The 115343-nt window shown below is 44.7% G+C and carries 72 protein-coding genes (1 of these 72 running past the window's edge); 17 read left to right on the forward strand and 55 right to left on the reverse strand.

Annotation, left to right across the window (positions count from 1 at the left end; all coding sequences use genetic code 11):
* On the forward strand, positions 1-1158 hold a 1158-nt coding region (locus ACE1OE_RS00005; protein ID WP_449209659.1), incomplete at its 5' end, for a BCCT family transporter.
* Positions 1159-1306: 148 nt separating this feature from the next.
* Here the strand turns inward: ACE1OE_RS00005 and ACE1OE_RS00010 are convergent.
* A complete protein-coding gene (locus ACE1OE_RS00010; protein WP_449209660.1) occupies positions 1307-1708 on the reverse strand; it encodes a DUF1090 domain-containing protein in 402 nt (133 codons plus the stop codon).
* Between the two features lie 127 nt (positions 1709-1835).
* Positions 1836-2645, reverse strand: coding sequence for a helix-turn-helix domain-containing protein (locus ACE1OE_RS00015; RefSeq protein ID WP_449209661.1), 810 nt, complete (start codon positions 2643-2645; stop codon positions 1836-1838).
* A 278-nt stretch (positions 2646-2923) separates the two neighbouring features.
* Here ACE1OE_RS00015 and ACE1OE_RS00020 point away from each other — a divergent pair, with 278 nt between their 5' ends.
* Positions 2924-4603: an RluA family pseudouridine synthase gene (locus tag ACE1OE_RS00020; protein ID WP_372059508.1), complete on the forward strand. Its 1680-nt coding sequence runs from the start codon at positions 2924-2926 to the stop codon at positions 4601-4603.
* A gap of 76 nt (positions 4604-4679) precedes the next feature.
* On the opposite strand, the gene ACE1OE_RS00025 is transcribed toward ACE1OE_RS00020, so the two are convergent.
* Together ACE1OE_RS00025 and hflX are read right to left on the reverse strand one after the other, a co-directional pair.
* Entirely contained in the window at positions 4680-5003 is a 324-nt protein-coding gene (locus ACE1OE_RS00025) for a putative quinol monooxygenase (RefSeq protein WP_449209662.1), read from the reverse strand.
* Between the two features lie 279 nt (positions 5004-5282).
* On the reverse strand, positions 5283-6620 hold the full coding sequence (gene hflX / locus ACE1OE_RS00030; RefSeq protein WP_449209663.1) for a GTPase HflX: 1338 nt from the start codon (positions 6618-6620) through the stop codon (positions 5283-5285).
* A gap of 247 nt (positions 6621-6867) precedes the next feature.
* On the opposite strand from hflX, the gene ACE1OE_RS00035 reads away from it, so the two are divergent.
* Positions 6868-7218, forward strand: a complete 351-nt coding sequence (locus ACE1OE_RS00035; protein WP_449209664.1) for a hypothetical protein — start codon at positions 6868-6870, stop codon at positions 7216-7218.
* A gap of 92 nt (positions 7219-7310) precedes the next feature.
* Here the strand turns inward: ACE1OE_RS00035 and ACE1OE_RS00040 are convergent, their stop codons facing one another.
* The 6 genes from ACE1OE_RS00040 to ACE1OE_RS00065 all read right to left on the reverse strand — a co-directional run bounded on the left by ACE1OE_RS00040 (position 7311) and on the right by ACE1OE_RS00065 (position 13313).
* Positions 7311-7715, reverse strand: a complete 405-nt coding sequence (locus ACE1OE_RS00040; RefSeq protein ID WP_449210089.1) for a cytochrome b562 — start codon at positions 7713-7715, stop codon at positions 7311-7313.
* A gap of 157 nt (positions 7716-7872) precedes the next feature.
* Entirely contained in the window at positions 7873-8625 is a 753-nt protein-coding gene (locus ACE1OE_RS00045) for a phosphatase (RefSeq protein WP_372059503.1), read from the reverse strand.
* Positions 8626-8867: 242 nt separating this feature from the next.
* Positions 8868-9467, reverse strand: coding sequence for an RNA-binding S4 domain-containing protein (locus tag ACE1OE_RS00050; protein ID WP_102532715.1), 600 nt, complete (start codon positions 9465-9467; stop codon positions 8868-8870).
* Between the two features lie 149 nt (positions 9468-9616).
* Positions 9617-10096 (reverse strand): hypothetical protein, encoded by a 480-nt coding sequence (locus tag ACE1OE_RS00055; protein ID WP_372061816.1) that lies wholly within the window; start codon positions 10094-10096, stop codon positions 9617-9619.
* Between the two features lie 9 nt (positions 10097-10105).
* Positions 10106-12262: an LruC domain-containing protein gene (locus ACE1OE_RS00060; protein ID WP_449209665.1), complete on the reverse strand. Its 2157-nt coding sequence runs from the start codon at positions 12260-12262 to the stop codon at positions 10106-10108.
* Positions 12263-12377: 115 nt separating this feature from the next.
* A complete protein-coding gene (locus ACE1OE_RS00065) occupies positions 12378-13313 on the reverse strand; it encodes a DMT family transporter (RefSeq protein WP_449209666.1) in 936 nt (311 codons plus the stop codon).
* Between the two features lie 113 nt (positions 13314-13426).
* Here ACE1OE_RS00065 and ACE1OE_RS00070 point away from each other — a divergent pair, with 113 nt between their 5' ends.
* Positions 13427-14371 carry a LysR substrate-binding domain-containing protein gene (locus ACE1OE_RS00070; RefSeq protein ID WP_449209667.1) on the forward strand — a complete coding sequence of 315 codons (945 nt, stop codon included), beginning with the start codon at positions 13427-13429 and terminating at the stop codon, positions 14369-14371.
* Here the strand turns inward: ACE1OE_RS00070 and ACE1OE_RS00075 are convergent.
* The gene (locus tag ACE1OE_RS00075) at positions 14361-15059 is read right to left on the reverse strand and encodes a GntR family transcriptional regulator (RefSeq protein ID WP_449209668.1); all 699 of its coding nucleotides are present in this window, start codon (positions 15057-15059) and stop codon (positions 14361-14363) included. The two genes, ACE1OE_RS00070 and ACE1OE_RS00075, sit on opposite strands and share 11 nt — an antisense overlap.
* A 286-nt stretch (positions 15060-15345) precedes the next feature.
* Here ACE1OE_RS00075 and ACE1OE_RS00080 point away from each other — a divergent pair, with 286 nt between their 5' ends.
* From ACE1OE_RS00080 to ACE1OE_RS00095, 4 genes are all read left to right on the forward strand, one after another.
* Entirely contained in the window at positions 15346-16968 is a 1623-nt protein-coding gene (locus tag ACE1OE_RS00080; protein WP_102469294.1) for an alpha-glucoside-specific PTS transporter subunit IIBC, read from the forward strand.
* Between the two features lie 131 nt (positions 16969-17099).
* On the forward strand, positions 17100-18437 hold the full coding sequence (locus ACE1OE_RS00085; RefSeq protein WP_102469295.1) for a 6-phospho-alpha-glucosidase: 1338 nt from the start codon (positions 17100-17102) through the stop codon (positions 18435-18437).
* Between the two features lie 51 nt (positions 18438-18488).
* A complete protein-coding gene (locus tag ACE1OE_RS00090; RefSeq protein ID WP_449209669.1) occupies positions 18489-19472 on the forward strand; it encodes an aldo/keto reductase in 984 nt (327 codons plus the stop codon).
* Positions 19473-19482: 10 nt separating this feature from the next.
* A complete protein-coding gene (locus tag ACE1OE_RS00095; protein WP_372061809.1) occupies positions 19483-19791 on the forward strand; it encodes a SemiSWEET transporter in 309 nt (102 codons plus the stop codon).
* Positions 19792-20083: 292 nt separating this feature from the next.
* On the opposite strand, the gene ACE1OE_RS00100 is transcribed toward ACE1OE_RS00095, so the two are convergent.
* The 6 genes from ACE1OE_RS00100 to ACE1OE_RS00125 form a co-directional block, all read right to left on the reverse strand.
* The gene (locus ACE1OE_RS00100; RefSeq protein WP_449209670.1) at positions 20084-21046 is read right to left on the reverse strand and encodes a PstS family phosphate ABC transporter substrate-binding protein; all 963 of its coding nucleotides are present in this window, start codon (positions 21044-21046) and stop codon (positions 20084-20086) included.
* A complete protein-coding gene (locus ACE1OE_RS00105; protein ID WP_449209671.1) occupies positions 21039-21656 on the reverse strand; it encodes an OmpA family protein in 618 nt (205 codons plus the stop codon). The genes ACE1OE_RS00100 and ACE1OE_RS00105 overlap by 8 nt, the downstream gene beginning before the upstream one ends.
* On the reverse strand, positions 21656-22972 hold the full coding sequence (locus ACE1OE_RS00110; RefSeq protein ID WP_449209672.1) for a TolC family outer membrane protein: 1317 nt from the start codon (positions 22970-22972) through the stop codon (positions 21656-21658). Before ACE1OE_RS00110 ends, ACE1OE_RS00105 begins: the two co-directional genes overlap by 1 nt.
* 15 nt (positions 22973-22987) lie before the next feature.
* Complete coding sequence (locus ACE1OE_RS00115) at positions 22988-24313, reverse strand: HlyD family type I secretion periplasmic adaptor subunit (RefSeq protein WP_449209673.1); 1326 nt, start codon at positions 24311-24313, stop codon at positions 22988-22990.
* Positions 24306-26534: a type I secretion system permease/ATPase gene (locus ACE1OE_RS00120; RefSeq protein ID WP_449210090.1), complete on the reverse strand. Its 2229-nt coding sequence runs from the start codon at positions 26532-26534 to the stop codon at positions 24306-24308. Before ACE1OE_RS00120 ends, ACE1OE_RS00115 begins: the two co-directional genes overlap by 8 nt.
* 240 nt (positions 26535-26774) lie before the next feature.
* Positions 26775-42836, reverse strand: coding sequence for a type I secretion C-terminal target domain-containing protein (locus ACE1OE_RS00125; protein ID WP_449209674.1), 16062 nt, complete (start codon positions 42834-42836; stop codon positions 26775-26777).
* A gap of 305 nt (positions 42837-43141) precedes the next feature.
* Here ACE1OE_RS00125 and ylqF point away from each other — a divergent pair, with 305 nt between their 5' ends.
* Entirely contained in the window at positions 43142-44080 is a 939-nt protein-coding gene (ylqF, locus tag ACE1OE_RS00130) for a ribosome biogenesis GTPase YlqF (RefSeq protein WP_102469298.1), read from the forward strand.
* Positions 44081-44283: 203 nt separating this feature from the next.
* On the opposite strand, the gene ACE1OE_RS00135 is transcribed toward ylqF, so the two are convergent.
* From ACE1OE_RS00135 to ACE1OE_RS00165, 7 genes are all read right to left on the reverse strand, one after another.
* Positions 44284-45162: a HoxN/HupN/NixA family nickel/cobalt transporter gene (locus tag ACE1OE_RS00135; RefSeq protein WP_449209675.1), complete on the reverse strand. Its 879-nt coding sequence runs from the start codon at positions 45160-45162 to the stop codon at positions 44284-44286.
* Positions 45163-45274: 112 nt separating this feature from the next.
* Positions 45275-45913 carry a DUF1007 family protein gene (locus ACE1OE_RS00140; RefSeq protein ID WP_449209676.1) on the reverse strand — a complete coding sequence of 213 codons (639 nt, stop codon included), beginning with the start codon at positions 45911-45913 and terminating at the stop codon, positions 45275-45277.
* A 40-nt stretch (positions 45914-45953) separates the two neighbouring features.
* Positions 45954-47237, reverse strand: a complete 1284-nt coding sequence (locus ACE1OE_RS00145; RefSeq protein ID WP_449209677.1) for a peptidoglycan DD-metalloendopeptidase family protein — start codon at positions 47235-47237, stop codon at positions 45954-45956.
* A 209-nt stretch (positions 47238-47446) separates the two neighbouring features.
* The gene (locus ACE1OE_RS00150; RefSeq protein ID WP_102469302.1) at positions 47447-48817 is read right to left on the reverse strand and encodes an alanine/glycine:cation symporter family protein; all 1371 of its coding nucleotides are present in this window, start codon (positions 48815-48817) and stop codon (positions 47447-47449) included.
* 1109 nt (positions 48818-49926) lie between these two features.
* Complete coding sequence (locus ACE1OE_RS00155; protein ID WP_449209678.1) at positions 49927-50760, reverse strand: EamA family transporter; 834 nt, start codon at positions 50758-50760, stop codon at positions 49927-49929.
* A 61-nt stretch (positions 50761-50821) separates the two neighbouring features.
* Entirely contained in the window at positions 50822-51382 is a 561-nt protein-coding gene (locus ACE1OE_RS00160) for a Crp/Fnr family transcriptional regulator (protein WP_449209679.1), read from the reverse strand.
* Between the two features lie 1412 nt (positions 51383-52794).
* Positions 52795-53733, reverse strand: a complete 939-nt coding sequence (locus ACE1OE_RS00165; RefSeq protein ID WP_449209680.1) for a LysR family transcriptional regulator — start codon at positions 53731-53733, stop codon at positions 52795-52797.
* A 105-nt stretch (positions 53734-53838) separates the two neighbouring features.
* Here ACE1OE_RS00165 and ACE1OE_RS00170 point away from each other — a divergent pair, with 105 nt between their 5' ends.
* From ACE1OE_RS00170 to ACE1OE_RS00180, 3 genes are read left to right on the forward strand one after another with little or no spacing between them, the layout of a single operon-like run.
* The gene (locus tag ACE1OE_RS00170; RefSeq protein WP_449209681.1) at positions 53839-55152 is read left to right on the forward strand and encodes a cytosine permease; all 1314 of its coding nucleotides are present in this window, start codon (positions 53839-53841) and stop codon (positions 55150-55152) included.
* 5 nt (positions 55153-55157) lie between these two features.
* Positions 55158-56282, forward strand: a complete 1125-nt coding sequence (locus ACE1OE_RS00175; protein WP_449209682.1) for a DUF917 domain-containing protein — start codon at positions 55158-55160, stop codon at positions 56280-56282.
* A 4-nt stretch (positions 56283-56286) separates the two neighbouring features.
* Positions 56287-57867 (forward strand): hydantoinase/oxoprolinase N-terminal domain-containing protein, encoded by a 1581-nt coding sequence (locus tag ACE1OE_RS00180; RefSeq protein WP_449209683.1) that lies wholly within the window; start codon positions 56287-56289, stop codon positions 57865-57867.
* 263 nt (positions 57868-58130) lie between these two features.
* Here the strand turns inward: ACE1OE_RS00180 and pfaD are convergent, their stop codons facing one another.
* Genes pfaD through ACE1OE_RS00200 form a run of 4 tightly spaced genes read right to left on the reverse strand, consistent with a single transcriptional unit; the run spans position 58131 to position 75659 of the window.
* Positions 58131-59768 carry an eicosapentaenoate synthase subunit PfaD gene (pfaD, locus tag ACE1OE_RS00185; RefSeq protein WP_449209684.1) on the reverse strand — a complete coding sequence of 546 codons (1638 nt, stop codon included), beginning with the start codon at positions 59766-59768 and terminating at the stop codon, positions 58131-58133.
* 20 nt (positions 59769-59788) lie between these two features.
* The gene (locus ACE1OE_RS00190) at positions 59789-65728 is read right to left on the reverse strand and encodes a beta-ketoacyl synthase N-terminal-like domain-containing protein (protein WP_449209685.1); all 5940 of its coding nucleotides are present in this window, start codon (positions 65726-65728) and stop codon (positions 59789-59791) included.
* Positions 65725-67866, reverse strand: a complete 2142-nt coding sequence (locus ACE1OE_RS00195) for a PfaB family protein (protein ID WP_449209686.1) — start codon at positions 67864-67866, stop codon at positions 65725-65727. The genes ACE1OE_RS00190 and ACE1OE_RS00195 overlap by 4 nt, the downstream gene beginning before the upstream one ends.
* Positions 67866-75659 carry a phosphopantetheine-binding protein gene (locus tag ACE1OE_RS00200; RefSeq protein WP_449209687.1) on the reverse strand — a complete coding sequence of 2598 codons (7794 nt, stop codon included), beginning with the start codon at positions 75657-75659 and terminating at the stop codon, positions 67866-67868. The genes ACE1OE_RS00195 and ACE1OE_RS00200 overlap by 1 nt, the downstream gene beginning before the upstream one ends.
* A gap of 696 nt (positions 75660-76355) precedes the next feature.
* Here ACE1OE_RS00200 and ACE1OE_RS00205 point away from each other — a divergent pair.
* Positions 76356-77318, forward strand: coding sequence for a 4'-phosphopantetheinyl transferase family protein (locus ACE1OE_RS00205; RefSeq protein WP_449209688.1), 963 nt, complete (start codon positions 76356-76358; stop codon positions 77316-77318).
* 144 nt (positions 77319-77462) lie between these two features.
* On the opposite strand, the gene ACE1OE_RS00210 is transcribed toward ACE1OE_RS00205, so the two are convergent.
* The 13 genes from ACE1OE_RS00210 to pdxR form a co-directional block, all read right to left on the reverse strand.
* Positions 77463-77861: a thioesterase family protein gene (locus ACE1OE_RS00210; protein WP_449209689.1), complete on the reverse strand. Its 399-nt coding sequence runs from the start codon at positions 77859-77861 to the stop codon at positions 77463-77465.
* Positions 77862-78125: 264 nt separating this feature from the next.
* On the reverse strand, positions 78126-79322 hold the full coding sequence (locus ACE1OE_RS00215) for a mechanosensitive ion channel family protein (RefSeq protein ID WP_449209690.1): 1197 nt from the start codon (positions 79320-79322) through the stop codon (positions 78126-78128).
* Positions 79323-79487: 165 nt separating this feature from the next.
* Positions 79488-80069 (reverse strand): hypothetical protein, encoded by a 582-nt coding sequence (locus ACE1OE_RS00220; RefSeq protein WP_102469317.1) that lies wholly within the window; start codon positions 80067-80069, stop codon positions 79488-79490.
* A 9-nt stretch (positions 80070-80078) separates the two neighbouring features.
* The gene (locus ACE1OE_RS00225; RefSeq protein WP_449209691.1) at positions 80079-81389 is read right to left on the reverse strand and encodes a hypothetical protein; all 1311 of its coding nucleotides are present in this window, start codon (positions 81387-81389) and stop codon (positions 80079-80081) included.
* A complete protein-coding gene (locus ACE1OE_RS00230) occupies positions 81389-82543 on the reverse strand; it encodes a hypothetical protein (RefSeq protein WP_372061777.1) in 1155 nt (384 codons plus the stop codon). The genes ACE1OE_RS00225 and ACE1OE_RS00230 overlap by 1 nt, the downstream gene beginning before the upstream one ends.
* The gene (locus tag ACE1OE_RS00235; RefSeq protein WP_102469320.1) at positions 82530-83198 is read right to left on the reverse strand and encodes a hypothetical protein; all 669 of its coding nucleotides are present in this window, start codon (positions 83196-83198) and stop codon (positions 82530-82532) included. Before ACE1OE_RS00235 ends, ACE1OE_RS00230 begins: the two co-directional genes overlap by 14 nt.
* Before the next feature lie 3 nt (positions 83199-83201).
* On the reverse strand, positions 83202-84140 hold the full coding sequence (locus ACE1OE_RS00240; RefSeq protein WP_449209692.1) for a hypothetical protein: 939 nt from the start codon (positions 84138-84140) through the stop codon (positions 83202-83204).
* A 2-nt stretch (positions 84141-84142) separates the two neighbouring features.
* A complete protein-coding gene (locus ACE1OE_RS00245) occupies positions 84143-85447 on the reverse strand; it encodes a transglycosylase SLT domain-containing protein (protein ID WP_449209693.1) in 1305 nt (434 codons plus the stop codon).
* Between the two features lie 11 nt (positions 85448-85458).
* Entirely contained in the window at positions 85459-86151 is a 693-nt protein-coding gene (locus tag ACE1OE_RS00250) for an ETEC_3214 domain-containing protein (RefSeq protein ID WP_449209694.1), read from the reverse strand.
* 952 nt (positions 86152-87103) lie between these two features.
* Entirely contained in the window at positions 87104-88225 is a 1122-nt protein-coding gene (gene ald, locus ACE1OE_RS00255) for an alanine dehydrogenase (protein ID WP_449209695.1), read from the reverse strand.
* 76 nt (positions 88226-88301) lie between these two features.
* A complete protein-coding gene (locus ACE1OE_RS00260) occupies positions 88302-89072 on the reverse strand; it encodes an SDR family NAD(P)-dependent oxidoreductase (protein WP_449209696.1) in 771 nt (256 codons plus the stop codon).
* Between the two features lie 39 nt (positions 89073-89111).
* Positions 89112-89846, reverse strand: coding sequence for a TSUP family transporter (locus ACE1OE_RS00265; protein WP_449209697.1), 735 nt, complete (start codon positions 89844-89846; stop codon positions 89112-89114).
* A 305-nt stretch (positions 89847-90151) separates the two neighbouring features.
* Complete coding sequence (gene pdxR / locus ACE1OE_RS00270; protein ID WP_449209698.1) at positions 90152-91648, reverse strand: MocR-like pyridoxine biosynthesis transcription factor PdxR; 1497 nt, start codon at positions 91646-91648, stop codon at positions 90152-90154.
* 302 nt (positions 91649-91950) lie between these two features.
* On the opposite strand from pdxR, the gene ACE1OE_RS00275 reads away from it, so the two are divergent.
* The 4 genes from ACE1OE_RS00275 to ACE1OE_RS00290 all read left to right on the forward strand — a co-directional run bounded on the left by ACE1OE_RS00275 (position 91951) and on the right by ACE1OE_RS00290 (position 96660).
* The gene (locus ACE1OE_RS00275; RefSeq protein ID WP_372061767.1) at positions 91951-93351 is read left to right on the forward strand and encodes an aminotransferase family protein; all 1401 of its coding nucleotides are present in this window, start codon (positions 91951-91953) and stop codon (positions 93349-93351) included.
* Between the two features lie 413 nt (positions 93352-93764).
* Complete coding sequence (gene tauA / locus ACE1OE_RS00280; RefSeq protein ID WP_372061766.1) at positions 93765-94784, forward strand: taurine ABC transporter substrate-binding protein; 1020 nt, start codon at positions 93765-93767, stop codon at positions 94782-94784.
* A gap of 50 nt (positions 94785-94834) precedes the next feature.
* Positions 94835-95686 carry a taurine ABC transporter ATP-binding protein gene (locus ACE1OE_RS00285; protein ID WP_102469329.1) on the forward strand — a complete coding sequence of 284 codons (852 nt, stop codon included), beginning with the start codon at positions 94835-94837 and terminating at the stop codon, positions 95684-95686.
* Positions 95686-96660, forward strand: a complete 975-nt coding sequence (locus ACE1OE_RS00290; RefSeq protein ID WP_449209699.1) for an ABC transporter permease subunit — start codon at positions 95686-95688, stop codon at positions 96658-96660. The genes ACE1OE_RS00285 and ACE1OE_RS00290 overlap by 1 nt, the downstream gene beginning before the upstream one ends.
* A 441-nt stretch (positions 96661-97101) precedes the next feature.
* Here ACE1OE_RS00290 and ACE1OE_RS00295 read toward each other — a convergent pair whose 3' ends face one another.
* From ACE1OE_RS00295 to ACE1OE_RS00360, 14 genes are all read right to left on the reverse strand, one after another.
* Complete coding sequence (locus ACE1OE_RS00295; protein ID WP_102469330.1) at positions 97102-98589, reverse strand: tripartite tricarboxylate transporter permease; 1488 nt, start codon at positions 98587-98589, stop codon at positions 97102-97104.
* A 9-nt stretch (positions 98590-98598) separates the two neighbouring features.
* Positions 98599-99045, reverse strand: a complete 447-nt coding sequence (locus ACE1OE_RS00300) for a tripartite tricarboxylate transporter TctB family protein (protein ID WP_102469331.1) — start codon at positions 99043-99045, stop codon at positions 98599-98601.
* Between the two features lie 74 nt (positions 99046-99119).
* A complete protein-coding gene (locus tag ACE1OE_RS00305) occupies positions 99120-100046 on the reverse strand; it encodes a tripartite tricarboxylate transporter substrate binding protein (protein WP_372061762.1) in 927 nt (308 codons plus the stop codon).
* A 19-nt stretch (positions 100047-100065) separates the two neighbouring features.
* Positions 100066-100536 carry a hypothetical protein gene (locus ACE1OE_RS00310; protein WP_102469333.1) on the reverse strand — a complete coding sequence of 157 codons (471 nt, stop codon included), beginning with the start codon at positions 100534-100536 and terminating at the stop codon, positions 100066-100068.
* A 1045-nt stretch (positions 100537-101581) separates the two neighbouring features.
* Positions 101582-102232: a hypothetical protein gene (locus ACE1OE_RS00315; RefSeq protein ID WP_449209700.1), complete on the reverse strand. Its 651-nt coding sequence runs from the start codon at positions 102230-102232 to the stop codon at positions 101582-101584.
* 113 nt (positions 102233-102345) lie between these two features.
* The gene (locus ACE1OE_RS00320; RefSeq protein WP_449210091.1) at positions 102346-104070 is read right to left on the reverse strand and encodes an aspartate:alanine exchanger family transporter; all 1725 of its coding nucleotides are present in this window, start codon (positions 104068-104070) and stop codon (positions 102346-102348) included.
* A gap of 229 nt (positions 104071-104299) precedes the next feature.
* Entirely contained in the window at positions 104300-105673 is a 1374-nt protein-coding gene (locus ACE1OE_RS00325; RefSeq protein WP_372061757.1) for a glutamate decarboxylase, read from the reverse strand.
* Between the two features lie 426 nt (positions 105674-106099).
* Positions 106100-108361, reverse strand: coding sequence for a multiheme c-type cytochrome (locus ACE1OE_RS00330; RefSeq protein WP_449210092.1), 2262 nt, complete (start codon positions 108359-108361; stop codon positions 106100-106102).
* 217 nt (positions 108362-108578) lie between these two features.
* The gene (locus ACE1OE_RS00335) at positions 108579-110123 is read right to left on the reverse strand and encodes an arylsulfatase (protein ID WP_102469338.1); all 1545 of its coding nucleotides are present in this window, start codon (positions 110121-110123) and stop codon (positions 108579-108581) included.
* A gap of 209 nt (positions 110124-110332) precedes the next feature.
* Positions 110333-110878, reverse strand: coding sequence for a hypothetical protein (locus ACE1OE_RS00340; RefSeq protein WP_449209701.1), 546 nt, complete (start codon positions 110876-110878; stop codon positions 110333-110335).
* 88 nt (positions 110879-110966) lie between these two features.
* Positions 110967-112136, reverse strand: coding sequence for a glyceraldehyde-3-phosphate dehydrogenase (locus ACE1OE_RS00345; RefSeq protein ID WP_449209702.1), 1170 nt, complete (start codon positions 112134-112136; stop codon positions 110967-110969).
* Between the two features lie 313 nt (positions 112137-112449).
* Positions 112450-113376: a LysR family transcriptional regulator gene (locus tag ACE1OE_RS00350; protein ID WP_372061752.1), complete on the reverse strand. Its 927-nt coding sequence runs from the start codon at positions 113374-113376 to the stop codon at positions 112450-112452.
* Between the two features lie 207 nt (positions 113377-113583).
* Positions 113584-114981 carry a glycoside hydrolase family 1 protein gene (locus ACE1OE_RS00355; protein WP_372061751.1) on the reverse strand — a complete coding sequence of 466 codons (1398 nt, stop codon included), beginning with the start codon at positions 114979-114981 and terminating at the stop codon, positions 113584-113586.
* A gap of 4 nt (positions 114982-114985) precedes the next feature.
* A protein-coding gene (locus tag ACE1OE_RS00360) for an ROK family protein (protein WP_449209703.1) crosses the window boundary here: on the reverse strand, positions 114986-115343 show its end. Its footprint extends 536 nt past the window's final position; the window shows 358 of its 894 coding nt (coding positions 537-894); its start codon lies beyond the right edge, outside the window; it ends in the stop codon at positions 114986-114988.

The following is a 115343-nucleotide window of genomic DNA, read 5'->3' on the forward strand; positions in this document are numbered from 1 at the left end:
CCATACACGCCTGAAGGACGTGAATTAGCACTTGGCGCTGCCGTTTTCCACTGGGGTTTCCATGCTTGGGCTATCTACGGCATGACAGCACTTTCGCTTGCCTACTTTGTTTATAACAAAGGATTACCACTTTCGATGCGTTCGGTTTTCTACCCGCTTCTGGGGGAGAGAGTATGGGGAAAAACAGGCGATGTCATTGATGTCATGGCCGTACTGGTGATTTTGTTTGGGCTTGCCACCTCACTTGGTTTAGGAGGATCACAAGCAGCCAGCGGGATCAGTCATGTATTTGGGTTTGAAAACAGCCTAGTCCTCCAGATATCGATTATTCTGGTCATTATGGGGCTGGCTATTCTCTCTGTCATTAGAGGTATGGATGGCGGTGTTAAACTGTTGAGTAACATCAACATGATTATTGCTTTTGTGTTCCTTGCTTTCCTTGCCATTCTTAATTTCACCACTGTTTTCAACTCCTTGGCAACCGCCGTCGTGGGTTACGTTAAAAATATCATCCCACTCAGTCAAAATGCGGGTCGTGAAGATACAACCTGGCTCCACGGTTGGACGGTATTCTACTGGGCGTGGTGGGTTGCTTATGCCCCATTCTTTGGTATGTTTGTGGCGCGAATTTCACGCGGGCGAACCGTACGAGAATTCTTGGCCTGTGTGTTAATTATCCCTACACTCGTGACAACAGCATGGATGTCATTTTTTGGTGGCATCGCTATTCAGCAGATCATTGATAAAGTGGGATTACTTGGCGCAGAGCAAAGTATTAGCGATGTATCGCTAAGCTTATTTTATATGCTCGATGCCTATCCAATGGGCAACATCTTATCCATTATTGCTGTCATCTTAATCATTGTGTTCTTTGTGACGACCTTAGATTCAGGCTCTATCGTTGTGGATAGTATGACAGCCGGAGGTAAGCTTGAGTTACCTATTAAACAAAAGGTTGTTTGGGCTGTTATCTCAGCGGTTATCGCAATGGTGATGTTGTGGATTGGGGGCACAGATTCAATTCAAGCATTGCAGTCCATCACTATTATTGCCGCGCTTCCTTTTGCTATTATTTTGGTATTGGGTTGTATCAGCTTGGTGAAAGGCTTACTAACTGAGGTCAAGCAACCTCTTCTGTCCGATAAAACATCAGTGTAAATAAGAAAAGGGGAGATTCAACAATAACGTTTGAACCTCCCCCTACTTTGGAGCCACCTAGCTGCTTTTATTTTTTATTTATTTGTTTAACGACCCAAGCATAGATCGTTAATTATCGCGTTTATCTGAATATCAGTAATCAGAAATGCTATGGTAGTAACGACAATTCGTTTTCAAACTGTTCAATTTTACGCTGTTCTTCTTCGATTTTTGTTTCGTACTTAACTATTTTATCTTCCTCTTGATACGCTACAGCCTCGCTAAGGTCTGAACGATACTCCATGATTTCCTCTTGAGAGTCTTCGATTTTATCTGATAACTCATCTTTAAGATCATCATTACTACAGTACATATTTACTTGCTCTAACGCATCACTCAATCCATCAAGTTTTTCTGTGTGTCCATTCGTTTTTGCGATATCCATTTTGTACTGAATTTCACATGCCTTTTTATCACAGCCCACTTTTTCTGAACAATCAGAGGCGAGTGCAACAAGTGGTGAAAAGATTAATGGTAACGATAACAATAGATTGGTGTGGTTTTTGAACATTGAAATTGCCTGTAGTTAAAGGAATAAAAGAGTCTCGACGTGCAATTTACAAGGAAACCATATTGGGCTCTATACTGTTTATCCGTTAAATAAATACAAATGGCATATCGCGCGATTAATTGGCAAATTACACGGTGAACTCGATACTTTTCTTTTTCATCTTTTGACTATAATAGCTAAAGTACTTAAATGACTGATCACGGTCGGCCGACATATTTTGATAAAAAGGATTATTGACGAGCGACAGTGGATCAACCCTAAAAAGAAACAAACCAAACATCGATCGCTTAGGTGTTAAATATAAATCGTATAAAAATTGTGCCATCGCTGGGTCATGTACTGGAATCACGAAAGACGGTTTTTTTATACTATCCGCGATATATTGAAGTACCTGTTTTCTAATCGATAAGCTGATCGAACCAACACTTAACAGCATATCCGTCTGATCGTCATAAACGATATGACCCATCATTAACCCTTTACTGTAAAAGCTGAGAATGACGAGGTTATCAACGGAGAGGTGGTCGGCAGTATAGAATGTCAAAAAGTCTAAAGAATAGAGCTTTGAGTGAACCGATAATATATCAGTCCATAACTCACTAGGAATCGATTTGACGGTGTAACTAACGACATTATCGATTGCGTAACTATAGGATATATCTTGATTTACTGGAATATCACCCAACTTAACTGAAGGTGAGATTACGTCCACTTCTTTCGCATCAAACTCATACACTTGTGCAAAATAATTGGCAATGCCCAAACGTCTCAGTAAGCTCGTTTTGGTTTCTCCCCTCTCCCATTTGCTGATCATGACTTGATTCACTCCCTCAAAGGCTCGATGGGAATGGGCAATCAAAGTTGCTAGCTCTTCTTGTGATAAGCCTTGCTCTTCACGAAGCCTTTTTAATTCAGTGGAAAAATCATCTCGAGTCATTGAGTTCCTACCGCTTTCCATTTACAAATCAGTTTACTACGTTTTATTGTAGTACTGATATTCGCGTGTCGAAATGCCAGCTCACATATTTCAACTAAACAAATGTGAAACGTGAACACATTTATGGGGGGATCACTCTCTTAATAGAATGCAAACATGCATTCGTTAATTGTTAAAAGTCAGACGTGTTTTAATCACATTCGCTTTTTGGAATGCTGTCATCTCCAAAAACAGGTACAATCCGTGCTCACATTTTTTAGACCGCGCAGATCCTCATTATGCACTCCCCTCAACACTGCTTTACCCGATTCAACGTTGCTATCGCAGAGGTTGATTTACCAAGCCAATTTACGTTTCCGTTTTACTATACGCCGCACCCGTTATGCGTATTAGCGGCGAAACAACTACAACAACACTTGGAGACTCAAACCGACTTTGAGCATGATTTTGGTTTGGGGGGTAACAATGGTGGCCGCGGTAAGATGTTTGGTGTATTACTGGTCAAAAACGCACACGGTGAAATTGGATTTTTGAGTGCATTTTCTGGAAAAATTGCTGATCAAAACCTATTACCTGGCTTTGTTCCACCTGTTTTCGATATGCTCACTGAAGAAGGTTTTTTTCGAAATGAGTTCGAGGCCATCAATGCCGCCAACGCCGATTATCAAACTTTTGCCGCGAGTCCAGAAATTGCCGCTCTCAAAACACAAATCGAAATAGACCGTTCAGATTACCTTCTAAAAGAACAAGCTTATCGCCAAGTCATGATTGAAAATCGCGCCGCTCGCAAGCGACAAAGGCAAGCAGGTCAACAGCAGCTCACAAGCGAACAGTTCAAAGATTTACTGGATGAGTTGGGTAAGCAAAGTGTCGCAGAAAAGAACGAGCTCAAGTATCTAAAACACACGTTCAGTGACAGACTCGCGATTAAGGAAACGCGCTTGGCAGTGCTTAACGACCAATTAATAGCGCGTAAAGAAAAACATAAAGCAATGTCTAATGCACTCCAACATAAATTGCACAAACAATATCGTTTTCTCGATCATCATGGAACAACTCGAGACTTAGTCGATATCTTTGCCTCAACCGCCACCCCGGTGCCACCAGCAGGCTCAGGCGAATGTGCAGCACCAAAACTCTTACATTTTGCCTACCAACATGGGTTAAAGCCCCTCGCTTTGGCTGAATTTTGGTGGGGTGCATCTCCAAAATCCGAGATTCGCCAACATAAGAATTTTTACCCGTCGTGTAATAATAAGTGCCAGCCTATCTTAGGGCATATGTTACAAGGGCTGAATGTTGAAGCGAATCCGCTAGAAACAAATTGGGCAGCCGACAAAACGTTAGAAATTGTATTTCAGGATGAAGCCATGGTGGTGATCAATAAACCGTTTGGCTTGTTATCGGTCCCAGGAAAGACCATCAAAGACTCTGTCTACACACGCTTGCAAGCCTTGTACCCAGATGCCGAAGGCCCTTTTGTTATTCACCGCTTAGATATGGCGACATCGGGATTATTGGTGTTTGCGTTAACCAAACGTGCCAACAAAAGCCTTCAAAAACAGTTTATCGCTCGAGGCGTACAAAAACGTTATATCGCTTTGCTAAATGGCGAGCTTACCCAGCCTGATGGTGATATTAATTTGCCAATGCGCGGAGACCCTGATGACCGGCCACGCCAACTCATTTGCATTGAGCACGGTAAGGCAGCGGAAACCCACTGGCAATTAATTGAGGTGAAAGACGGATATAGTAAGGTATATATGTACCCAAAGACTGGACGAACCCACCAGCTACGTGTCCATAGCGCCCATCACTTAGGCTTGAACATGCCAATGGTAGGAGACGGTTTATATGGCGAGAAAGCCGACCGCTTATATCTACATGCAGAGCGGCTACAACTCGATCATCCATACAGCAAAGCGCGTATGACCTTCCAAGTCGATTGCGAATTCTAATCTGTGGGTTTACGGCGCGACATCACTCTGAAAAATCTGTGTAATCAAAGTATTGGGCCGGATACCAATCCTTTGATTACACTATCATTGGCGAATAATTAACGCGCTGCACTGCATACTGCAAGTTTAAAGACTGATATTTATCTAAAAATGCCAACACATGTGGGCTGCTCATGTGTGCCTGATGGGCATCAGTATTCTCAAACAGGATCACTTCCATAACACTGTCATCATCAATATTTTTATAGCAGTTGTAATCGATACAACCGGGTTCTTCTCTCGTTTTTTTCACCAATGCCAGCGTAATGGTGTAGAGTTCATCTTGCGAAATGTGTGCCGATTGCATTTGCACAACCACCATAATGGGATGACTCGGTGAAATACTATTTTGTCTTTCCATAATGATAACCCCTTATCTCAAGCTGTTTCTTTGAGCCTATATCAGCAAATATTCTACGATTCATTCAGTAGACTACTAACGTTAACTTTATACTAAGCGAAAGAAAACACGATAATACTTAACGACATAAGGGATAATGCTGGCTAGGTAACGCCACGATTAATGTCATTAAGCAGCTCACCTCTAGTAAGCTGCATTAACGAATCAACTGCATTAATATAGTAAGTTGTATTAACAAATCGTCGCTATAAATACTAAGCCTTAACAAAGCACGTCGAGTTACATATTTTGCATACGCTTTTTAAGTCTGGCTAAATCAATCGCACTTGAACGTACGGTTAATTTAATATGCTCATAGTCATACTCTTCCTTAACCACACTCATGCTAGAACGGATTTCACCTACCACACCATTAGCGGTATACGGCACAATAATCTCCTCTTCGATCATCCCCTGCTCGGCAACACTTACAATGTATTTGTGTAGCTTTTTGATATCAAGAGGGTCTCGAGTCGACGTGAGCATGGCATCAGGAAACTCTTCCAACAATGCTTGCTGTTGTTCAGCGCTAAGGCGGTCTGACTTGTTCAGTACCAACAGTTTTTCACTGTCTTCCACACCGACTTCCCCCAACACCTCATGAACTACATCAAGTTGCGCTCGAAATGATGGGTCAGAAGCATCAACCACATACAGTAATAGGGATGCGTCATGGGCTTCCGCTAACGTTGAATGAAACGATGCCACTAAATCGTGTGGAAGTTTTTTGATGAAACCAACCGTATCGGAGACCAAGATTCTTGGTTGAGTAATAGGTTGCAGCGCACGAACCGTTGTATCGAGTGTCGCAAACAGTTTATCTTCACCTACCACTTCAGTCGCCGTCATCGCACGCATCATCGATGATTTCCCTGCATTGGTATACCCCACTAACGCGACACAAAACAATTCAGAACGCTGGGTACGACGGTTCTTTAATTCACTCTGAACGCTAACCAGTTCGCGTTTTAGGTCCGCTAATTGGTCACGAACTTTACGGCGGTCTAACTCAAGTGAGGTTTCACCCGCACCCTGCCCCATTTGGCGTTCTTTGTCACCACTCGCGGTCTCACGAAGTCGCGGCACTAAATAATTGAGCCGAGCAATCTCGACTTGCAGGCGTGCTGTTCGAGTACGTGCATGGCGACTGAATATCTCAATGATAATACCGGTACGGTCGAAGACTTCTACGCCCAAGTGGCTCTCAACATTACGCAATTGAGATGGACTTAAATCACAATCGAAGACCACTACATCCGCACAAGCATAAGGCAAATCTTCTTCAGGAAGATCAGAAAAGTCCGTTTCATCAAAGAACTCGTCGTAGTCCTCTTCTTCAATTGAACCTTGATGGCCCGTTAGGTGCGCAATCTCGGCCAACTTGCCGGCTCCTAGTACGTTCAGCCTTTGTGTCGAACTTTGTTTTTGCGACTGTGTGCCAACCACTTTAAACCCCAGGGTTGTCACTAAACGGCCAAGTTCGGCAAGAGACTCTTTAGCCTCATCACCTTTAAATTCTGGCGTAGTAATAGAAATAAGTAAGGCGTTGTTAAGTGATGCTTTTGCTGTTGGTTTCATGATTGAAATATTTAAGCACCTAAGTGCAGACCTAGTTTTAGTCTAAAGTAGCGTGATCCTACGCTGTTATCGCCGCGCTTTATAGGGCAATAGAAGACTAAATAGAGATAATCTTAATATTGATTGAATAATCAGCAGGCGTTATCAAGAACAGCGTAACGTCAACGATCAAGTCAAGAGTCTCACCAGTAGTCACCGTCTTAGGCTTGCTGTATAGTCTGTTTTTTTCGCTAGGAACTCCCTTCTCATGGAAATGCTCATTGTCTCGTCAGAACAGCAAAAACGTCTCATTATGATCTTTAGCCGCACCACCGCAAAAATGTCAGATAAGGCGCTGCTCAATGACTTAGATTCCCATCAGATTAACTCATCGGTTTACCCTGCTTTTAAAACGGCACGAGATCTTCGCGCCGAGCGTATTCAATTGATTACAGGGAATGACAAAGAAAATGCTTTGAATGGCGGTGACTTCCTCTACCGCTATCTATCGAAAGGCTACATCTGTTTAGGGAACTATACTGGACAACCAAAGCCAGACTTGACGCCTTGGGGAGTAAGGTCAGTGCGCATGCAACCAAAGATTGGGTTCGGTCTTTAACATCTAGCTGTCGTCCTGCCTGACAATGACACACACCAGCAGGTTCTACGAAAAATGACGACTTGAGCGAGTCGTCATTTGTCGATTAAGACTTAACTAAACAAGCGCTGCCAAATACTAGGGTTTCGTTTGTCATGGTACTCTAAACGCAAACTGTCTACTTCACGCAGCGTTTGCTTAGCCGCATCCAAATCACCCTTTTCTAAATCTTTATCCACTTGCTCCAGCGCCGACGACAGCTTATTAAAGCCTTCTTGGTATAACTCCGCCTTTTCTGGGGGATAATTACCCTGCTTGGTGTCTGCCACTAGTGTGTCTAATGCCGCTACAGGTTTTTTCATTTCGTCGATAGATTGTGCTTCTGCGGCCTGTTTAAATGCCAACTTCATCGCTTGCATGTTTTTCTTAAGATCAAAACCTTCTGTTGCAAAAGCCGCAGAACTTACGGTAAACATGAGCGCCACAGCCCCTGCTTTTATTATTGTATTCATGAGTATTCCTTTAAAAGAAAAATGATCGTAGTTTAATGGCGTCTTTCGTAATGACACTCTTTTAAGATCATGAGCAAACAGCATTGTACTGAAGTTCATTAACACGCTGTCACATAAATTGTTTCAAAACATAATAAAGCTTGTAACGCTTTAATTGCTTTTTTTAACGTTTCTGCAGTGCCGAAAATTCATCAATTGGCTCTCGTCCCCTAAGTGATAAGAAGTCCAAAAACTGCTGGGCACTGTAGGTAATGATTTTATCCGTTGGCATGTCAACCTCGGTCAATAATTTGCTCGCTAAATCAAGCTGACCAATAGTGTCACAAAAATGTGAATCACTGCCCGTAGTGATAAAGCCACCCGCTTTTTTCACCGCTCTCGCGATATCGTAACAACGATCAACACTGCCGACTCGACTATGTCCTTTTAACGTCGAGTTATTAATCTCAATAGCCACATTGTGCTGAGCGGCACACTGAGTCACTGCGTCAAAATCAAAATCAAAATTCGGATTCCCTAAGTGTCCCAACGCGTCTATTTGGCCTTTTTCAATCACACTAATGAGAGCCTTGGTGTGGGCTTCTTTTGTTGAAGGTCTGAATACAGGTTCATGAAAACTACCAATAATCCAATCCAAAGCTTTATACGAGGTTGGGTGTACGTCTATGTCACCGGCCTCGTTAAGAATATTCGCCTCGACACCACGAATAATTGCGACATCAAATAGAAAGCGGGGAATCACGCGTTGATTAGAAAAAAACCAATAATGAGGTGCGCCAGGCATTGAGTCAGCGTGGTCCGTGGTACAAAGTATTGCTAGTCCACTTTCACTGGCTGCTTTCGCATTCTCCATGATTGTGCTGTACGCGTGGCCACTAGCGTAAGTGTGGGTGTGGGTATCAACAACAAATTTCATGTTTGCTCTCCTGGCTTGGCTTATTTGCGCTCATTTTCATTGCTTGAAAAAATGAGGATGTAGATGGAAGTTGGTAAAAACAGTTCGTCATCATGCCGCGGTTGGTATGCATAAGATAACGTGGTCGCCAGTCATGATTTTTGATCATACGACGACCCTAATCGCGTACCTGACCGTAATGGCCGACAAGCCTGTCAGATTCAACCCTTCCGACAGGTTATCCAAACCGCATCACAGAAATATTAAAAGAAGTCGATGCCGCCTCGACCGCTATTGGGATCTTTACTTTTTGTCTTCTCGGTATTGGGTGTACTCTTGGTATTAGGCGTATTCTTGGTATTAGCACTATCTGCCGGCTTTGACTTAGCGCCCTTTTTGCTCTTAGACTCTGTTTTATTTGCAGACGCGCTTAATTTTGAACCGGTTTGTTTAGCAGGATCATTTTTTGATGACGCATTTTTCTTTGAGCTACGCTTAGTTGCTTTGTTTTGAGTTGCTTTGTTTTGTTTTGATTCTTTTGTTGCGGCTTTCTTAGATTCTTTTTTATCCGTGTCTTTTGTCGGCTCTAGCGGTGGTTGGTCACACACTACAACATAGTACTCTTGATTAAACTCAAAGAAATCGCCATCGTACATCTTGCGACGTTTTCTTGTCTCAAGCTCTCCATTTACCGCGACATAGCCTTCCGAAATAAAGTGTTTTGCTTCTCCGCCGCCGCCAACTAAGTTTGCGACTTTGAACAATTTATAAAGTTCGATTGGATGGCTTGAGACTTCAATGCCAAGGGCCTCAATCTCTATCGCTTCTTCTTCGTGGTTCTCGTCAAATTGTTCTTCATTCATAGTGCGGTTACTCAAGATAAGGGCTCAATATCATTTGCAGGCATTGTACTGGTTTGTGGTCATTCTATCTAATAAAAAGCCCCGTAATACGGGGCTTTTCTGTGGTGGTGCCAATTTAATGCCTTTATTGCCGACTTAAGTATCGACAGCTACCAAGACAAATTCGAACTATTGACGGCGACTAGCTTTTGCAAAGGCGGGTTCCCATCATGAGTCCATATCTCCACTAACACGGTTTTGATGTGTTCCGGCGAGGAAAACTCAAGCTCACCCAATCCGTTTTTCAATGACTGCGAGGCAATACGGCTATCGTAAACCGGCACAACCTCTCCCGATAATTGGCTTTCAAATTCGGTATACACAGAGACCAATGCTCTGCCTGACACTGACCCACTTGCGTCTACGGTTAACGTTAACGCTTCCACCGGCTTGTAATCCAGATCATCTGGAATAGCCAAATCTGACATGGTTCTTGTTGCCGCGGCAGGGGGAGCCGGCGTTGCGGTAACAGGTGGAGTTTGAGCAGGTGTCGAGCTACCGCCACCAGAGGAATCACCGCCACCCCCGCCACCGCCACAGGCCGTAACCAATCCAAGACTCATAATTGATGTGATTAATGTTGTTTTCATGTCAGCCTCCTAAGGGATGTAGCATTTGCCAGGTGTCGCATATTGAGTTTCAAACCAAGTTTGAGCTTGGTCGCCCGATGATTCAGCGTACGTTGCAAACTGAGGGTAAGCCTCGACTAAATCCGTTCGTTCTGTTGGCCACTCCCATTCATCATTGATCATTAGCGCCCATGGCAAGTTGTTTGATGTTTTGAAATAAACACCATTAGTGCTGTCACTAACATCGACGCCTATACCAGCAAACAAATCGGCATCAAATTGTTCCGTTGGTTCATAATTAGGGAGATGCACTTCCCACGCACGCCCTGGTTGAAAGTAACCTGCCCCGTGGTAATACCCTTCCGTTGCGTAAATAAATGGGTCATAAGGCATCGCCATTAGCGAGTTGGTTTCAGCACCTTCTAGGAAATTAACATGCAACGTAAAGTTAAGTTGTACATCTTCTTTTTCTGCACACGATGATAGCGTTCGATGGTATTCACACCCATCCACTTTATAGACGGAGGTATCGTCACTCACGATAAAAATCGCTTCGTTAGAGATGCCCTCTAAACCGCTGTCCGCAAGTTGAACCCCGTTATGGATTTGTCGCGTCGTCGTCGTATCAACAGCCGAACGATTCACGCCTTTAAAGCGAAGAGCAAACCCGTTGTGATAAGAAGCACCTACCGCCCCCAAATAACCGTCAACCTTAGACTTTATGACGGCCCCATCTCTTAAGATCTCGGTAATTCGATAACGCACGACGACATCGTTCATATCGTAGTCGGCGGTATACGGCCAATTATCTTCGTACGCAACGGTTGTGTAGCCTGTAGCATCTGGATAATAACGAACCGACAAACCTTCTCCAGTGACAGTGAGCGCGTGATCTTCCACTTCTCCTGACGTTGAACCTCCATCAAAACTCAGGGTTTGTTGTTGACTAAATCTAAAGCGACTCCATGTTGACCCAATCTCGGCGTCTATCGCAGCCGTCAATAAAAGATCATTGTTCCCAGCACTCAGCACTTCATCATTGAAAACCTTTTCGCCATCGTCAGCGAAGTCACCATCTTGGTTCCAATCTATCCATGCCGACAAGTAACCTGTTGTCGACGCATTAACACGAACAATACTATCAAGACCAGGCTCGACAGCAGTAACAAAGCCCACACCATTTTCGTCATCTTGACCTGTTTCGTCGTCGGCAAGATTGGCATACAAACCATCCTGGTCACCATCTGGTGCAGACGAACCTAACCACGTAATCCCATCGAGTTCATGCCTTGGCCCATTGTCTGCAAGCTTGGTCCCATAAGTGATTGGAGCGTCACCAAAGTCAATATTCGAGTCTTCATCCACAATTGGTGCGTTTGCACATCGAGCACCGTCATTTTGGCTAGAGCTTGGGCCGTCTGCAAATTTGATAGCAGGTACGTCACCATTCGCTATATTGGTCGCGTTGCCCGCAGACAAGTCCACCCGGTAAATCTGTCCATCCTGATTTCGTGCAACGTAGTAATAACCCTCTACATCGAAATACCCAGCACCAAATGTCCCTGTCTCTCCGGTGTCACCGATGTACGTTTCTTGGCCATTAGTCGGGTCAAAGGAATACAAGCCTCCCGAATTGTTGTCTATCCCGTATAATTTTCCATCACTTGGATGGAACGCAAAGTCCGTCAAATTCACTACTGCTCTGCTACTCACTTTGTTGACTGGTAGCGTAGCATTAGGGTCATTTGCAAGCGGCGATAGGTCAATCGTAAACAGGCCTTTTCCCTTTCGGTAAAGGTAATAAACACTCTCGTATACATCACCAACATAAAATGTGTGACCGGTCGGTAATCCACTTGTCGCGACACTCTCGGCGATGAAATCTTTGCCTAAGCGGACAATCTGCTTATTTGACGTGTCGTATCCGTATATATATCGGCTGTCAAAATCAAACCCTACGCCGTTAACGTTCGCATTCAGTCCGGTGTTGCCTTGCAGCAAGGCGTTAGTCCCTGTGACAAGGTTAATCCCGTAAACTTGCACTGGGTTGGCTTGAAACAGATAAGCTTGGCTCGGGCACGTGTCAAAAGGCGCTGAGTAAGCGTTGGCCGAGGCAACGATTGCGAGTGAAACCGCGCTTTTTTTCAGTAAGCTAATTCTGGATGGTATTTGTATTCTTTGCATCATCGATTCCCTTGATTCGCTCAGGTATCCATTAACTATACAAAGTACATGCCAATATTTTTATTGTTATTAATCAATAAGATAAATGTACATCAATTTCATTAAATCATTTTGAGAATCAATTTGACGATTTAACTGGGGTTAGTGTGATTTTTCTTTTTCCCATCCAACGCGGTAACATCGCTGAAAGCAAGTTAGCAATGACAATAAGTAATAGGCCTATTAATTGTGACGCGCTGAAAACGACATCAAACAAAGTAAATTGCCAGAGCGCGGTAAACACAAGATTGGTATAAATGAGGGGAGCCACCTGAGAGTTGGTTGTCGCCAGTTGATACGCTTTGTAGCGGCTCGTTTGAGTATTAATAACCATCACTGCCATCAACAACAACATGATTATCACGCCCCAACTCGCAGTACTTGAATGCCACAGATGGCTTAAGGCCGTAGGCTCAATAAAAAGCAATACCGGTACCAGCCCTATTCCAGCAAACAAGAACGTCCAGGCATTGTTCTCAATACCTGACATACTGCCTTTGGAGGCTTTGTGAAGGCTGAGCTGTGAGCCCGCATTGAATACACCCGACAGCAATCCAATCAAGATCTCTGGTTTGAAATTCATACCACCGACCTCACCTGCCAGCAATAATACGCCAACGCTAGTTAGCAACAAAGACACGATAGTCATGCCGCTCAAATGAACTCGAAAAAACAACTTTTCGAATAATGCGATAAACAGCGGTCCGGTACCGAACAACACCACACTTTCGACTAACGATAAAGCCGTCAATGCGTAGATAAAACATAGCTGGCAAGCCGCGATACTCAATGCTCGAAAGACGAGGAGCCTCCACATACTTTTAGGAGGCAAACGAAGTGATGTAAAAGACAAGAAAACAAACAGCAAAATGGCAGGCACTAAAAATCGTAACAAGGTTAAATTACCAGAAGATAGCTCCGTCGACAGATATTTGGCTAAGACACCGGTAATGGACAAACTCAACGTAGACGACAACATGAACCCAATCGCTCGACGATTTTGACTATCTGACATAAGACCCTTCTTTTTTAACCTCACTCAATAATTTTCATTATATTGATCAACGCCACAGTAAAATATTGAATAATTGTGAACTATATTGTTAGAAAAACTTACCGATTAAAACGATGAAAAAGTACGCTCCTCTAAAATCAATATACGCTTTTGTGAAAGTGGCAGAAACGGGAAGTATGTCTCGTGCGGCTGAACAATTGAATGTCACTCATTCTGCGGTCAGTCAGTCTATAAAGGCGCTTGAGAGTCAACTGGCTACCCAGCTCTTTCGGCGTGTAGGTCGACATATAGAGCTAAATTCGAATGGACAGCAGTACTATAGAGAGGTCGCACCTGCGATTGAAAAAATCCTTGAAGCAAATGAAGCAATGCTTAATAGTGAGGCCAGCAATCGGTTAACCATAAATATGGTAAACTCTCTCGCCCTCCATTGGTGGATACCTAGGGTTCCTAGCTTACAAATCGCCGCCCCTCAGCTTGATATCCGTATCTCGAACCGAGTGGGAGCATTCAGTCTTGAAATGGAAGGCGTCGACGTCGCGCTCATCCATGACTCTATCGATGAGTGGCAAGATTATGTCTGTGAAAAACTCGCTGACGATGAACTGATACTCGTATGTAGTCCTACTGTTTTGAACAATAATCCCTCCATTTCCGTCGAGCAAATTATTGCTTCATATCCCGCTATTTCTGTCGCCAATAATCGACGTAAACACGATTGGCAGATCTGGTGTGAAGCGTACCAATTGTTACTTCCCACCTCTCCAAATAATTTGACATTTAATGCGTCAGTTCAAGCCATTCACGCCACCATTCGCAACTTAGGTGTGTTAGTGACTCACCGACAGTTCGTCAAAGACGACATCGACCATGGGTTGCTTGTAGAGATAGGTGTTGCTGTAGCAAACCCAGTACAAGCCTTTTATTTTGCATGCGCACCTGACAAACTCAAATCCGACAGCGTTATTGCGCTTCGGAATTGGTTGCGACAAGAATTCCAACCAAGGCATGAACCCGACTATATCGTCTCCCCAAAGCTGCACAAACCTAACGCTTAAGATAATGCTTGTAAGAATACGTATTCGGTTTAAAACTCAATTTGGTAAATTCAAAAACACGACCATCTTTCAGTTTCCCCACCGATAGCAAGCGAATAATCGGCTCTTCAGGTGACAAATCAAACACGTCACACAAGTGTTTATCTGGCATCACGGCTTCAAAATCTTGCTGTGCACCATCAATCTCCATACCCAAATCACGTTCAAGATACTGATACTTTGATCCTTCGAGTGATTGCACGTTCATTTGTGGGAACATCGCCATTGGCATATACGAGTCTTCATAAATCGAAGGACAGCCATTAATCAATTTGAATCTCCGAATAAAATAGACTTTATCTTGAATGTCTATTTCTAGTGTTTTGGCGATCTCTTCATCAGGATCAATTAGCTTAAATTCAACAACACGATATTCAAGATTAAAGCCGGTTTCGACCATATATTCACTGGTACTACGCAAGTTTGACATTGAACCCGTCATTGTCTTACCTATCACAGTTGAGCCGGCACCTTGTTTCTTTTCGACCAGTCCCAATTTTACAAGCTCTTCAATGGCTTTTCGTATTGTGATTCGACTCACTGAATAGTGCGCAATGAGCTCCTTTTCCGTTGGTAAGGTATCCCCAATTGAAAATTCGTCGGAATCGATACGAGCCTTAATTCTCTGCATCACTTTTTTGTATAGCATCTCATTTCCTCTTACGTACTGCGTTTACAGTACACACCAAAAAAAGACAAATCAATAACCTATTTCACCAAATGATAGACCAATTACGCCCCACAAGGGCTTTGAACGATCAATTCATTACTAAAAGATACTAAAAACCCAATATAGATATTTTATTTGTACTAGATCACAAATGAAAGGTTATGTATTTGTCATACCGAATAGTGAGGAGTAACGTACATACTATCGAAAGATAGAACATCGATAACAAACCAATAGAAGTTCAAATAACAAAAAGGACCTTTCCATGTTAAGTGCAATTCAACGCTTAGGTGGAGCAATGTTTACCCCGGTTTTGCTGTTTCCATTTGTTGGCATACTAGTTGGATTAACCATTGTTCTAAAAAACCCTACCTTTGTCGGCGACCTGGCTGATAAAGACGGTTTGTATTACCAAGTATTACAAGTCATAGAAGAAGGTGGCTGGACCATTTTCCGTAATATGGCCCTACTATTTGCCGTTGGCTTACCCATCGGGCTTGCAAAGACGGCTCATGCTCGAGCAGTGATGGTTGTCATGGTTTCATACCTAACCTTCAACTACTTCGTCGGGGCGATGGGCGGATTCTGGGGCGAGTATTTTGGCGTAGACTTTTCACTTGCGATTGGTGGGACGTCAGGACTAACCGAGATTGCTGGTATCAAAACCTTAGATACAGGGATCTTTGGCGCCATCATTATTTCCGGGCTTGTCACGTGGATTCACAACGAAACATTTGAAAAACAGCTGCCCCCTTATCTCGGCATTTTCCAAGGCGCATCCTATGTAGCAATGGTGTCATTCATCGCTATGCTACCTGCAGCTTGGCTAACACTCTATATCTGGCCATCTATTCAACACGGCATCATGAACCTGCAAGGTTTCATGGTCGAATCAGGGGCATTTGGTGTATGGCTATATACTTTCTTGGAACGCATTCTTATTCCTACCGGTTTACATCATTTTGTTTATACCCCGTTCGTTTATGGCAACGTCGTCACACCAAACGGTATTGTCGTTGACTGGTTTACTAATTTGGAAATGTTCACGCAATCTGGTCAGGCGATGAAAGACCTATTTCCCGCTGGTGGTTTTGCACTGCACGGAAATTCAAAAATATTCGGTTGTACCGGTATCGCATTGGCGATGTACCAAACGGCAAAACCTGAAAACCGTAAAAAAGTCGCGGCCTTGTTAATACCTGCCACGCTCACTGCTGTGATGGTCGGCATTACAGAGCCATTAGAGTTTACATTCTTGTTTATTGCACCTTGGTTATTCGCTTTTCATGCCGTCCTAGCTGGAACAATGGCGATGGTGATGTACAGCTTTGGTGTCGTCGGAAATATGGGTGGCGGCTTAATTGAGTTCGTGACCGGGAACTGGATTCCACTTCTCGGTAATCACACCAGTATGGTGATTACACAAATTGCCATTGGTCTTTGTTTCACTGCAATCTATTACGTCTCGTTTAAATACTTAATTATAAAGTTCGACGTGCAAATTGCAGGACGCGGCGAAGCGGAAATGAAACTCCACAACAAACAAGACTTTAATCAAAAACATGGCATCAAAGGCAAGGGAAATGCTGGTCATGCAACACCATTGCAAATTCAAGCAATAGAAACGCTAGAAGGACTGGGCGGGCTCGACAACATCGCTGACCTAAGCAACTGCGCAACTCGACTACGTGTCACCGTTAAAGAGGCAAACAAAGTGATGTCGGCGGAATACTTCATGAGCACAGGCGCTGTCAACCTAGTTAAAAACGGCAACGCGGTTCAGGTCATCATCGGCTTAAACGTCCCCCAACTTCGCGAGGAGTGTGAAAAATTGGTGAGCGCAGCAAAAACAGTTGATGTCTCATTGACACCCGCTACTCAGCTTTAAATGAGTCGAAAAAGCAGGTGAACACACTTTACAACGCAATGATTACCCAAAAATAAAACAAACCAATTTTCTTTAAATTAACAATAATCAAGGGCGGTAATACGCCGCCCACATTTTGAGTGAGGCTTATCATGAAAAAACAATTTTCAGTCGTAATTGCAGGTGGCGGTTCTACATTTACTCCAGGTATCGTGATGATGCTATTAGAAAACCAAGACCGATTCCCGATCCGCAAATTAAAATTCTACGACAATCTTGCACAACGCCAAGAAACCATAGCAGAAGCGTGCAAAATCTTGTTGAAAGAACGTGCACCGCACATCGAATTCTCTTACACAACCGACCCTGAAGAAGCTTTTACAGATGTTGACTTCTGCATGGCGCATATCCGAGCTGGCCTGTATGCAATGCGTGAGCAAGATGAAAAAATCCCACTTCGCCATGGCTGCGTCGGTCAAGAAACATGTGGTGCAGGTGGGGTTGCTTATGGTCTTCGTTCTATCCCTGCAGTTATTGAAATGATTGATTACATGGAGAAATATTCTCCAAACGCATGGATGCTAAACTACTCGAATCCAGCCGCAATCGTTGCCGAGGCGTGTCGCGTGCTTCGTCCAAATTCAAAAGTACTTAATATTTGTGATATGCCGATTGGTATCGAAACACGTATCGCTGAGATATTAGGTTATGAGAACCGTAAGCAATTCGACATTATGTATTACGGCCTGAACCATTTTGGTTGGTGGAAAGAATTCAAGGATGCCAAAACTGGTGAAAACCTAATGCCTAAGATTCAAGATTACATTAAGGATAATGGCTATCTACCACCTAGTGTCTTGAGTGGTGCACAGCATACTGATGAGTCTTGGAAAGAGACATTTATCAAGGTTCGTGATGTTTACGCACTTGATCCAGACACCATCCCAAATACTTATCTTAAGTATTATATGTACCCAGACTACGTGGTTGAACATTCTAACAAAGAATTCACCCGTGCCAATGAGGTCATGGACGGTCGCGAAAAAGAAGTCTTCACAGAATGCCACCGCATCATTGCAAACGGCACAGCAAAAGACACGTCAATCGAAGTGGAAGAGCACGCTTCTTATATTGTTGACCTCGCGACTGCCATTGCTTTCAATACTAAAGAGCGCATGTTACTTATTGTTCCAAACAATGGTGCTATCAGTAACTTCGACCCAACTGCAATGGTCGAAATCCCATGTATTGTTGACAATACTGGCGCAAAACCACTGCAAATCGGCGCGATCCCTGAGTTCCAAAAAGGCATGATGAATCAACAAGTGTCTGTAGAAAAACTCGTGGTTCAAGCGCATGTGGAAGGTTCTTACCAAAAGCTGTGGCAAGCTCTCACCCTTTCCGCCACGATCCCAAGCGCCTCCGTTGCTAAAGCAATCTTGGATGATCTGATTGAAGCAAACAAAGATTTTTGGGTTGAAATGAAGTAACCATTAGGTCTTAGCCCTGCTGACAGTAGGGCTAAGACTATTGAGGATATTATGAAATACAAACAAATAAAAGATATGCAGGCTTCAGCGATTGGATTTGGCTGCTGGGCGATTGGCGGCACATGGAACAACGTCACTGACGAGAACTCTATCCGGACTATTCATGCCGCGATCGATGAAGGCATTAATTTTTTCGACGTTGCGCCCGTATATGGAAAAGGTCACGCCGAATCAGTCCTGGGGCAAGCACTCTCGGGGATATCACGTGATAAGGTCATCATAGCGAGTAAATGTGGCTTACCTTGGGATCCGGCTGATCCAAATAAAAAAACAAGGAAAGACCTGTCACACAACAGCATCGTTTTTGAGGTTGAGCAAAGCCTAAAACGCCTTGGGACAGATTACCTGGATTTGTATCAAGTTCATTGGCCTGATCCAAATACGCCAATCGACGAAACAGCGCACGCTCTAAAAATACTAAAAGAACAGGGAAAGATTCGCCATATTGGCGTCTCTAATTACAGTTTAGACATGATAGAACAGATGCAGTCTGTTGTGGAAGTCGCCACAGTTCAAGGCTTATATAACCTCATAGAGCAAAACCCAGACCACTATCATAACATCCCACTTCAATATCGAACTCGTGATGAAATGCTTCCTTATTGTCAGCAACATGATATGAAGTACTTGCCATACAGCCCTCTCATGCAAGGGTTACTAACGGGTACATTCAAAGCTCAACACAACTTTGATGATAAAGATGATCGTCGTAACAACCCTAAACTCAACGGTGAGCTGTTTAAAGACATTTATTTCCCTTGCGCAATGGCGCTAAAAACACTGGCCGATTCTGCAGGTCTTCCACTTTCCCACTTAGCGATCCATTGGATGGTAAACCAAGAAAGTATAGGCTCGGTTATAGCGGGGGCGCATACCGTTAATCAAGCGAAAGAAAATGCGCGCTTCTTACAGTCAGACGTGAGCGAAGCACTATTACACGAAGCAGAATCTATCGTAGCGAAGTGGATAGCGTAGAGAACAATACATGATTGATATTACGTTGTTAGGCTATCTTGCGGCAATATGCACTACGTGCTCCTTTGTTCCGCAAGTACTGCACATATTGAAAACTCGAAATACCGATTCTATCTCTCTTATGATGTATAGCATTTTCGTCAGTGGTGTTGCCCTGTGGCTGATATATGGCTTACTTATCGATGACCTACCCATTGTCGTTGCTAACAGCGTCACGTTTATACTTGCATCAACGATATTGAGCCTTAAAATCCGTGATGCGGTTAACCTAAACTCGAAACGCCAGACAAAACTCCGTCAACACCACACGGTAAAATAGCTTACAAAGCTCATAGCTGCACACCAGGAGCTGGTGTGCTCCCTAGTAGACACTCGGCATTCAACAAGTATTAGAGCTGCGTTAGTCATAGCAGCCCCGAAAAAAAAGCGAGAGAGCCGAACTGGTTCCCTCGCTTTAAATGACAAAAAATATACATGAACTTAGAGTACTATCGCGCAACTCAGTTACCCTTTGCCGCCTCTAATCTTTATACTCATACTTATACTGGCAGGAATAGAGTAAACCCAATTGACACCTTATTATCCCCACCCTTTTCGACTATCTTCTCTTGTTATCTATACCCACCCTCAATCATTGGTTTTTCGAGGCCTAATTTAATTCGATTTCGGTGTACAGCTTCAATTGGAAGGCTGATAAAACCATAATCGTTTAGCACAGATTGTTGTTCGTCCGACAACGCGAGGCTGATGAAAAACTCCTCCTGTTCATTAAAGTACTCTCTATTAGGCGGTAGATTGAGATACATGTAATAAACGCTGGCTAAGGGGTAACGACCAGAAAAAATTGTTTCTTTGTTAACATCATACGTTTCCCCTAAATTATTTATCACATTAAGCACCTTATTATCCGTCATATTATCCGTATAAACGGTATAACCTAATGCATTCACATCTCCATTAAGCTCACTCAGTAACGCTTGCTGATCAGGAACAAAGTGTGTAGCCGTGAACGCCCCTTCAGAGCATGTTACCCACGTTGAAAACTCTCTGTGCATCACTAACTGTTCGTCAATCGCAAAAGGAACCATCGGCTCTCCACGTTGACCATTTTTATCCGCCCACCTCACGACTTCTGGGCTACTATTACAACCAAAAATAGTCTTTAATTCAGCCAAAGATATGCTGCTTGTTTGATTATTGTCATTGGCAAGAATAGCAATAACATCAGCAGTAAAATAAAGCTCAGTGGGCTTATAACCATATTTTTCGACAAATTGGGCGACCTCACGATCTTTCCACTTTCTGGAACTAATACCCATTTTCAATCCATTTTTAGTAATACTGTAAGGAACGTCTCCGCTAGACGTGACACTTATATTTAAATCCTTTGATTCAATTAGCGCTTTCATTAATGGTATAAGATTATCCTCAACAGCAACGACTGATACACCCACGCCATCAGCAGTTGAGTTGATGTTTTTCACATCAGTTGTTTCATTCACACCCGTTTTTGCCACTGCACCGAAACAGGAAATAGTGACTAACCCAAACATAATTGATTGTAATTTATTCACTTGGCGCCTCCACTTGTGTCGAACTACTCAGACTTTTTTCTGACGTGAATATGTCCCACTCCTGCGTGACCTTCATTTCTGGGCGATAAAATACCGCTATCGTGCGGCGCTTGCGCTTGTGCAATTGTTCAGTGTAATACGTTGTCTGAGTAAACTCTTGTTCCGATACTCTCTCGCTTTCGATGCCTTGAGTTTCTAACGCTTGTTTAATTGCCGCAGTGCGACGTTTCGCTAACGCTTTGTTGTAATCGTCCGTTCCCTCGGAACTTGTATCACCGATCAATACAACATTTGAGTTGGGGTATTGCTCGAGCATATCGACAAGCTTGGTGACTTTTGAATCTTGGTCAACTCTCAATATCGCTTCGTCAAAATCAAAATCAACACTCACAACTACAGGCTTATCGGAAATATCCCAGTTGGCACAACCGGTATTGTCTACCGCCACATTTTCTGGTGTATCTAAGCACCTATCGCGCTGATTAATAATACCATCTGCATCTTCATCACGAAGGTCATCAATTTGATGGCGAGTCGTTTGCGTATTTGGGGTTTCTGCGCACCCAATAAGCGCTAAGGAAATCACAGCAAACATCAATAACGTCTTCATTAGGACTCTCCATCTTTTTGCCACTCTTCAGGGTGTTCTATGCGTAATGCATACGTTAATACCCCCATCGCATTTAACAATCGATACGCGGCAAAGGTTCTATCATATTTACTCCGCACATAGTTTTGCCGCGCTAAAAACACCTCTATCTTGGCATCAAGCACATCGAGTAAACTACGACGACCAACATTAAACTGTTGTATATAACCGAGCTCGGCTATTTTTGCAGCGTCAACATTTTGTTGCAGCAAGACAATCTGTTGCTCAATCATTGAATAAGCATTCCAAGCAAGCTCCGTTCCTTCCTTCACCTCACGCTCAGTCCGAATGCGAATCGCGCGTGCTTCCTCAAGACGCCATGCCGATGATTCAACTCGAGCATCGGTCGAAAACCCATTAAATAGGTCATAGTCTAAGGTGACCATCGCCCGCATATCTTCATCTGGACCGATTGCATTACCAACATTACGATTCTTATTGGCATGTAGCTCAAGCTTTAACTCGGGGTAGTAGTCTCCTTTTTCACGACGTATTTCTTGACGTGCAGCGTCCATATCTAGTATCGCCGCTTTGATTTCTGGGTGGTTCACAACAGCCTGTTCAATCGCCACATTCATCGTGCTGGGCAGTAGGCCCTGATCAAACTTAGGAAAGACTAAGCTGCGCCCAGGCTTACCGACCTGACGAAGAAACTGGGTTTGTAAATCAAATACATTGTTTTGAGCTGAAATTTGGGATGATTGCGCCGTCGCAACACGGGCCGAAATCTGTGCTAAATCTGAATTACTCGCCAACCCTTTTTGTTTTTTATCGAGAACATCTTGATAAATTTCTTGATGTTCACGCACGTTCCGACCAGCAAGTTGTAACAGGGTCTCAGCCTGCAGTAACTCCAAATACGTTCTCACAACATCCAATGACACATTTTCGGCTCGTGATATCAAGGTTAGGCGCTCTGCCTCCGCTTCATACCCAAGGCGTTTAACATTGGCAGATGTGCCAAACCCATCGAATAAGAGTTGCGACACTTTGACGCCCATTTCTGTACGATTTAATTGCCTTTCATCAGATGGGATATAATTGCCACCGTCATAACGAGTGCTTTCAACACCTGCCGCTGCATACAGATTCACTTGAGGTAATCGGTAACCGCCAGCTGCGTCGCCGTCACGGATAACCGACTGAAAGCGCGAGTATTGGGCGAGTACTTCTGGACTGTAATCAATTGCAAATGCTACTGACTCTTCTAACGATATCGCGTTGGCCATGGGTGCCAAAGTGATACACATAGACAACATGAGCTTTGAACCACGCATATTTCTTCCTTGTTATTAGCGTTCTCTCAATGAATTTTCTTTTGCTCTTAATATCGGTTTTATCCAATAACTAAGAACCGTTTTCTCTCCGGTCAGAATATCGACGGCAACCTGCATTCCAGGAATGATAGTAAATGGTGAGCCTTCTGAGTCCGATGAATCAAGTGCAATGTGCGCACGATAATACGCTTCGCCTTCTTCATTTTTTAATGCATCAGCACTGACATAGGTCACGTGTCCTTTTTGACCGCCGTATATAACAAAATCATAGGCTGAAAACTTCACCGTTGCCTGCAAACCTACTGAAATAAAAGTAATATCTTTGGGAGAAATTTTCGCTTCGATGATCAATGTCGCATTTTGAGGCACAAGTTCCATAATTGGCTCTCCGGGACGAACCACCCCGCCGATTGATCGCACAAACACCTCTTTTACCGTCGCATCCACTGGCGCAACCATTTGGGTTCGGCGCAATTGGTCAGCAATAGCTTGTTGGCTCTCGTTTAACTGAGCTAATTTTGCTGATACTTCGTTAAGCTGACCTTGTGCTTTAGCTCGAAAATCAAATGCTGTACCGCGATAATCAGCTATTGCTTCTGAATAGGCGGCTTGTTGTTTTTGCGCGGCGGCTCTTGCACTCGACAAGTCCCCCTCAAGCCGAATCACATCGCGATTAAGCTTTAACAATTCAACTTCAGCAACGGCGCCACTCTCTACAACAGACTTCAGCATGTTTCGCTCTTTCTTTACAATCACGACACTGCTTTCTAAGGTCCGAATGGAGGTTTGTGTATCCATTAGCGATTGTGATTGTTGTTCAATCCGTAATTTTGATTCCTCTAGCTCAGAGAGTAATTGGTCAATTCTCTCCAAATAGTTTGCTTTGGCGTTAAATAACGCTGGAGAAGATTCATCATTCGTTTCAATGTCATTGATGGTTACGACGACCTGCTGACGCCAATCGACTTCTCTAGTGACAACGTTAACGCTGGCCAACTCAGTTCTTAGCCGCGTTTGTTGCGCGACTAACGTATCAAATTGTTGTGTCGATTCTTGGTAAGAAGAACGAAAGCGAGTGTCATCAAGTAAAACCAGTGGCTGGCCTTTTGTCACAGTGTCACCTTGCCGTACTAGAACATTTTCGATGATGCCGCCTTCCAGACTCTGAATCGTTTGTACCGACTGGCTAGGAACCACCGTTCCCTCTCCCACCACCACCTCATCTAAGGTCGCCCATGACGCCCAAGCAACAATCAAAGCCGTGAGCAATCCCACCAGCCAGATCAACTTGCGAGAGCGATAGGCTATGTTGTTATTTGACCATCGAACTGCACTACTCATTTGGGGCCCCCTTTACCACTGAGATGGTCTTAACTCGGCTTGAGGACTTATTCGCAAATACCTCTTGGGGTGTTCCCGTAGTGACAACCTTGCCTTTGTCTAACACCACGACCGTATCGCAAAGGTTTAAGAAAGATTGTTTATGGGAACTGACCACTACCGTCATATCTCTAGGCATACGTTGCAGGGCTTGATGAAAACGCGATTCAGCTTGTCGGTCCAAGCTGCTTGTTGGTTCATCCATAATCAACAATGCGGGTTGTCGGTACAGTGCTCTTGCAATAACCACCGCTTGGCGCTGACCACCTGATAAAAACCGACCTGCTTCTCCCACCTGCGTTTCCAGACCGTTGGCTAATCGCCCCATATAGTCATTCAAGCCCGACATAACAATGGCATACTTCAACCTTTGCTCATCGATAACGTGACCACCCAACACAATGTTTTCATAGATGGTGCCGTATATTAGAACCGGAGTCTGTCCTACCCACCCTGAGCATTCACGTATCGCGGCATGAGGCCAAAGGTTACTATCAATGCCTTCGTAATACACTTGTCCGCTTGATGGCTCTAGTTGCTTAGCGATAATAGACAATAGCGTCGATTTACCTGCGCCCGCTGCACCGACAATGCCGACCCTTTGTCCTTTTTCTATATTAAGATCGATACCAGATAAGGTTTCACTTTGCATATCCGGATAACTAAAACAAATATTCGATAGCTTTATTCGTCCTTCAAATCGGCCTCGATCCATGACTTGGTGATCACATTCCTCTTGCGGCGTCGCCATAATAGTATTAAGTCCCTCCATAGCGGCTTTCGTTTGCTGGTAACGAAGCATTAAAACCGAGAGCTGGTTGATTGAATTAGCAGCGCGTCCACTTAGCATTACCACCGCAATGAGGCCCCCCATCGTTAACGCACCTTGCGCTATCTGATAGACGCCAACAACAATCAGACAAATTGTGACAATTTGCTGACTCGATTGAATAGAGTGTGAGACGATGTTGGTATAAAAACGTGATTTGCACTGCCATTCCGATAACGCCGAAATAGTCAGCTCCCACCGCTTTTGGATTACCCCTTGGCTGTTATTTTGTTTAATATCGGTTAGTGACGTCAGGGCATCATAGAGCTGTGCCTGTCTTTGAGAAGACAGCTTTGAGGTTTCTTCAAACGTTTGCTCAACACGCGACTTCATAAAAATGCTTAACAGGAGCAACGCTGCCATCACTGTCATTGGCACTAGCATTAACGCACCACCCAGCCAACCAATCAGAACCAGGAAAAAAATAGTAAACGGTAGGTCAACTAAAGTGACTAAGGATACCGAGGTGAAGAAATCTTTTACGCTATCAAAATCTTGTACCTGACGAGAAAACGAACCAATGGATTCTGGACGATTTTCCAGTTTCATCCCTATTACTTTGGCAAAGAGCGAAGCAGAGAGTTTATTTTCAATATAGCGCCCAGCCATATCGGTGACAGAGGAGCGAGCTTCTCTTAGTATCCAATCAAAAACGATGACAATACTAATCCCCGCAACCAGAACCCACAGCGTATTAAATGCCTGATTTGGTACCACGCGGTCATAAACATTCATGGTAAAAAGTGGAACCATCATGGCTAAAAGATTGACCACAAAAGACGCCACAAATAGGTCTCTATACCAAGGTTTTACTTCTTTTAGTACTGCCCACAACCAACCACTTGGTGAGGCCTGAGTTAAGTGGTCAGTCCGTTTATCAGCCACCGGTTTAGCACTGATTTGCCAAGCGGTTGTATGAATGAGTGGCTTGAGCGTTTGACTGTCGATAACTTTTTTTTGAAATGCCTCTGCCGGATCAAGCATGGTGTAATGCTGCCCGTCTCGACTAAGCAATATATATGGCTGGTATACTTGGCGTTGATTGCCTGTTTGCTCGCTTGATTTGTCGACTTGGTCCAACGGTGACCTAGTATCAGCAAGCATAACGACCGCCGGAAGTACGATTTGATCCAAGTTCTTTACGCTAAACTCTAATGCTTCAAGACCTGATTTTTCGATGGCTCGAGGAAACAAAATATCATCAAGCTGTCCTTGAGTGAGCGGCAATCCTGCTTTTATTTTTAACGGATGCGCCCTCACCTCAAAATGCTTTGCTAGCCAAATCACCGTCGATAGCCAGACATCGTCACCTTCAGAAGAATTTACCCGTTGCTCTGATTCGCTACCCCACACACCATCTACGGGCTTGTTCTCAAGATCAACGTCAGTGCCTTGTGTACCCGTTAGGTTTTCATTGCGTGGCTTTTCACTCCGTCTAGAATCATTATTTTGATTACTATCACGCCGTTCACCGCCACTAAGATCGGTACCACTTGGCTCTGTATTACCTAACGTTTTGTTACTTAGCTCTGTACCACGTAGTTTGATATCACTGCTACCCACTAAAGCCATCCTTGCTATCTGGATTTTTCGTTATGTATTAATAATTAAGTTTTGGTCATCAATCATTTTTTGCAAGATATTTGCCTCAGAAACCCCTGTTGAATCACTGCCATAGATGTCATCTAAGCTGGTTGAGACCAACACAATTTTCTGAGTCACATTGGTCGTGTCAGGTTTAATGTTAATGACAACATCATCACCTTGCTGCTCTAAGTCAACAAAGGTATCCACTTCTGCTCCCGTTGATGCGCCAGATAATAAGCTTGATAAGTCAATCATGTCGGTATCTGCTGAGACATCAAAATCCATAATGGTATCTACCGCAGGGGTGGTACTGCTACCGACATCATCGACATTAAAGATGAACGTATCGCTGCCAAGCCCGCCAGTTAACGAATCATCGCCAGCTCCACCAACCAAGACATCACGACCTGAACTCGCAATCAAGGTGTCGTTGCCAGTTCCGCCGTCTAAATAATCCGCAAGTACCGTTCCACCGACGGTATTATCGCCAATATCAGATAAGTTAACCTGCAACGTTTGGGAAAGCCCGACTGCCGTTTCCCCATCTAAGCTTGCGGATGGCTCGAGTATGAGCTCAAAATCTTGTTCTCCAGAGTACCCCCCTATGATACTTAGCTCGGATACCTCATCGACATCAACGAGATAATCGTCACCATCGCGAGTACCATGGGATAAAACCAACCCATCTGGCACCCCACGTAACGTAAGCGTGCCGACCTCATCCGTTGCTGGATTGACCATCGACATATCTAAGCCCAGACCGATACTACCGGTCGCTTCGGCGCTAATAGAATGGTACAGAGAGGTTAGGATCGGTTCATCAGGCTCGGGGGCGATAATCAATGTCAACTGCTGTTCGTTGACCGCCCCAAGATCAGCGCTGTAATTACCTAAAACCGTGTTGGAGTCAAATGTTCGCAGCGAGATACTGACATCAAATTCGCCGAAGGCATCACCGGCATAGAGCTCAAAACTCGCTAAGCTGCTTGCCGAGATTAATAGTGTCGCCGCGGCATTGCCATTGGGTAACGAGACAAAGCGAGCAGTTTCAAAGCCAACCTTTATTTTATCAAGTCCGTCTAAAGCAGAAGCATCTGAGCTACTGTTAACCACAACCGTCAACTCAAGGAATTCGTCACTGTCTGTTTCTGTGCTCTCCGCATTGAGTTCAATGACAATGGCAGAATCTTCGGTACCCTCTAGCACCTCTGGCATGTCAAACACGCTAACCTCATCACCAACTGGCTTTACGCCCAATTTAAATTCGTTTCGCGTGAATCGAACGTCACCCGTTTCTAATTCTTGGGTAATGGCGGTTAGGGTCAATGGTATGTCACCGCTGTAATCAAGTGGCGGCAATATAAATGTTTGCGATAGCTGTTCTACGTCTAGTTGCCATTCATATGTCGGGTTGCCATTAAAGCTGCCACCATCAGGCCCATTATTAGGCATGACTTGATAAGCACTGCCATCGAAAAAGACAAGTACGGCCCCTTCTGGCACACCTTCTAAGCTTAATGACATGCTTTCAGAGCCATCTTGGTCTATCAATTGTGCGCTGAGGCTATCCAGAGGAATATAACTATCTTCATCACCAAGAACATCGGCGCTGACTAATTGAGCTGCGTCGACCACCGGAGCAATTGACACGGTTAAGGTCGAGGTTTTAGTTTGCGTATCATCTTCACCTGGTAAACACGTCACTGAGTCGGTGATACTGGCGGTTGCTGTTAAGGTAATATCGCCACTAAAGTTTTCTGGCGGAGTCAATACGACCTCAGCCAGTTTAGTCGCATCGTTAATGGTATAACTGCCATCACCATTATCCACTAACCAAGGTGTAATCCCTGGAGCAGAAAGGATCGCGCCATCACTAACGGTTATCTCCAGCGAATTAATCGTTTCTTGACCTGTGGCTGGATTACCTTCGCCGGTTATAGTTTGTCCGGCCTCAACACTGTCGCCAAGCAGTATCTCCAAGTTTAGGTCCGTCGAATTATCCTCATTAATGGTCGTCAAACTCGAAGATAAGACAAACTCATCAACCACTGGATGGATATCAATGTTAATAGTTTGCAGTGTCGTTTTAGACTCTCCACTGCAACCCGATGTTTCGGTAGTTTCTACGGTAAATTGCAAACACCCAGAAAAATCTTCATCTAACCCTACTACCTGTAAATGCGATAACCCTTCTTGACTGATTGAGTAACCAATGACTTCACCTGCGCTATCATATTCAACCAGTACACCGTCTCCTTGCAGCTCCACGCCTTCTGGTAAGGAATCTGCTGGAATATAGAACGAGACGCTATTATCTTCATCACTAGCAACATCAGGATTGAGCAGTCCTGAAAGATCGAGTACCTCTGTGCCTTCATCAAATATGATGTCGTCATTCGCTTCTATATCCCCTGGCTCACCGATGTCGGGACACTCGCCGCCACCTCCGTCTATACCAGTAATAAATATCTTAAAGCTTGTATCAATAAAACGAGCATCTTCTCCATCAACTACGCGCGCTCGCACCACTACATCACCTGGCTCAGTCATGTTGTCGTAGGAACGTATCGTCGTGCCATCGAGTAGACTGGCAAAATCCTTAATTGAGTCACTGGTTAGCTCACCTGCATCAATTATCCAGCTACCATCTGAGGTTTGTGAGGCGCCGTTAGGGTGTTCAACGATGAAGTCATAACCTTCAGGCAAAATGATCGTAAAGTAATCTAGGTACTCTGACCCATCGATGTCTTCATCAACAAAGTGCACCGCGCCAGACACATCGACCGGTGAACCGTCATCGCTTTCGTACACCGCTGCATTACTTATTAGCCGTGTATCGATCTCGACTTTGGCATCGACAATAACACTAATTTCTCCTGTAATTTCTTTTACTTGGGTCGCACCAAGCTCAGACGTATCCGTAACTTCATAGCGAACCGGGATATCAAAGCTGCCACTAAGATCTTCTGTGGCAACCACCGACAACCTGCCACTATTTAACAACTGTTCCAACGTCGGGGTTGTCGAGTCAAGTAATGTCTCTAGGTCTAACCCTCTCAAGGAGACATCAATGACACTACCATCAAAGTAAAGCGTTAACTCCTCTGGTAATGGGTCGATAATATAACCAGTGAGTACTTCGCTGCCATCTTGGTCTTGGTCAACCGACGGACTTAAGTTTAACGCAATCTGTCTGTCTTCAATGCCTTCAGTGCTCACTACCTGACCTTCTGACTGATCAACCACGGGCGTCAAATCAACCTGTACTTTATAGCTAAAGCGCGCACTGTCTCCATCAGGTTCAGTCGTTGTCACTAAGGCCTTAAATTCCACTCTGCCACTAAAATCTCCCTCTGTTTTTAAGTAAAGCTGAGAGAGTTCTTCGTTTGATAACTGATAAACTGGGCCAGTATTAGGATCTATTGAGGCAATGGTTAGGGTAATAGGGTTACCGTTGGAGTCCACCAAACGAACACCATCAGGTAGGTCGGTTAACAACACATTCAGCGCTTCAGATTGGTCGTCATCTGGCGAAACAAACATGAAGTCAAGCGGCACTAACTCATCTTCAGGAAATTCAGTCACTGTTTGAATAACATTATTGTCGCTATCAAAACTCCAATGACCGTTTCCGCCATCTTCTACTATGGGTTCATCGACTACGCCTTGCAGCGTAATATTGACCGTTTGAGTATCCGAGCGAGCGAACTCGTTGACGGGGTCTAAGCCATCTTGCGTCGACTCTCGTGAAACCGCCGTTACTTGAATCGACAAGCTTTGCGTGACACTACTGATATCTTCTTTCGGCACCAGTAACGCTAATGAACTATCAAGCGCGTCAGACTCTAACCAGTAAACATTCGGCTCTGGATTAGTGAAGCCCGTACCACTGAGGGTCCAACCGTCTTGAACCACTATTTCGTAATATAAAGTCTCGGAACCGTCGGTATCAGTTAATGTACCAATGAGCGCTTCTTTAAGATCAATGGCTTGATCTTCAAAGCCACGAATATCCTTGACGCTAAGCACTGGTGTATCAGCATCTGGTTTGACGTCGACAACTATGGTGTGGGTAATCGAGGCCGTTTCATCGCTTGGACTGAAGAAATCATTACCCGCCTCTGTTGCCACCGCTGTAATATCAAACTCAAAGACACCCGCTACATTCTCCGCCATTTGAATTTCCATAATAGCGAGTTGAGCTTGTGTATACTGAGCGCCTTCATCAATTGGGTTGCCGTTGAGTAATAAGCTGACACCGTCTGGAATATTGGCGAACGTGTAGGTAAGGGATTCGGAACCATCTTGGTCAAATAGACTTGCGTCAATATTCAACATCAAAGGCTCTGAGCTATCTTCCATAGACGCATACTCGAAGGTAGATTCATCCCAGTCGGGTAAATCTGCAACTGGCAGTACTGAGACATCTAGCTCTTGGCTAACCGTTTTATCATCACCGGAAGCGGTAGTGATAATTGCACTGATTGCGATTGAAGTCGTGCTGGTTGTATTGCTCTGGTTTAACGCTGGCAAGAATGTCAACGCACCGGCAGGCGTCACAAATCGACCATCTATTGTGACTAATTGATCGGATGGTATCGTCACCTTACCGTCAACAACCGACAGTGCAACACCACCTAACAACACGGTTCCGCCATTTAAGGACGCGGCGTCAATATCTACTTGTGATACTTGCTCATTTTGGTCTAAATCACCTAAAACAACATAAAACTCAATCAGAGTCGATTCGTCTTCGCGCGTTTCCGAATCAAAGACTCGAATAAAGCCCTCGGCGTCATCGAGGATCAATAAACCTTCACTATCGACCTCATCGCCATCGGCATCTCTAACAGTAAAAATAATGCTGTCACGCAAGACTGGGTCATTCGGATCGGTCTGCACGCTATCGTTTGTCTTGAGCGTATAGCTACCATCATTATTGACCGTAATTGAACCATAGTTCGTGCCGTCAAAGTCATTGGTGAGGTCTATTGTGTGAGAGGTAGTGGATTCGTCAAATTGGTATCGGGTACCTTCATACACAAAACTGGCTATCTCACCACCATCAGCACCGGCGACATTATCATCTAAAAACTGGCCTGAAAAATCATCACCTTCCGTTATCTCTATCTCTTTTGAAACAGACTCAGGGATTGCATCGGTGACGTTTACAATAACTTCATGCCCAACGGATTGGTCATCATCGGCATCAACAGCAGCGACGATAAACGACAGTTCGAGGTTGTTTTTCTCGGCACCATCGCTGTCTTCATGATCAAGTGGTTTGAAGAGGACAAACTTTACCTCCCCAAATTTATCACTCTGTGGATCTTCATCAATGCGGAGTTTAAAGACCTTCTTACCATTATCGTTATAGGCGAAATACCAGCCATCTGCATTTTTGTCATTGAGGGTGATATCACTGCCCCCTGAGGTGTATTTCAAGGCATCAAACGCCTCAGTATCAATCACATAATGAGAAAAATCATCAGACCCTTCAGTTAAGACTATAGTCGGCTTACTGTCTTGTTCTGCCGCAGACTGGTTATCGTCGAGCAGCCCATCTTCATCAACGTTAAGGTCTCCGACTACCTGGATCCTCGGTGTACGTCCATCTAAGATCTCAAGCGTTGATTCCACCACCTGCTTAGTACCGTCGGAATCAACAGTCATCACAGGTAGAGGCAACTGCAATACGGTGTCAGATGGCGTGCCAGGTGTGCCGTGGTCTACCTGGTCAAAAACCTCAGCCTTAAGTGTCACCGTGGTCGATTCAGACGGGGCTAAGCCAAAGTCCTCGGGCAATGATATTCTAAAAATCACGACGTTATCGGCGGTGATGCCATCAAAAGTTCCGTCACCATTATCGCGCCAACTAATTGATTCACCGCTTTTTGTCACCGCATTGCCAGAACTATCTAGTACCGTATCCCCGTTACTGACGTCCAATCCAAGGTAGGTAATGGCATCAAACGTGGATTCTATTGTTAACGTGCTTTCATCTTCACCATTGATTAGGCTCGGTGTGGTTATCGAACGTGGTAGTTCTGTCGTTGTTAAGACTTCGCTAGTGATTGTTCCTGACGTGCCATCGTCAATACCGATATTTAAAGTGAGTTGGTCACGATCGCCGTCTTGGTCTTTCACGGTAACAACAAACGGAATTGAAAACGGATCACTATTCTGGTCAACGGCTTTAAACAAAGAGAAACCGTAACCAATTTGGCCTTCTTCATACACCTCGGGTTGATCAAGGGCGATGATAAAAACGAGGCTGCCCTCATCGCCAAGTTCCCCGGTGTAACCCGTCACGATAGACCCACTTGGGTCGATCGTATATTTTACGATCTCTCCATTACTCGTCAGGCTAGGTTGGTGGCTCAGGTCAAAATACAACTGTGCATCAAGTGTTTGGTTAAACGCTAGGAAATCACTACCGAGATCTAGGGTAAAATGACCGTCAGCGATTACCGGACCATCAGCTAACCCGTCCTCAGATATCGAGATACTCGTTCCGGCTTGCAAATCAGGATCGGCGCCATCATTTAAATTAAAATCAAAACGTCCTAACTCAAGTGGCGTGCCATCTGAATCGACGCCAGATAGATACAATGGGAAGTTGAGCAAATCACTATCTAAAGTATGGTTAAGGGCTTGGCTCAACGTTAAGGAAAAACTTGCCATTAGGTTATTTGAAGAAGGCTCCGTAGAGATATTAAGTTCAATTCTAAAAATCTCTCCCACTCGCTCTGCGGTCGCGAGCAGTGTTTTTCCATCCTCGCTCAACTCGTAATTCAATTCGCTAGCAGGATCGCCAAACGTAATACCTTGTGCCGTGAGATCAACGATGGTTTGATCAGTAAAAACAATAGAGTCAGTATCAGGATTATCCGACCCTGCACTAACAATAACATTTCCTTCAATGACTTGCGGTCTATCTCCGATACTTGCTTCTACGTCGGTAACGCTTCCTGTACCAATAACCCCTGCTGCGCCGTCGAGAATATCTATCGTTGCAGTCCCTTCTCCAAAATCAAACCCGGAGTCTCCAGCAAGGTAGGTAAATGAAATACTTTGCGGAGAATTATGGTCAAGGTCCCTACTTGCGCTGAAATTCCAGTGCCCGTTGGCAAACACCGTCAATTGACCTTCTGGCAAGTCAAAAACAGCGGGTGAAGCGCCTGAGATGTCTTGTGACACACCATCAATTGTGACGGTATCAATTGTGAGTGCACCGTCTAGGTCAATGTCATTATTTAACACATTACCCGATGTCACTTCCCCCTCTGTTACCTCATATTGCTCATCGAAAATAACCGGCTCGGAATCTTTAATTGTCACCGCGAGATGACCTAATACGACCTCTGTTGAACCATCAGAATCATATTGGGTTCCTTTAATGATCAACGCTGATTGAATTGAATCTAAGTTAACCCCTTGATCTACTGCCTTAAAGAATTGAATCTGAACTAGGTCATCAATTAATTTTGCTTCGAAAACACTTTCTCCGTCTGAGCGGCGTGCAATGATCAACGAATCGGTGATCTCTAGCGACAGGCTTTGTCCTTCCGACGTAAGCTGCTCTGCAAGGGTTTGCTGATCATAGAAAGTGAAGTCTGCAAATTGAATTTGAACGTCTGAATCCTGAGTTTCTTCGCCAAATATCCCTACCACCGTCTCAGAGAAGCTCACTGATTCCGGCAGGATAATAGTGGGCATGTCATCGACTGCGCTGTTACCGGCAGCATCACTGACCGCTGCAGAAATCGTCCATTCCACGCTACTATCAAGGGCCGTTATATCGATATTGCTCACGACCCACCGGCCACTCGCGTCCACCCCAACTTGATAGATGATATCTTGAGTGCCATCGCTAATAGTCAGTGTGACGGGTAGCCCCTGCTCGACACCTTCTGTAATTCCCTGCATCTGAGTCAGATCACCGTTGCGAAAATCAAGAATGCTAAACCCATCAAGTGTATCGATATCAATTCTAGGCTTTTCAGTGTCGACTTCCGTACCCGTGTCCAAGGCTTCAGCTCTATTTCCAGCAACATCGGTAACTTCCGCAAACGCGACTAACGTACCGTCCCAAAACTCAGACGCGTCGATATTGTCGATTTGCCATGTCCCGCCCGATACTATGGTTTCTTTAATCACAAAAAAGTTGCGAGTTTGACTGGTGAGCGTGACTAGGATTGTTTGTCCATCTTCAACATTAGACACCGAACCAAACACCTTCACGGGGTTGAGTTCGTTTTCATTGAGGATACCATCACCACCATCATCGATATCGATGGTGATGCCGATTTGCGTATCTTTGATAATGGTGTCATTGGCTACAGCAGTGTTCCCGCCAACGTCTGTTGCCGTTGCCGTTACCGACAGTTCACCATCAATTAGTGTGGTGAGATCTTGGTTTTCGATACGATAGCTGCCATCAGCTTCTACCGCAGAAAGCAAGGTCACGCTATTGCCGGCCGTGTCTGCTATTAGTAATGCGACTTGCTGACCAGCTTCTATGTTCTTAGTGAAGCCATATAAGGTTTCATCTTGCGACTCATCCAAATTCAGATAGCCATCGCCAAAACCGTCGAAGCGAACAAGAATAAATGCCTTAGTATCTTTGACGATAGTGTCCGTCGCCGTAGTTTCGTTACCAGCAACGTCTGTCACTTCGGCAATTACATTTAATTCGCCGTCTTCTAGCGCACTTAAATCGTTATTCGCAACCTCAAATTTTCCGTCTGAAACGGTCGTTGATAGCTGTACCTGAGTCCCAATGGAATCTGTGATAGTGAGAATAACCACTTGTCCATCTTCAACGTTGTTGGTCTCACCGAAGACGCGCGAAGTTAACACCTCATCTTTATTGAGCTCGTCATCTCCATTACCATCAAAATCAACACTAATTGCGGCCAATGTGTCCTTAATAATGCTATCGGTCGAGGTAGCAGTGTTGCCGGCGATATCCTCTATTACTGCTTGAATAGTGAGCTCACCCTCGTCAAGCGAACTCAGATCGACAGATGCTATTTCGTACCGCCCTATTACATCTACCACCGCGGTATAGTCTATAGTGTTGCCGCTTAAATCAGTCACGGTCAACGAGACCGTTTGCCCCGCTTCAATATTTGTAGCCTGACCAAATAGTCGTACTGCCCCTATTTCAGCTGAATTTAGAAACTCATCACCATTGCCATCAAATTCAACGGTGACTGAAGCGAGGGTATCTTTAACAATCGTATCTGAAGCTGTCGCGCTATTACCGGCGCGGTCTGTTGCCGTTGCGGTAACGGTTAGCTGCCCTTCAGCTAAGAAAGAGAGATCGACATCAACCAAGTTAAACGAACCATTTAGATTCACCGTTGTGGTGAAATCAAGACTCAACCCATTACTATCTTCGACCGTTAGATCAACCGACTGGCCCGGCTCAATATTTTTGACACGCCCATGAATTAATTCTTGAGTCACCTCAGCTGAATTTAAATATTCATCGCCAAAACCATCAAATGTGACAAAGATTTCCGCGCTCGTATCTTTTAAAATGACATCTTTTGATGTTGTCGGGTTACCCGCGATATCAACGGTCTCAGCGACGACGGTCAACACGCCATCTTCTAAACTCGAAAGATCGGCATTTAAAACCTCATAGCTGCCATCGGCTAATACTGATGTGTTAAATAGTAACGTACTGCCCGATGTGTCTGATACTGTAAGTGTTACGTTTTGTCCGGTTTCTACGTTCTCAACTTCGCCGTAAAGTCGCTCACCCGAAACCTCGTCAATCGATAGTTCCTCGTCACCAAAACCATCAAAGCTAACGCCTATTGTCGCCGTCGTATCTTTGACAATGTCATTACTTGCGCTTACCTGATTTCCTGCGATATCGGATACGGTGGCATTGACGACTAAAGCCCCATCCGCGAGGCTGGTTATATCTTGGTCGAGCAACTCAAAGGTTCCGTCTCCCTGTACCGTGGTTTCAACCTCAATTGAAGTGCCATTGATATCGGTAATCACCAGGTTAACTACTTGGCCCGATTCCACATTAGAAACCTGTCCAAACAGGCGAACAGAGTTGGATTCGGAATCGTTGATGTAACGATCGCCCTGACCATCAAAGTCGACAGCAATCTGCGCTAATGTATCTTTGACAATAATATTGTCTGCTAAAGCAATATTTCCTGCCGTATCTAGTACTTGCGCCTGTACCGTCAAATCACCATCTTGAAGGGACGATATATCCTCTCCAGTGATTTCATATGAACCGTCGGCTTGCACAATCGCAGACAAGATTAATGTCACGCCAGCTGAATCAGTAACGGTCAGTTTAATGCTCTGGCCTGATTCGACATCTTGTGTTTGACCAAATATCCTGGCCGCAGTTGATTCCTGTGCGTTAATAAAGGTGTCACCTTCACCATCAAATTCAACCGTAATGCTCGCCATCGTATCTTTAACAATGTAATCCGTTGCTTGGGCTGGGTTGCCAGCGATATCTTTCGTAGCCGCAACGACACTTAACATCCCATCTTGCAAAGAAGAAAGATCCACATTGAACAATGCAAAGGAACCCGATGCCCCGACCGTACTAGTGAAATCAACAGAGTTACCGACACTGTCGGTAACGGTGACAAGAATTGATTGCCCAACTTCAACGTTACTCGTAGAACCATAAATCAGCTCAGAATCCACCTCACTCGCATTTAAATAGTTATCGCCATATCCTTCAAAATTCACTGAAATCTTGGCTTGCGTATCCTTTACAATAGTATTGCTATTAGTCGTTTGGTTCCCGGCGATATCAACAACTGACGCCTCTACCGACAAGTCTCCGTCGACGAGCGCCGATAAGTCATTGTCTTCAATCGTGAAGTGGCCATCAGCCTGTACCGTTGCAACTGCCTCTATTTGCGTACCTGCACTATCAGTCACAACAACATCTACATGTTGACCGGGCTCTACGTTAGTAACTTGTCCAAATATTGTTGCGCTTTGACTTTCCATCGCATTGAGCAAAGCGTCACCCTCACCATCAAATTCAACAGTAATCGATGCGAGGGTATCTTTGATTATTGTATCTGAAGCCATTGCGGTATTACCGGCGACATCACTCACGTTTGCAATGACAGTGAGTTCGCCTTCAGCAAGCGACGAAAAATCTTGGTCGTTAACCGTAAAACTACCATTTGATTCAACAACCGATGTGAAACTTAACGAAAGGCCATTCTTGTCTATAACCTGAATAGAGACGGTTTGACCCGCTTCAATGTTTTTCGTTAGACCGAAAATAGTATCCGCGGGTACTTCTTCGGCGTTAAGATAATTGTCCCCACCACCATCGAATCGAACCAAAATAAACGCGCGTGTATCTTTTACAATAGAGTCGCTAGAGCTTGCCGGATTACCGGCAATATCTGTGGTTGTGGCATCAACCGTTAATAGCCCTTCGTTAAACCCAGAAAAGTCTAGGTCATTGAGCTCATAGCTTCCATCACTAGCGATCGTTGTGGTGAAAACCAACTCATTTCCATCATTATCCGACACGACAAGATTTATGGCTTGCCCTGCTTCTATATTAGTGGTTTGCCCGAATAGACGTGCAGCGCCGACTTCAACCTTGCTCAGCTCTTCATCACCAAAACCATCAAATGAAACGACAATTGACGCTTTCGTGTCTTTAACTATCTGGTCACTGCTATTGCTTTCATTACCCGCAATATCTGACACATTTGCCTCAACCTTCAGCACACCATCGACAAGGTTGGTAAGGTCGAGATCTGAAACAGTGTAGCCACCATCACTCTCAACAATAGCGCTCGTGCTTAAAGAACGACCGGCGATATCCGTCACCACAATCGTCACTGTTTGACCGGCTTCGACATTTTGGGTCAAACCCGAGATGGTTGCGGCAAGGCTTTCTGTCGCATTTAGGTACTCATCACCTTGCCCATCGATAGACACGTTAATATCAGCAAGTGTGTCTTTAACGATCGAATCGCTCCACGTCGCCGGATTGCCAGCAAGGTCGACCGTATTCGCATTTATTGATAATGCCCCCTCAGCGAGATTTGATAGGTCCAAATCAGAGATAGCAAACGCCCCTGATTCGGTCACCGATGTTGTTAGCGTAATCGTGCTGCCTTCACTGTCCTCGATTTGCAAGGTAACAAGCTGACCAGCTTCAATGTTCTTTGTCAGACCGATAATCGTTTCTTGTTCTACTTCACTGGCGTTTAAATAACCATCGCCGAAACCAACGAATTGAACCACGATAAACGCTTTAGTATCTTTCAAGATGGTATCGTCATTCGTCGTCGTGTTGCCTGCGATATCCGTCACAATAGCTTCTACGACAAGATCGCCATCCTTTAACATCGACAAATCCACACCAGTGGCCTCAAAAGAACCATCGGCGGCAACCGCGACGTTAACAATAACGGTTGAACTGTCGGTATCCGTTATCGACAACTTGACTATTTGTCCTGCTTCAACGTTCTCCACTTGCCCGAAGATTCTTGAAGTCTCAACTTCAAACTTACTGAGCTCCTCATCACCAAAACCATCGAACTGAACGGTAATTTGCGCTTTAGTATCTTTAACAATAATGTCTTGCGATTGAGATACGTTACCAGCTATATCCGTGACCGAGGCTACCACGGTTAAAGAACCGTCCTCCAGCGAGGAGAAATCGATACCCTCTATTCGGTAGCTGCCATCAGCCAAGGTATTGGTCGTCTGTTCTACACGGTTACCGACACTATCGGTAATCACCAACGACACCGCTTGACCCGCTTCAACGAACTGAGTGCCGCCGAATAATGTCGTGTTAGCAACTTCTGCCAAATTTAAATAGTCATCTCCATTACCGTCAAACGCGACTGACACCGCCGCTTGGGTATCTTTAATAATGGTATCCGTGTTAGTTGCGATATTGCCAGCGAGATCCGAACTTGTTGCTTTCACGGTTAACATGCCTTCTGACAAACCGCTAAGATCGATATCGGACACTGAGAAAGTGCCTAATTGACCGACGACCGTGTTAATCGTCACTGTATTATTAAGAACATCTGACACCACTAAGGTAATCGGTTGATTAGGTTCGATATTTTTAACGATACCCCAGATATTCTCCGCAGGGGCTTCTTGCGCATTGAGGTAGTCATCGCCAAACCCGTTCAAATGAACAAAAATAGCCGCCTGCGTATCCTTAACGATGTCATCATCGGCAGTCGCGTTGTTTCCCGCTACGTCATTGACTGTCGCAACCACGGCTAGTTCACCATCAGACAACGATGACAAATCGGCGTTATTTACTGTATAAGAACCATCATTTTCCACTGTTGTTTGCAGAGTGATCGTTTGCCCGGCTTCATCACTCACAACCAATGTCACTACTTGGCCAGACTCAATATTTGATGTCTGACCATAAATACGCGTCTGGCTGATTTCATCAGTACTAAGTTCTTCATCACCCTCGCCATCGAACAACACATCAATTTGGGCAAGGGTATCCTTAACGATTGAGTTTTGATTACTTGTTTCGTTACCGGCGATGTCACTCACAGAGGCGACAATGTTCAACGTGCCATCAGCCAACGTCGCAAGATCTTGTCCATCTAGCTCATAGCTACCATCGGCAGTCACACTTGCATAAAGTGTCACTGAGTCACCGTTTACATCCGATACAATGAGTGTCACTACCTGGTTTGTTTCAATATCCGTCGTTTGCCCAAACAAACGAACACTCGAAATTTCCGCCAAATTAATAAAACCGTCGCCTTCTCCATCAAATGCGACATCGATCGTAGCTTGTGTATCTTTAATTATCTCGTTGCTAGCACTTGCAGTATTACCTGCCACATCAGCCACATCAGCCTGGACACTGAGTGGCCCATCAGCTAACCCTGTTAAGTCAACAATCAGCTCAAAGCTGCCGTCTGGTTGAGTATTCACGACATAAGATTGCTGAAGACCTTCTTGGTCGCTAACAACTAAGGTGACACTTTGACCAAAATCTATATTCTGTGTTTGCCCGTATAATCGCGTGCTAGGCACCTCAATGCCATTAATAAAGCGATCGCCTATGCCATCAAAGTCCACATCAATATGAGCAAGTGTATCTTTGATTATTGTGTCCGTATTGGTAGCGACATTTCCTGCAAGGTCTGAACTCGTCGCAGTAACATGAAGCGTGCCCTCTGCTAACGATGATAGATCCTCGTCAGCGACAGAAAACGTGCCGTTGGCTGTTACGCTTGTTGTTAAGGTAATGGATACACCCAAGCTATCGGTGATGGTGAGTGAGACAGGTTGACCAACTTCTATATTTTTGACTAAGCCGAAGATAGACTCGGTTGTGACTTCTTCACTATTGAGGTAGTTATCTCCACCGCCATCAAAACGCACCAGTATTGCTGCTTGAGTATCTTTAAGAATTGTGTCTTGTGACGTCGCGGTATTCCCAGCGATATCCGTAACACTCGCCGCCACAGTAAGCTCACCATCAGACAATGAGCTAAGATCAACATCAAGCAATTCATATTCGCCGTTTTCATTGACCGTAGTTCTGAAGGTTAGGCTTTGACCGGTACTATCGGAGACGGTAAGCACGACTTCTTGACCGCTTTCTACATTCATCACCTGGCCAAATAAACGTTCGCTGCCTACCTCATTCAAGCTAAGTTCTTCGTCACCAAAGCCGTCAAATTGCACCGAAATAGTCGCTTGAGTGTCTTTAATAATAGAATCTTCGGCAATCGCGACGTTACCCGCTTGATCAAGTACGATGGCCTCAACCGACAAGATGCCATCTTGTAACGACGACACATCGTTGCCTGTTATGTCATAAGTACCGTCACTCAAAACGACCGTCTCGAAGGTCATTGTGACGCCATGTTCATCCTTGACAATTAATGTGACCGTTTGCCCGACTTCAACATTGAGTACCTGCCCATAAAAATGCGCGGCATCGCTTTCAACTGCGTTGATATAAGTATCGCCAAAGCCATCAAACTCGACCGTAATAGACGCTTGTGTGTCCTTGATAATGGTATCGGATGCGGTTGCCGGGTTGCCCGCGAGGTCAATGGTAGTCGCCACTATCGTCAGTTCACCATCTTGCAACGAAGAAATATCCTCTTCTCGGATAACATAAAACCCAAGCAAGCCGACATTGGCGGTTATCTGTACACTATTACCAGAGGTATCCGTGATCAACAGTTCAATATTCTGGCCACGCTCGACATTAACAGCGACGCCGTATATACGCTCTTCTGAAGATTCAGTCGCATTTATATACCCGTCCCCAAATCCATCGAAGCGCAAAATAGTGAAAGCCTTGGTATCTTTTATCGATGAATCTTCAGCGGAGATTGAGTTTCCAAAATCGTCGGATATGACCCCTGTAACAACTAAACTGCCTTCATTGAGGCCGTTTAGATCCACATTGTTCACAACGTAAGCATTGTTGATGACCTCCGCTGAGACTAGAACAGTATTGCCAGCATCATCAGTAATCGTGACATTAACAATACGCCCATCTCTCACATCACTTGTAGTACCAGATATCGTGACGGCGGGAATTTCAAACTGATTAAGATAGCCGCTACTATACACCTCGTCTTGGATGACAATAGAAAGGGTCGCCGATTGTGAAAGGGTATCAAATGACTCACCCTCTGAACGCGCGCGTTCATTTGAATCACCTATTGCGCTAGGACGCGTATCAAACCCAGCTCGAGCAATGGTTTCATCTAACGTGGCTTGCAGAGCAATAGCAAAACCACCGCTTCCATTGATGTTGGATGTAGACGAACTGTCTACTTGCCCCTGAGCATCGGCTATGTCATTGGACAAGTCATTTAGTGTTTCTTGCAGTTCAAGCTCAAGCGCTTTTGTTTGCTCAGGTGATAACTCTTTCACCTCACCAAGCTCTTCTATACTCTGTGTCACCACCTGAACGCCACTCAATAACACCTCGTTAGGTGCTACCTTTGCCCACGTCCCATCGGCAAACACTTTCCATGTTAAGTCGCCCGCTTGGACATACAATACCGGCACCATACCGCCACTCCAACACTTAGAATCCGTTAAGTTATGCATTAATATTAGTATTAGTTCTGCTATGTGCATGCTCAACCGATTAAATTTCATCGTTTTTTGCACTTTTTTGAAGTAAGCCAAATTTCACTAAAATGAAGGGATCTATCAGGCACCGTTTAAAAGCCATCGATACATTTTTTTAGGGCAAACCCATCGCCGCGTGGACAGCCTTTACATTATTTACCAAAAAGAAAAACATCCGATGCTTTACTATCTCCGTCAACCTCCTACAATGTGCACAAATTTAAAAATTGAGGTTTTCATTCATGTCCATTCAATGGTTTCCGGGCCACATGCACAAGGCACTTAAAGAGATTGAGGAAGTTATTCCGCAAGTCGATGTCATTATCGAAGTCCTTGATGCTCGAATTCCTTTTAGTAGTGAGAACCCAACGATAGCGACGTTACGAGGCGATAAGCCCGTCGTTAAAGTGCTAAACAAGCGTGATTTGGCTGATCCTGAAAAAACGGAATTGTGGATCAACCACCTTGAAAAAGAACAAGGCGTAAAAGCGATCGCTATTACCACTAGCAACCCACACGAAGTGCAGCAAATCTTGGACCTGTGCCGAAAACTGGCGCCTAATCGCGAAAGCATTGGCAAGAATATACGCACCATGATTATGGGAATTCCGAACGTGGGTAAATCGACCATCATCAATAGCCTTGCGGGTCGAACTATCGCAGTAACGGGTAACCAACCAGCAGTAACACGCCGCCAGCAACGAATTAACCTCCAGAATGGTGTCGTCTTGTCTGATACTCCTGGTGTACTTTGGCCAAAAGTAGAGAACCCGCACAGTGGTTTTCGCCTTGCCGCTACGGGCGCGGTAAAAGATACGGCCATGGAATACGACGAAGTGGCGTTTTATACAGTTGAATATCTTGCTCAGTACTACGCGGAGCGCTTAAAAGACCGCTATCAAATCGAAGAAGATCTTCCAGAATCTGATCTAGAACTGATGGAGCTTATCGGTAAAAAGCGCGGCGCATTGCAGTCGGGTGGTCGCGTTAACCTTCACAAAGCCTCAGAGATATTACTCCACGAATTACGCAGCGGCACATTAGGGCAGATTACTTTGGAACTTCCAGAGATGATTACTAAAGAGCTCGTGGAAGTTGAGATTGAAGAAGCGAGAAAAACCGAAGCCAAAATTAAGAAAAAAGAAGAACGTCGTAAGCGTTACCTAAAGAACAAACGCTAGCGAGCTCTATGGGCACCTTGAATTCACACAAAACGCTCCTGCAATAGGAGCGTTTTTTTATTACTAGGCCACGGCAATATCTCTATTGCTCGAGTTTCTAAAAACCTAAATGGTACAGATTGATGAGTAGGCACATAACCTGTTTACCTACGTTGCCTTCTGGTTACCTACAATATCGATAGTTGTCCAGTACAGATATTTAATTACAATACAGGTGACATTGTCACCGTACCGCTCATGAATAAACCCCACCCCAGCAAGATGTAAAATGTACTGATGCACAGTGGTCTTATCTGTCGCCATAATAGTACGCCCTTTGGCTCAACCGCGTTCACTGGGCTTTTACTGGAAAGTCGTCTATCCAAGCTATATCCAGCCAATGACACGAGCAAGAGAGACAAAAAGCTACCGATAAAACTCGCCACTAATAATTGGGTCGCCACCGTTCGATCAAACCACAATGCACTGTACAGAAAAATCAAGCTCGTACTCAAACACGGCCTAAGTGCAATAACGCCCATAACAGCATAGGAGGACAAAGCATGCGATTTCAACGTCGATGGTAGCAACCTAGACCATCGTGTCTTCGTCGATAAGTTCACCACAGGCACCCCGCACGGTTTTAAATTCGCTCTACTTGAATCATGCGTATTGCGTGCAATGTAGGTTCTTAGTACGTCGCCTTTTTTTAGCAACCATGACATCAACCCTAACGCTCCCAGTATTGCCATGGCCGCACCGACTATTTGATTTAATCCACCAACTAAAGTGATGGTATCTTTGAATCCCAAAGCTAAGACCCATTGAATAACGGTCACGACCAGGTAGGTGCTAACACCCTGAATTAGGTTTATCAACAAGGCTAATAACACTACCTTAGCGAGCGTTGGCCGAGTATCACGCATCGCGATAAACAAGACTGACTTACCATGCCCAGGCCCTAATGAATGCACAAATCCGTAGGCAAAGACTCCAAAACCTATCAGCCAAAAATTAACACTTAATTGGTTATCAGGGTCATCAACATGGTCTAGCCCTTCCAGCATAGTTTCTAGAAGGTCACGCTGGAATGACTGAAACATCCAACGCACCATCCACCAGTTTTCATGTATCCACCATAGCGAACACAAAAGCCCAACACTGAACAAAACAACAAACGCTACCCTAGACGCAACCTGCACCTTACACACTCTACTATCCACACCCTATACTCACCGTCTGGCTAAAATGCTGACCAAGCTCTGAGTCTTCAACGCTATCTCTCTCCAGCGACATCGCGTATTGCTGGATAGCCTGTGACGGTTCGGGTTGCTGTAATGCAACTCGGCAAGATGCCGATAATGCGGGGTCGATAATAATCGCCTGTTTAGATTTCCATGTAATATCGATAAAGTAAGTATTATCGTACGTTTGAATATCTAGGCGCTGATTTGATACATCAATTGACTTTGATAGCGGCAAAATAAAGGTGAGCACCATACGTCTTCCCTGCTTAGTCAGCGAATAAACCGAAGGGATGCGAAATTTTAAAGGCTGACCATCAACATAAAGGTAAGTAAAGTAATGGGTATTGAGAAGATTAGACATCAAGCGTTGAGCTTCCAATTGTGACTTTACCTCATCACTAAAAATCGAAAAATCCCCATCGAGGGCATAAGCACTAGTAAAGGGATCAAATACCCACTCCATTTCTAAGCTATCTATTTGCGTTGCCTCCCCTTGTAACGTCAAGGTGTTACCAATCCAAGAATGTGGATGCGCCTGAGACGGCATAGGAAGTAGTAATATAGATAGCAGTAAGGCCGCTGTTAGTAGCATTATCAAAGGTTGCATCGTTGACACTCTAACCCCAGATAGATAGCACAAAAGCCACTCACGACACATGTGTTATCCCTGAGGCATCATGAGTTTTTTCCCAGTATTGAACGGATTTTTCATCAAACATCGCAACGAGTGCGGAAAAAGCCGGTTTTTCATCTTTAGAAATTGCCTGAGCGAGCGGCAAGTTTGCTTTCATAGCGTCAACCGGACGGTTTCTTACTAACACCTCAAAATGAAGATGCGGCCCAGTCAAACGGCCCGTTGCACCCGATAACGCAACTTTTTGACCACGTTTCACTTTTTCTCCAACGCGGACTAGGAACTTGCTCAAGTGTAAATAGCGCGTTGTGTAGACACTGTTGTGTTCAATGACCAAATACTTACCTGCATAGGGGTGGTTTTTTATTGCGACTACCTGACCGTCACCTGTGGAATAAATTGGAGTACCAACTGGTGTGGCAAAATCTGTCCCATTGTGCGGCGTTACCCTACCCGTGACAGGGTGTTTACGATGAGGGTTAAACGGCGATGTAATTCGACGATACTCTTTGGCAATGGGATAACGGTTGAATGCTTGTTCTAAACTATTTCCGTCACGATCATAGAAGCGTCCATCTTCCGCTAGAAACGCCGATATCGGTCCGTTGCTTAGATTAAATCGAATCCCTTGGATCTCTGTTTTCCCTGTTAGTCGATTTCCTAAATACTGTTCATTAACAAGTACTTCAAAGCGATCGCCCTTTCTGAGGTCTCGTGAAAAGTTAATCTTGTCCGATAAAACCCGGCTGATAGTCGCTATCTGACGAGACGTTAATCCATGACTATTTGCGGCTACTGAGAAGCTTCCTGTGATCTCTCCGGCGTACATCTGAGAGTGCCATTCGCCAGCCTCTTCGACGTATTTATAGTCAAACTCCCCTTCTTTGTTCAGTACATAAACGGCTCGTTCAGCAAGGCTATGATGATAAATTAATTGAATCAGGTGTTGATCAGTGGCATCAACCACAAGTTCTAATCGCGCTTTTGGAGTCAGGTTATCCAATTTCAGATCGGACACGTCTGCTGCAAGTAGCTTCGATAACGTGGCTTGTGGTAATGAGAATTTATCAAAGATTAAGCTAAGCGAATCGCCTTCTTGAATCACATAATGGATCCGTTGCACCCTTAAAGGGGCACGTTGAGGTTCAGATACCACCGTATTCGCGTAAGGAGTAACCTTGATTGTGGTATCGGCTAATGGTTGAGCCGTTGAAAAATAGCTCACTTTGACAAGATAAATTGCCGCAATTACGACAACAATCAAGATAGATAGAAACACAGGACGTTTTAACAGCATAGAGATAGATAAGATCAAACAAATAAGTTGTTACGTTATAACATAACAGCCAATTCGTTTGTATAATTATTTATAGACACACAAAAATACCAGCTCGCGAGTCAATCACTCTTTAACACTTGAACTAAAAGAGTGATTGGGAAGCTCGGGCCAAGCCCACTTAGTATTAACAATCCGTGAGATTGGCCTTATCTTGTCGGAGGTTACGTCTATTTCACTTCGGCTGTAGGTGCTGATTTATTTTCTTTAGCGAAATACGATTTTGTCAGGGCGAAAACCACAGGGCTAAGTACTGCTAGCGCGATAAGGTTTGGAATTGCCATCATCGCATTCAGTGTATCACTGAGTAACCATACGAAACTCAATTCCATCGTTGCACCCACGGGCAGTGCCAGAACAAAGATCACGCGAAATGGCAGAATTGCCTTATCTCCAAATAGATACTTTGCACAGCGCTCGCCATAAACTGACCAGCCAACAATTGTTGTAAAGGCGAATACTGTCAAGCTGATTGCTACGATATAGTTGCCGAAACCAGGGATAACTTGACCGAATGCCGCGGAAGTCAACGCCGCCCCATCAGCACCCGATGTCCACTCGCCTGATACAATTATAACCATACCGGTAATAGTACAAATAACCAGTGTATCAAGGAACGTACCTAGCATCGCGATAAGGCCCTGTCGTACGGGGTCGTTTGTTTGTGCACTTGCATGAGCAATTGGAGCCGAACCTAGCCCTGCTTCATTTGAGAATACCCCACGTGCGACACCAAAACGAATTGCCATCCATACCGTTGCGCCTGCAAAACCACCTTGCGCCGATGTTGGAGAAAAAGCTTGCTCGATTACAAGGGCAAATGCACCAGGAAGTGCAGAAGCATTTAAGCTTAAGATCACGACACCACACAAAACGTAAGCAACGGCCATAACGGGTACCAATGCACCAGCAAATGCGCCTATACGTTTAAGTCCACCGATAATAACAGCGCCAGCCAGAATCATGATGATGATCCCAACCACCAATGGAGAAAAGGCAAAATTTGACTCTAAAACTTGAGCAATCGAGTTTGATTGCACGCCATTACCAATACCAAAACAAGCAAAAGTACCAAATACGGCAAACAAAGATCCTAACCAAGCCCACTTCTTACCCATGCCGTTTTTGATGTAATACATCGGTCCACCTAAGTATCGACCTTGCTCATCCGTTTCACGATATTTGACCGCAAGTACGGCTTCTGCGTATTTTGTGGCGAGACCAAATAGTGCCGTGACCCACATCCAAAAAAGTGCACCCGGCCCACCAATAAACACAGCAGTTGCAACACCAGCAATGTTACCTGTACCCACCGTTGCTGACATCGCCGTCATAAGAGCTTGAAAGGGTGGGATTTCACCTTTTTCTTTCACTTGGTCTCGACTGCTCAATAACAGTTTAAATGCCTTGGGTATATTAAATAGTGGCATGAATTTAAGGCCAATACTGAGAAAGATACCAACGCCAAGTATTAATACCAGCATAGGGACACCCCAGACGATTCCGTTGATCGTACCGACCATTTGATTAAGTAATTCCATTTATTTTTCCTATCACAAAGTAAGTGAGATATTTCCTTGGTGTGATCAATGCATTTTACATTCCAATAACCACACAGAATTAGTGGTCATGTGATTTCACTGGTTAAATCACTGCCACAACACGGCTAACTGTGATCTCAAACCTGATTTTATTACTTAAAATCCGATAGTTAGCAAAGAAGTGATAACGACAAAAATAGATTCAATCTCATGACGCACCAATAAAGTGCATGAAATGATAAAATATGGTGCAGTGAACAGATTGCCTGTTCCAGCATGACTGGACCATCATCTAAGTGATGACTTGCCATACTTAAATAGGACATGTTGACCTTTAGAAATAACTTTTAGACATGCGTCGGTAACCGCATCATTTGAAATGCCAGCTATAGCATACTGGCATAGTTTCTTGATAACTATCGTAATGACGTGATAGTTGGAAATAGTGTTTGACTGTCACGAATGCCAAACCTAAGGGGTGAAAATCAAGATTGATCAATTTCAAAAACGTTTCTGGATAGATCCCTCTTAGCTTATCGCTCTTTAACCCATCTCTATTAGGCCGTCATCCTCGTGCAGACGAGGATCTTCATCAGCATGTGACTCACTTAATTAGAAATGAATGAAATCAAAATAGGCCCACAACGCGCTGATGAAGATCCCCTTTTTCAAGGGGATGACGGTTAGTTTTTATTTGTGGGTGCACTAAAATAGCAGAGTCTATTCTTTATTGACCAAGACACGCTGACGGAAGCTGAACTGGCACGCATTTGGGCATAAAGCTCTCTGCTTATTGCTCTTCTACCCATCCCAATTAGGCCGTCATCCTCGTGCAAACGAGGATCTTAATCAGCGTGTGACTCACTTAATTAGAAATGAATAACACACGAATAGGTTCACAACGCGCTGACGAAGATCCCCTTTTTCAAGGGGATGACGGTTAGTTTTATTTGTCAGGCAGTAACATGCCAGAATTTATTCTGCGTTCATGAAAACCGAACGGGCACATTCTTGGACAAAAGTGAGTTAAGCGTTTCAAACATTAGCGATACATGTTAAAGGGGCGATATCCACTAGCTAGAACTAACTTCCCGATAGTTGTCATACGATTAACCAAAAAGTGTAATTGTTAAAGCTGACGCTATTAGCCCAAATATCGATACGCAGAGTCTCTTTGTTACGGTCTCATTGTACTTATACCAACCAATCAAGATTGAAAACACAGTCGAGAATCGTCTTAGCGAAGATACAAAGGCAATGTTTCCTATCGAAGCCGCTTGATAAAATGCTAGTAAAGTGAGTAGATTAGCAAGAGCTGGAACAATCAAAGTAGAAAAGTCACTTAAACTTGTAGTCTTTGCCCGTATATTTATCAGAAAGGGCGAATAATATAAGAACATGATTAAGCAAATGTGTGCCGTCCAATTGATAGCTCCAATCTGAGTAGACCCCCCTTTGTGAATAATTGAACTAAGTGACCAAAGCAGAGCGACACATACCATGCTACTTACAGCTTTATCTTTTATTATGCTCATTAGGTTTGAACTCTCAGCATAAAACATAAAAAAGATCGCAGAAATCACCCCTACAAAGCCAAACAATGATGGGACTTCATTGTAAAAAACAAAGCTTAAAACCAGCTGAAATACAGGCACAAAGCATAAAACAGGCACGACTTTGGCTAGAGAACCATTGCGCAAAGCTAATAGGTAAAATGTCATGGCAGCAGCATCAAGTGTGGCGGCCGAGAACATTGTTATCAATAAATCAACGTCGTAGTTCACCTTTTCAAGAGTGAATATAGTGGTGAGACAAACAGGACAAAGAATAAGCAACATTGCCGCTGTAGCTTGTATTGCCGATAATCTAGATGTCGAGTTTTTTAATGACACATCTTTGACGGTTAAAAAAACAGCGGAAAGAAGAGAAAATAGAACCCACAAAATAGAGCTAACCAAGTAAGGAATAATGGTTCTATGTTCTATTGAATATCGATGTTATTAATTAACAATTGTTAATGCGGCTTTTTATTCTTGATAAACTCACAGGGCTTATCCCCATGTAATTAGCGATATCAATGCTTTTTAAGTGTCTGATCCAATGGGGAAAGTTATCAATTAGATACTTATACCTTTCTTCATGGGTATTGAGCAGAAAAAAACTTTCTTTTTTTTCCTTGTAAAGCAGTTGCTGTTCTAGGAGCTTAATTTTCGGTTTAATCCATTCTTGAGAGTTAAGCATGCTCATAGGGACTTTCATGAACTCTACTTTAGTGACTGATTCAATTTGATAGTGTGATTCTCGATTTTCTATCCAACTAGAAAACAGTAAGCAAAGGTCTTGTGGAAAATAAAACTCCTTACATCGCTCTGCTCCTGAATCGGTATAATGACAGGCCTTCAAGATACCTGAGATCAAATAGAACGCATGGCTCTGCTCTTCGCCTTGGCGTAGCAATACACAAGATTCATCGACTAATGAAGTTGAAAATGTAGAAAAATAACGTTCAGGATGACTAATACCTAGCCCTTCAAAATAAGAGTATACGGATTCTATATTTGTCATATTACCTAAAATATTCCCTTGAATGGTAGGCGTTGCATTACCCTACACGTAGCCCTTTCATACAGAAACGAAAGTTAACCACAATATAGTCTAACTTGTATAGGGGCAAAACTAAGCTAGCCACCATATGATACTCTTGTGGTTCAGAGAGTGTTGTCAGTAGATTCCTTTCTTCAAAAGAATGACGAATTCTTAGATATTTTTATTACTGATTTTAAGGATAGCTTTTGTCTAAAAGCGTGTCTGTTCGCTCTTTACCAGCACAAAATAGACTCTGGTACGTGACTGCTCTCGTTAATCAAAATAAATCGTCCCCCCCCTTGAAAAAAGGGGATCTTCATCAGCGCGTTATGAGTCTATTTTTCGGAATTCGTTTCTATTTTATGTGAGTAATACGCTTTGGGAGATCCTTGTTTGCAAGGATGACGGCCTAATTTTGAGGGATTAGAAAATGACAAACTATGAGGTCGCAGTCCAATAGTGTGTGCGTGAGGTATTGCCGAAAAAGAAAAACCCCGAGACCTTTCGGCTTCGGGGTTATAACTCTTACTCGCAGCAATCCCGCTACTAAAGATGCTCCATGCATCAATCCATGACAGTAATGCTGAAATCCGTCAGCTTATTCCATTCATCGCCATCCTAGCGGTGTCCCAAATGGTGTTCCTTACCCGCTAACCATCCTCGTTAGCTTACCTCACTCGTTCCTAAGCGGTGTCCATGGCATCTATCCTGATGCTTGTTCCCTACTTCATCCAAAAGTGTCCACTGCCTTCCTTAGTTCGTTACCTATCCAAGTAACGGTTGCATCCTTTCAATGTCCCGTTTGCTCTCCGTGCCGACGGCGTATCCTAAACCATCGAATCGTCTTCCTGACGATGCCCATTCCTTGAGCCTTTCCTGTTCCGTGTCGCTATCCTGTCGACAAGAGATAGAATACGGCATTATCGAACTTTTGACGTGTTACATAGATGTAAAACCAAAATATTTGAATACAACAATCACATAAAGAACTTTAAAAACAAGCAGTTACACAAGAGCCCATCATGAAACCAGCGACATTAGTACTCTTGACTCACGCAAGCGTAAGCGATCTCGCACAAAATGCTGAGACAATGCGGCACTTAGGCAAAGGAGCAAGTTAATACGATGTTGTCAGACATTGGATTTATCGATGGTTGCACAGTGGTGTGTGCATAAATTTAGTCAATTATGGCACTAGGTGTCTACTGACAGACACTTAAGAGCGTAAATCGGCACGACAGCTTAGAAAGCAATTAAACGTTGTATGCCCATCAATAAACCTCTTCATCAAAATCTTTAGATAAATAACCCTCTCAGCATCTCACTCAGGGGGTTATTTATAAGCGGAGCCAGTATCTCTATTTGAGTTCACCTTGAATTAAGAGAGCACCCTAGATTAAATCCAATGTTTCCCGCTGGTGTAACTCATCAAAGAATGCGCGGACAGCGGGAGAAAGAGATTCCACAGGTTGCTTTAACACTAGATAAAACTGACTTTTCAAACTCCACTTCTCCGGTTGAAGCGCTATCAAAGCCTGATCATAGTGACCACGATCGATTAAGTGGGAAGGCAAGAAACTCAAGTGTGTTCCTGCCAGCGTAAGGATCACTCCCGACTCTACATGCCAACCATCAAAAGGCTTTACTGAATCGTACTGTTCAATATTGAGTAATCGGAACATCTCATCTTTGGCATAACCCCCCATATTGATACGACAACCATCAAGCGAAAAATCGTTATCCATGATCTTTTCGGCCAGATCTTTGCGCGCATATAGATAACTGTGCTCTTCAAACAGTGGGTATTTATGTTGAAATGCTGACTTTTGATGTGATCCCAGGACGACTATCATCATATCTATCTGGTTCTTTGCTAGCTTCTCGTTCAACTGGGTGAAGTCCCCAACATCGACACTGACTTCAACACTGTTACTGCGCTGGTAAAATGTTTCGATCGCTTTTGGAAGTGGGTTGTAAGGCAAAGTAACGGTGTTATCCAAACAACCAATTCGTACATGTCCAGAGAGTTCGGTCTGCACGCCTCGCAACTTATAAGCAAAGTCGATTAATGTCGATTTTAATTGGTTCGCATATTTATACACTTGTTCACCCTCATGAGTGAGTTTAAAACCTCGCCGACCACGTTGACACAATGTTAATTCTAAGCTTTTTTCCAAGGCAATAAGTTGATTACTGAGCACAGGCTGGCTAATTCCAGTGCTCGCGACCGCTTGATTGATACCTCCTTGCTCAACAATTTCACAAAAAAGTTCTAATCTTCGTAGGTCTCTTTTATCTAACTTATTGTTTGGGTTCACTTTGCTACTCACATTTGGATTTCGTTATGTTTACATCTGATTATATTCATTTATTAGCAATAAATACATCAGTATGCTTTATTCACACTTATGGAATAACAATGCACGGATGGCGCTATGGCGACAGAAGCTTACATGAATAAACCCGAAGCAACACGCAGCCACAAAAAGATAGATGACTTTGAATTGGAACCTGTTCCCGAGAAAGCCAAGCGCTCTTGGTGGGTGATCAGCCTTATCTGGTTGGCTATCGGCATCGATATCTCTGGCTTGTTCCTTGGTTCGATTCTAAGCAGCGGGATTGGTTTTGAGGACGCATTGCTTGCCACGTTTATCGGCTCTGGCTTACTCGCAGTGATTGCGATGTTGTGTGCCAACATTGGTTTTCAAGCGGGTGTATCTACCCCACTCGTGAGTAGCGCAGTGTTTGGTCGTAACGGCGGTAAGATTCTTGGTTTCATCAATGGCATCTCGTTAGTTGGCTGGTTCGCTTTCCAAGCTGACTTCTTTGCTTTCATCATGGTGGATGCTCTGGCGAAATACGACATCGTTATTTCTCATCTAACCGCTCTGATTGGCGGCAGTGTGTTAATGATGATGACAGCCATCTACGGCGTTCGTGCCTTAGGCAAACTCAGCACCTATTCTGTCCCTCTGATGGTGACGCTGATTACCATTGGCTTGTTCATGGCTGCCGACTACCAAGGCGGTGCAGCACCCACCATTGAAGATCCTCTAACTCTTGGCCAAGCCGTCTCTTTTGTTATGTCGATCTGGATTCTTGCTGCAGTAGCTGCACCTGATATTGCTCGCTACGCCAAAACACGTCGTGATGCAATTCTAGGGGCCGGTATCGGCTTTCTAGTCGGCAACAGTGCCATCATTCTTATCGCATTAATCCTGACCAAAATGACCGGCACCGACGATCTCGTTGAGGTCTTCTTCACGCTTGGCTTAGGCATGGCGGCCATCATCGTATTGGTGTTTGCTCAATGGACCACCAACAGTAGCAACCTAACTTCTGGTGGCTTATGTATGTCAATGGTGTTGCCTAAGATTCCTCGCCCTATGTTGATTGTGATCATGACCATCGTAGGCATTGGCATTGCTCAGCTCGGCATGGTGAACAAATTTACCGACTTCTTAATGCTACTGAGCGTGACCATCGCGCCTGCTGCAGGCGTCTACATCGTTCAATACTACGTTTTAGATTCTGCAAAAATGAGCTTTGAGAACATCCAACAAGTTCCAGCGTGGATGTTTAAAGGCCTCGCCTCTTGGGCATTTGGTACTGCATTCAGTGCTTGTACCGCACCAGAATTCTTCAGCCTGTTTTCATTAACCAGCATCTCGGCGTTAGACGGCATTCTTGCAGCTGGTGTTATTTACCTAGCCCTAATGAAGCTTTCTCCTTCAAGTGATAAGGAATAGTAGTTGTGATTATTACTGAACAAATGATTGATGACATCGCGCTTGGTGCCACTGTATTAGGCACGGGCGGCGGTGGTGACCCATACAGCGGCGCATTGATGGCGAAAGTCGCTATCGCGACAGCAAAACAACCTGTACGTATGATCCCTTTGGAAGAGGTACAAGACGATTGGATGACTGTGCCCTCTTCAATGATTGGCGCACCAACCGTTGCAGTAGAAAAGCTCAACTCGAAAGATCAAATGCTGGTTGCATTCGAAGCGATGGAAAAGGCACTTGGTACTGAGGTAGCGGCAACCTTCCCTATCGAGGTAGGCGGCTTCAACTCACTGATTCCAATTCTCGTTGCAGCGCAAAAGAACATTCCTGTAATTGACTGTGATGCAATGGGACGTGCCTTTCCTGAAGCTCAGATGGTGACCTTCTTCCTCGACGATTTACCTTCAGCACCCAACACGTTGGCCGACGAGCGTAGCAATGTGGTCACGCTTTATCCGATAGACGGAATTTGGTCTGAAAAGTTTGCTAGGCCTATTACAGAGCAAATGGGCGGCTCGGCAGCAATGTGTGACTACCCAATGAACGGTAAGAACCTAAAGCGCAGCGCATTGCCTGCAACACTGACCCAAGCAATGAAGATTGGTGAAGCGATCAGACTCGCGAACGACAACAACCAGAGCGGCACACAAGCTGTGTTAGACATTGTTGGCGGCCACACACTCATCAGTGGCAAGATTGTTGATATTCAACGTGAAACTGACGGTGGCTTTGCAACTGGTGGTGTCGTGATCGAGAAACTGGCTCAGTTTGAAGATACTGGCGTAGATAACGTATTCGTACAGTTCCAAAACGAATTGCTTCTGGCGCATAAAGGCACAAGCCGCGCAGACATGAATCAAGAAAACCTACTGGCTTCAACACCAGACCTAATCTCAATATTGGACCACGAAACGGGTAAGCCAATCACTACCGAACAACTTCGTTACGGACAACGCATCGACCTTATCGCGTACCCTTGTGACCCCAAATGGCGCACTGACAAAGGCATCGAAGTCGCAGGACCAGGTTACTTTGGCTACACCGTCAAATACCAAACCATTGAACAATTAAAGTCTGCATTGAAGAGGTAGTAGCATGACAAACATTACACTTGATTACTGGCGTTTAGGCATTGACGTGGGTGGCACGAATACCGATGGTGTGTTGCTCGACGCAGACTTAAATGTGATTGCTAAGGTGAAAACCGCAACCACACACGACATTTCCACTGGCATCGATAATGCAATTTCTGCACTACTAAGCCAAGCGAACATTGACGGCAAACAAGTGAAACACGCGATGCTTGGCACCACGCAGTGCACCAACGCAATCGTTGAGAGGAAAGGCTTAGACAGAGTCGGTATGATTCGTTTAGCCCTTCCGAGTGGTGACAGCGTCCCGCCCCTTTGTGGTTGGAGTGAAGCGTGGCAAAGCCTGCTTGGTGAACACTTCTATCAAGCACATGGCGGCTATGAATACGACGGCCAATTGATTGCCGACATTCAAGAGTCTGAGATCCGCGAGCTTTGTCAGAAAATGAAAGGTCACGTCGATTCCATTGCTATTTGCGGTGTGTTCTCTCCCGTCAACGGCGACCAAGAGCTTCAAGCAGCAGAGTGGATCCAACAAGAACTTCCGGGCGTGAACTTATCGCTTTCCCATAAAGTGGGCAGCTTAGGGCTTCTAGAACGTGAAAACGCTACGATTCTGAACGCAGCCTTGCAAGGCACAGCAAAACGATTCGTAGATGGTTTCTGCAATGCGCTAGTGAACCATGAGATCCACACCACACCGTACTTTGGTCAGAACGATGGAACCTTAATGTCGCAGCAGTTCGCGTTGATGTACCCGATTCTCACTGTCGCTTGTGGGCCAACAAACTCGATTCGCGGTGCAAGTCACCTAACTAAGCTCAAAGACGCGATTGTGGTCGATGTGGGCGGCACTACGTCTGATATTGGTGTGCTCACCCACGGTTATCCGAGAGAATCGAGCTTAGCGGTAGAAATTGGCGAAGTGAGAACCAACTTCCGCATGCCTGACATCCTAGCCCTAGCCATTGGTGGTGGCACCAAAGTTCGTTTTGAACAAGAGCGTATCCAGTTAGGGCCAGAAAGTGTTGGCCATACCTTAACGCAAACGGCACGCAGCTTTGGTGGTGATGAACTTACGTTAACCGACATCGCACTCAAAACAGGTCAATTGCAGTGGCAAGCAGAGCATCAGCTCAGTGATGATATTGGTATATCAACCGAGCAAGCAAGTCAGGTTTATCAACAAATGGTGACCGACGTTGAAGAAGGCATCGATAAGATGAAGACTTCAGCAGCGAGTGTTCCGGTAATCATGGTTGGTGGCGGCAGTGCCCTATTCCCCGACCACTTTGAAGGTGTGAGCCAAGTGGTTCGCCCTGAACACTTTGAAGTGGCGAATGCGATTGGTGTCGCGCTGGGTGAAATATCAGGTCAGTTCGATAAGATCGTACCGATTGATCCGGCTTCTCGAGAGGAAACCTTAAAGGGATTGGAAGCGCAATCCAAGCAAATGGCGATTGAGGCTGGCGCATGCAGCGACAACGTAGCCATTATTGAACGTAGCGAGATCCCACTAAGCTACCTTCAAGGCAACATGGTTCATGTGAAGATCAAAGCCGCTGGACACATCAAAATGATTTAAAGCGAATCAGTGACAGTTGTATTGAACTAGGCTCTATAACGAAAAGCAGTCAACTTCTTCATACAGAACGACTTCTAACATGGGCACTTCTTGAGGCCATAGCCTCAAGAAACAAGCGACCAAATACCCACGGACAGCAGCTTACCCTCGACGTCAGAGACAAAAAAAGCGACCTCTTAAAGAGGTCGCTAATTTGTACATTAACCATCAGGTCATACGTTAACGGTCACGTCACCTATTAACCATCAAGTGACATTAACCACTTAAGCCATTCGTTGGCTCGGCGTCCAGCGGGCAAGGTCTGGCGTAAATTTAATACCTTGTGAGGTTAATAAATTAATACGTGCTAGATACGCGGCACCATGCATCAGATGTTTAGCAAGATCAACCGCATTACGCTGCTGGTAATCATCAAGATAGCTGTCTTTTGCCCACGCATTGAACGCGCCTAGTGCAGGACCTGCCCAAACTTGATAATCCATCTCACGGCCCTTTTCACCGGTATTTGACCAACGACTAGAAAGACCTAAATACCAGCGGAAGATAAGCGCCATTTTACGCTTTGGGTTACCTTCTGCTCGTTCAATTTGTTTCGGATCACGTTCGTTAAAGTGCGCTACCGTACCAGCCCAGATATCATCCAAGGTTGAACGGAATACCTGAGTCTCAAGCTTGTGGCGCTCGTCGGCAGGAATAGCTTCAATCGAGTCGTAACGCGTGTAGATCTCATACAATTTGTTGGCACGCATTGGGAACAAGGTACCGCGCTTCACTACTTGTAGCTTCACACCCATTTCAAACATATCAGCCGCAGGCGCCATGGTCACATCAGCCATTTCAGTGGTTGAAAGCAACTTACGGGTATGCTCGCTCGCGCCAGCTTCTACACACGCTTGGTTGATAGAACCGGTCACAATGTATGCCGCCCCCATGTTGAAGGTCGCTAGTGCGGCGTCAGGTGTACCTACACCACCGCCACAACCAACACGAATCGGGGTCTTGAACTGATACTGGGCTTGGATTTTGTCTTTTAATGCCAAAACTGTTGGCAGTAACGTCACCAGTGGACGGTTATCCGTGTGACCACCAGAGTCAGCCTCTGCAGTAATATCATCAGCCATTGGTACGAGCTGAGCCAGTTCCATTTGCTCGGCGCTAATACGCCCTTCATCCACTAACGCTTGCAGCATTTTCACCGGCGCAGGCGCCATGAATTTGCTGGCCACTTCAGTACGGCTCACCTTAGCGATGACCTTATTGCCAATCTGAATCTCGCCTTTGGCGTCACGACTCAAACCTGCAGCTCGGTAATGTACGATTTGAGGCGTTAGACCTAAAAATGCCGACGCCTCTACCGTCTTCACTTTGTGCTTCAAAAACAGCTCTACGCTGCCGCGCTCAAGGGCGGGTTCGCTTGGGCTATGGATCAGGTTAAACGCGTACGGGCCGTTTGGTAGCGCCGCTTGAATGCGGTTAATCGCTTGTTCAACGCGAGACGGAATAAGACCCGCTGCGCCAAATGAACAGAGAATACCCGCTTGACCAAGGGCAATAACCAGCTCTTCCGAAGAGATGCCGTTTGCCATCGCGCCCGCATAGTAAGCGTATTTTACCCCGTGGCAGCGACGAAACTCTTCATCGCCAAGGCTTTGCGTACCAAGCGCTGGCGCATAAGCGCTGACAGGTTGGCTGTTTGCTGCGCTTGCTGCGTCACCTGACGTCACTTCTGCGTGCTGGCTAAGCCCCAACCCTTTCTCAGGATGGTTCACCACATAACAGCCAAGGCTTAAGTCTTTAAGAATGGTTGCCATAGTCGCTTGGTCAAAATGCGTCGTGCTGTCTTCAATTTGCCACGGCCATGGAGAAAGCTTTTCGTTGTTCATGGTTAGTTGTGTTGTCATTATAATTTGTCCTTTCTCACTTAAGCTTCTTCGATGCAGATAGCAATGTCTTTCACTTCATAGATACGAAGACCGTCTTTGCTCAAGTTGGCGTCACCAACAATGATTTTCTTGCCGTCTTCATCTTTAATCGCTGTAATGTGCACATCGAGCGACATCTGTTTGTTCAACGGGTTGATTTGACCACGATATTTCCACTTCACTTCAGATTGAATCTGACCAAACTTCGGTGAACGGAAGCCCGCACCAAGGTCTTTATTTAGCGCATAGGTCTGCATCAATTCGATGATGGCTTCTACGCCTAGTGAACCCGGCATCACTGGATCTTGGTGGAAGTGGAATTGGAAGAACCAATCACTTGGATCAATCGTGCGCTCAGCGTATAAGTAGCCCAGTCCTGATTTACCACCATCACTGGTGATTTGCACATTATCGATAAAGTTCAAACGGCCACCAGCCAACTGATAATGCGGCTGTGTTGCCCCATTTGCCAATACAGGTGCATTAAAGTAACGGCTTGATTTATCAAGCAGATTAATGCTGACATCTGGCGTACGATTGTTGTCGACATGCCATGGCTGCGTCACTTTACCGTTGTCTAGACCAAGCTGATCTTTCAGCGCAGCGCCTTTGAAGTAACCAAATACCGCTTTGCCTTCATAGAAAGGGACACCATCGGTGCTCAACTCAAAGCTAAAGCTCTGTACGATGTTGGTGCCCATCATGACCGTCGACAGTAGACGAGAGTCATTGGTGATGGTTTTACCGCGTAAATCAACATTGCGCAGCATTTTGCCACTGCCGTCTAGGTTGCGGAAAAACAGTTCTTCACCAGGGAATCCTAGGGTCGTCCCCATGTAGCCTGAGATAAAGCCATTTGGCTGCAGAGAGATCTCCATCAACACTGAATACGGCATTAAGCTTTCATGGCTGTTTTCGTCGAAATACCAGGCATTGGCTGGTACTTCATACTCAGCAATACAAGACGACGGCTTTTTGAAGTCACCACGTTTACCGTTGATTTCAACTACGCGTGTCGTAAGCTGCAGATCGCCACACGGAGTACGTGGTGGGATCATTCCACGATAAATAGAGAAGTCAGGGCCGAAACATTTTTCAATGTCACCCGTTGCAAACTCAAACATATGGTACGGCGTAAACGGAACCGTATCCGGCGTGCGGTTCAGATAATCAGGTGTGATTGGCGCTTCAACGTGTTGTAAAGGAATCACGCCTTTATTTGTCGCGGTCTCTAAATCGGGGATCTGAGCCATCAACGGCGCATTGGCGGATGCTTGATTGCTCGCTTTGGTTTCGGTCGGTGCAACAGTTGCAGCCGTTAATGCCTCAACGTTTACCGATTCACTGCTACCAATAAGTTGAGGGTAGCGCGTACATTCTGCTTCTTCCTTGATCATCACGCCAAGGTTTTGGAAATCAACAATCACTTTGCCGTTCAGCAAGATATCGATGTTCGCTTTCGCATAAGGGCGTGGGCTAACACCAATTTCCGTCACTTCCATGCGGTATGTCAGCTGAGCCGATTGTGGCAATACTTGCCCACGACAACGCACTTGTTGTGGCGCATTTTCTAATGGCTGAAAGCGACCATTTTCAACTAACGTGTGCATACCAAGGTGCATCATGTAGAACTGCAGTAATTGACCACAACCTTCCGCCATCAATGAACCGGCCATCACGTTGTCATCTTTAAAGTGACATGGGAAATACCAGTGCTCTTTTTCTAGCTGTTTGTGACCTTCAATCAGACCTAAGCCCCACGTGCCGCCTTGTGGTTCTACTCGGCTCACTTGTTCAATCATCATGAACTTCTCAGAGCTAAAGCACAGAGACGGTTGATGCTGGTTAGATTGATGCGTCGGACCAAAACATTCCGCGATGTTCGCCGTCAACAGGTGACGTAATGCACTGTGATCAAACTGCGATTTCGGGCAATGTAATATTGGCTCAAAGCGTTGCTTCGTCGCTAATTGACGAGCCTTGATTTCGCTTTCGGTATGAATGACACCTTTACCATCCGCTAACTCTTCATCGGTGAAGAAACCAGCACAACCGTTATCCATTTTCAGGATCATCTTGTCGCCGATAAAACACTCGTACGAGAAGAAGAACAACAAGGTATCGCCATTACGAGCGTAGTTATTAATGGAGATATCGTAGCGCAGCGTATCACCACCACGAGGCAAGTCGCCAAGGAAGGTCAACGTACAATCTAGAAGACGGTAAACACGCTCACCTTTGTTTTCAAAATCAATACCTAAGTAGCTGATCAACATCAGATCGCACTGACCGGATTCAACCGCAACCGCCCATGGGATTTGACCATCCACTAAGTAGGGTGCGTCCACAGGAATGTCGTACTCGGTCGTCATCGTGCTTGGCTTGTATTCCAACATCGTGGCATCAAGCTTGGTTACACGAGAAACCAAAAGATAATCCGTAGTTGGCAGTCTTACACGGCGCTTATAGCTGTCGATAATAGCGTAATCTGGGCCGAAAACTTTGGCGATATCGCCTTCTGCGTATTCAACCAGATCATCGTAATCCCAGATACAAGGTTTACGAACGGGTCTCGCTGGCGCCGCGTACACATTCACAGGTTCAACGACTGGCTGAGTAGCCACCACCGTTTGAGTGACTGGAGTGGCAACGTTCGTGCCTAATGGCGAGTTAGGAGCGATATTATTAGACGCGCTATTATTAGACGCAATAGTCGTTGCGCCACCTTCTAAGCCCTGAGTGATCTCGTTCAATTGCGCTTTAAGGAGTGCATCGGCGATTTGTAAACCTTGTGCGCGATTGTGCAAAAAGGCTTGATGAACTTGCTGCGTCAATTGCTGGTTTTGCTGAAACGCAGAATCTTGAGTCGCGGATAATTGAGACGTCGGCGCGCTATTTTTAGCGGATAAAACATCAGTCATAGTGCTGTGATTACCTATTAACGGACTCTGACGGGTTGCATGTAATGCCACGCCCGTCAAAGTTGTAGAGTTGGATGATTGAATTTCAATGGCTGGCTTTGTCTTAACTGGTTTAGTCTCAACCGGCATAGCAACGGTCGCTGGCGACAACGTTGGTACTGACACCGTGCGGCGACCTGTTTTTCCAACCATTTTTTGTTGAATATGTGGCAACGTTGATAATGGCGTTTGCGTAATATGCTGATAAATATCGCGACCACCAAGGGACACCGATTTAATCAGTTGACGCTTCGCATCACTGGCTATCTCGCGCTGTAAGCGAAGTGTCAATGCTTGGGATTCAATCTTGGATTGCGAGACAAGCAATTGTGAGCATTGCCCTTCACTAACGTTAGCAATGATCGCCTGTTTGGATAGATGACCTGCGACAGGATCAGCAATACCATTGAGATTGAGTAGGCCATGAAGCAAACTCGCCATACCAGAAGCCGCTGAACAATGCCCTAACCGCTTGCTGGCTTGAGTTTGCTTAGCAACGTGGTTAACGAGTATGTCAGTGTGCCCCAAAGGCACGCCTTTCTCTGGCGCGTGGTTAAGCTCAACCACAGCAATTTGGGTTGAGTGCGTAGCAGATTGCGTCAATAACGCGTCGGTGACGGCTTGACTACGAGTACTGTTTCCAAATGCAAGCTCACCAATTTGACCATAGCTTGTGACTTTACCATCTTCAGTAATTTGGCGCGTTGCAGCGTGCTGCTCGTCAACCAAAACAATGGCACCCGCCCCTTCACCAACATTCCAACCGGCATCCTGTGGCTGCATTGCCACTGGCGTCACACTGTTCTTGAGGATAACGTGCTCGGCGCTGCCACTAAGATCAACCGCAGCAATCACAACCGCATCTAACGACTCTTGCGACATCAGATTTTGCGCGACGTCTATACAACGCGTGACCGATTGCTCTGCAGCAGAGATGGTGAACGCCGGGCCATTAAAGTCCCACAACGACGAGATACGCGACGCCATGATATTACCAATGAAACTGGTGTATTGGTTAAGCTTCGCCGCATCCATGACACTGTCCATCGCGATTGTTTCTAGCGCTTGGTATTCGTCTTGCGACAGCTCTACACCCATATTGGCAAAGCTTTCTGCCAATTGGCTGTGCAGGTTGACACGACCACGGAATTGGTGCATTTCAAGCTCAGTTTCCATCGCAACCAAGACAGCGACTTTTTGTCCAGCCACTAACTTGGCATCACGAATCGCTTCGTCCGCGACTTTCATCAACAACAGCTGCTGAGAGATCAAACGATCATCTTCATTCGGTGGAATTTTAAAACGCAGAAAATCCAGCTCAAATTGATCAATATACGCGCCCGCTGGCACCGCATTCAGCCCAAACTGGCTGAGTAACTCTGGATGCTGATCAAGCCCTTTCCAACGCTTTTTCGGCAATTCAATAAAGGCATTACCGTCAGTGTCAATCGCACGACTTAGCGCATTGATACTTGGCAATGAACCAAAGTGCGAAGCCAAACCAGCAATGCTAAGCTTTGATGCCTTCGGTGAAGCGGCGCTTGGGTGGCGTTCTTTGGTGTCCTGTTCGCTGAATGGTGACGCAGCGCCAGTACTCGAGTAGGCTTCAAGCAACAAGTGTGCGTTACAGCCGCCAAAACCAAACACCGAGACCCCGGCACAACGCTCAGAGTTACCCGATTTACTCGGCCAAGTTTGCACGTTTCTTGGTAATGTCTGCGACCCAAATAGGCCATCAGGCGACGACAACGGCGTATCGAGGTTAATACTTGGCGGTAATACGCCCTCTTTCATCGCGAAAATCATTTTCATGATTCCCGGCATGCCTGCAGCGGTAAGCAAGTGACCAAGGTTCGACTTTGCCGAGCCAATCAATGGCGCATTTGAGCCATTAAGTTTATCGGCAAAGAATCGCTCCATAGAGGTCAACTCAACTTTATCACCCAACGGCGTTCCCGTTGCATGACATTCAATCACTTCGATACTGTCCGGTGTCAGTTCAGAGGCTTCATAAGCACGTTCAAATGCCTGTACTTGGCCTTTGCTGTTCGGACTCAACACAAATTGACCACGACCATCGTTGGACAGGCCAATTCCGCTGACAACCGCATAAATATTGTCGCCGTCGCGCTCCGCATCGGCTAAACGCTTAAGCACTAATACGCCCGCGCCTTCGCCCGCAAATAACCCTTTGCTGTTGCTATCAAAAGGAACAGACACACCGTGATCGGGATAAGCGTGGAAAATCGAGAAGCCCATATTGATAAAGAACGGGTCAGCACCGGAGACCGCGCCTGCAAGCATCATGTCAGCCTTGCCCGTATTCAAATAATCGCAAGCCAGCTTCAATGAGTAAACGGAGCTAGCACAAGCAGCATCAAGGCTTAGCTGAACATTGCCAAGTCCTAGCGCATCCGCCACTAATTTAGAGGCATTGTGCGCTGCTGCGCCATTGACCGTATTCAAGTCATGCGCTTGCTCATTGGTTGGCAATAGTGAAAACTGGTCACTATTGAGCTTAGTTTGAAGCGCCTTCTCAACCACCGAGTGATACATCGGAAGAAACAGATCATTCGAGCGCGTGGTAGGAAACGACAACGCCCCCATGATGACGCCAGTACGATCAAGTACATCGGCATTTAAGGCAATACCGGCATCATCGAGTGCTTTCCGGCTCGTGTCCAGTGCCCAAAGAAAGCTCTGGTCAACGCCCTTAAAAGACGCTTCCGTGACACGGTAACCTTGACCATCAAACGCAAAGTTTTCGATGTAACCGCCTTTATCACAATAAAAGCGATCCGATTGGCCTTGGGTTCCTTGATAATCTTGCGGGTTTGCCCCCAGTTTCTCTGCGCTTAGTGTCGTGCGAGAGTCTTTTTTATCTATCAGGTTTTGCCAAAAATCTTGTGGCGTATCCGCATCAGGGTATTGGTTGGCAATACCGACAATGGCGATTTTGTTATTTTGCTGAGAACTCACACTGGCTCTCCTTGGTGATTATTTGCTGGGGTATCTGTTGCAGCCAGATCATGCGGATGTTTCAACGCATTGAGCTGCTGCTCTAGGCCTTGAATAAGAGGCGCAACAGAGAGCGGGATTTGATGCGTGATGAGTTGACCAAGACACTTAAGTAAGGTCACTACGTCTTCGCCGCCTTTGGCGTTGGTGGCAACAACACAATGTTGATTGGCAACACCATCACTTCGATTAATCTTGTCGATTAATGTACTGGTTTGCCTATCAGCGCCAACTTCGATAAACAGGCGTGCGCCTTGCTCGCGAGCACTGCGTATCAACGCAGTGAAGTCGAGTGTCGAGCAGAACGTATCAGCAATGGCGCGTGCAATACTGTCACTGTCTATTTTGACGGGTTGATTGCCCGCTGCGCTGATGAACCGAATATGCTGCGGCAATACATCAAACAACGGCTGCGTGTAAAACTCACGAACTTGCTGATGTTGACTCAGCGCGGGTGTGGTGTGCATCGCCGTCACTCGATTGGCTGCGATGCCGCGTTTACCCAATTTTTTAAGTAAAGCGCGACAGCTTTCCTCGCAACCAGCTAAGACGCACGTATCACCCTGCACAATCGCTAAGTAAGCCCTTGGGAATTCGGCTAACAGCGCCTCAATCGATGCCGCGTCACTGCGAACCACAAAACTGTTCCAACGGATATCATCCGTCTCAGTCAGGTTCCAGTCTTCACGAACCGCCGTGAGCTTGCCTGAAATAGCGGTGGTAAAAATAGGACTGGTTTGCGTCATTTCAATCAACGCATGAGGGTTCTTCCAAACATTAAGGCTGGCCCACATCGAGGCTTCACCCTTGGAATAGCCCAGCGCAAAGTCTGGCTTCACAGCGAACTCATCACAAAGCAGTTGCGTCAGTAGATAACTGCTGCCCACGCCTGCAATCGCCAGCTCACTGAGTGACATCTCTTGTGCGTCATCTGAATACGTTTTTTTCGCTTGCAGCATATCGGCCAGGTTGCCTTCACGCTCTAACCGTGCATAAAGCGATGGAAAATACTGATGAAATTCACGCAACATGCCCGGATAGACCGTACCGACACCAGGGTAAACAAACGTTACTCCACCTTGGCTGGTCGGTGCTGGAGAAAAACCACTACCCGCTGGAGTTTTGTAATGACTGTTATCGGCCATCACTTTCGGCAACGCTTGCTGTAGCGCGTTAATTTCTTGTAAGGCCGCCTCAAGCGATGCCGCTTGAATCACGATATTAGCCTGTGAATTAACAGACCGTGATTGAAACTCAAACTGCGTGAGGTTGCGGTGCATCAACGTAGTCAGTGCGAGTGCGTCATGGTCGGAGTCACGGGCACTGACAAGATCATCATTCAACTGCGTTAAGCGTGCGATTAACTCGGCTTGCGTCGTGCCCGACACGACAAACATCAATCGCGTCGCAGATAGCAACGACTTGGGTGGTTGTAAACCGGTCGCTTGAGTAAGGACTAGGCTGGTCGATACAGAGCCAGATCTATTAATACTAGAATCATTAATCACTGGGTTGCTAACACTAGAGCCATCCATAAAGGTTAACTTTGCTACGCGTGCTTTATGATGCTCAGTAAACCAATAGCCGTTCGCTAATGTGCGGCCTGAAATGGATTGAATCAAAGACGACAACGCCGAGAACTTCTCTTCAGACGTCACGGCGGACGTTGAAATTTTCTGGCTAACATCGCCGTTCGAACGCTTGGCATGCGCAAGTGCACGGTCGATACTGTGCGCTTCACTCGCCGTATTAACGTTATCCGAGGGCTCCTCAGCGGCCATTCCTGCTAGATAAGCATGCGGATGGACCTTATTTTTTGCTGCGGTGAGTGCGCTCAACATCCAGATACGTGCTGGTGCGCCAGTAACAAGATGACCAGAGGGTAACGTCTCAGCGGGATCGGCGATAAATTCTACCAAGTGCCCTTGATTAACAGCATCAATGGCAAGGTTTAAGGCAGAATTAAAATCATCGCCAATCGTGACTTTCTGAACGCTGGCTAACAAAGGCGATAAGTTGGCAGAAAGCTCAGCAGCAAGCGCTGGCTGAGCCAAAAGAGCGATGCGCAAAGGCATCGCTTGATTAGAAGGAACCGTCATTATGACAATGGCTCCTTTTCTGCTTTCAATTTTTCTGTTGCCAACGTTTCTGTTGCCAATGTTGCAGCCGGTGATTTGGCGAGAAACGCATCATTAAGGCTCTTACTGATCGTCACTTTTGCCCCTTTCATCACCGCGCTCACGCGACCATCTTTATGGTAAAGTGAGATATTCGCTTGAAGTGAACGAGCTGTGCTCTTAATCACATCCAGCGCTATCCACCCTTTCTCTCCGGCCTGCATAGGCTGATAGCAAATAAAATCACCGATTGCCGATGGCAAACTTGCCGCGCCATATTTCATGCGAGCCCAAACCAACATCGCTTGCAGTAAGTAGTCTTCCGTAAAGGGTTGGCTATCCGCAAAACCATTTTTCCCGACAAACGCACCACAATCACGGTCGGCAATGATTGGCAATTGGCACTGCGCAACTAAACTTGAGTCATCAAAACGTTCTATTGTCGTGATGCCTTGCAATCTCGGGCCGTGGAACAAGGTTCCATCGCTGTACAGTGACGCTTGCGTCGCAACGCTTCCTGCTTCATTTGCCTTAAATTGCTTCGTTAACGCGCTCGGCACATCCGATGAACATTGCACGTCGGCAACTTGTAGCTCCGCTTGATACTGAGGACGACCTTGGCAATGAATCATTGCTTTAATTCGACCCGCGGACTTCGCCAAAGGTGACAATGTCACTGTCAGCTCTTGTGCTTCATCAGTATCAAATATGACCCCTTTCAGCAGCTTGTAGTTGTGAACGCTAACGCTCACACCTAACTGTTGCTGCGCCGCTTCACGCATCCATTGAATGGCACACACTGTCGGCAACACAGGGTTACCGGCAATGCAGTGGTCTTGAATAAAAGGCAGAGCCTTTGGTTCAAGAATACGTGTCACAGTGATCGTTGTAGTTAGCGGACTCTTTGCAAGATGCACAGACTCCGCATTACGCTTTTTTACAGCGGCTTCCTTGTTGTCAGAACCTTGCATGCTCGTTCCCACAAGCAGTTGAATGCCTGTTTCGCTTAGCAGTTGAGTACTGAACAATTCAGCGCCAGCTTGTAGAGGAATAACGTAGACACCACGATCATTGAACATCTTCTTCAATGCGGCATTCACCATGCCACCATCCCATGGTCCCCAGTTAAAGCTCATCACTTTTGCTTCAGGGTGACGCGCAGAAAGTTGCAGCGCGGCTTTGTTCAAAATCTCATTAGACATCGCGTAGTCGCTTTGTCCCGTATTGCCGTAGAAACCTGCCGCTGATGAGAACATCGCGATAAGCTTAAGTTTGCTGCTATCAAGACCATTCAGTACGGCTTCAAGTCCACCGACTTTCGTGCCGTAAACCATATTCAGTTCATCGAGTGTTTTGTCTTGAATATGCTTATCGGCCAATACGCCAGCACCATGAATCAAGCCAGTAATGTCGTTAATGCCCGCCAGTGTTTTTGCCACTGATTCGCGGTTTGAAACATCAAGGCTTAGGTACTCAGCACTTGCTCCCACTTCACTGAAGGCGAGCAATGCGGCATTGATTTCAAGGCTGCTCAAGACTGGCTTTAGCAACGCATCCACTTTCTTAGGCGTTGGCTTGTCACCCGTGCTTTGCAGGTGAGCAATCGCCGCAGGCTTAAGTTCGCTTGGCTGCTTACCTTGCGCCCATTGTGGTAGTGCATCAGGCGTAATGTGTTGACTACGACCCGCTAAGATGAAATGCGATTGGCATTGTTTTGCCAATGTTAGTGCACATTCAAAGGTCACCCCTTTCGCGCCACCCGTAACCAGCACTTTATCGCTCTTTGTTAACTGGGCTGCGGTATTTTTAGTCAATGCCGAACCAGGTGTTGCAGCGACTAACGTTGCACGCCCTGATTCTTTAGCAGTGGCTTCACCGAGACCAATTTCAACGGTGTCTGTATTGACATCAAACAGCTCAGCGGTAATAGCATCGCCTAAGTGACGAGCGTCTAGCGCTGACGCGGCATCCAGTGCGCGACAAAATACGTTCGGCCATTCATGACTTAGCGTTTTAGTGAGACCAGACAGCGCTGCTTGGTTTAGCTCCGCGCCTTTTAACTGCTCGCTATCTAGGTAACCGAAGCCACCATCGATACGGCTGAGTGTAAAGAACGCACTACGACCTGTCGCTGTGTTCAACTGCGTTTTTAGATGCTTGGCAAACAAGAACGCGACAGTCAGTGACGCTTTCGCATCCGAGTTAAGGTTAATGGCTGATGCGTCACTTTCTGTGCTCGCTGCCGCTTGCAAGTGAACGAAACCCGCAATCACCTTGTTTGATTTTTTAAGCTCAGCTTCGATATCACTGATCACCGCGCCCACACCAGAATCATCGATACTGGCTAGTGTATAGCTCGCGACTTCTGAATTAAGTGGTGATGCCGCCGACATTGGGCTGCGTACTACCGCGACTTCAATACCATTCGCCGTCAGTTTTTCCGCCAACACACCCGCATTGTGACCATCATCTGTAATCACAACACACGCGTCTTTAGAGAAGCAATCGACCAGTTTATCGGCCGCTGGTAACTTTTTTAGCGCCACCTCGCTGTGTGGAGGCAATTCTGTTGCAACAGCTGCAACGATTGGCGTCGCCGTTTCAGTCACCGTAGCGGTCACTTCATTCGTTGCCGAAAGCTTGCTTTGCATGTAAGTCACGATTTCACCCAGTGTACGGCACTCGGCTAAATCTTCAGGGTTAAGCTCAGGTAGATTTGGCAATTGATCTTGAACGGTTCCTAAGATCTCGACGCGTTTAATCGAATCAATACCTAGATCGGCTTCCATATCCATGGCTAAATCTAGCATCTCTGCTGGGTAACCCGTCTTGTCCGCCACTACTTCAAGCATTGTCGCTTGAACATGTTCCGCGTTAAGACTGTTTCCAGCGGCAACTGGCGCAGCTTCCGCGACTTGAGCCGTGTCCGAGCTCAGTTTGCTGTTCATGTAATCGACGATTTCACCCAGAGTACGACACTCGGCTAAATCTTCAGGGTTAAGTTCTGGCAACGTTGGTAGCTCGTCTTGAACCGTACCAAGGATTTCAACTCGCTTAATAGAGTCGATACCAAGGTCGGCTTCCATATCCATCGCAAGATCTAACATTTCTGTTGGATAGCCGGTTTTTTCTGCCACCACACTCAGCATCGTTGCTTGAACTTGAGTCGCATTGAGACCACCCGCTACAGGGGCCGCTTCAACCGCTTGAGCTGGGCTCACACTCAGTTTGCTATTCATGTAATCAACAATTTCACCTAGCGTACGACACTCGGCAAGATCTTCAGGGTTTAGCTCTGGCAACGTTGGCAGTTCATCTTGAACGGTACCAAGGATCTCTACACGCTTAATTGAGTCAATGCCTAGATCCGCTTCCATATCCATGGCAAGGTCGAGCATTTCTGTTGGGTAGCCTGTTTTTTCTGCCACCACATTGAGCATGGTTTGCTGAACAACCGTCGCGTCTAAGCCATTGGATACTGGCGCGACGTTCACAGAAGGTTGAGCAGCGGCTGGCGCAGAATCGGCCGGTAATTTGCTGTTCATGTAATCGACGATTTCACCCAGAGTACGACACTCTGCCAAATCTTCTGGGTTTAGCTCTGGTAACGTTGGTAATTCGTCCTGCACGGTACCTAGAATTTCTACGCGCTTGATAGAGTCGATACCAAGGTCCGCTTCCATATCCATTTCTAGATCGAGCATCTCAGTTGGGTAGCCGGTCTTCTCGGCGACCACTTCTAACATGGTTTGCTGAACGACCTTAGCATCAAGACCATTCGTTGCGGTGTTAGGAGCTGTGTTAGGTGCTGATACTGGCGCGTTAACCACCGCTGGCATCTTGCTGTTCATGTAAACAACAATCTCACCGAGTGTACGACACTCTGCTAAATCTTCTGGGTTTAGCTCTGGAAGGTTTGGCATTTCATCTTGCACGGTCCCTAGAATTTCCACGCGCTTGATAGAATCAATACCAAGGTCCGCTTCCATATCCATGTCTAGATCAAGCATCTCAGTTGGGTAACCGGTTTTCTCCGCTACCACGTCTAACATTACTTTTTCTGCGTCCGCTGTCGCGACTGGTGCCGAAGTGACAGGTGCAGAGACCACTGGAGCAGGTGCAATTGGCGCCACTACTACTGGTGCTGCTTTTACAGCCTGTGCTTGCGCGACCGGTGCTTGACGTTGTGGCGTAACTTGAGTCGGTGCCGCGGCTTGAGTGACGGGCGCTGCGACTGGTTCATGAGAAACAGGTTCATGAGAAGCAGCCGCTTGGGTTACAGGAACTTGGGTTACAGAAGCCTGAGCGACAGGCGCTGGTGCTTGCTGAGTCACGATAACAGGAGCCACAACTGGTGCTACTTGCGTCGCGGCTTGTCCTGTTAGCATCGTCAATGCAGACGTGTTGCTGTTGGATTGCTGCTGTAAGTATTGTGCGTGCGCTTGAAGTGTTTGCGCTTGATGTTGATGGAACATTTCCATCGAACGCTGCAAGCTGTCTGGGATAGCAACACCGGCCGTGGCCATTTTGGCTTGCTCTGACATTAAGGTATTGAACGTATCCCCGTATTGCTGAGGAATCGCCAAGAACTGTTGATGTACTTCAGCGGCTTGCTGTTGAGCGTTGAAGAAAGATTGTAGCGAAGACTCATCTACCGAGACCGCTTGCACTTGCTTAACTTGGGCAGCGACAGGCTGAGCTATCGTTGCGCTCTGTGCGGAAGCTTGCTCAGCCGCAACAGTGACAGGCACTTCCACGTATTCTGTTTTAATCACTTCTTTTTCCACAATTTTTTCAACTTCAACTTCGACTTTGACTTCAACGATTTCCGTTTTTGCCGTTACGCTACCCGTCGCTAAAGACTTGTCCATCTTGTTACGAGTAGACGGGCTGATGTAGTTCGTCGCGTTTAGCTTGATGTTCATCGGCGATGGCTTGGCAGGCGCGGCAATTGGCGCTTGGTACGGGTCAATATTGTCAAGAGCGACACCCGCAACACAAAGCTGGACGGCAGCCAAACGTAACTGTTGGTCGCTGTCACCTTTAGGGCTTGGGTTGATACTGATAGTGCAAAGCGCTTCGCTCTTATCTGCCAGTGTTTTCTCTACCAACTTCTGAAGGATATTTTTAGGTCCAAACTCAACAAAGACGCGTGCGCCTGCTTCATACATTGCTTCAAGCTGCTCACTAAAGCGAACCGACTGCAGCATATGCTGTTTGAAGGCTTTCTTAATGGCTTTGCCATCTTTGCCGTGAAGTTTGCCCGTTGCATTCGCGTACAACGGCACGGTTGGTGCGCTGAACGTGGCCTTATCAATAGCGGTAGCGAACGGTTTTTGCGCGTGGGCCACTAATGGCGTATGGAATGCACCCGATACTGGCAATGCAATGGCTTTAAAACCTTGTTCTGTCAGCGCTGCTGCAGCTTGTTGTGCGGCATCGGTTGGGCCGGCAATAACCAATTGAGTCGGAGCATTGTAGTTCGCGATGCTTACCCCCTCGAACGCACTAATGCACGCCTCAACGGCAGCAAGCTTGTCGGCATCCAGAATAACCGCGTACATGGTACCGCTGTCGCCTTGCTCTGGCGTTGCCGCCATGGCGTCGCCACGAGCAAACGCAAGTTGGTAGTAATCATCTTGCGAAATCACACCTGATGCACACAAGGCACTCAATTCACCAAAGCTGTGACCTGCGACCATGTCCGCTTTAAATCCAGCCTGAGTCATGATGTCGAACTGACCCATAGACAAGGTGCCGATAGCACTTTGCGCGTTGGCGGTATTGGTTAATACCGATTGCTGTGCTTTCTCTGCGTCTGCAGTGAACGTTGGAATAGGGAAAAGAATCTGGGATAGCGCGGTTTTTTTATGCTGACCAAATACTTGATCGGCTTTCGCTAATTGTTGGCGCATTTCTGGGTAGTGACAAGCCAGTTCGCGACCCATGTTGAGGTACTGTGAACCTTGGCCGGCAAATAGCGCGGCAACCTTAGTCGTGCCCTTCTTCGCAATCAGCGCTGACTCACGGTAGCTTGTACCGTTAGGGAGCTGCCAATATGGCTTGTCTTGGCTGTCCATCATTGCGATAACTTTTGCTAACTGAGCTTGCAAGTCAGCGTGGTCTGTCACCACTAAGCCCAAACGAGCATGGGATGCGTCTAATTCGCGCAGTCCATGTTGCTCGGCCAGCGCAGTCAACTCAATCTTATTGTCGCTAACATTGCTAGCAATTTGCTTAAGGTCAGCGATGAGCGCGGCGCGAGTCGCAGCACTGAATAATAAGGTTTGTGGTACTTGACGCTGACGATACTGATCGCCACGCGCATGCTCTTGGGTATATTCTTCTAATACCACGTGGAAGTTCGTTCCACCAAAGCCGAATGAGCTGATACCCGCACGACGCGGTGTACCGTCCACTCGACGCATCCAAGGACGCGTTTGGGTATTGAGATAAAACGGTGAGTTTTCGATATCGAGCTTAGGATTCGGGCTAGAGACATTGATCGTGGCAGGCAATACCTTATGGTGTAGTGCCAACGCCGCTTTAATCAGTCCAGCGGTACCCGCGGTTGATTTAGTATGACCGATCTGAGATTTCACCGAACCCAATGCAATGTGTTGCTTTTGCTCGTTGTCTTCACTGAATACTGAGTTTAAGCCACCAAATTCAGCCACGTCGCCCGCAGCAGTGCCCGTACCGTGCGCTTCTAGCAAACCAAGTGTATGCGGAGCAAAACCAGCATCATCATAGGCACGTTTCAGGGCTTTGGCCTGACCTTCAGGACGAGGCGCATAAATACTCTTAAACTTACCATCAGAAGATGAACCTACACCTTTGATCACAGAGTAGATTCTATCACCGTCACGTTCTGCATCTTCAAGACGCTTTAGCGCAACCATGCCAATACCTTCGCCAATCATCATCCCTTTCGAATCGATATCAAAAGGTTGAATGGTTTCATTGGTGGTGAACGCTGGTGTCTTAGAGAAGCTCATGTACATGGTTGGTGAGTTATCAGTACACACACCACCGGTAATCATCATTTCACTGCGCCCTTCCACCAACTCGCTCAACGCCATGCGCATTGCTGCCAGTGAGCCTGCACACGCCGCGTCCACGACGCAGTTAATGCCGCCAAGATCGAAACGGTTAGCGATACGACCAGAAATCACATTGCCCAACGAGCCTGGGAATGAGTTTTCTTCCCAGTGAATGTATTGGTCTTGGAATTTCTTAATCATCATTTCGCTGTCTTCGTCGCTAATACCACTGCTCTTGAAGACTTTCTTCAGCACTGGGTATTGCAAACGAGCGTTTAGGCTTTGAGCGATCTTTTGACCACCACCCACGCCAAGCGTAATACCGATCTTGTCGCGGTCATAGCCTTCAGGCAGTTTCGCGTCTTCGAGCACTTCTTTGGCAACAATCAGCGATAGCAGTTGTGATGTATCAGTCAGCTCTAGGATATTTGGCGGTAAACCAAACTCCATTGGGTTGAAATCAACCTCTGGAATAAAACCACCACGCTTACAATACGATTTGTCGGGTGTTGTTCTATCTGAATCGTAGTAATCCTCTGGACGCCAGTGTGTGTCCGGAACTTCAGTAATCGCATCAATTTTTTCGCTGATCAAATCCCAAAATTTGTTCAAGTAGCGAGAGTTGGCAAACATGCTTGCCATACCAACAATCGCAATTGGCATATCTTTGAGGCGTTTATTCAGTCGAGTATCGTCTACTGATTCGGGTGTATTTGTATCGGGTTGGCTCATTATGAGTCTCCACTGGAAATCACAGAGGGTGATGTCATGTTTTGATGCTGGGCTTTTGGGTATAGGGAAGAAAAATCTGTTGTAGATTTTAAAAAGCGCAGCCGAAAATTTAGGTTGCTAGCTATTGGCAACCAGGGTGAAATTCGACCTATAAAATGCAATTTATTGCACTTAGTGAGGTGATGGTTCATGCGCAACGTCTGCGCTGGCTAACTGGGGCGATGCTCATTAAATCCTGCTTAAAATACGACCAAGCTTGGCTCGTGACGTCGCGATAAAAATGATTAAGTATCTGTCATGGTTGAGCAGGCTACCGGACACGGCTTTTTGATACAATGCTCATACCGCTCATGACCATCTCTTCAGACCAGTTGAAGAAAGACAAAAATACGATTAATGCACAAATACTCACACTAAAGCACTGATTAAAAAGAGATTAGAGCAATTACTCGATAATTTTATACAAGATTGTGACAAAATGCGATCTAGCTATCATTTTCATAAGTTTTGTAATTTCAACCCTGATAAATAAGGGCAAACAGCAAGATATGTCAAAATAATCCTTGCAAGCCAAAATGCTATACTACGCTAGTTTTATGACATTAATTAGCTCAAAAATGTCGATAGATTCATTGCTATATAGCGGGTATGATTCGAGGGTTTTAAATACATAACTATACAATGAGGAGTAATTATTTGGATGGTCGTTTAAAGGTCATATTATGGCTCTGCCCTCTTCGCGACTTGCCAACAGAAGCTGAGCTTACCAGTGTAATAACGTCGTGGTTAAGCGATGAAGAATTGCACAAGGTCAACCGCTACCGAAAGCAAGACTCTCAAGTTCAAGCGCTCTTTGTGCGAGGTTTTTTACGTGCCATATTGTCTCAATATTCTGATATTAAGCCGGCACAATGGCGTTTTGAATACGGAGATAAAGGCAAGCCGCGGTTATGCTCGAAGCAAAAGCAACAAACCGGCCTGGACTTCAACCTAAGCCATAGCAAAGACCACTTATTGATCGGCGTTTTACAAAGTCATCATAGAGAACATACGTTAGGTGTGGATATAGAGCACGCAAGACAAGGAACCGACATTTATTCAATCATGAGTCACTACTTTGCAAATAGTGAAGTTCAGGAACTGATGAGACTGGAAGAAAACGCACAACGCGAGCGTTTTTTTGATGTGTGGGCACTAAAAGAATCGTACATCAAGGCAACGGGGAAAGGACTCGCTACTTCATTAAAGCGTTTCTATTTTGATTTTTCAAACCAACAACGACAACACTTAACGCTTAATGAGACTCAAGGCCCTCAAAAAAAAGAACGTCATTTCGAAATATACCGCCAGCTTCCAATTATATTTATTGGCGATGACCATTCTCAAACAGAGGGTTCACAAGCAGAGCAGTCATCAAGCAACAGTTGGGTAACCACCGAGAGAAGAACAACAAAAGATCCCGATACAGTAGATACAGTAGATACAGTAGATACAGTAACTTTGCTTTCATCTACATCACATTGGCAAAGTATTCTTGGACGTCTGGATAGTGATTATCGCTTTGCTCTGACGGTGGGAGGGAGCAAAGGTGAAATTTTACTAGAGATGAATACCTTTACCCTAACCAACCTAGAGCAAGAAAACTTAAATCAAGCATAAAATATGCGAAACTAAAACAGGTAAAGCGCTCACTATAAAGCGCTACCTAGCGCCTAGCCAGACGCATCGTTTCAGGGAGATGAAAGGATTGGAGTTTCACGGCTATATGCTTCGACGGTATACCCATGAAATAAGGTTACCGCACTACTGAAACATTGCCTTCAAAATATCATCCGGTACCGGTTGCAGGCGTTTTTCTTTATCAAGGCACACCATTTCAATATCGCCGATGACAGCAGGCTTAGTCGCGCCCTTACGCCAAACTTCCTGCCGCCATAAGGTTTTGTACTTTCCATCCAACTCAAACGATGTGCGAATGTCACATATTTCCGCAAACTCTACGCCATCTTGAAAGGTCATATTCGCTTTATAAACCGCAAAACCTAAACCATGGTTATTCCAAAGCTCTGCCAGCTTATCACTGCCAAGCACATGCTCGCGGGCACGCTCAAAGTACTTTAGAAAATTAGGATGATAAACCACCCCGGAGTGATCCGTATCTTCATAATAAATTTGTACGGGATGGTGAAAGGTCTTGCTCATTAGTCGATGATCTCGTGATTGGCTTAAGATTGATATTCGTTTCGCTGATGAGTTGCTTAAATAGCAACCACCAGCATAATTGTACTGCACAGCGTTGCACTCTACCCTATCTCTTTCTGTCACTTCAATGAGCGCGGGCAAAGTTAATGACTAGTCAGACCTCAGAGGGGACAGCGGATGGGCTGATCTGTTTGAACTGTTAATTGTTAGTCGCTATGAGCGGTAACTTCTTGAGTAGTCGCGACCTGAGCCGTTGTAGTTTCACTAGGAAGCCTTTTGCGACATGTGGCTTAGTGGGGGGTCAAAATACATTACGTCTTGGAACGCTCTTAGATCAAACAAGTATAAAATTGAATAGAGATGCTCAAATATCTCCGACTGGACTTCTTCAAAGTGATTCCAATCAGTATTTCGCGTAAAACAATAAATCTCAATGGGCACCCCTTTCGCGGTTGCACTTTGTTGACGAACAATCATGGTGTGTTGATCATTAATGTCAGTGCGAGACTTAAGGTAGGCCTCGACGTACAAGCGGAACAACCCTGCGTTTGTTATGCACCGTTTGTCAATATTATCACCCATTTCTTTGAGTTTATGGCTTTCACAAAGTTGTTGGATCTGAGTGCTAATCAGTGGTACGTGAGCCAACTGATTAACCTTATCCATCGTCAAGAACTTAATGCTACTGATGTCTAATGAGATTGACCTTTTTATGCGACGCCCCTGTGTGGTCATGCTTCGCCAATTTTTTAACCCAACATTCAAGATCTCATAAGTGGGTATTATAGAGGTAGTTTTGTCCCAGTTTTCAACGGTAATAACACTTAAGGTGATGTCTTTAATAACGCCATCAGCGTCGTACCGTTCTACTTCGATCCAATCCCCTTTACGAACTAATCGATGTATGTTGATTTTAACCGCTGTGACCATCCCTAAGATGCTGTCTTTAAAAACAAGTAACAACACCGCAGACATCGCACCAATACTACTCACAAAAGCCATCGGCGGGATTTCCAGTAAAATAGCCAGCATCATAATAATCATCAACGCTGAGCTTGCGAGCTTAATCAGTTCCGCAAACGGCTTAATGGGTATATTAGTCAGCTCATCCTTGTCGGTAATCTTGGCCTCTAAAAAATCAAGTACTGAGTGCATCATGAGCACTGCGAATAAGATAACCCCGACTTCAGCTAGCTTGCTATACCACCCTTGCACACCAAAATAACGGAACCAAAAAATGGAAAAGACAAAGCCAACGAAGTACTGAGAACGATGAATAAATCTCACTTCATAGGTTTTTTTAACTCGATTCAATTTAAAATCAAGACCGCGAGTTAACGTGGCGCGTACCAACCATGGGATGAGACAAAACGAGATGATGGTTGCTGCAATCTGAAAGAAATGCTTCTCCGTCTCAGAGAATGTTTGGTAAAGGCTTTTTAGATATTCAAGATAATCCATAGTGAGATCTTATTTTAGGAGGAATGGAGATAGGTGCTTGAAGTCGCTTTCTACTGTCGTAGTTGGCGATACTGTCATGCCGAGTCGTAACAGGTAATCCAATCACCTCGAGATATAGCGAAGGAAGGAGCACCTGTGTCTGGGTAATCATCAAAATGCTCAAGGCTATTGAGTGAGGCGTTTCAACTCGCTTTCTAAGTCATTCATTGCCTTTTGCGTTTTAAACTCTTCGTACATGGCTTCTTGGTCATTAGGATCTATCTGTGCACCAGTGCTCGCTACAAGGTCATCAAAATAAGTGGCTAACGTCGCGCTATCAAGAACCGCCATCGCACAGACTTGACGCTGGCCAAAGATCTCGCCAACGTCGAGTTTAACGATCTGAGAATGTCTTAACCTCACTTGTGATATTTGTTTACTTACCGATTCAAACGTCTCGCCAACCGAGGTTCCATCGGTATTGCTAACCAATACCGTGGCATGGCGATCCATATTGGTTGCCTTCATATTAATTGATTGAATCAGGCTGGTTCTTGCTTGGCTCTCCGCTCTTTTTTTATCCAGACTAAAGTTTCCTGATGACGAGGCACAACCTACCGCTGCTAATCCATCATCAACGGAAGGCGAATGTACCCAATCTCCTAACTGCTTTTGCTCATTGGCATGGGCAACCGTTACGGTTACCGTTAAAGACGTCATAACCAAGGTGAGCAGTGTTTGGGAAAATGACTTAGATCGACGTTGCATGGTGTACCCTTATTTCAAAATCAATTTATTGTTTGAGATGGAAGACATCGATAGACCACGGTCTATCGCTTGCTCAATTCGTGGAACATAGGTTTGGGCCAATAACTGAGTATCTAATAAGGTTCTAAATTCAACTTGAACCTTGTCTTGCTGGTTCATAACCGTTGCTTCACTAAATAACGACTCTGAGCGCAGCCATTCGGTCAAGCCTGCCAACTTAGCAGGTGTTAAAGCTGGCATGTCAATTGTGACCACCTTGCCGCCTAGCGTCGTGATGTGTTGCAACGCTTGCTCGACACTTACCGCAATCTCGTCTTGTGCTAATTCAAGGTTTACCGCAACAAGCCTAGACTCCACCACATCACTGTTTGGTAAGGTAATCATTTGCGGCACATTGGCCCAATGCGAGAGTTGCTGAGACAACCTATCAAGCAGCTGCATGTTGAGTGATAACTGGGCGGTATCTTCTAGGGGAATAAGCTTAGAGCTTGCTTTTATTATGATGTCAGCGTTGTCTGCTCTTAAACTGGTAATATAGCCAAGCTCACTTATCATCGTAGCCAGTGATGAAGTGACTTGGTCACTCTCTGCGTAAATAAAGAATCTTGGTTTACCAGCAAGATAATAGTCGTCATCGATGAACTGTTTTAAAGCAACCACGTCAATATCGACATTCATCAAAACCGTAATTTGGTCGGCATTATCGGTTTTGCCGGTATGATTAATTTGATCGAGCAATGTCCAATCTTTAATGAACGCTTGATGGGCTCGTGCCAGACTTTGATAAGGCTGAGCATCAACGACAAGTTGACTGATTGCCTGCATCACCGCCAGCTCAAAGGCATTATTTTGTGCAGTGTGAATAGCGGTCATAGAGCTTGAGGCATGCCCAACTGCTTCTATTCTGAAGCTGGCCTCAAGCGCTTCGTCATGCCAGATCCAATTCTCGCCATGGTCTGACGTATTGTTAAGTGGTAGCACTGCTGAAACGCAGCTTTCACTGCCATGCAAGAAACTTTCACCCAGCGTTACGGTGAACTCGCCATTACCATGGGCTCGCTCAAACCCAGCGACGTCCCACAGTTGTGCCTCGTATTCTTTTACTTGCCTGCTGGTTAATGCTGCATACGCCGTTCGATATGCCTCGACAGCTTGGGTGTTTGCCTGTACCTGTGCGCGCTCAATAACGGATGCACCCCGCCCATAGACGCAAGATGAATAAACCAATTCGGCGTGGTCTTTTTGAAATATGAATTCACTGGCAGTAGCGTTCATAGACAAAAAGATGGCGCTAGATAGCGCCAATCTTAATATCATCATTACAATGTCCCACTCGCGGAGATTCTATGTTCGAGGAACCCTTGTGGTGTGCCCACACTCACTGCAAAAAGCTTCGCATCTCGCGCTGGGCGATAGATATTACCATCTGCTTCCTGTTTGATACGCTTGGCATCTTTTGAATCCTTCCAACGTACGATTCGTCCTTGCGACTCGATATCACTAGGGTTAACCCGTGCAACGCCAACCGGCTCAGCAAAGCCAAGGCTATATTCAAACACGACCATGGTTTCATCTGGCAAAATACCTGCATTTTGCCCACGATCTAACGAGATCCTGTCGCCACGAATACCGATCACTTGCGCCGTCGCGGGCATCTCAGACAACATACGGCTCAAGGCAATGCCAAAGCCACGTGTCGACATATCGTTTAGTACCGCAGATACCGCATTAGCGTCATAGATATCAAACCCGCCTTCTATTTTCCCAGATTGCATCCAGAATTTCATTTCGTCTAGCGACTTAACATCACCAGTACGAACCTTTATCTTACCGACATTTGGATAGCTGATTTTTTCTTTGGTATAAGGGTCAACAAACCCGACAGTAAAATCGAGACTGAGGTCGACAAGGTTGGTTGAACCACCAGTCACGAGCTCGCCGGTTTTCACCGAATCGATAGTCATGGCGTAATCCGGGTGAAGCACGCCATTTTTCATGCGGCTTGCCAGCTCACTGTCAGACATTCCTTGGATAGAATCGCCAAGGAATGAAACCGAACGGTCATCACCGGTCACAATACGAAATCGATTTAATCCAACCAATTGGTTTTCAAATTGATTTAATAACTTACGCCCATCATAAGCTCGAACCGACGACAACCAGTCATTCGGATTTTCAGTATCAGCTGTAATAGGATCGCTCATATACAAACGCAGTACTTTCTTACTCAATGGACAGTCAGGATGCTCACTGTTGACTTCAAAAGTACATTTATCCAAACCACGGGTACTGTAATACGCTGGTAACTCGATATCGTTGTCTTTAAATGCTTCTGGCGCCTTGCCATATTCATAGCCAGATGCCCCATTTTGTGTCGCGGTTTGTAAGCGACTTTCTGCCCTTTCTGTCGATTGGCAACCTACAAGAGTCAAGGCAGACAATACACTGAGAGTCAAAACACTACGACGCATCATTGTTTCGCTCCACACGGGCTTGAATGGCTTTATCGGCTTCCTCCATCTCTTTGATAAAGGCTTGCTCGGCACTGATTAGGCCGTTGCTTTCGCTAATCAAGGAAACACGCGTTTTCATCTCATCATAAACGAACCCAATTGGATGCTCTTCTGGGTCAATAGCCCCTGTCACCATTTTGATTGCTTCTGCTTGAGCAATTGGTACCGCATTTTCGGCATAGACCTGAGCGACGGTTACCGATTGAACACCTAAATTCACTGCGAGGTCTAAGTTAGCACTAAAAATGTCACCCTGGGCTTTGGTATAATCGTCATATTTTTTCTTTAGCTTTGGATCTTGGTCCAGAAGAACAATAATCTCCTCCTTAGACTTATCTGCATGGATAGCGAAAAACTGCTCTACGTCTTTATGATTTTTACGTATTTCTTGGTACTTCCCTGTCACCTCACATTGACGCTGCGCCACCGTCAGTATTGCCATTGAAGCAGTATCAAAAGAAGGCGAATACTTCGTAAAGTCTTGAGTATGTTCCTGACATTGTGAATCAATATTAGTGAGCAACTCTTCACGGTCGTCCCAAACACCTACCTGAGTTGACATACAGCCAGTAAGCATGACCGAACCCATCACTAACGATAACAGTTTAATTTTCACAATTTATACTCCGAGTATATCAATCAAAATGTCCTCACCGACATCATTCAATAACAACTGATGCGTAGCATCCTCTGCCGATTGAAGTGAATCAGATGGTGGACTTATATAGTTATAGTGTTTCGTAAAAATTGATTGGTGTTGACCCTTTTGTCGCAACTCAATCTTTACATCTTCTTTAATTAAGAACTTGTTATTTCTCTTTGCATTCTGACGCTTTACTGATACAAAAAACTGATAATCGACTTCGCCTTCAGTTGCCAAACCCTTTTGACGTAATGAGTCAGACAATATTGACGCAATTCGCTGGCCACTCATATTATTAACAACCGTCCAACCACCTAAAGATATTAATACCTTGACCTCTCTATTTATTTGGATGTAGTCATTCATCCATTGTTTAGATTGGGCGTTGAGTTCCTTTTTCTGCTCTAGTCCAATAAGAATACTGTGCATAACCTGAACCGTATCGAGCTTCTTTTCTAGCAATAATAGAGTTCGAATCGAGTCTAGTGGTGTTTGGTTCCGAATCGCTTCAAGCTCAATTTTTGCTTCTGACAAACCTGCAATAATTTTATTTATGTAAAATGCAGACATCACTGTTCGATTAATACTGATCGTAACGCTTGATTGACCATCAACATATGTGTTGTCTTTAATATTGTACGGGGGAAATGGTACTGAGTCGGTCTTAAGTAACGACGTCTCTCTAAACATTTCATTTATCTCGCCATTGTTAAACTCTGACAATGATTCTGTCGTCACTTGTATTTGTGACGACATTCTTTGGGCGAGCGCCGCTAATGCACTTTTTTCAGCCCTAATTTGATCCGAACCAATACCTAGACTATAAATGCTTTCACTATTATCTTTGGGCGTAACAATTCCTGCTGTGGTATGACAAGATATCATCACAGACAATATTATTATTAACTGTTTCATTATTAACTCTCAGCAGCGTAGTCTTTTTGTCTCTTAGTTACTTTTTTCAAATAGTTGATTGTCTCTTCATACGGTAAATTATTAATTAAGGTGTCGTAAACCTGATCTGGCGTCATTGTATTTATTTTCATGGCTGCACTTTTTATTCTTCTTTCGCCAAACGCTTTTGCTACATTACCGGCACCGGTATTATAGGCCGCAATCACACAGTACTCTCTACTTTTAGGGTCTTCTATCTCACGCAAGTAACGCGTGTTTAATATGTCTAGATAACCGGTTCCAGCTTGAATGTTGTAACTAGGCTTATATAAGTCCGCCTCATTCATTGGCTTATCCACCTTATGAACAATACGATTTACATCATGGCCAGCACTGGTTGTTACCACCTGCATTAAACCAAATGCAGGGATGGGCGAACGAGCACTAGGGTTGAAGCTAGACTCGGAATGCATAATCGCCAACACAAGCTCTGGTTTAATATTAAACACTTCACTTTGGTGATATATATCGGACAAATAAGGATCAATCCGCTTCTTTAAGCTATCACTCGGCATCCTAACTTTTAGGCTTACTACCTTCTTCTTGGGCGTGGTCTCTCGTACAGGGTCGACTTGATCCCGCTGGCTTTCAAAGCTCTCACTGACGCTCGTCATACGCGTTTTTGCCTGGCTAACCAACTGTGTTTTTTGCGCATCAATGATAGTGGGGTCAAGCTCTCTCCCAGCTTGTTCAGCAAGTAACTCTGCCTCTTTATCTATCTGTTGTAACTGTGAATTCGTCTGACTTACGATATCTTGCAGCGCTTGCTTCTCAAAATCTGGATCATAGGTTAATGAGCGCTCAGAGGCCTCACTAACATCCAAAGTCGCCAGTGACTTTGTGTCCATTCCCGTGTCCGTTTTTAGCGACTCAGTTAATTGTTGTTGCAGCGCGATTTTCATTTCGTCCATATCGACATTGTCATCGACAATCACTTCAATAGTTACTGTTTCTTGTTCGTAATCGACCACTGTCCGAGAGGCATTGCTCGCGTCATAAACAACCTTACTGTGGCTATCTGAAATTTGCGCATCACCCCAGGTTTCTATCGATTGTGACCGCTCGCCATCCCAGCGCTTGATATACTCTTCACGCCATGAAGCATATTCCAGCATGTGCTCTTTATACCATTCTTGAAACTGCTTTTGTTCTGCCTCTTTAGACAGATACGCACTCTGGACTTCTCTATCCAAATTAGAGAATGGGTTATCGCTTGCAAAGGAAACAAATGTTGAGAACAATGTAATTGTAATTAAATGATATTTCATTATATGACCTATTAAGAGAAATACGTATTGAATTCAAATTTAGTTAGCATCATTTCCAACATCACATCACGTGGAAGCTCTGATACTGTAAACGTGTTAATTTGGTTTTCTCTTAGCTTATCTTTATATTGGTTAAATGATGCATCATCTCCAAGAACATAAGCTTGATCCAGTAATTGTATGGTTTCATTACTTATTGATTGCGCCGTATTGTAATTGTACATTCCGACCATTAATTGATGAAACATAGCATCTCGGCCTAATTCCATGACATCGATATAGTAATTTGAACTACCACTTTCAAAATGGCTATCATCAGGTGACGATATAATATTTTTCAATGACTCATCAAATAGTTTATAACCCACATATGGAATACTCGGACTAAAATCAGTATTTAGTGCTTGGATAGAATAAGCTGCAACTCGACTCTCTTTTACAGCCACACTCAACATGAACTTACCATAATTGAAGTAATTAAACTGAACCTGACTATCAATTGACGATGATTTAACCGCTTGAGGTAAGCCAGATTGTAACTTCACATAGTCAAATGAATGGCCAACAGTAATCTTTGAAATCAATAAATACTCATTTTCATTCGTCCATGTTGCCTTGATTTTTTGGTACGTATTGACCAAAACAGTCTCAGTATCATTCCAACTTCCTATTGAAATAATGACCGCAGCGATTGAAATAATCATCGCCTTGAACTTTTTAAGAATCCCTGTAACAACCATACTATCAGAACTAACTTATTTAAATAAACACACTACTTGGTTGATGATTTTATACCATGACAAATACTGCTATTCAAATTATGTCATATAAGAAAATAGTATTTATGATAATATTCAAAGTAACAGAATTAATATTTCTTTCATTGCTATGACATTTAACAGGCCATGTCATGAGATGGTCAAGCTCTTGATTTTAATGAGATAAATATTAAAACTTATAGGAAGGAGATTTAGCAACTAAAAATGGTCAAATTTATAATTTGAATAAAGATCATATTTTTCTTTTTTTTATCGCAAAAAAATATTAGCTTTTATAACACCAATGTGACGACGATCACATTGATTATATTGAACTCATCACTACTTGATTGTTAAGTTGATCAAATAAGAACATAAATAGCATACTGTTCTACGCTTATATATTCGATTCCCTTTCCTCTAATAGTCATTTTTAAAATAATCTGATCATTGCTCATCAGCCTGCTTTAAAACAACAAAACAGAATAGATAAGCAAGAATAATATTTATTGATAGAAGTAGATGTATGGCCAACTTATCAAGAGAACGGCACCTCCAGCATTGAGTAGTGGTTGGACGAACGAATATACACAAACAGACTAATGTACACATACAAACTAATGGATACACAAAATCAAGGCGCATAGCCAAACTAAGCACCTTCCTAAAAGCCTATACGAGTTAAGGGTCACTCTACAGCGACATTTTAACGAGATGCGCAACGCTGTCTTAAAAAGAAGCGTTGCGCTTTGGGTAGTTTGATGAACCTCGACATAATTTTACCGCTGGTTGCCTCGCGATGCTCAAAGCGGCGACAAAAACGACAAAGACTAGCGATTCAAAAGCAAGTTCAAACTACGTTGAGACGTTTATACAAAAACAAATGAGCAAATGGCATCTAAGCGACAGCGAGTGCACTATCATATTGAATAAACGACAAGTCTAGGCTAGTCGCAACGCTTTGGTTGGTTACTTTGCCATGAATGACGTTCAATCCATTAAGCAGGTGGCTGTCAGTTAATAATGCCTTTTTATAGCCTTGGTTCGCTAGTTTTAAGATATAAGGTAACGTGGCGTTGTTGAGTGCAAATGTCGAAGTTCGAGCCACCGCCCCAGGCATATTTGCCACACAGTAATGCACGACCCCATCAACGATATAAGTTGGCTCTGCATGCGTGGTAGCCTTTGACGTTTCAAAGCACCCTCCTTGGTCAATCGCCACATCGACAACCGCGCTACCGGATTTCATAGCGCTGATCATATCTTTAGTGACGAGCTTAGGCGCTGCTGCACCTGGAATCAAAACCCCACCAATAACTAAATCAGAGTTAAGGACCGACTCTTCTAGGTTGTGTTGATTGGAATAGACGGTCTTAACTGCATTGCCAAATTGTGCACCGACACGTCTCAGGGTATCGACATTATTGTCTAAGATTGTGGTATCTGCCCCCATTCCAACGGCCATCTGCGCCGCATTTACGCCCACAACACCACCACCAATAATTGTCACCTTAGCCGGGGCAACACCGGCTACGCCACCAAGTAATAAGCCAATACCGCCTTGGGATTTTTCTAAGCACGCCGCGCCAGCTTGAATTGACATACGTCCAGCCACTTCAGACATTGGCGCGAGCAAAGGCAGACCGCCATTTGCGCTAGTAATAGTTTCATACGCAATACACACCGATTCACTTGATATCAGGTCTTTTGTTTGCGCCATATCTGGAGCTAGGTGAAGATAGGTGAATAACAACTGATCAGGACGCAATCTGGCGCGCTCTTCAGCTAACGGTTCTTTTACTTTAACGATCATATCTGCTTGAGCAAACACTTCTTCTGCAGTATCTAAAATGGTTGCGCCAGCACTTACGTACTCGTCATCACCGCAAAGGATCCCTAATCCTGCACCTTTTTCTATATAAACAGTGTGGCCTTGCCTAGTGACTTCTAACACACTCGCGGGTGTCATACCTACGCGGTACTCATGGATTTTAATTTCTTTTGGTACACCGATCTTCATAATAGATTTCCTTCCTATAGCATTAAATTTCTGATTATTCGTTACGTAGAATGAATTGGATTTGCTTGAGACAACGTCAGTTCTGTTTGACCACTTTAAAATTGTCCCATGCTTGACTCGTGGGCATCACCTCAATGCTATTGATATTGATATGGCTAGGTTGCTCAGCTATCCATAGCATGATGTCTGCGATATCTTCGGGTTGCAGTGGATTAGTCCCATCGTAGATTTGGTTGTATTTCGCTTGGTCGCCATTAAAACGCACTAAACTAAATTCGCTCTCTGATAAACCTGGCTCTAGGCTTGTGATTCGCAAACCGCTTCCTGCAACATCACAACGAAGATTTCGAGAAAACTGGGCGACAAACGCCTTGCTGGCACCATAAACATGCGCACCTGGATAACACCAATTGGACGCAATGCTTGCTAAATTAATAATGCTGCCTTTAGGTTGGTCAAGCATCAGTGGTAGCAATGCATGCGTGACGTTCACTAAACCAGTGACGTTGGTGTTAATCATGGTATGCCAATCAGCAAGTTGGGCGTTTTGAGCCGGGCTCGCGCCAAGTGCCAAGCCTGCATTATTGATAAGTACTTCAACATTCGAGAACTCTACCGGCAGCGATGCGACAAGCGCTTTGACCGCTTCAGCGTCTCTTACATCCAATGTCGCAACATGAACCGAGCAATATTCACCCAATTCATCGGCAAGGCTTGCTAGGCGTTCAAGTCGCCGCCCAGTCAGTACCAAGGAATATCCTTGTTGACCAAATAGGCGAGCTGCCGCCTTACCGAAGCCTGATGTTGCTCCAGTAACGAAAACGGTGGGGAGCATTAAATCGTTCATATCTAATTCCTTTTATTAATTAATTGACGACGCTATCGCTTATATAAGGAGCATCCATGCCGCTCTAAATAATGTGAACGCAGAAACAATCAGCAGTAAGTAATAAGCAAGGCTATGAACCCTGGCCACGTTCTTATAGTGATAAATCGCCTTGCCGATCAGAACCGAAACAAATGCAATTCCGGTGTAGAGTACTGGGAAGTCCGGTAGCACCTGCCACTGTTTTGTCACTGCATAACTGCTGCCAACGGCAAAGCAGGTCGTCAAAAAAAAGTAGCTGATTAGGCTGTTACGTTGATGCTCAACACTTAAGGCACTGTTACGCATATAAATCACAACTGGTGCACCACCCGCTGACACAGCACTTGTCGTCCATCCTGACATAAACCCACAAAGCAGCGCCGAACCGGATAGTTTTTTTATCAAACGACCTCTGCTTTTACTCATGATGGCAAGCAGCAATACTGTTGTTGGCACAAGTATGCGCAATACACTATCAGGCAGATTAAATAACAACCAAAACCCAACTGGAATTCCTATTCCCGTTGTTACTAACACCGGAGTTAATGCTGAAAAGTTAGTTTTGTTCCAGCTATCGACGACCAAGGGAAGCGAAACAATTAAATCAACCATTAAAACCGCCGGTACCATATCTGCAACGGAGTAAAACATCGATAACACCAAAATAACCAATGCAGAAAAACCAAACCCTGTATAACCGCGTACGAGACCCGCGATAACTAACGTAAGAATAATAACCAGGTGTATTAACATTGTTTCCTCTAGTGCTTCTTCAATCCTTAACGCTTGTCATCAGATTAATCGGCTTAGTCAGCTCCAGTTAGTACCAGTTAAGGGTAATTATGGGGTCAGCGAATTTCGATAGCAGACGAGAGGGTTGAAGAAAGTAAAGATTGGGCGATATATAGGTGCGGCAGGTCACTAACAGCTTATAATGCGGCGTTTCGATGTAGGAACAAGACCACGAGGACCATGGCCTTATTTTAGTTTGTTTGATGGGGAGGGCTTGGCAAGATAAAGAGTAACAAGGTGGCTTTGCTTTAACATTCGACTTTTATTTACGTTATGTTTAAAGGAGGAAGTAACGATGCCAATTTTTTGATACCCAACTCAATCTTGTCATCATCGATAGCTGAATACCCCAACCGTATATATCGCCTACTGTCTCGATGAAACCGAGCGAAGTGCACAGTCCCTGGTTCGACAATCACACCCACAGCGTTGGCGCTTTGCACGAATTTCTCACAATCGACAGAAAGCGGTAACTTGAGCCAAAAGGCACTGCCACCGACCGTATCAGTGGTCACGCATTGCGGTAGGTGTTGATTGATGGCATCCCTCATAATTGTCCAACGTTGCTGATAACTATAACGAAGCTTTCTTAAGTAAGTATCGTAATACCCCAACGAAATAAACAGCGCGCAGGTTCTTTGATTGTTAGCGGGTGGGTGACGATACATCAAACGTCTCAAGGCGCGAGTCGCCGAAATCAGCGGCGCTTCTGCGACCATGTAACCAAGCCTCAGTCCCGGAGACAAGGATTTAGACAGGCTTCCGATGTAGATCACTCGGCTATTAGTATCGAGACTTTTTAGTGATGGGCTCGCCTTGCTTAAAACGTTGACCTCACTTTCATAATCATCCTCAATAATAATGAAGTCGTATTTTTCTGCAGCGGCGAGTAATGCCTTGCGCCTTTGCATCGGCATAGTGACATTTGTGGGTACTTGATGGCTAGGTGTGACATACACATAATCACACCGTATCAGCGATTCGTTAATTTCGATCCCTTGAACATCGAGTGTCAGCGGTATGACATTAGCGCCGTGAGACGCAAATATATTACGCGCATCGGGATAACCAGGCTCTTCAACACCAAAGTTCACCTGCTCGTCGGCTAATAACTTAGCCAGCATATACAATGAGTTTTGAGTGCCGATCGTCACCAAGATCTGTTCTTCTTTGGCTTGAATCCCCCGCTTGGTCAATACATTACTCTTCAGTTGCTTGACTAAAGCCGGGTCATCACAATCTATTGAGTCTGAGATCCAATCTTTAACCACTTGGTAGCGTTGCGACAGACGGCAGCATTCACGCCAATGGTTTAGAGGAAATAGAGAGTGATCGGGTTGGCCAAAGACAAATGGATAAGGGAAATCTTGCCAGTTCTTTGGTTTAGATATGTTGCGCTGCGTACTGAGGTCATGCTTCAGACGGCTGTTCCAAAATCGCGCAGATTTTGCACCAGTGTAGTAATCATTACCGAGATCATGTTGCGCAGGGGAAGTGCTCAGCTCGTCCCTGAGTATCTCAGGACAAGCATAGTAGCCGCTTCTTTCTTTAGAAACCAACATCCCCTCATCGACTAACTTATCGTAAACCAAAACAACGGTATTGCGTGATACCCTAAGCATCGACGCCATCTTACGACACGACGGCAGTGCATTATTAGCAAAGATACCATTGCGAATCGCGTCCAGTAGGTGCTCACGAATTTGTTCTTGTAAGCTTCGTTCTGGCGAAAACTGGATATGAACTAAATGATCACTTTTCATCTTATACCTGTGAAAGTAAGTCGAATGATCAGAGATTAGCATTATCCATGCCATACATAATCACACGGTTTCATAGCTTATTTTATCCCCCATTTTTTTACGGCGGAGATCGTAGTTTCGATATCAGATCGTCTGGCTATTTAAACGGTTAGCTCTAGCCATGAACCATGCCACATTCCATCAATTAGTATCAGCCCCCCTAACATCAATAACTATCTGTCCCCATAAATAGATGCAACTGGCGCTACTGGATTAGTACTGACCTTGTCTATCGTGTTCTAACACTAGTAAGGAGAACGATTATGGAAAATGGATTGTCTACCCCTAATTTCATCAATGCGGATACCAATGAAAAACAACAAATAGTCGATTGGGACCGACGACACGTATGGCATCATCTCACTCAGCATGCGACGTTGGAAAAACATGACCCGCTTGTCATGTCTCATGGCGAAGGGATCCATGTATGGGACATTAACGGCAAACAATACTTAGATGCCTCATCGGGTGGCGTATGGTGTGTCAACGTTGGCTATGGCAGAGAAAGAATTGCAAATGTTATTCGCGATCAAGCACTTAAGCTTAACTTCTTTGCAGGCACTGCTGGCACACCGGTATTGGCAGCCTTCGCCAACAAACTTATAGAAAAAATGCCTGGCATGAGTCGGGTGTATCTCTCAAATTCCGGCTCAGAGGCCAACGAAAAGGCATATAAAATCGTTCGTCAAATCGCGCACCAAAAATACGGCGGGAAAAAGCATAAGATTCTCTATCGTGAAAGAGACTACCATGGTACGACCATCACGTGTTTGAGCTCTACAGGCCAAGAAGAACGCCGCAAGCAATACGGCCCATTCACTCCTGGTTTTGTTGAGTTTCCACACTGCTGTGAATACCGCAGTCAATTTGGTGACATCGATGACTATGGCGTCAAAGCGGCGCAACAATTAGAGTCAGTAATTCTTCAAGAAGGTCCCGATACCGTTGGGGCGATTGTTATCGAGCCAATTACCGCTGGAGGAGGCGTCATTACACCACCTGCAGGTTACTATGACGAGGTTCAACGCATTTGCCGTCAATACGACATCCTCATTCATGTCGATGAAGTAGTATGTGGACTTGGCAGAACCGGTAAATGGTTTGGCTATCAACACTACGGTCTTAAGCCAGACATCGTTACCATGGCCAAGGGGGTTGCCTCAGCTTATGCCGCTATCTCATGTACCGTCACAACAGAAGCAATATTTGACTGTTTCAAACAAGCACCTGACGACAAATATAATGCGTTTCGAGACATTAGTACCTTTGGTGGGTGCACCATTGGTCCTGCCGCTGCGCTAGAAAATATTAAAATCATTGAAGAAGAGAACTTGGTGCAGAACGCCGCGCACATCGGTGAATACTTATTTGCACAACTCAAGCAATTAAAAAGAAAATATCCCATCATTGGTGACGTTCGTGGACAAGGCTTGTTCTTAGGTATGGAACTTGTCAAAGACCAACAAACTAAGCAGCCTGTCCATGAATCTACTTTAGTTAAGTTCGCAGCGTTATGCATGTCAAAAGGCTTGATTATTGGGCGAACAAATCGTTCATTCGAAACTTTTAACAACACCCTTTGCCTCAGTCCTCCGTTAACCATATCAAGTAAAGAGGCCGATGATATTATTACCATTTTAGATGAAGCGTTTAGTGAATTGTAATCACCAGCTCATCCAATAAACAGAGGTTAATTACCTTCGAATACACAAGCTGCCTGAGGTCGGTATGTGTTTCCAGATTAATTAATAGTCAAACGCTACCGACGAATAATCCGAACAAAAAATGGCCCTTGTCTTTCTAGTCGAGGGCTTTTTTATGTGCTCACTTTCTATCTCTTTTTTCTCGGCTGACTTCATTCCATATTTTGAAAGGAACTCAATTTCTTCTACATAAATTGGCGATTGAGATGCATTTCATCATTAGACTTCTGAGCTATTTTATATCCAAAGCCAAGCACTACCTTGGTGCTTGGCTTTGGTGCAGCCTTGGACCAATAAGAAAACATTCTGGTACTACATCCCTGCCACACTTCCTCTTATTGTGGTGCTGTCATCAAATACATAAGGAAGTGACCATGAAAATCTCAACATTAAACTGGATAAAAATCACTACATTACTCGGTACATTAGTGTGTTCAATGAGTACCTTTGCTGCTAAGGAGGTCACCATTGGCTACCAGAGCATGTTCAATCCGATGAAGTATGCGATTGATCAAAAATTGGTCGAGAAAGAAACAGGTTATGAGATCAAATGGCGTAAGTTTGATTCCGGTGCCAAAGCCATCACAGCTATGGCGGCGGGCGCAGTAGACATGACCGTAGCAGGCTCGAGCCCTATTGCGAGTGCTGCCAGCAATGGCGTTGAAATGGAGCTAATTTGGGTGATGGAAAACATCGCTGACGCGGAAGCTCTAGTAGTAAAAAATAGCAGCGGTATTGCTTCTCCCGCCGATCTTCGCGGCAAGCGTATTGCCGTTCCTTTTGTATCCACGACTCACTTTCATATGCTGTTTGCCCTTGAACAATTTGGCCTATCAGAAAAAGACGTAAAACTTATCAACATGCAACCCAACGCGATTATGGCAGCTTGGTTGCGTGACGATATTGATGGTGCCTTTATTTGGGATCCCGCATTAGGAAAAATCAAACAAGATGGACATGTACTCATTACTTCAAAACAGCTAAGTGCATGGGGCACACCGACATTTGATGGAATGATTGCTAGCAAAGAGTTTATGGCGAAGAACGAAGAGTTCTTAACAAAATTTCTAACCGTATTGGCATCTGTTGATGAGCAATACCGTTCGGAGAAAGAAACCTTCAATGCTGATAACCCAATTGCAATCTCGGTGGCAAAAATAGTAGGCGGCGATCCAGATGGCGTCGTTGAAGCGATGAGTTTGTACGAATTTTTAGATGTTGATACGCAACTATCATGTCAATGGCTAGGTTGTGGCTTAGAAGGGGGCGCAACAAAAGCACTCAAAGCAACCTCTGAATTCCTACTTAAAGAGAAAAAAATCTCTGCATTGCAACCTGACTACAGCGTCTTCGTGAATCCATCATTTGTCGAGAAGACAAAAGAAAAACAATAAATAATCCCCCCAACGCTCAATAAACTATTTGTCTTATAAGGAATTAACCCATGTCTCTAGCAAAAACACTGAAGATTAAAGATGTCTCAGTCGTGTATCAAGATCGCCAGGGAGGAGACCCTGTTACTGCATTATCAGGGGTTAACCTTCAGATTGAACAAGGAGAACTCGTCGTTGCACTTGGCGCATCGGGTTGCGGAAAAACAACCTTGTTAAATCTAATGGCTGGGTTCATTTCCCCAACAGATGGATACCTAACTCTCGGTAACTCCGAGGTTGAAGGATTACCAAGAGTTACGTTAGGGCAAGATATCGGCGACCAGATCCTTGGTCCAAGCGCTGACCGGGGGGTTGTGTTCCAAAAGCATGCACTGTTTCCTTGGTTAACCGTACTAGAAAACACTGCTTTTGGGCTTAAGTTGCAAGGTGTTGATAAAGAAGAGCGAATTACGCGAGCCAAAAAATACCTAGAACTAGTCGGGCTCGAAGACTTCCACCACAGTAAGATCTATCAACTCTCAGGCGGTATGCAGCAACGAGTTGGTATTGCAAGAGCGCTTACTAATGACCCTAGCATCTTACTTCTTGATGAACCACTTGGCGCGTTAGATGCGCTCACACGTGAAACCCTTCAAGAATTACTCCTCGATGCATGGCAAACCACTAACAAAATGATGTTCTTCATTACTCACAGCGTTGAAGAAGCCTTGTTTATGGCCTCTCGTCTTATCGTTATGTCGCCAAGGCCGGGTCGTATCACGCACAGCTTCGAATTAGATTTCAATCGCCGTTTTTTAGAATGTAGAGATGCTCGCGCAGTCAAATCTCAACCCGATTTCATTGAGATGCGCGAACGGATCTTATCAATTATTCACCAAGATGAAACCGCGGAGGTCGCGTAATGAATGAAGCAATATTAAAGCCAAGCCACGACATAATGGCGCCTAATCAAAATAACGTGCTAAACGAAAGTTCATCACAATTTCAATCATCAAAGACGACGGGTCCTAAGCAAGAAGCAAGTAAGATTCACAATACTCCTCCATTTTATCTATTGATTCAGTGGATCAAAACACGTACGTTGACACCAGGTAATTATTACGGCGAACCGGGACAAGGTAACTCCAAGCTTATTTCAGTAGCTTCAAGCTTGTTCTTTATTGGTCTTTGGGCTTTCGTGACTGAATTTGGGATGGTCAAGCCACTGTTTTTGCCCTCTCCTTTTGCAGTATTCGATCGATTTATTGATTTAACCATCCACGGCTTCTCTGGTGTATCTCTCGGTGAGCACCTCACGGCAAGTCTCAGCCGCGTGTTTGGCGCTTTTATTCTCGCGGTTATAACTGCAGTACCTATCGGAATTTTGATCGGTTCAAACGTTTGGGTCCGCGGTATTTTTGATCCACTTATCGAATTTTACCGACCATTACCACCATTGGCATATTTGCCATTGGTTATTATCTGGCTGGGTATCGATGAAACAAGTAAGATCACTCTCATCTATCTTGCTATGTTCGCACCGATCGCTCTTAGTGCTCGCGCTGGCGTCAACTCTGCTCGCAGCGAACAAATTCAAGCCGCCTACTCTATGGGGGCGTCTAAAACACAAGTCTTGTATCACGTTATTATTAAAAGCGCGATGCCCGAGATCTTAACTGGCCTGCGTATTGGGATTGGCTTTGGATGGACGACGTTGGTCGCGAGTGAAATGGTCGCAGCAGAGGCTGGGATCGGGTTTATGGTACTTAACGCGGCGGAATTTCTGGTTACAGACGTGGTAATAGCTGGGATTGTCATGATAGGTATCATCGCCTACAGCTTTGACTTGTTCATGCGTTACTTAGAAAAACGTCTAGTACCATGGAAGGGCTATTAAACCCTCCTACACAATAAATATGACGACGTTCATCTCCAAATAGAGATATTGCTTTTTCCATTTTGACGCGATCAATATGTGCCTAAACGCCAAGGGGAACCCCTTGGCGTTAACATTTTAATGAAATAGTGCTATTACTGACGTATCAAAACAGGTGCTTTCATCGGCAAAAGTTCATACCCTGTCGATAGTCCTTCGCGTTGAACATTTTTTACCATTCCCCCCCTTCAAGCACTATCGGCTCCCACATATTCCAATTGATAAGAGTCATCTAGTAACCAATCGCTAAAACTGCCTGGTAAGTACATTGGCGATGTTAGGTTATCAAAATATACTCGGTTTCTCCTTTACAACCTGTTGGTACCATCACCGCAAGCATGGGTAACAAAAAGCAACCGAACTTTTTAATTAACCTCCCCCATTCATCCGACAATACCTATATCACGTGGAGTGAAGTTCCTGCTTTTTTTTCATTTTTAAGGTTGAGTACACAGAGAACACAGCCAAAACAATGAAGGCAAGTGCGATTGGCCGCTCGTAGAGGAACGACCAACTATTGTCGTACATTAGTAGAGACTTCCGCAAGTTAGTTTCCGCCATAGGTCCAAGGATAATAGCCAAGAGTATTGGTGAAGACGGGATTTCCAACTTACCCAACACAAACCCTAAGAACCCAAACGCAATCGCAATACCAATATCAAACATTGCGTTATTTATTGCGTAGGCACCGACAATTGAAAGGAAGATAATCACTGGAATCATCAGCATTTTTGGCACTTCAATAATACGGCAGAAGAAGCGTATACCGAGCAACCCAATCAATAGCATAACGACATTCGCTACCAGCATAGAGCTGAAGACGCCGTAAACCACTTCGGGGTTTTGAGCAAACAATAATGGGCCTGGCGTTAAACCCTGAACAATCAATGCACCTAACAGCACAGCGGCAACCGCATCACCAGGGACACCAAGCGTAAGTAAAGGCACTAATGAACCACCTGTTACGCCATTATTTCCGGCTTCAGCCGCCGCTAAACCACGCACTGAACCTTTACCAAACTCTTCTGGATTTTTAGAAGAACGTTTCGCTTCGTTGTAGCAAACAAACGCTGAAATATCCGCACCGGCGCCTGGCACAGACCCAATCGATGTACCCAATAAACCACTTTTTATTGCGGTTGGCATCATATCTTTGAGGTCTTTCTTACTCATCAAGCTACGGTCAAACTTAGGTCGCTCAACCTTTTTCTCAGACAGTATTTTTTCAAGCTGATTTAGCGCTTCTGAAAGTGCAAATAAACCAATCAGCACAGGAATAACATTAATCCCGCTATACAAATCCATAACACCAAATGTAAACCGAGGAACACTGCTTATTGGGTCCAAACCGACCGTTGAAATAAGTAAACCAATGGCACCGGCTAACAACCCTTTAAGGATATTTTTACCGGAGACACTAGCAATAATGGTCAGACCGAACACCGCCAAAGCAAAATACTCAGGTGCGTTAAATCGTAATGCAAAATCGGCAAGTAATGGGGCGATAGCGATTAAAATTATCGTACTGATCAAGCCACCAACAAAGGAAGCAACGGCTGAAATACTGAGTGCCCTCGCCGCTTGCCCTTTAGCTGCTAGGGTATGCCCATCCAGCACCGTCGCTGCCGATGCAGGGGTTCCGGGTGTTTTTAATAGGATTGCGGCAATCGATCCGCCATAAATACCGCCGATGTAAACACCAATAAGCATGACAAGTGCAGCGGTCGGCTCCATACCAAACGTGAATGGCAGTAAAATAGCCACCCCCATCGTGGCCGTGAGTCCAGGCAACGCACCCAAGATAATACCGCCAAGTACACCGAAGACTAGGACGGGGAAAACAGCAAGGCTAAATGTGGCCGACAGGCCACCGATTAAATGCTCTAACATAGCGGTCACCTAAAACAACGAACCTTCGGGTAAAGAAATTACAAACACTTCGCCAAATAAATAATAAATGCCAAAGACAAATGCCCAAGCGATTAAATAATAAAGTGGCTTAGTGATCTTAAATGCAACGAGATAAAACGTGAACGCGAAAAGCGTTGCGTATAGGTAACCGATGAAACTAATCAATACGGCATAACCGATAAGGAAACAAAACCCAAAAATAGATAACTTAGTGAAAACGGGGGATAGATTTTGTGGAATGCTGTTTTTTAATTTACTTTGAATCATCAAAGCAATGGAAATAATGATGATGGCGATGCTCACCACCATAGGAAAGAACTTGGCGTCAACACTCGCGTCTTGAAAGCGTGGTTCATTAAACTGACTTATGACAACAAGCGCTAATACACTGAATATGATCATAAGAGAAGGGAATACGATATTACGATCTTTCATATATCCGCCTCAATAAATACGTAAGAATGAGAAACGAAAAGCAGGAACGATAACCGTTCCTGCTTGATGACATGCTATTGGATTAGTTTACCCAGCGACTTTGAATCTTGGTCGACAAATTCTGTGAACGCTTGTGCGTCCATATTATGAATTGTCATTGCACCTTTCTCCATGAAGTCAATGAACTCTGGAGAAGCCATCGCTTGGTCAAACGCTTTGCCTAACGTTTCAATCACCTCATCTGGCGTGCCTTTAGGAGCGCCAATACCACGCCATGTACCTGTGATTACATCAACGCCTTGCTCTTTAAGAGTTGGAACTTCTGGGATGAAAGCAATACGTTCTTCTGACATTACGCCGAGTGCTTTGAGTTGACCGGAACGCAGTTGAGCAATGGCTTCCCCAGGTGTCACCATTGTTACATCGGTGTGTTTACCCAGTACTGCCGGGATCGCCTCTGACGCACCGTTGTAAGGGATCGCATTAAGCTTGATATTTTGGTCTTTTTCCAGAGCCATTAAGTAGAAATTAGGCGCAGCTGTTGAAGCAAACTTAACTTTCCCTTCTCCTTTTTTCGCTTCAGCAATCAGATCATTAATCGTGTTATAAGGGCTATCAGCGGAGACTAATACGACCGCTGGGTCTAGGTTAACCATACGAATCAAACGGAAGTCATCAGCGTCATGCTGCATTAAGCCCATTTGTGGTAGCGATGCAATTTCACGAGTCACTACAGTCAGCGTATAACCATCAGGTCGTTGCTGTGCACCGAAGCTCATTCCCACCGCTCCGGCACCACCTGTGCGATTCATGACCGCGATGTTTTGGCCCAGAACATCTTTCGCTGAGTTTGCCAGAGTACGGCCAACCGCATCTGTACCACCACCTGCGCCAAACGGGACAACAAGGCGTATATTTTTACTTGGGTAATCCGCTGCAATGGCAGATGTAGAAAGAATAATACCGGCAGTGATAAAGAGTTTTTTTAGTAAGTTATTCATAATATGACCTTTTGACCTATTATCGTGTTTGTTGTGTAGGGGTATTGGTTTTTATTGTTTGGTATTCACTGATTGTGATCTGTTCAATGGCTAAAGCAATCCAACTGCTCACTAGCATGTCGTACCATTGCTCTACTCCACTGCATGCCACCACTATATCGCCATAGACGAACGAGCCGTAGAACAGCACATCGCCCTCTCTAAGTGATGAAGGGTGTTGGGTTTGAAGTTGCATGTTAGGGCATGAATTTCGCCACGCTTGGTGGGCTTTTTTCTTTGCCAGTTCATCGAATGGAATTGTCCATTCGGTAGGGTTACCTAATGATACTTCCACTAAAATGGCTTCCTCGAATGAGGCTTCCCACGGTTTGATAGTTGGATCCATAACAACAATGTGAAGCTCTTTGCGATTCGTTCGTTCAAAGAGTCGCTCAATCGACGGTTTGGTGAGTTCGATTGCATCTAAAGCTATTGCTTTCGCGTTTCTCATACATAATCTCCTTATCTGCATTTACTATATTGTAAGACAAATTAAATTATTACTCGGGGTTCGACTAAATGATAATTTGGTCACATACGACTGAGGAGAATTGCGTTTTCGATCATGAATTAAAGGATGCTATGGATAAGAAAGGTGACCTATAACTGATTTATAACAAATAATCACCACGCAGAATTTTATATTCTAATAGTACATATGACGGATATTGATGCTAACTAAACTATCAATTCAGAGTATTTGTTCAATAACTTATTGTTTTTGATAAACAACTGACGAACGAGATGTGCTCTCTTGCCATTGTAACTATTGGGTAAACTCATAAAAGGTAAAGGTCTACGTCCAATATCAAGCTGCAAACAAGTTTGTACTCAGCCATCTATCTACATATTTGATAGTACGTAATTCGTTTCTCACTCCCGCCTAAGCTAAAGTTCGTTTTCTTAATTATTAAATCAACAAGGCAACACATGAACGACGCAATTGATCTGTTACAGATGTGCGTCATGGATGACCGAAATTTCATATTGGCTTTTATTACCGGCTGCGTATTTATGGCGCTCTGGTTTGAGTTTCGTAAGTTTAGAAATGCTTCCTCATCGCAACATGCAATGAAAGTAGATGAACATGAATCACGCTAGATTAGCCTCAAACTAGGTGGATAATAGCCCTGTGAACAAGTGCCTTGATTTCGTTATGAACGCTTTGTACCTCATTTAGCTCTTACTCAATCAACATATTTGCGTAACGTGTATGAAATCGAGAATGACCTCGGCCCCGAACCATAACTCTAGGCTCCAGTATTTACATCCCGAGCCCTAATTAGGGTGCTAGTGGACTCGTGCCACTAGTCATTTTTCGGGCTGACGATATGCATAGTTTAAGGGGTGAGTAAAAGTACCTTGACCGCAAATCATTTCGCCAATTGCAACTGGCTTGGTCATACGCTAGTTTCAGCGTTACCGATCGTTACATCGTTGCTTTACCTATAATGAGAAGGCGATTGGCAAGGATACATTACATGTTATGTCAATTCTCACCACACAATGGGTTGAAACAATTCGCTCAAATAATGTGGAATTGCCAAGCCTTTCGTTTGAGTATTAAAGGCCTCAAAGACAAAAGCTTGATAGTTGAGCCAAGTTATTGCAGCAAGCATTAGAATGTAGCTTAAGCCTAAGTAACGGTTAATTGTTTTAGGGAATGGCGAACGGATGAGAGTAACCAATGGTCCAATATAAAGGGTAACAAACCATGCGGTTGCGCCTAGGTAATAAATGGCTTTTCTGAATATTGTTATTTGGATTTCTTGGGAAGGAGCGAGCTGAATAGCCAGCAAGAATTGTTCGTTCAGTGGTGCAAAAAAGCCGGTTACCGCATTCGCCAAACCAAAATACATCAATAAATCGCCGACAATAAAAGACCAGTGATCACACGTTCCCGTGTCGTCGATCGCGCAAGAATTTAAAAATGCCACAATGGCCAGTAAGGAGCAAGCTAGCGATAAAAACAGCGCCATATCGGCTCTAAAGTGCACCGTATGAGTTAAACCTGGTACAGAAATACCGCCTTTCATGTTGAGTAATTCTGAGATTTGAAAAGATACGATCGCGATATTAAAGCCAACAACCGTTAAACGAGCTCTCATTACGTTGATAGCAATGCCGATACGCAACGTGTCAGTCATAGTTTGTATCCAAATCCGTAAACAAAGAAGCGTAGCAGCACAATATTGTGCGCTGCTACGGTAGATAAATGATGAATATAGACAAGGTTTGGCTTACGCCATTAAGCGCCTAATTATGAGAACACCATCGCAATATACCCAAGGATTAGAACTATCGCGGAGGTGAGCGCGTAAGGCACAGGATATGCCACAGCCGCAATACCGCTTTGTGATAGTTCCTGAATACCATTCAATGCTGGTGTACTGTTTCTTCCTCCGGCACAAGCACCAGCCAGAACCACTGGGTTCATTTTTCTGAAGTAGTAACCGTATATCCACGCTAAGAAAGGAGGAACGAGCGCACCAAGCAATCCAAGCACTACAATCCAAATCACGATACTACCTTGGAACGAAGACATGATTTTAGGACCCACGCCAGCTGCAAGTACCGCAACAAATAAACTCAGGCCAATATCATTCAAGAATGCTCTTGCACCTTCACTGGTTGGGCCGCCGAAATCAGGGTTTCGTGTTCGCAACCAAGAAATCAAAATACCCATTAGCATACAACCTGCTGAAGTGCCCAGCGCAAAAGGTATACCACTTATCTCTACGCTCGCATGACCAATCACAAAGCCAAAAAATAGCGCAATAGACATGAAACAAACCCCTCTGTAGGTACTTTCTACAATTGGCACAGCCTTTAGTGACTTAGCGGCTTGATCAACGCACCACTTGGGACCCGCTAGACGCAGCACATCACCCTTTTCGACGATGGTTTTCGGTAAGTGAGGGATCGCAACACCAGCTCTGAACATCGATTTCAAGTGGATACCAAAACCGATCTCTAAACCTAATTCTTCGAGTGTTTTTCCTGCGTATTCACTTTTACCTACGTGCACATCAGCAACTTCGATATCAACCATTCTTGCTTTTGGCTCTGAGATTTCTCGGCCAACTGTACCTGTTCCTTTCAACAACAGACTATAGTCACCCATTACGCCGACAATATCGCCCATTTGTAGCTGAGGATTATCATGTGCATCAATCACGGCATCACCGCGAACCACTTTTAAGATGGTGGCGTGTGGGTTCATGGCAAACAATTGGCTGATGGATTTACCCACTAACTCTTCGTGTTCTACTACGTACGAGCGGATTTGTTTATCGGTGAAACCAAGTATTGACGCTCCCTCCGTACCCGGTAGAGCTCCACCGTCTTCACCACCAGCAAACTCTTTTTCTGCTTTTGCTGCTTCAACAACAGGATCATGGCCAAACATTTTCGGTAAATACTTGATCAGTAGAATAATAAAGACCGAAGACAGAACGTAACTAATTGCGTAGCCCGCTGCCATATTTGCACCCACCATATCGGCGGTAACGCCTTCTGGCAATTTGAACGCACCGCTAGTGATGGCTGACTGTGCCACACCCATTACCGCAGTTACAGTGTAACTACCAGAAATGATACCAGCGGCATATCCCGGCCCAAGATCCAACACTTTTGCGCCCAAAAAGACGATAAGAAAATTGGAGAAAACAACAATTAAACCAATGACTAGGAAATCAACGCCACCTCTAGCAAGGCCAGAGAAGAATTGTGGACCAACTCGCATACCCAGCGCATACATAAAGAGCATTAGAAAAATGTCTTCTACCAACCCTGGAATGTCGTAAACAATTCCGTAAAGTGCACTAGACGCTAGAGCAATCAATATCCCAGTAACTAGGGTGCCTGCTGTAGCGCCCAGGCAAATACCACCGACGGTAATACGCCCTAGAGGGTAGCCAATCGCAAGGGTAAGGAATAGATATGCAAACGGATTTTGTGCTAAATAATTTAACGCCCATGCGATTCCACTATATGACTCAGGTTCAACGGAAGACGCATATGCACTTCCAAAGAATAGTGACGCAAGGGTGAAGAGTCCTAATATTAAACTGATGATATGTTTTGGAGGGTGAGACAAGTACCCTGCAATTTTTGTAGGTGTGGTCATAGTACCATGCTGCCTGTAGAGATAATTAAAAGAAGAAATAAACGAATTACTCCTTCTTAACCATTAATGTGTTAGCCGTTATGAATTAACATTTGCCTGATGAAACCTTGTGAAGGTCATGCAGCTTCGGAGGCGTCGCATTACCGCCGTGCTCTTCAAGGTAATCACAAGCCATTTCAATGTCTTTGATAAGGATGTCTGCAGCATCTTTATTTAGGTGTGGCCTTACCACGATTCTCAGGCTATTAACTTCCTCTGCATTTGCCGGCATTGAATAAGCTGACAGGATCCAACCGCGCTCACGAACCTTATTTGAAATATCAAATTCGTTGTAGTTTGTGACAGACTTATCAAGCGTCAATGCAACCACCGGAATACGTTGAGTCGTATTCATTACAGTAAACTTACCTGTCGCTAATAAGCGGTCACGAATATATTCAGAGTTTTCTAGCGTCTTCTTCATAATACTTGTGTAACCTTCTCTACCAAGTCGTACGAAGTTGTAATACTGGGCAAGTACCGTTGCTGAGCTCTTACTGAAGTTCAGGGTTGCCGTCGCCGCTTCACCACCGAGGTAGTTAACGTAAAATACAAGGTCTTCATTGAAAACCGCACGTTCACGGAAGATAATCCACCCAAGACCAGGAGGAACTAAACCAAATTTGTGTCCAGAAGCGTTGATCGATTGAACACGTGGGAGACGAAAATCCCACTCATAATCAGGATATAAGAACGGGTTTACAAAGCCACCTGACGCCGCATCAATGTGCATTGGGATCGAGACACCTGTTTTCGCTTCATAGTCATCTAGCCAGTCATGGATCGCTTGGAAGTCATCGTCTTCACCCGTAAATGTTTGACCAGCAATACCAACAACACAGATCGTATTCTCATCAACGTATTCATCAAGTTGTTCCGCGGTTAGTCTGTATTGGCCTGGCTTCAATGGTACAATTCGTGGCTCAACATCAAAATATTTAAGGAATTTTTTCCAAACGATTTGAACATTACCACCTGTTACCATATTGGGTCTTGTTGTATCTTTACCCGCTTTTTCACGCGCTTGACGCCAGTTCCATTTGTGCGCAAGACCAGCCAGCATACAAGCTTCCGAAGAACCAATCGTCGCAGCACCGTAAGCTTCAACATCGCTTGGACCATTCCAAAGCTCATGAAGCCACTTCACACATTTTGCTTCAGTTGCTTTGGTGTGTGGGTACATATCTGGGTCAGCAAAGTTTCTAAATGAACCATCCTTGAAGATCTCAGCCGCTTCTGGTTCCATAAAGGTTGTCACAAACGACGAAAGATTTAAATTCGGGTTGGCATCGGTCCAACACTCACTTCTTACTAACGCCGCAGCTGCTCTTGCTGCCATGCCTTCTTGAGGAAATGTTTCAGGTAGTTCGATATTAAATTGTTCAAATGAATTCAAATTAGAGTGTTTTTCTTGTGACATTGTATTTACCTATTCGATTACATAAATTATTAACGTTATTTAAATAACAATATTTCTTATACATTCTTTGTTAATTTACTCTGTGAATAAAATTATTCTAAGCACCTAAACCAACTGCGAACGATAGTAATAAAATAAGAATAAATCGTTAACTACATTTTGAATGACTCGATCCATCAAAAATGCAAACACACACTAAAATAGTAAATTGAAATATTAAAATACTTACAAAATCAACAGGTTAAGAATATTGCAACATATACAAAAAAAGTTATCATCATAGTAAATATTGCAATACGACCACATTCCGCCGTAGCAAATAGTGCTCATCGTTTAGGCCAAGTAAACGATGAGCACTATTTTATTATAAACAGAGTGGTCTCTGTTTATAATAAAATCACAAGGTTATTTATGATATCTACTGTCCTAGTACTTAACACGCGATTTTAATTGCTCTACAACGTTGGGAGGCGCAATCGCACTTAATACTTTAATACAGCGCTCGAAAGACTCAGCGACCGAACCTGCCGTGTAGTTCCTCGCCAATACTTCGCATTGCGCATACACATGCTGCGGGTTTTTACTCAATTTATAGGCGGTTTCCAAGGCCTTGGCCGCTGCGAGTACATCACTGCGTTCCAACGACAGTCCGTAAACATACCAATATTGTGGATTGTTCTGAGCGTTTTGTGCGGCCAGCTTCAAATACTGGCTCGCTTGTGTGTAATCTTTCGCTCGTAGTGAGGCTAAGCCAGCACTATAAGGTAGAACACTTGATTCAGGCTGCGCAGCCATACCTTGCCTTAAAATATCGATTGCCGCTTTTTCGTTTCGCTGCGAACGATACAAATCCGCTAAATTGACATAGCTGTTCTCAAAATAAGGTTCTATTGCGATTGCGCCTAAATAGAAGTCGATCGCCTGTTGAACGTCACCTAGACTGCGGTAAACGTTACCCAAATTCGTTCGTCCAAACCCCCTATCGGAATTAAATGTTTGAATGGCGATGTAATCGTCAAGTGGGGCTTTTAACACGTCCTTTTGTGCTGGGTTCATTTCGCTCCAACCAGGAACCAATGCACCAGCAGCTTCTGCTCGTACCGACAATACAGAGTCATTAAGCAATGGTTCAAGTATTTGCCAACGATCAGCAAACGAATACCCTGACGACCCCGCAACGGCGCCTAGACGAATCATTTCATTCTCATGTTTGACCGCTCGCCCCAATGATATGAGTGTATTCTGTCCGGTATTACCGGCCATCCGCTCAAGCGCTGAGGCGCGAATGATATTCGCCAGACTCGAATCTTGTGAGGAATAGGCCAACGCGTCAGGTGCTGATTGATGCCCAATGGCATCAGCGTAGAATGCAACAGAGAAGTGCTGTTGATTCCTATAACTAGAGTTGGGGAACCATTCACCAATGTGTTTATCCGCCCATTGGTTAGTTTCACCTTCATGACAACTCGTGCATACGTTTGGGGTATTAATATGTTGGCTCAGGTCCGCTCGTGGCACGTGCCAGCTATGATCGCGTCGTGGATCAACTTGCATATAAGTTGTTTCCGGCATGTGGCAGGTTGTGCATTTAGAGGCTTCGGTGTTAGGTAAATGGAAGGTATGTTTTTCTGGTGTATATTCAGAGGCAATATGACACTGACTGCACACCGCTTCTTCCGGTATCTTTAGCTTAGTACTGTGTGGATCGTGACAATTGGAACATGTCACCCCGCTCTCAGCCATCTTCGATTGCAAGAATGACCCATAGACATAATCTTCGTCGTAAATCTGCCCATCATTGTGATAAAGCTCTGGTGCAATAAGACTCAAGCGGTATCGATCAAAAAAAGAATCTTGAACATGATCACCGGTTTCATTTAGCTGAGTACGACGACTATGGCACTGAGCGCACGTTTTCACTTGGTGAGTATCGAAAATTTCCTTCGGTTGTAACGTTGTCTTGCCTTCTTGGTATACCCATTCTTTCACCGACTGCGATAGGTCTCGATTAAACCCAAAATGCGCAGGGATTGGTGAGTTGGGTTGAGCGTCGATTTCTTTCGCAAGCTTAATATGTTCACTTGCGGGCCCGTGACAAGCTTCACATCCAACGTTGATTTCAGACCAGGTGGTATTATAGGTATTGGCTGCACTGTCGTAGTTTTTTTCGAGATTGGTTGAATGACAATCGGCGCACATAAAGTTCCAGTTTTGCCCGGTGTTCGTCCAATAAAATTCGTCGTTAACCGTCGTATCTGGATAAAGATTAAACCAGCGCTGACCACCTTCGTTTTTATCTCTTGAGTCCCAAGCAAAAGGAATCAGCTGTACTCTGCCATCATCAAATTCCACCATATACTGCTGCAAAGGATCAAAAGCGAAGGTATAGGTAATTTGATAATCATGAAACAAGCTGTCAGGTCCTTCAATATTGACCCAAAATTCATCGCCCTTTCGAAAGAACCGGTTAGGCTTACCGTTATGTAGAATAGTTTGGTCATTGAAGTCACCTAACACGCTGTCATCTGACGCATGTTTCATCGCCATATCATGGTCAGACCCCTGCCAAGCCTTTGACTCCTCTTGATGGCAATCAATACACATGTCACTACCAACAAATTCGGCTTGCGACACAGACACAGCGACACTTGGTAGGGGTAACGCTAAAGCGCCAAAAAACACCAACATTGACCATATTCTACAACTAAACGAATTCATAACTATCCTTGTTCATGCGCGTTTTTAAGCGTCGGTTACTACGCCATTATAATGTTCACATAGTGAAAGATAGAGTAATTTTTCTTTGTTAGACAAATAATTAGCGGCTTAGTCGATATAAATTGTTATGGGAATCAAAAAAGAGCTCTCACGAGCTCTTTTTATACGTTGAATTTACATTGTCTTGCTATTTATTAGGCGATTCCTGAAGCTTCTCCATTACCTGATCTAAACTAAAGCTCGCCGCTTTTTGGCGTGGTGGAAACTCTTTAAATGTTTGCAAGAATTCTCCCACATACGCTTGCGCGGGGACAAACATATACGCATGGTCAAGAAGCCAATCGTAGTAGGTGTTCGAGGTAATGTCTGCGTTTTCGTACGGGTCCATACGTAAGTTAAACAATTTAGGAAGGCGTAATGTCACAAACGGTTCCGACCAAATTTGCATCGTCCCAGTTGCTCTTTGCTCCATAAATACCGCTTTCCATTGGTTGTAACGCAACGCAGCCAGGTCACCATCATCTGTGAAATAGAAAATTTCCGAGCGACGTCCCTTCTCTTCTTCACCGGTTAAATAAGGTAAGAAGTTATAACCATCAAGGTGCACCTTGAAGGTCTTATTACCCGCTTGATGGCCTTTCAGCAATTTTTCTTTTATCTGATCATCGCCTGCCGCGGCGACAAATGTAGGCATCCAGTCCATATGATGCATAATCTCGTTAGAGACGGTGCCGGCTTCAATCTTACCCGGCCAGCGAACCATTGCTGGTACTCGATATGCGCCTTCCCAGTTGGTATTTTTCTCACCTCGGAATGGTGTTGTCCCTGCATCTGGCCATGAATTCATATGTGGGCCATTATCAGTAGAGTAGAACACAATGGTATTGTCTTTGATGCCCAAGTCATCCACTTGTTTTAATAACTCACCGACGTGGCTATCGTGCTCAACCATCGCATCTGCGTAGTAACTGATACCCGTTTTACCTAGATTCTCATCTTTAACGTGGGTTCGAAAATGCATCCGAGTCGCATTCCACCAAACAAAAAATGGCTTCTCTGCTTTAACCGCTCGTTCCATGAAATCCAGAGCGACCTCCAACGTTTCTTCATCGACGGTTTCCATACGCTTACGCGTGAGTGGTCCCGTATCCTCAATCTTGCCATCCGCATACGACTTAATTACGCCACGCGGGCCAAACTTCTTCCTAAACTCGGGATCTTTAGGATAATCAATATTCTCAGGCTCTTCTTCTGCATTTAAGTGATAAAGATTGCCAAAAAATTCATCGAAACCATGTGCTGTTGGCAGAAACTCATCTTTGTCACCTAAATGATTCTTACCAAACTGACCTGTCATGTACCCCATGGGCTTCAGTAATTCAGCAATGGTCGCATCTTCTGCCTGTAGGCCAATATCGGCGCCTGGTAACCCCACCTTACTTAAACCCGTTCTCAACACACTTTGACCAGTAATAAAAGTAGAACGACCTGCGGTACAAGACTGCTCGGCGTAATAATCGGTAAACATCATGCCTTCTTTTGCAATACTATCGATGTTCGGTGTTTTATACCCCATTAAGCCGAATGAGTAGGCACTGACGTTCGTTTGACCGATATCATCACCCCAGATTACAAGAATATTTGGCTTTTCTGCTGCCATGCTGCTTGTCGCACCCATAATGGCGACGGTTAGTACTGCTAATTGGCGTTTAACACCATACTTCGCTGTCATAGAGACCTCTACACGTTATCGTTATTTGCATCCTGCATAACAACGTATAGCTTACATTTCATACAATCGCGAACGTTCCAACTTATTAAGTTTATTATCATAACGGCGCCACATAGAGGGCATGAATGGCACTTTAAATATCTTTAATTTAAAGAACTAACGATAAAACTCATTGAAAACTGAACGATGCTGCTTTACAAGCATGATAATTAATCACTTTGCTCTTCTACTTCAATATCTTCGACGCTATACAGAATGGACTCTAACACCTTAATATTTTCTTTATCAGAAACTCCCGCTGCTAAAAACAATTTTTGGGCTAAGTTGTTTGACTCTCGACTCGCCATGCTTGCATACCAAGGGTATAAATTTAACGAGGACAGATAGAGGTCATCAATGATTTCCATCATTTGTTTCGTTACATTCGGTTCTGACTGACTACTTTCTATGCCCTCTATGAGCAACTGGTTCGTTATTCCTGTTTCTCTTTCAATAATCGAGTCGATTGCAGAATGGTAGTGGACCCAATGCCGATGATGCGTTAATTGATTATCTAAGAAACGAAGTGTAGCGATCAACGTCAATTTATCAGATAGCGTTTTATTCACAAAACCCCTGATGCGTTCATACGTCACATTTGCCATCACTTCCCCACAACAGCTCATGGTACCAACACTTCGATTAGTTATTGTTGCTCGCTGTTTACAAACACGACATTCTAGCGTGTCATATAGGTATACTTCATCAATTCTCATATCCCACCTTTTAACCAATATTCATAAAGTTAAACACGCACAACAGTACGCTTTCTCAGCCTCGCTCGCTAACGCTCAGCATTGCCACTTAAATCCCCGTCCCTACCTGAAAATACACGGCTCGATCTTCTTCGCTTTTTGCAATATCGATGCCCACTCGCAAGCCATATCGACGGGCAATAAGATATCTCACCCCCGTCCCGTAGCTGTAATGACGGTCATCCTTAAAAAGCTCGTCCGTAGCATCCGTTGCCGATCCAACGCCACCAAATAGTGATGTCGACCAACGGTTCGTTATCTTGTAAGTCACTTGAGTTTCCACTGACGCAGTTGATGTACCTTGATAGCGATTTCGACCAATACCTCGAAGTTCAATATCGGGATAAGCTGCGGGAGGTAATAGCCGTTCATCAGTAGATAATGTATTGTATTGAGCCTTTATCGCCCCATCCCACTGCTTTGCTAATGGAAAATATTGAACACCTTGTACTTTGAAGGTTTGATAGTCATAGTCACTACCGATACTGTCGTCGTAGACTTGGTATTTCGCGATATAATCTCCACCAGCGGTTGGATATAGGAAGCTATTTCTCGTATAGTATTCCGCAATCAGGCCCAACCCAGAAACATTCGGGTCGGTATTTAACCAGGTTGTGGCAATGTGATTAATCTTGTCTGCATCGACAATACTCAATTTGGGCTTCACAAATTGCTGGGTGAACCCAAGGAAAAGTGGCGTGTCGGCAATCCTAAATTGTAGTTTTTGCATGACACCACCACCATTCATGCTCATCTCAAACCCATCAGCATCAGCTCCTGCCAAAGGCGTGTAAAAATTCATATGAATATCACCGTAAAATGCGCCGCCCAGATAACGAATACTGTCTTTTTTCCAGGTTTGACGGTGACCGACAAAGCCGCCCCACGTGCCATTCTGTGTTCCGAATGCACCTACAACGCTAATTCCCGGCGTCAATAATTTTGCACCACCATTAAGTGATTTTTGTGCTTCTTTTTTACGCTTGGCTTTTTGGCTATCTGATTCATGCAAAAATACGCCCATCATTCCGCCGCCATATCCCAATGCGGGTTCTGTTATAACGATCGGTACCGGCAAAAAACCGTAAGCGTTTTCCGCAAGGTATTCTCCCATGTCTAATTTATTATCAACGGGATCGGTAAAACTAACCGCAAGACAATGGAAGCTAAACAAGCTGAAAAGAGCCAATGTGATGAATCGTGTGTAGCGCATTTGCATGGTTCTCAAAGAATAGATGGCTACATGCTACATTTAGGGGGAATATTGAGCGATAGAATGAGGCTAAAAAGCCAATTAAGTGCTGTTTATCGATGTATTGGTTTCAAGGGTTTAAATGCTGATTGAAATGAAACTTATCTTTTACGTTATATTTTTATAGTAAAATCAAAGTCCCATATTCCGTTAAAGTTAGCGAATCAAAAATAAATAAGCGCATGACCCAAATTGCAGACCCATGTCGCTTAATACATAGACTTCGCCTTATCTATATAGTGACACTAGACGGCCAGAATGGAAGAAAACACCACCTACATCATAAGTCCTTTTCAGGCTCTAGCAGCAATGAGATTTCCTCAACAGCCGCAACAATTGCTTGTCGGAACCACTCATGACCCGTATCTTTATTTTGAGAGTGATGCCACGTCATATAGACCGGCACTTTCTTTGTTTCAAAAGGGACAGGGAAAGTATTGAGACCCAGCGCATCAGCGTATTTTTTTCCATGCCATTGACTGGTAACGCATAGCCAATCAGTTTCCGCGGTGAGCGCTAGCGCCGTAATATTCGATCCAGTTGCATACGCAATTTTTCTTTCTGGTAGCGTCATTGTCGCTAAGGACTCAAGCAAGAGCGTATTCAACCTTTCCGTTCGCCAAATTATATGAGCTTCATTAACAAAACTATCTAATGTTAGCTCTGTTTGCACTCGTGGATGCTGTTTCCTAACGGCAACTAATAACTCCTGCTCAAACAAAAGCTGATTATGATAGCCGTGGTCTTGCAATGGAACGGTTGCCAAAATCACATCCACTTTACGGCGAATTAAGTCATTTTGTCGGTCTTGTTCATCAAGATGTTCAACATCTGCTTTGATGTTAATGTTCGGTGCATGTTGTTTCTTGTAATTCGTTAGTGGTGGCACAATCAACAGATCAATGTCTTTATGGCTTGAGATTCTAAAGGTTCGCTGGCTGACATTTGGATCGAATGCCTTCCTTGATTTAGCCCCATTAAGAAGAAAAGACAACGGTTCTTGTATTTCGGCATGTAGCTCTATGGCAAAATTAGTGGGTACTATTCCTCTTCCTTGCCTCACAAAAAGCGGGTCCTGGTATTGGTCACGAAGTCGATTAAGTGAATGACTGATCGCTGGCGCCGTTATGTTCAGTACATCCGCAGCCGCATTTACACTTTGCGTTTTCATCACTGCATCAAATGCTTTTAATAGATTTAAGTCCATAACCGCTCTCATTAATGATTTGTAATAGGCACAGAGTTAATACTAGATTAAATCCGTCGTTATCATAGATTGATTCTGATCGGTTTTTTATGTGTGCATCACTTTTTGAGAACGTTGACGTTAAGCCAATAGGAAACCTAAAATAAACCCAAACCACCACTAATACCCCGTAAATTGCATACTACGGGGTAGACTTCTTATGATTCGTTAATCGCGCAATATCCCTGTGGTCGCAAGCTCTTTAAACCACAATCCATGCTGCTTCAAGATTCTGTTGCCCGTTTCAAGATCCAAGCGATAAAACCCATAGCGGCGCTTAAAGGAATTTGTCCAAGACCAATTGTCAATAAACGTCCACTGATGTACACCGAAACAACTTGCTCCATCTTCAAGCGAACGATGAAGCTGAACAAGATGTTCTTTCATGAGATTGGTTCGGAAACTGTCGTCAATAATGCCATTGTCATCTGGTTTACCTTCCGATGCCTCATCCATTGCGATACCAATTTCTGCAAGGAACCAAGGTATATTGTCGTAATTTTGTTTGATATTCATGGCAATATCATAAATCGCCGTCGGTAGGATCTCGTTGTTATCACGGTATGGATTAAAGCGCCCCTCAGGATTCACGTAGTTTTCGAAATAGACCTCCGGTGTGAAATAATCTAACTCGTACTCGCTTTCACGGGCTTGAACACGACGCGGGACATAATAATTCACCCCTAGAAATTCGATGTTTGCCGACGTGATGGTTGCAAGTTCATCTTTAGATGTTTCGGGCATGACACCGTGCTCAGAAAAAATATCACACAACTCTTTTGGTATTTCGTTTTTCACCATTGGATCAAGAAAACTACGATTAAACAGCAGATCAGCATACCAAGCCGCTTTCTGGTCGTCTTCGCGATCATCGCGAGTATAAGAAGGGGTAAGATTTAAGACCACCCCGATTTTTGTGTCTTCCAGTCCAAGGCGATGAAATTCATGTACGGCTCTCGCATGGGCAAGGATAATGTTGTAACCCACTTGAACCGCTAGTTTGCCGTCTTTTTTGCATGGATAATGAAAATCGTATAGATACCCCCCTTCCACAGGGACGATCGGTTCATTGAATGTAATCCAATATTTGACCTTATTCCCAAATAACTGGAATGCTGTTTTTGCATAATCGACATATAGATCGACCACTTTTTTTGATTCAAAACCACCAAACTTTTCTTGAAGTTCCGCTGGCATATCAAAATGATAAAGATTCATCATTGGTTCAATACCATTCGCGATCATCTCGTCTAGGTACCGATGATAGAAACGCACAGCATCAGGACAAACCTCGCCTGTTTCGTAGTTTTTAATTAGGCGAGACCATTGAATTGATGTCCGAAAAGAGTTAAAGCCAATGTTTTTCATTAGCTGAACATCTTCTTCATAGCGATGGTAAGTGTCCGTCACAAGTTGTGAACCGATACCGCGGAAAAACCGTTCGGGTGATTGTTGGTGCCATACATCCCATATCGAATCATTGGCTTTATTCGCTACCCCTTCGGTTTGGATTCCAGACGCGGCAGCGCCCCATTTAAAATCATGTGGAAACGTCAATTTCGTCATCTTATTAACCTTGCTTATTCATATAATGTTTCAACGCGCCAATCAAATTAGCGTCGTTACCAAATTTCGTGACTTTGAGAACAGGCCGAACCCTAGCAATCGGTATGTCGGCCAAAATACAATCTAACTTGTGATTAATGAGCGCTAAGAGATCCTGCCGGCGACTGATTGCGCCGCCAATGATGATGACTTCTGGATCGATACTGTATTGAATGTTATAAAGCCCAGTCGCTAAATAGCCGATCCACTGATCCACAACCTGAACGATCTCAGGATGTTGTTGCTCATACATCTCGAATACTTTGAGGCCATTCAGTGTTTCAACCGATACGCTCAATGCACTTGCAGCAAGTTCAACGAGC

The sequence above is a fragment of the Vibrio sp. E150_011 genome (assembly GCF_053544015.1).

Excerpts from the sequence above, each read along its gene's own strand:
- ACE1OE_RS00050 (WP_102532715.1), bottom strand. The coding sequence starts at position 9,467 with ATGAATGAAGAACAATTTGACGAGAACCACGAAGAAGAAGCGATAGAG.
- ylqF (WP_102469298.1), top strand. The coding sequence starts at position 43,142 with ATGTCCATTCAATGGTTTCCGGGCCACATGCACAAGGCACTTAAAGAG.
- ACE1OE_RS00150 (WP_102469302.1), bottom strand. The coding sequence starts at position 48,817 with ATGGAATTACTTAATCAAATGGTCGGTACGATCAACGGAATCGTCTGG.
- ACE1OE_RS00310 (WP_102469333.1), bottom strand. The coding sequence starts at position 100,536 with ATGAGAAACGCGAAAGCAATAGCTTTAGATGCAATCGAACTCACCAAA.
- pdxR (WP_449209698.1), bottom strand. The coding sequence starts at position 91,648 with ATGAAAAGTGATCATTTAGTTCATATCCAGTTTTCGCCAGAACGAAGC.
- ACE1OE_RS00250 (WP_449209694.1), bottom strand. The coding sequence starts at position 86,151 with ATGATTATTTCAATCGCTGCGGTCATTATTTCAATAGGAAGTTGGAAT.
- ACE1OE_RS00160 (WP_449209679.1), bottom strand. The coding sequence starts at position 51,382 with ATGACAAATATAGAATCCGTATACTCTTATTTTGAAGGGCTAGGTATT.
- ACE1OE_RS00085 (WP_102469295.1), top strand. The coding sequence starts at position 17,100 with ATGAAAAAACAATTTTCAGTCGTAATTGCAGGTGGCGGTTCTACATTT.
- ACE1OE_RS00065 (WP_449209666.1), bottom strand. The coding sequence starts at position 13,313 with ATGTCAGATAGTCAAAATCGTCGAGCGATTGGGTTCATGTTGTCGTCT.
- ACE1OE_RS00045 (WP_372059503.1), bottom strand. The coding sequence starts at position 8,625 with ATGAAATTTGTTGTTGATACCCACACCCACACTTACGCTAGTGGCCAC.
- ACE1OE_RS00335 (WP_102469338.1), bottom strand. The coding sequence starts at position 110,123 with ATGACAGCGAAGTATGGTGTTAAACGCCAATTAGCAGTACTAACCGTC.
- ACE1OE_RS00340 (WP_449209701.1), bottom strand. The coding sequence starts at position 110,878 with ATGAGAATTGATGAAGTATACCTATATGACACGCTAGAATGTCGTGTT.
- ACE1OE_RS00010 (WP_449209660.1), bottom strand. The coding sequence starts at position 1,708 with ATGTTCAAAAACCACACCAATCTATTGTTATCGTTACCATTAATCTTT.
- tauA (WP_372061766.1), top strand. The coding sequence starts at position 93,765 with ATGAAAATCTCAACATTAAACTGGATAAAAATCACTACATTACTCGGT.
- ACE1OE_RS00070 (WP_449209667.1), top strand. The coding sequence starts at position 13,427 with ATGAAAAAGTACGCTCCTCTAAAATCAATATACGCTTTTGTGAAAGTG.
- ACE1OE_RS00245 (WP_449209693.1), bottom strand. The coding sequence starts at position 85,447 with ATGAAATATCATTTAATTACAATTACATTGTTCTCAACATTTGTTTCC.
- ACE1OE_RS00285 (WP_102469329.1), top strand. The coding sequence starts at position 94,835 with ATGTCTCTAGCAAAAACACTGAAGATTAAAGATGTCTCAGTCGTGTAT.
- ACE1OE_RS00105 (WP_449209671.1), bottom strand. The coding sequence starts at position 21,656 with ATGAAGACGTTATTGATGTTTGCTGTGATTTCCTTAGCGCTTATTGGG.
- ACE1OE_RS00290 (WP_449209699.1), top strand. The coding sequence starts at position 95,686 with ATGAATGAAGCAATATTAAAGCCAAGCCACGACATAATGGCGCCTAAT.
- ACE1OE_RS00180 (WP_449209683.1), top strand. The coding sequence starts at position 56,287 with ATGACAAACATTACACTTGATTACTGGCGTTTAGGCATTGACGTGGGT.
- ACE1OE_RS00260 (WP_449209696.1), bottom strand. The coding sequence starts at position 89,072 with ATGAACGATTTAATGCTCCCCACCGTTTTCGTTACTGGAGCAACATCA.
- ACE1OE_RS00055 (WP_372061816.1), bottom strand. The coding sequence starts at position 10,096 with ATGAAAACAACATTAATCACATCAATTATGAGTCTTGGATTGGTTACG.
- ACE1OE_RS00265 (WP_449209697.1), bottom strand. The coding sequence starts at position 89,846 with ATGTTAATACACCTGGTTATTATTCTTACGTTAGTTATCGCGGGTCTC.
- ACE1OE_RS00315 (WP_449209700.1), bottom strand. The coding sequence starts at position 102,232 with ATGACTGACACGTTGCGTATCGGCATTGCTATCAACGTAATGAGAGCT.
- hflX (WP_449209663.1), bottom strand. The coding sequence starts at position 6,620 with ATGAAACCAACAGCAAAAGCATCACTTAACAACGCCTTACTTATTTCT.
- ACE1OE_RS00090 (WP_449209669.1), top strand. The coding sequence starts at position 18,489 with ATGAAATACAAACAAATAAAAGATATGCAGGCTTCAGCGATTGGATTT.
- ACE1OE_RS00275 (WP_372061767.1), top strand. The coding sequence starts at position 91,951 with ATGGAAAATGGATTGTCTACCCCTAATTTCATCAATGCGGATACCAAT.
- ACE1OE_RS00035 (WP_449209664.1), top strand. The coding sequence starts at position 6,868 with ATGGAAATGCTCATTGTCTCGTCAGAACAGCAAAAACGTCTCATTATG.
- ACE1OE_RS00015 (WP_449209661.1), bottom strand. The coding sequence starts at position 2,645 with ATGACTCGAGATGATTTTTCCACTGAATTAAAAAGGCTTCGTGAAGAG.
- ACE1OE_RS00195 (WP_449209686.1), bottom strand. The coding sequence starts at position 67,866 with ATGACGGTTCCTTCTAATCAAGCGATGCCTTTGCGCATCGCTCTTTTG.
- ACE1OE_RS00355 (WP_372061751.1), bottom strand. The coding sequence starts at position 114,981 with ATGACGAAATTGACGTTTCCACATGATTTTAAATGGGGCGCTGCCGCG.
- ACE1OE_RS00225 (WP_449209691.1), bottom strand. The coding sequence starts at position 81,389 with ATGATGATATTAAGATTGGCGCTATCTAGCGCCATCTTTTTGTCTATG.
- ACE1OE_RS00170 (WP_449209681.1), top strand. The coding sequence starts at position 53,839 with ATGGCGACAGAAGCTTACATGAATAAACCCGAAGCAACACGCAGCCAC.
- ACE1OE_RS00080 (WP_102469294.1), top strand. The coding sequence starts at position 15,346 with ATGTTAAGTGCAATTCAACGCTTAGGTGGAGCAATGTTTACCCCGGTT.
- ACE1OE_RS00300 (WP_102469331.1), bottom strand. The coding sequence starts at position 99,045 with ATGAAAGATCGTAATATCGTATTCCCTTCTCTTATGATCATATTCAGT.
- ACE1OE_RS00060 (WP_449209665.1), bottom strand. The coding sequence starts at position 12,262 with ATGATGCAAAGAATACAAATACCATCCAGAATTAGCTTACTGAAAAAA.
- ACE1OE_RS00295 (WP_102469330.1), bottom strand. The coding sequence starts at position 98,589 with ATGTTAGAGCATTTAATCGGTGGCCTGTCGGCCACATTTAGCCTTGCT.
- ACE1OE_RS00240 (WP_449209692.1), bottom strand. The coding sequence starts at position 84,140 with ATGAAACAGTTAATAATAATATTGTCTGTGATGATATCTTGTCATACC.
- ACE1OE_RS00110 (WP_449209672.1), bottom strand. The coding sequence starts at position 22,972 with ATGCGTGGTTCAAAGCTCATGTTGTCTATGTGTATCACTTTGGCACCC.
- ACE1OE_RS00330 (WP_449210092.1), bottom strand. The coding sequence starts at position 108,361 with ATGTTGGTGTTTTTTGGCGCTTTAGCGTTACCCCTACCAAGTGTCGCT.
- ald (WP_449209695.1), bottom strand. The coding sequence starts at position 88,225 with ATGAAGATCGGTGTACCAAAAGAAATTAAAATCCATGAGTACCGCGTA.
- ACE1OE_RS00095 (WP_372061809.1), top strand. The coding sequence starts at position 19,483 with ATGATTGATATTACGTTGTTAGGCTATCTTGCGGCAATATGCACTACG.
- ACE1OE_RS00350 (WP_372061752.1), bottom strand. The coding sequence starts at position 113,376 with ATGGACTTAAATCTATTAAAAGCATTTGATGCAGTGATGAAAACGCAA.
- ACE1OE_RS00345 (WP_449209702.1), bottom strand. The coding sequence starts at position 112,136 with ATGCAAATGCGCTACACACGATTCATCACATTGGCTCTTTTCAGCTTG.
- pfaD (WP_449209684.1), bottom strand. The coding sequence starts at position 59,768 with ATGACAACACAACTAACCATGAACAACGAAAAGCTTTCTCCATGGCCG.
- ACE1OE_RS00025 (WP_449209662.1), bottom strand. The coding sequence starts at position 5,003 with ATGGAAAGACAAAATAGTATTTCACCGAGTCATCCCATTATGGTGGTT.
- ACE1OE_RS00140 (WP_449209676.1), bottom strand. The coding sequence starts at position 45,913 with ATGCAACCTTTGATAATGCTACTAACAGCGGCCTTACTGCTATCTATA.
- ACE1OE_RS00020 (WP_372059508.1), top strand. The coding sequence starts at position 2,924 with ATGCACTCCCCTCAACACTGCTTTACCCGATTCAACGTTGCTATCGCA.
- ACE1OE_RS00230 (WP_372061777.1), bottom strand. The coding sequence starts at position 82,543 with ATGATGCGTCGTAGTGTTTTGACTCTCAGTGTATTGTCTGCCTTGACT.
- ACE1OE_RS00135 (WP_449209675.1), bottom strand. The coding sequence starts at position 45,162 with ATGTTTCAGTCATTCCAGCGTGACCTTCTAGAAACTATGCTGGAAGGG.
- ACE1OE_RS00200 (WP_449209687.1), bottom strand. The coding sequence starts at position 75,659 with ATGAGCCAACCCGATACAAATACACCCGAATCAGTAGACGATACTCGA.
- ACE1OE_RS00325 (WP_372061757.1), bottom strand. The coding sequence starts at position 105,673 with ATGTCACAAGAAAAACACTCTAATTTGAATTCATTTGAACAATTTAAT.
- ACE1OE_RS00210 (WP_449209689.1), bottom strand. The coding sequence starts at position 77,861 with ATGAGCAAGACCTTTCACCATCCCGTACAAATTTATTATGAAGATACG.
- ACE1OE_RS00145 (WP_449209677.1), bottom strand. The coding sequence starts at position 47,237 with ATGCTGTTAAAACGTCCTGTGTTTCTATCTATCTTGATTGTTGTCGTA.
- ACE1OE_RS00075 (WP_449209668.1), bottom strand. The coding sequence starts at position 15,059 with ATGCTATACAAAAAAGTGATGCAGAGAATTAAGGCTCGTATCGATTCC.
- ACE1OE_RS00215 (WP_449209690.1), bottom strand. The coding sequence starts at position 79,322 with ATGGATTATCTTGAATATCTAAAAAGCCTTTACCAAACATTCTCTGAG.
- ACE1OE_RS00220 (WP_102469317.1), bottom strand. The coding sequence starts at position 80,069 with ATGCAACGTCGATCTAAGTCATTTTCCCAAACACTGCTCACCTTGGTT.
- ACE1OE_RS00125 (WP_449209674.1), bottom strand. The coding sequence starts at position 42,836 with ATGGTGCCGGTATTGTATGTCCAAGCGGGCGACTTAACATGGAAAGTG.
- ACE1OE_RS00305 (WP_372061762.1), bottom strand. The coding sequence starts at position 100,046 with ATGAATAACTTACTAAAAAAACTCTTTATCACTGCCGGTATTATTCTT.
- ACE1OE_RS00115 (WP_449209673.1), bottom strand. The coding sequence starts at position 24,313 with ATGAGTAGTGCAGTTCGATGGTCAAATAACAACATAGCCTATCGCTCT.